The 115,343-nt window shown below is 43.9% G+C and carries 105 protein-coding genes, 4 tRNA genes, 1 other RNA gene and 1 riboswitch (1 of these 111 running past the window's edge); of the genes, 33 read left to right on the forward strand and 77 right to left on the reverse strand.

The genetic code is table 11. From position 1 onward, the window contains the following. From ABD036_RS12225 to ABD036_RS12240, 4 genes are all read right to left on the reverse strand, one after another. A partial coding sequence (locus ABD036_RS12225) for a transposase (RefSeq protein ID WP_486274180.1) occupies nt 1-343 on the reverse strand: 343 nt, incomplete at its 3' end. 290 nt (nt 344-633) lie between these two features. Next, nucleotides 634-1,293, reverse strand: coding sequence for a transglycosylase SLT domain-containing protein (locus tag ABD036_RS12230; protein WP_343860315.1), 660 nt, complete (start codon nt 1,291-1,293; stop codon nt 634-636). A 95-nt stretch (nt 1,294-1,388) separates the two neighbouring features. Next, the gene (gene gshA, locus ABD036_RS12235; protein WP_343860317.1) at nt 1,389-2,972 is read right to left on the reverse strand and encodes a glutamate--cysteine ligase; all 1,584 of its coding nucleotides are present in this window, start codon (nt 2,970-2,972) and stop codon (nt 1,389-1,391) included. Nucleotides 2,973-3,172: 200 nt separating this feature from the next. Continuing rightward, a complete protein-coding gene (locus ABD036_RS12240) occupies nt 3,173-6,064 on the reverse strand; it encodes a M16 family metallopeptidase (RefSeq protein WP_425542572.1) in 2,892 nt (963 codons plus the stop codon). A gap of 97 nt (nt 6,065-6,161) precedes the next feature. Between ABD036_RS12240 and ABD036_RS12245 the strand changes: the two genes are divergently transcribed. Genes ABD036_RS12245 through ABD036_RS12260 form a run of 4 tightly spaced genes read left to right on the forward strand, consistent with a single transcriptional unit; the run spans nt 6,162 to nt 8,687 of the window. Further along, nucleotides 6,162-6,722, forward strand: coding sequence for an Hpt domain-containing protein (locus ABD036_RS12245; RefSeq protein WP_343860319.1), 561 nt, complete (start codon nt 6,162-6,164; stop codon nt 6,720-6,722). A gap of 24 nt (nt 6,723-6,746) precedes the next feature. Then, the gene (locus ABD036_RS12250) at nt 6,747-7,466 is read left to right on the forward strand and encodes a TIGR01621 family pseudouridine synthase (RefSeq protein ID WP_343860321.1); all 720 of its coding nucleotides are present in this window, start codon (nt 6,747-6,749) and stop codon (nt 7,464-7,466) included. Further along, entirely contained in the window at nt 7,459-7,815 is a 357-nt protein-coding gene (locus ABD036_RS12255; protein ID WP_343860323.1) for a VanZ family protein, read from the forward strand. The genes ABD036_RS12250 and ABD036_RS12255 overlap by 8 nt, the downstream gene beginning before the upstream one ends. Beyond that, nucleotides 7,812-8,687 carry a ketopantoate reductase family protein gene (locus ABD036_RS12260; protein ID WP_343860325.1) on the forward strand — a complete coding sequence of 292 codons (876 nt, stop codon included), beginning with the start codon at nt 7,812-7,814 and terminating at the stop codon, nt 8,685-8,687. Before ABD036_RS12255 ends, ABD036_RS12260 begins: the two co-directional genes overlap by 4 nt. Nucleotides 8,688-9,134: 447 nt before the next feature. On the opposite strand, the gene lysS is transcribed toward ABD036_RS12260, so the two are convergent. The 5 genes from lysS to prfC form a co-directional block, all read right to left on the reverse strand. Next, entirely contained in the window at nt 9,135-10,679 is a 1,545-nt protein-coding gene (gene lysS, locus ABD036_RS12265) for a lysine--tRNA ligase (RefSeq protein WP_343860327.1), read from the reverse strand. 28 nt (nt 10,680-10,707) lie between these two features. Beyond that, a protein-coding gene (gene prfB, locus ABD036_RS12270) for a peptide chain release factor 2 (RefSeq protein ID WP_343860329.1) occupies nt 10,708-11,806 on the reverse strand; the annotation gives its coding sequence in 2 pieces (ribosomal slippage) (nt 10,708-11,730 and nt 11,732-11,806; 1,098 coding nt in all). 112 nt (nt 11,807-11,918) lie between these two features. Further along, nucleotides 11,919-12,491, reverse strand: a complete 573-nt coding sequence (locus ABD036_RS12275; RefSeq protein WP_343860331.1) for an NADPH-dependent FMN reductase — start codon at nt 12,489-12,491, stop codon at nt 11,919-11,921. A 435-nt stretch (nt 12,492-12,926) separates the two neighbouring features. Continuing rightward, on the reverse strand, nt 12,927-14,663 hold the full coding sequence (argS, locus tag ABD036_RS12280; RefSeq protein ID WP_343860333.1) for an arginine--tRNA ligase: 1,737 nt from the start codon (nt 14,661-14,663) through the stop codon (nt 12,927-12,929). Nucleotides 14,664-14,708: 45 nt separating this feature from the next. Then, complete coding sequence (gene prfC / locus ABD036_RS12285) at nt 14,709-16,286, reverse strand: peptide chain release factor 3 (RefSeq protein WP_343860681.1); 1,578 nt, start codon at nt 16,284-16,286, stop codon at nt 14,709-14,711. A 234-nt stretch (nt 16,287-16,520) separates the two neighbouring features. Here prfC and ABD036_RS12290 point away from each other — a divergent pair, with 234 nt between their 5' ends. The 4 genes from ABD036_RS12290 (at nt 16,521) to ABD036_RS12305 (ending at nt 18,288) form a co-directional block, all read left to right on the forward strand. Continuing rightward, a complete protein-coding gene (locus tag ABD036_RS12290) occupies nt 16,521-16,787 on the forward strand; it encodes a helix-turn-helix transcriptional regulator (protein WP_343860335.1) in 267 nt (88 codons plus the stop codon). Between the two features lie 32 nt (nt 16,788-16,819). Further along, entirely contained in the window at nt 16,820-17,503 is a 684-nt protein-coding gene (locus ABD036_RS12295; protein WP_343860337.1) for a hypothetical protein, read from the forward strand. Nucleotides 17,504-17,599: 96 nt separating this feature from the next. After that, entirely contained in the window at nt 17,600-17,764 is a 165-nt protein-coding gene (locus ABD036_RS12300; RefSeq protein ID WP_343860339.1) for a hypothetical protein, read from the forward strand. Nucleotides 17,765-18,030: 266 nt separating this feature from the next. Next, a complete protein-coding gene (locus ABD036_RS12305; RefSeq protein WP_343860341.1) occupies nt 18,031-18,288 on the forward strand; it encodes a helix-turn-helix transcriptional regulator in 258 nt (85 codons plus the stop codon). A 3-nt stretch (nt 18,289-18,291) separates the two neighbouring features. Here ABD036_RS12305 and rimI read toward each other — a convergent pair whose 3' ends face one another. The 7 genes from rimI to ABD036_RS12340 all read right to left on the reverse strand — a co-directional run bounded on the left by rimI (nt 18,292) and on the right by ABD036_RS12340 (nt 23,290). Next, nucleotides 18,292-18,738, reverse strand: coding sequence for a ribosomal protein S18-alanine N-acetyltransferase (gene rimI / locus ABD036_RS12310; protein ID WP_343860343.1), 447 nt, complete (start codon nt 18,736-18,738; stop codon nt 18,292-18,294). Nucleotide 18,739: 1 nt separating this feature from the next. Then, complete coding sequence (locus ABD036_RS12315; protein ID WP_343860345.1) at nt 18,740-19,246, reverse strand: DNA polymerase III subunit psi; 507 nt, start codon at nt 19,244-19,246, stop codon at nt 18,740-18,742. A gap of 22 nt (nt 19,247-19,268) precedes the next feature. After that, nucleotides 19,269-19,345: transfer RNA gene (locus ABD036_RS12320), tRNA-Trp, on the reverse strand. A 90-nt stretch (nt 19,346-19,435) separates the two neighbouring features. Continuing rightward, nucleotides 19,436-20,233 carry a phosphotransferase gene (locus ABD036_RS12325; RefSeq protein ID WP_343860347.1) on the reverse strand — a complete coding sequence of 266 codons (798 nt, stop codon included), beginning with the start codon at nt 20,231-20,233 and terminating at the stop codon, nt 19,436-19,438. A 92-nt stretch (nt 20,234-20,325) separates the two neighbouring features. Continuing rightward, complete coding sequence (gene pnuC / locus ABD036_RS12330) at nt 20,326-20,955, reverse strand: nicotinamide riboside transporter PnuC (RefSeq protein ID WP_343860349.1); 630 nt, start codon at nt 20,953-20,955, stop codon at nt 20,326-20,328. Continuing rightward, the gene (locus ABD036_RS12335) at nt 20,955-21,212 is read right to left on the reverse strand and encodes a YkoF family thiamine/hydroxymethylpyrimidine-binding protein (protein ID WP_343860351.1); all 258 of its coding nucleotides are present in this window, start codon (nt 21,210-21,212) and stop codon (nt 20,955-20,957) included. Before ABD036_RS12335 ends, pnuC begins: the two co-directional genes overlap by 1 nt. 14 nt (nt 21,213-21,226) lie before the next feature. Next, entirely contained in the window at nt 21,227-23,290 is a 2,064-nt protein-coding gene (locus ABD036_RS12340; RefSeq protein WP_343860353.1) for a TonB-dependent receptor, read from the reverse strand. A 58-nt stretch (nt 23,291-23,348) separates the two neighbouring features. Then, nucleotides 23,349-23,445, reverse strand: a riboswitch (TPP riboswitch). A gap of 398 nt (nt 23,446-23,843) precedes the next feature. On the opposite strand from ABD036_RS12340, the gene ABD036_RS12345 reads away from it, so the two are divergent. Continuing rightward, the gene (locus tag ABD036_RS12345; protein WP_343860354.1) at nt 23,844-24,992 is read left to right on the forward strand and encodes an iron-containing alcohol dehydrogenase; all 1,149 of its coding nucleotides are present in this window, start codon (nt 23,844-23,846) and stop codon (nt 24,990-24,992) included. Nucleotides 24,993-25,089: 97 nt separating this feature from the next. Here the strand turns inward: ABD036_RS12345 and ABD036_RS12350 are convergent, their stop codons facing one another. Continuing rightward, nucleotides 25,090-25,506 carry an acyl-CoA thioesterase gene (locus tag ABD036_RS12350; RefSeq protein WP_343860356.1) on the reverse strand — a complete coding sequence of 139 codons (417 nt, stop codon included), beginning with the start codon at nt 25,504-25,506 and terminating at the stop codon, nt 25,090-25,092. A 138-nt stretch (nt 25,507-25,644) separates the two neighbouring features. Between ABD036_RS12350 and ABD036_RS12355 the strand changes: the two genes are divergently transcribed. Next, nucleotides 25,645-27,981 carry a GNAT family N-acetyltransferase gene (locus ABD036_RS12355; RefSeq protein ID WP_343860358.1) on the forward strand — a complete coding sequence of 779 codons (2,337 nt, stop codon included), beginning with the start codon at nt 25,645-25,647 and terminating at the stop codon, nt 27,979-27,981. A gap of 167 nt (nt 27,982-28,148) precedes the next feature. Here ABD036_RS12355 and ABD036_RS12360 read toward each other — a convergent pair whose 3' ends face one another. The 9 genes from ABD036_RS12360 to ABD036_RS12400 all read right to left on the reverse strand — a co-directional run bounded on the left by ABD036_RS12360 (nt 28,149) and on the right by ABD036_RS12400 (nt 39,160). Continuing rightward, nucleotides 28,149-29,408: a tetratricopeptide repeat protein gene (locus tag ABD036_RS12360; protein ID WP_343860360.1), complete on the reverse strand. Its 1,260-nt coding sequence runs from the start codon at nt 29,406-29,408 to the stop codon at nt 28,149-28,151. Further along, the gene (locus tag ABD036_RS12365; protein ID WP_343860362.1) at nt 29,408-30,019 is read right to left on the reverse strand and encodes an energy transducer TonB; all 612 of its coding nucleotides are present in this window, start codon (nt 30,017-30,019) and stop codon (nt 29,408-29,410) included. The genes ABD036_RS12360 and ABD036_RS12365 overlap by 1 nt, the downstream gene beginning before the upstream one ends. A 2-nt stretch (nt 30,020-30,021) precedes the next feature. Further along, nucleotides 30,022-30,426: an ExbD/TolR family protein gene (locus tag ABD036_RS12370; protein WP_343860364.1), complete on the reverse strand. Its 405-nt coding sequence runs from the start codon at nt 30,424-30,426 to the stop codon at nt 30,022-30,024. Nucleotides 30,427-30,437: 11 nt separating this feature from the next. Next, entirely contained in the window at nt 30,438-30,962 is a 525-nt protein-coding gene (locus ABD036_RS12375; RefSeq protein WP_343860365.1) for a MotA/TolQ/ExbB proton channel family protein, read from the reverse strand. A 1-nt stretch (nt 30,963) separates the two neighbouring features. Next, nucleotides 30,964-32,316, reverse strand: a complete 1,353-nt coding sequence (locus ABD036_RS12380) for a MotA/TolQ/ExbB proton channel family protein (protein WP_343860367.1) — start codon at nt 32,314-32,316, stop codon at nt 30,964-30,966. Nucleotides 32,317-32,321: 5 nt separating this feature from the next. Then, nucleotides 32,322-33,083, reverse strand: a complete 762-nt coding sequence (locus ABD036_RS12385; RefSeq protein ID WP_343860369.1) for a DUF3450 domain-containing protein — start codon at nt 33,081-33,083, stop codon at nt 32,322-32,324. Between the two features lie 380 nt (nt 33,084-33,463). After that, on the reverse strand, nt 33,464-35,281 hold the full coding sequence (locus ABD036_RS12390; protein WP_343860371.1) for a tetratricopeptide repeat protein: 1,818 nt from the start codon (nt 35,279-35,281) through the stop codon (nt 33,464-33,466). 7 nt (nt 35,282-35,288) lie between these two features. Continuing rightward, nucleotides 35,289-36,203 carry a class I SAM-dependent methyltransferase gene (locus tag ABD036_RS12395; RefSeq protein WP_343860373.1) on the reverse strand — a complete coding sequence of 305 codons (915 nt, stop codon included), beginning with the start codon at nt 36,201-36,203 and terminating at the stop codon, nt 35,289-35,291. A 71-nt stretch (nt 36,204-36,274) separates the two neighbouring features. Then, the gene (locus tag ABD036_RS12400) at nt 36,275-39,160 is read right to left on the reverse strand and encodes a TonB-dependent receptor domain-containing protein (RefSeq protein ID WP_343860375.1); all 2,886 of its coding nucleotides are present in this window, start codon (nt 39,158-39,160) and stop codon (nt 36,275-36,277) included. A 530-nt stretch (nt 39,161-39,690) separates the two neighbouring features. Here ABD036_RS12400 and ABD036_RS12405 point away from each other — a divergent pair. Continuing rightward, on the forward strand, nt 39,691-39,957 hold the full coding sequence (locus ABD036_RS12405) for a late competence development ComFB family protein (RefSeq protein ID WP_343860377.1): 267 nt from the start codon (nt 39,691-39,693) through the stop codon (nt 39,955-39,957). A 66-nt stretch (nt 39,958-40,023) separates the two neighbouring features. Here the strand turns inward: ABD036_RS12405 and ffs are convergent. Continuing rightward, nucleotides 40,024-40,120, reverse strand: an RNA gene (gene ffs / locus ABD036_RS12410) — signal recognition particle sRNA small type. A 116-nt stretch (nt 40,121-40,236) separates the two neighbouring features. Next, complete coding sequence (locus tag ABD036_RS12415) at nt 40,237-41,292, reverse strand: Glu/Leu/Phe/Val dehydrogenase dimerization domain-containing protein (RefSeq protein ID WP_343860379.1); 1,056 nt, start codon at nt 41,290-41,292, stop codon at nt 40,237-40,239. A gap of 218 nt (nt 41,293-41,510) precedes the next feature. On the opposite strand from ABD036_RS12415, the gene ABD036_RS12420 reads away from it, so the two are divergent. Continuing rightward, on the forward strand, nt 41,511-41,978 hold the full coding sequence (locus ABD036_RS12420) for an Lrp/AsnC family transcriptional regulator (protein WP_343860683.1): 468 nt from the start codon (nt 41,511-41,513) through the stop codon (nt 41,976-41,978). A 21-nt stretch (nt 41,979-41,999) separates the two neighbouring features. On the opposite strand, the gene maiA is transcribed toward ABD036_RS12420, so the two are convergent. The 11 genes from maiA to pspA all read right to left on the reverse strand — a co-directional run bounded on the left by maiA (nt 42,000) and on the right by pspA (nt 53,116). Next, nucleotides 42,000-42,656, reverse strand: coding sequence for a maleylacetoacetate isomerase (gene maiA / locus ABD036_RS12425; RefSeq protein WP_343860381.1), 657 nt, complete (start codon nt 42,654-42,656; stop codon nt 42,000-42,002). A gap of 42 nt (nt 42,657-42,698) precedes the next feature. Next, entirely contained in the window at nt 42,699-43,715 is a 1,017-nt protein-coding gene (locus ABD036_RS12430) for a fumarylacetoacetate hydrolase family protein (RefSeq protein WP_343860383.1), read from the reverse strand. 182 nt (nt 43,716-43,897) lie between these two features. Next, a complete protein-coding gene (locus ABD036_RS12435; RefSeq protein ID WP_343860384.1) occupies nt 43,898-45,040 on the reverse strand; it encodes a homogentisate 1,2-dioxygenase in 1,143 nt (380 codons plus the stop codon). Continuing rightward, the gene (hppD, locus tag ABD036_RS12440) at nt 45,033-46,130 is read right to left on the reverse strand and encodes a 4-hydroxyphenylpyruvate dioxygenase (RefSeq protein WP_343860386.1); all 1,098 of its coding nucleotides are present in this window, start codon (nt 46,128-46,130) and stop codon (nt 45,033-45,035) included. The genes ABD036_RS12435 and hppD overlap by 8 nt, the downstream gene beginning before the upstream one ends. 207 nt (nt 46,131-46,337) lie before the next feature. Continuing rightward, nucleotides 46,338-47,894, reverse strand: coding sequence for a transcriptional regulator TyrR (tyrR, locus tag ABD036_RS12445; RefSeq protein WP_343860388.1), 1,557 nt, complete (start codon nt 47,892-47,894; stop codon nt 46,338-46,340). Between the two features lie 264 nt (nt 47,895-48,158). Next, complete coding sequence (gene phhA, locus ABD036_RS12450; RefSeq protein ID WP_343860390.1) at nt 48,159-48,959, reverse strand: phenylalanine 4-monooxygenase; 801 nt, start codon at nt 48,957-48,959, stop codon at nt 48,159-48,161. A 150-nt stretch (nt 48,960-49,109) separates the two neighbouring features. Further along, nucleotides 49,110-50,171 carry a YcjF family protein gene (locus tag ABD036_RS12455; protein WP_343860392.1) on the reverse strand — a complete coding sequence of 354 codons (1,062 nt, stop codon included), beginning with the start codon at nt 50,169-50,171 and terminating at the stop codon, nt 49,110-49,112. Nucleotides 50,172-50,173: 2 nt separating this feature from the next. Continuing rightward, a complete protein-coding gene (locus ABD036_RS12460; protein ID WP_343860394.1) occupies nt 50,174-51,604 on the reverse strand; it encodes a YcjX family GTP-binding protein in 1,431 nt (476 codons plus the stop codon). A 108-nt stretch (nt 51,605-51,712) separates the two neighbouring features. Continuing rightward, nucleotides 51,713-52,165, reverse strand: coding sequence for an envelope stress response membrane protein PspC (pspC, locus tag ABD036_RS12465; RefSeq protein ID WP_343860396.1), 453 nt, complete (start codon nt 52,163-52,165; stop codon nt 51,713-51,715). Then, on the reverse strand, nt 52,162-52,401 hold the full coding sequence (pspB, locus tag ABD036_RS12470; protein ID WP_343860398.1) for an envelope stress response membrane protein PspB: 240 nt from the start codon (nt 52,399-52,401) through the stop codon (nt 52,162-52,164). The genes pspC and pspB overlap by 4 nt, the downstream gene beginning before the upstream one ends. A gap of 28 nt (nt 52,402-52,429) precedes the next feature. Beyond that, nucleotides 52,430-53,116, reverse strand: a complete 687-nt coding sequence (pspA, locus tag ABD036_RS12475; RefSeq protein WP_343860685.1) for a phage shock protein PspA — start codon at nt 53,114-53,116, stop codon at nt 52,430-52,432. Between the two features lie 315 nt (nt 53,117-53,431). On the opposite strand from pspA, the gene pspF reads away from it, so the two are divergent. From pspF to ABD036_RS12505, 6 genes are read left to right on the forward strand one after another with little or no spacing between them, the layout of a single operon-like run. Beyond that, nucleotides 53,432-54,535 carry a phage shock protein operon transcriptional activator gene (gene pspF, locus ABD036_RS12480; protein WP_343860400.1) on the forward strand — a complete coding sequence of 368 codons (1,104 nt, stop codon included), beginning with the start codon at nt 53,432-53,434 and terminating at the stop codon, nt 54,533-54,535. Nucleotide 54,536: 1 nt separating this feature from the next. Beyond that, nucleotides 54,537-56,168 (forward strand): ABC transporter substrate-binding protein, encoded by a 1,632-nt coding sequence (locus ABD036_RS12485; RefSeq protein WP_343860402.1) that lies wholly within the window; start codon nt 54,537-54,539, stop codon nt 56,166-56,168. Further along, a complete protein-coding gene (locus ABD036_RS12490; protein ID WP_343860404.1) occupies nt 56,168-57,199 on the forward strand; it encodes an ABC transporter permease in 1,032 nt (343 codons plus the stop codon). The genes ABD036_RS12485 and ABD036_RS12490 overlap by 1 nt, the downstream gene beginning before the upstream one ends. After that, nucleotides 57,186-58,079, forward strand: a complete 894-nt coding sequence (locus ABD036_RS12495; RefSeq protein ID WP_343860406.1) for an ABC transporter permease subunit — start codon at nt 57,186-57,188, stop codon at nt 58,077-58,079. Before ABD036_RS12490 ends, ABD036_RS12495 begins: the two co-directional genes overlap by 14 nt. Continuing rightward, a complete protein-coding gene (locus ABD036_RS12500; RefSeq protein ID WP_343860408.1) occupies nt 58,079-59,074 on the forward strand; it encodes an oligopeptide/dipeptide ABC transporter ATP-binding protein in 996 nt (331 codons plus the stop codon). Before ABD036_RS12495 ends, ABD036_RS12500 begins: the two co-directional genes overlap by 1 nt. After that, nucleotides 59,071-59,856: an ATP-binding cassette domain-containing protein gene (locus tag ABD036_RS12505; protein WP_343860410.1), complete on the forward strand. Its 786-nt coding sequence runs from the start codon at nt 59,071-59,073 to the stop codon at nt 59,854-59,856. Before ABD036_RS12500 ends, ABD036_RS12505 begins: the two co-directional genes overlap by 4 nt. Nucleotides 59,857-59,992: 136 nt before the next feature. Here the strand turns inward: ABD036_RS12505 and ABD036_RS12510 are convergent, their stop codons facing one another. From ABD036_RS12510 to ABD036_RS12560, 11 genes are all read right to left on the reverse strand, one after another. Beyond that, nucleotides 59,993-60,394, reverse strand: a complete 402-nt coding sequence (locus ABD036_RS12510) for a hypothetical protein (RefSeq protein ID WP_343860411.1) — start codon at nt 60,392-60,394, stop codon at nt 59,993-59,995. A 215-nt stretch (nt 60,395-60,609) separates the two neighbouring features. Then, a complete protein-coding gene (locus ABD036_RS12515; protein ID WP_343860412.1) occupies nt 60,610-62,835 on the reverse strand; it encodes a prolyl oligopeptidase family serine peptidase in 2,226 nt (741 codons plus the stop codon). Between the two features lie 476 nt (nt 62,836-63,311). Next, entirely contained in the window at nt 63,312-64,442 is a 1,131-nt protein-coding gene (locus ABD036_RS12520) for a sodium ion-translocating decarboxylase subunit beta (protein WP_343860414.1), read from the reverse strand. A 4-nt stretch (nt 64,443-64,446) separates the two neighbouring features. Further along, entirely contained in the window at nt 64,447-66,225 is a 1,779-nt protein-coding gene (gene oadA, locus ABD036_RS12525) for a sodium-extruding oxaloacetate decarboxylase subunit alpha (RefSeq protein WP_343860416.1), read from the reverse strand. Nucleotides 66,226-66,244: 19 nt separating this feature from the next. Beyond that, nucleotides 66,245-66,511: an OadG family protein gene (locus ABD036_RS12530; RefSeq protein ID WP_343860418.1), complete on the reverse strand. Its 267-nt coding sequence runs from the start codon at nt 66,509-66,511 to the stop codon at nt 66,245-66,247. A 398-nt stretch (nt 66,512-66,909) separates the two neighbouring features. Then, nucleotides 66,910-66,986 (reverse strand) — tRNA-Arg (locus ABD036_RS12535). Nucleotides 66,987-67,035: 49 nt separating this feature from the next. Continuing rightward, a tRNA-Arg gene (locus tag ABD036_RS12540) sits at nt 67,036-67,112 on the reverse strand. Between the two features lie 30 nt (nt 67,113-67,142). Continuing rightward, nucleotides 67,143-67,232 (reverse strand) — tRNA-Ser (locus ABD036_RS12545). Between the two features lie 270 nt (nt 67,233-67,502). Further along, nucleotides 67,503-67,712 carry a carbon storage regulator CsrA gene (gene csrA / locus ABD036_RS12550; RefSeq protein WP_343860420.1) on the reverse strand — a complete coding sequence of 70 codons (210 nt, stop codon included), beginning with the start codon at nt 67,710-67,712 and terminating at the stop codon, nt 67,503-67,505. Nucleotides 67,713-67,847: 135 nt separating this feature from the next. After that, nucleotides 67,848-70,445, reverse strand: coding sequence for an alanine--tRNA ligase (alaS, locus tag ABD036_RS12555; protein ID WP_343860422.1), 2,598 nt, complete (start codon nt 70,443-70,445; stop codon nt 67,848-67,850). Nucleotides 70,446-70,669: 224 nt separating this feature from the next. Further along, entirely contained in the window at nt 70,670-71,122 is a 453-nt protein-coding gene (locus ABD036_RS12560; RefSeq protein WP_343860424.1) for a regulatory protein RecX, read from the reverse strand. 38 nt (nt 71,123-71,160) lie between these two features. On the opposite strand from ABD036_RS12560, the gene ABD036_RS12565 reads away from it, so the two are divergent. Next, a complete protein-coding gene (locus tag ABD036_RS12565; RefSeq protein ID WP_343860426.1) occupies nt 71,161-72,303 on the forward strand; it encodes a GNAT family N-acetyltransferase in 1,143 nt (380 codons plus the stop codon). Nucleotides 72,304-72,332: 29 nt separating this feature from the next. Here the strand turns inward: ABD036_RS12565 and ABD036_RS12570 are convergent, their stop codons facing one another. The 18 genes from ABD036_RS12570 to pssA form a co-directional block, all read right to left on the reverse strand. Then, on the reverse strand, nt 72,333-72,926 hold the full coding sequence (locus ABD036_RS12570; protein ID WP_343860428.1) for a DUF938 domain-containing protein: 594 nt from the start codon (nt 72,924-72,926) through the stop codon (nt 72,333-72,335). 9 nt (nt 72,927-72,935) lie between these two features. After that, entirely contained in the window at nt 72,936-75,572 is a 2,637-nt protein-coding gene (metH, locus tag ABD036_RS12575; protein WP_343860430.1) for a methionine synthase, read from the reverse strand. A gap of 12 nt (nt 75,573-75,584) precedes the next feature. Then, the gene (locus ABD036_RS12580) at nt 75,585-76,640 is read right to left on the reverse strand and encodes a homocysteine S-methyltransferase family protein (protein WP_343860432.1); all 1,056 of its coding nucleotides are present in this window, start codon (nt 76,638-76,640) and stop codon (nt 75,585-75,587) included. An 11-nt stretch (nt 76,641-76,651) separates the two neighbouring features. Further along, on the reverse strand, nt 76,652-77,578 hold the full coding sequence (gene metA / locus ABD036_RS12585) for a homoserine O-acetyltransferase MetA (protein WP_343860434.1): 927 nt from the start codon (nt 77,576-77,578) through the stop codon (nt 76,652-76,654). Nucleotides 77,579-77,804: 226 nt separating this feature from the next. Continuing rightward, complete coding sequence (locus tag ABD036_RS12590; RefSeq protein WP_343860436.1) at nt 77,805-78,215, reverse strand: DUF2802 domain-containing protein; 411 nt, start codon at nt 78,213-78,215, stop codon at nt 77,805-77,807. A 94-nt stretch (nt 78,216-78,309) separates the two neighbouring features. Further along, a complete protein-coding gene (locus tag ABD036_RS12595) occupies nt 78,310-78,804 on the reverse strand; it encodes a chemotaxis protein CheW (protein WP_343860437.1) in 495 nt (164 codons plus the stop codon). Nucleotides 78,805-78,829: 25 nt separating this feature from the next. Beyond that, the gene (locus tag ABD036_RS12600; protein ID WP_343860439.1) at nt 78,830-79,552 is read right to left on the reverse strand and encodes a chemotaxis protein CheW; all 723 of its coding nucleotides are present in this window, start codon (nt 79,550-79,552) and stop codon (nt 78,830-78,832) included. Next, a complete protein-coding gene (locus ABD036_RS12605) occupies nt 79,549-80,331 on the reverse strand; it encodes a ParA family protein (RefSeq protein ID WP_343860440.1) in 783 nt (260 codons plus the stop codon). Before ABD036_RS12605 ends, ABD036_RS12600 begins: the two co-directional genes overlap by 4 nt. 37 nt (nt 80,332-80,368) lie before the next feature. Then, a complete protein-coding gene (locus tag ABD036_RS12610) occupies nt 80,369-81,502 on the reverse strand; it encodes a protein-glutamate methylesterase/protein-glutamine glutaminase (protein WP_343860441.1) in 1,134 nt (377 codons plus the stop codon). A gap of 290 nt (nt 81,503-81,792) precedes the next feature. Further along, nucleotides 81,793-83,925, reverse strand: a complete 2,133-nt coding sequence (locus ABD036_RS12615; RefSeq protein ID WP_343860443.1) for a chemotaxis protein CheA — start codon at nt 83,923-83,925, stop codon at nt 81,793-81,795. 13 nt (nt 83,926-83,938) lie between these two features. Beyond that, the gene (locus ABD036_RS12620; protein WP_343860445.1) at nt 83,939-84,706 is read right to left on the reverse strand and encodes a protein phosphatase CheZ; all 768 of its coding nucleotides are present in this window, start codon (nt 84,704-84,706) and stop codon (nt 83,939-83,941) included. A gap of 35 nt (nt 84,707-84,741) precedes the next feature. Next, nucleotides 84,742-85,125 carry a chemotaxis response regulator CheY gene (gene cheY, locus ABD036_RS12625; protein ID WP_343860447.1) on the reverse strand — a complete coding sequence of 128 codons (384 nt, stop codon included), beginning with the start codon at nt 85,123-85,125 and terminating at the stop codon, nt 84,742-84,744. Between the two features lie 39 nt (nt 85,126-85,164). Beyond that, entirely contained in the window at nt 85,165-85,896 is a 732-nt protein-coding gene (locus ABD036_RS12630; RefSeq protein WP_343860449.1) for an RNA polymerase sigma factor FliA, read from the reverse strand. After that, a complete protein-coding gene (locus ABD036_RS12635; protein ID WP_343860451.1) occupies nt 85,893-86,759 on the reverse strand; it encodes a MinD/ParA family protein in 867 nt (288 codons plus the stop codon). Before ABD036_RS12635 ends, ABD036_RS12630 begins: the two co-directional genes overlap by 4 nt. Then, a complete protein-coding gene (gene flhF / locus ABD036_RS12640) occupies nt 86,756-88,129 on the reverse strand; it encodes a flagellar biosynthesis GTPase FlhF (RefSeq protein WP_343860453.1) in 1,374 nt (457 codons plus the stop codon). The genes ABD036_RS12635 and flhF overlap by 4 nt, the downstream gene beginning before the upstream one ends. Before the next feature lie 53 nt (nt 88,130-88,182). After that, entirely contained in the window at nt 88,183-90,282 is a 2,100-nt protein-coding gene (flhA, locus tag ABD036_RS12645) for a flagellar biosynthesis protein FlhA (RefSeq protein WP_343860686.1), read from the reverse strand. A 238-nt stretch (nt 90,283-90,520) separates the two neighbouring features. Further along, nucleotides 90,521-91,087: a PEP-CTERM sorting domain-containing protein gene (locus tag ABD036_RS12650; protein WP_343860455.1), complete on the reverse strand. Its 567-nt coding sequence runs from the start codon at nt 91,085-91,087 to the stop codon at nt 90,521-90,523. A 225-nt stretch (nt 91,088-91,312) separates the two neighbouring features. Then, nucleotides 91,313-92,116 (reverse strand): CDP-diacylglycerol--serine O-phosphatidyltransferase, encoded by an 804-nt coding sequence (gene pssA, locus ABD036_RS12655; protein ID WP_343860456.1) that lies wholly within the window; start codon nt 92,114-92,116, stop codon nt 91,313-91,315. 501 nt (nt 92,117-92,617) lie between these two features. Here pssA and xdp1 point away from each other — a divergent pair. Together xdp1 and prsT are read left to right on the forward strand one after the other, a co-directional pair. Then, entirely contained in the window at nt 92,618-93,475 is an 858-nt protein-coding gene (xdp1, locus tag ABD036_RS12660; protein ID WP_343860458.1) for an exosortase-dependent surface protein XDP1, read from the forward strand. Between the two features lie 177 nt (nt 93,476-93,652). Next, on the forward strand, nt 93,653-96,427 hold the full coding sequence (gene prsT, locus ABD036_RS12665; protein ID WP_343860460.1) for an XrtA/PEP-CTERM system TPR-repeat protein PrsT: 2,775 nt from the start codon (nt 93,653-93,655) through the stop codon (nt 96,425-96,427). Between the two features lie 85 nt (nt 96,428-96,512). On the opposite strand, the gene clpB is transcribed toward prsT, so the two are convergent. The 3 genes from clpB to rluD form a co-directional block, all read right to left on the reverse strand. Beyond that, on the reverse strand, nt 96,513-99,083 hold the full coding sequence (gene clpB / locus ABD036_RS12670) for an ATP-dependent chaperone ClpB (protein ID WP_343860462.1): 2,571 nt from the start codon (nt 99,081-99,083) through the stop codon (nt 96,513-96,515). A 106-nt stretch (nt 99,084-99,189) separates the two neighbouring features. Next, complete coding sequence (pgeF, locus tag ABD036_RS12675) at nt 99,190-99,942, reverse strand: peptidoglycan editing factor PgeF (RefSeq protein WP_343860464.1); 753 nt, start codon at nt 99,940-99,942, stop codon at nt 99,190-99,192. Beyond that, nucleotides 99,935-100,918 carry a 23S rRNA pseudouridine(1911/1915/1917) synthase RluD gene (gene rluD, locus ABD036_RS12680; RefSeq protein ID WP_343860466.1) on the reverse strand — a complete coding sequence of 328 codons (984 nt, stop codon included), beginning with the start codon at nt 100,916-100,918 and terminating at the stop codon, nt 99,935-99,937. Before rluD ends, pgeF begins: the two co-directional genes overlap by 8 nt. A 148-nt stretch (nt 100,919-101,066) precedes the next feature. On the opposite strand from rluD, the gene ABD036_RS12685 reads away from it, so the two are divergent. Beyond that, entirely contained in the window at nt 101,067-101,834 is a 768-nt protein-coding gene (locus ABD036_RS12685; protein ID WP_343860468.1) for an outer membrane protein assembly factor BamD, read from the forward strand. A gap of 75 nt (nt 101,835-101,909) precedes the next feature. Here the strand turns inward: ABD036_RS12685 and ABD036_RS12690 are convergent, their stop codons facing one another. The 3 genes from ABD036_RS12690 to ABD036_RS12700 are packed head-to-tail and all read right to left on the reverse strand — an operon-like array spanning nt 101,910 to nt 103,810. After that, nucleotides 101,910-102,566 carry a ChrR family anti-sigma-E factor gene (locus ABD036_RS12690; RefSeq protein WP_343860470.1) on the reverse strand — a complete coding sequence of 219 codons (657 nt, stop codon included), beginning with the start codon at nt 102,564-102,566 and terminating at the stop codon, nt 101,910-101,912. Then, nucleotides 102,559-103,173 carry a sigma-70 family RNA polymerase sigma factor gene (locus ABD036_RS12695; RefSeq protein WP_343860472.1) on the reverse strand — a complete coding sequence of 205 codons (615 nt, stop codon included), beginning with the start codon at nt 103,171-103,173 and terminating at the stop codon, nt 102,559-102,561. The genes ABD036_RS12690 and ABD036_RS12695 overlap by 8 nt, the downstream gene beginning before the upstream one ends. A gap of 55 nt (nt 103,174-103,228) precedes the next feature. Next, a complete protein-coding gene (locus tag ABD036_RS12700; RefSeq protein WP_343860474.1) occupies nt 103,229-103,810 on the reverse strand; it encodes an LON peptidase substrate-binding domain-containing protein in 582 nt (193 codons plus the stop codon). A gap of 152 nt (nt 103,811-103,962) precedes the next feature. Between ABD036_RS12700 and ABD036_RS12705 the strand changes: the two genes are divergently transcribed. The 7 genes from ABD036_RS12705 to ABD036_RS12735 are packed head-to-tail and all read left to right on the forward strand — an operon-like array spanning nt 103,963 to nt 109,435. Next, the gene (locus tag ABD036_RS12705; RefSeq protein ID WP_343860476.1) at nt 103,963-104,385 is read left to right on the forward strand and encodes a nuclear transport factor 2 family protein; all 423 of its coding nucleotides are present in this window, start codon (nt 103,963-103,965) and stop codon (nt 104,383-104,385) included. Next, nucleotides 104,382-105,101: an SDR family NAD(P)-dependent oxidoreductase gene (locus ABD036_RS12710; protein WP_343860478.1), complete on the forward strand. Its 720-nt coding sequence runs from the start codon at nt 104,382-104,384 to the stop codon at nt 105,099-105,101. The genes ABD036_RS12705 and ABD036_RS12710 overlap by 4 nt, the downstream gene beginning before the upstream one ends. An 8-nt stretch (nt 105,102-105,109) precedes the next feature. After that, the gene (locus ABD036_RS12715) at nt 105,110-106,384 is read left to right on the forward strand and encodes an NAD(P)/FAD-dependent oxidoreductase (protein ID WP_343860480.1); all 1,275 of its coding nucleotides are present in this window, start codon (nt 105,110-105,112) and stop codon (nt 106,382-106,384) included. Then, nucleotides 106,384-107,109 (forward strand): DUF1365 domain-containing protein, encoded by a 726-nt coding sequence (locus ABD036_RS12720; protein WP_343860687.1) that lies wholly within the window; start codon nt 106,384-106,386, stop codon nt 107,107-107,109. The genes ABD036_RS12715 and ABD036_RS12720 overlap by 1 nt, the downstream gene beginning before the upstream one ends. A gap of 8 nt (nt 107,110-107,117) precedes the next feature. After that, nucleotides 107,118-108,371, forward strand: a complete 1,254-nt coding sequence (locus ABD036_RS12725) for a class I SAM-dependent methyltransferase (RefSeq protein ID WP_343860482.1) — start codon at nt 107,118-107,120, stop codon at nt 108,369-108,371. A gap of 59 nt (nt 108,372-108,430) precedes the next feature. Then, a complete protein-coding gene (locus ABD036_RS12730; RefSeq protein WP_343860484.1) occupies nt 108,431-108,877 on the forward strand; it encodes a chalcone isomerase family protein in 447 nt (148 codons plus the stop codon). Beyond that, complete coding sequence (locus ABD036_RS12735; protein WP_343860486.1) at nt 108,878-109,435, forward strand: DUF3833 domain-containing protein; 558 nt, start codon at nt 108,878-108,880, stop codon at nt 109,433-109,435. A 10-nt stretch (nt 109,436-109,445) separates the two neighbouring features. On the opposite strand, the gene ABD036_RS12740 is transcribed toward ABD036_RS12735, so the two are convergent. After that, nucleotides 109,446-110,372, reverse strand: a complete 927-nt coding sequence (locus tag ABD036_RS12740) for a flagellar motor protein MotB (RefSeq protein ID WP_343860488.1) — start codon at nt 110,370-110,372, stop codon at nt 109,446-109,448. A 2-nt stretch (nt 110,373-110,374) separates the two neighbouring features. Continuing rightward, entirely contained in the window at nt 110,375-111,139 is a 765-nt protein-coding gene (pomA, locus tag ABD036_RS12745) for a flagellar motor protein PomA (RefSeq protein WP_343860490.1), read from the reverse strand. A gap of 387 nt (nt 111,140-111,526) precedes the next feature. Between pomA and ABD036_RS12750 the strand changes: the two genes are divergently transcribed. The 4 genes from ABD036_RS12750 to ABD036_RS12765 all read left to right on the forward strand — a co-directional run bounded on the left by ABD036_RS12750 (nt 111,527) and on the right by ABD036_RS12765 (nt 115,034). Next, nucleotides 111,527-111,772: an exodeoxyribonuclease VII small subunit gene (locus ABD036_RS12750; protein WP_343860492.1), complete on the forward strand. Its 246-nt coding sequence runs from the start codon at nt 111,527-111,529 to the stop codon at nt 111,770-111,772. Nucleotides 111,773-111,780: 8 nt separating this feature from the next. After that, complete coding sequence (gene ispA, locus ABD036_RS12755; protein ID WP_343860494.1) at nt 111,781-112,668, forward strand: (2E,6E)-farnesyl diphosphate synthase; 888 nt, start codon at nt 111,781-111,783, stop codon at nt 112,666-112,668. A gap of 68 nt (nt 112,669-112,736) precedes the next feature. Continuing rightward, complete coding sequence (gene dxs / locus ABD036_RS12760; RefSeq protein ID WP_343860496.1) at nt 112,737-114,602, forward strand: 1-deoxy-D-xylulose-5-phosphate synthase; 1,866 nt, start codon at nt 112,737-112,739, stop codon at nt 114,600-114,602. A gap of 102 nt (nt 114,603-114,704) precedes the next feature. After that, a complete protein-coding gene (locus ABD036_RS12765) occupies nt 114,705-115,034 on the forward strand; it encodes a hypothetical protein (protein ID WP_343860498.1) in 330 nt (109 codons plus the stop codon). Between the two features lie 91 nt (nt 115,035-115,125). On the opposite strand, the gene ABD036_RS12770 is transcribed toward ABD036_RS12765, so the two are convergent. Then, nucleotides 115,126-115,343 carry the 3' end of a PEP-CTERM sorting domain-containing protein gene (locus ABD036_RS12770; protein ID WP_343860500.1) on the reverse strand. It continues 316 nt past the right edge of the window, so 218 of the gene's 534 nt are visible here — the last part of the coding sequence; its start codon lies off the right edge, out of view; its stop codon occupies nt 115,126-115,128.

The raw sequence follows: 115,343 nt of genomic DNA on the forward strand, positions 1-115,343 counted from the left end.
GCGGTTGTTGGGAATCCACAAACCGCTGGACCAACACCGGAGTACGATGCAATCGCCTCCAACGTATCGCCACCTCTTCATCGCTCATGCTCATGGCCCTATCCTTGTCCACATGCAATACCACATGGGTATGGTTACTCATCACCGCATAGGCACACACGTCAATCGTGAAAAGTGACGCTAAAAACAAAAGTCGGTCTTCGACCCATTGACGGCGGTGTTCATAGCTTTGACCCGTGACGCTGTCTTCTCCACACAAATACGCCCGACGCACACAACGCGACACACAATGATAATACGGCGTATCGGTCAAACTGATTTGGCGCTTTCTAGGAAGAGCCATGCACACGTCCTTTGAGAATTGACAGACCTAAAGCCTAGCTGAATTTGTCTAACAATGAGGTCCAGTTCTGCGTCCAGTTTGAGTGACTGTCCTGCATAACAGGTATTGAATAGTATGAGTGACTGTCCTGACTAATAACTATAAAAACTAAAGGATGGGTGGCTGTCCTGCATAACACTCTGACTAAAAGTGGGGCTGTGAAAAATAGGACTTGGGGTGCCTGTCCATGCTAATCGGTCCATGCTAATCTCTAATCGGTGCCTGTCCACGCTAGAAAATGCGGCTGAGCACTAATCGAACAATTTAAGAAACCAGCCTTTTTGCAGATCTTCCTCGCAGGTTTTTAATTGTTTGGCGTATTGCAGGGAACGAGTATTAACCTTTTTAGCGACAGCTACCAACCAGGCTTTTCGGCGATATGTCTTACGTTTAAAACCGCCCCAGCCTTCATGGTAATTGAGATATTGGCCATAGGCGTCCCATTTTGAAATGCCATTGACTTTGTATGTCTTGCTGATAAACCAACCCATAAAGTCGATTGCGTCATCAAAATCATCGCGATCAGCGCCCGAGTTATTGGTTTCACGTATATAATCAGCCCATGTGGGTGTCTTCGCTTGACTGTACCCGTAGGCACTGCTGATGCGCCCCCAAGGGATTAGCCCGAAAAAAACATAGTCTCGTGAAGGAAGGGCTGTAGCTCTAAACGAACTTTCTTGATACATCATGGCCATAGGCACATGGATTGGGACCCCCCACTTATCTTTCATATCCTGAGCAGCGTCATACCAACTGGATTTTTCTTCAAATATTTTACAAATATTATTAATATCTTGAGGAGGCGTCACCGCGCATCCCGCTAGACACGTAGCGACCAATAAAACACCAAGTTTTTTTTGAAAAAAAACACACTGGCTTGTGAACTTTTGAATTAATGCTAGGTCATACATAGTGTGTTCAAGTTATTGTGTGTTTTCCCTGGTAGTAGTTTAATGCCTGACCTAATGTCAGGCATTTTTTTATCCAAAATACAGCCATGAAAATATCATTTCTGATTAAAATAATCTTCTAAAAAGTCATCAAATGATAACGTATTAGCTTGTTCTTTTTGCCGTTGAAGCGCAAGTGAATCGGATGCTTGCCGCTCAAACGTCTGAATATCAAATTGCTTGAACGGTGTCGATAGCAATTCATCTCGATATTTTTGTGCAAGTTCCACTCCCAAGGTCCCATTGTCCTTACCTTCGCTCAACAAGGTGTTTAATAAGGTTTCTGAGGGCGTTAAAGATGGATCTATGATTTTCTGCCATTGGGTTTCAAGTGACCTTGAATAAGCAGCCGTACTGTTGGCTTTATCTAAAGCTTCGGCCACACCGCGCATTTTCTCAAACAAAGATTCTGACCACTGAGGTATGCTCATGGATTCTGTCAGATGTTGCAGTTTTAACGCTGGATCACGACCATTAATAACAACAGATTTAAGGTTCTTTTCTGTTTGTGCATATTGTTCATCGTTCATAGCTTCACTTGGCGCGACCAAACAAAAAGTCAAAAACACATCCAAGAAATAAAACTGCTCTTTGTCTATACCAACTGCACTAAAAGGATTCACATCCAATGCACGAACTTCAATATAGCTAACGCCACGCCTTTCAAGTGCATCAGTTGGTTTTTCAAGTGGCTGAGTTGGTTGTTTGGGTCTGATGGGAGAATACAGTTCATTCTCAATCTGCAACACATTGGCATTTAGTTGCTGATATTTTCCGTCTTTTTTACCTGCAAACTTTTGGTACTTATCTGATGGCGTATTTATCGCTCGACGCAATGAGCTAATATACGAATCTAGATGGTTGTAGCATATTTTAAGCCCAGACTGTTCTGAATTGGTATATCCCAGGTCGCTCATACGTAATGAGGTTGCATAAGGCAAATAGAGTGTTCCTTTTCCTAGTTTTTGAAAAGGTAATGAGGTTTTCTTGCCGCGAATAAAAGAACTGCAAATAGCTGGAGAAGCGCCATATAAATATGGGATCAACCAACAAAAACGTCGATAGTTTCTAATCATCGCAAAATAGGCTGCTGATATTGTTTCTTTGTTAGCAACTTGCTGAGCACTGTTTTCCAGCCAAACCTGCCAAAACGATTCAGGTAGTGAGAAATTAAAATGCACGCCTGCAATTGCCTGCATCATACTGCCATACCTATTTTTAAGACCGGTGCGATACAACGTCTTCATTTTACCCACATTGGATGAACCATATTGGGCGATAGGAATGTTATCTTCTCCATCAATAAAGCACGGCATGCTGAGAGGCCAAAGTCGCTCTTCATCAATTTTTTGCATCACATATTTGTGAACATCCGCTAACTGAGCCAAGGTCACATCAGGGTTTGACTCTGGAGGCGTAATAAACTCCAGTAAAGATTCTGAAAAATCAGTGGTAATTGTTTCATGAGTTAAGGCCGAGCCTAAATCAGGATTATGGGCTTTTTGAGATAGCGAACCATTGGGATTTATTCGCAACGTTTCTCTTTCTACACCGTGCTTGATATTGGGTAGTGTTTCCTGCACAGCTGGCATATTCAACAGTGCAAGACGTTCTGCAAAAGATGAGTCGATAGACGTCAAAATACGTTCCTAATAGTGGAGTAATAATTAGTAGTGGGGAGCATTGAATCAAATTCAATGTTACAACCGAACAAAAATGTTCACTCGCCCCACTCACCTATACACATTGAAGCCTTTAATCCTCACAATGTTTAAATAGAGGCTCGCACAATACTATCGAAAGTAATCAGCATTGGCTGCGAACCTCACGTGGGTGTTAACTAAAAGTCTTCACTTTCTAATATGACTATTTCCATACCCAAAGAGTCTAACTGACCTTTCACCTTTTGCGCATCACCCACAACGACGATTTGCATATCATTCGTGTCCAATAACTTGGCAGCAAGCGTATTTAACTCTTCGCGCGTAATACTATTGATTATTTTAGTTTGTTCTTGACGATACTCTTTCGCTAAATCGAAGGTCAACAAATGATTCAAGAAGCTCGCTTTATTATAAGGTGTTTCATAGTTAAGGGCCTCTGATTGAGTATAGGCACTGCGCATTGAGCTTAGTTCCGCCTCAGTCATGCCAGACCTCTGATACGTTTTTATTTCATTTAAGATCTCTTTAATACCATCAGCAGTGTTTTGTTGCTTGAGATCGGCTCCTGCCTGGAATCGACCAAGGGTTTTCCCGCCGATAAATTGACTTGATGCCCCATAGGTATAGCCTTTATCTTCTCTGAGATTTAGATTGATCCGGCTATTAAACATCCCCCCCAATGGAAAATTCATCAGCTGACTTTTAAAATGCTCTCCAGTCGCATCATAGGGTAAAGACTTTTCAATGATCCTCACCACAGACTGACTAGCGTCCGGTTTATTGACCAAATATATTTTACTTTTACTGTAAACAGGAAACTCAGCATAAGCCGGAATCGTATAATCTTTAGCTGGCCATTGAGTTAAGAACCCTAATTTCTTAGCAATGCTCTTCTCGTTTATATCACCCACGATCACCAAATTTGCTTTACTAGGAGTATAGAATCTCTGATAAAACATCTTGATATCATCAAGCTCAATTGCACTGACTGTCTCTACCGTTCCTGATGAGGGTAAACTTACAACGTTATGTGAACCATATAGCAAATTGTCGACTACGCGCGACGCAAGCACAGCTGGATTGTTTTTACGTTGTAATAGTTGCTGGATCAGGTTTTGCTTGATGCGTTGAAAGTCTTCTTCTAGGAACGCAGGATGAAACAGTTTCATTTTCAATAATGCCAAGGTTTCATCAAGATTTTCAACCAATGAATTCACTCGAATTTGCGTATACCGTCCACCAGCACTGAACTGAATTTGACTTCCTAATAATGCCAACTGATTTGCCATTTCTTCGTTTGACATCAATTGTGTTGACTCATTCATCATACTGGCAGTAAAAGAAGCAAGGCCGGCTTTGTCAATACTGTCGAGCAATGGCCCGCCTTCGAGGTTTAACAATATCGTGACCGTTGGGGTCTCACTGTTACCATGAGCCAACATCGTTATGCCATTGTCAAATTTTTTGCGGGTAAACTGTGGCACTTGAACAGCAGGATTTGGGCCTGCAACGGGCATAACGGAACGATCAAATACATCTTGAATCGGCGTGGTTTCTACCGTCTCAGATACCGAAGACGCGGTAAAAGAGCGTTCAGGAAGCGCAAAATTTGCTTGGTTCGCAGCCAGTTGAGTTAGGCTGTCTGGCACGATACTCAAAATAACTTTTTCTTTGTCTTTAATATACTTTCGATACACTCGCATCACATCTTTAGCAGTAACGGCATTGTAGCGGTCCAAATCGTATTGAACCTGATCTGGCTGGCCACTGAACAATTGATTCATGGCGAGCGTGGTGACTTTGCCAGCTACGCTTTGTAACCCCAGAATAGTCATAGAACGAATGCTAGCTTTGGTTCGAGCTAAATCGTCTTCGTTAACTCCACGGCTTTCAAATTCGGTTAAAGTAACTTCTATAAGTTGTTGAAGCTGTTTGAGATCTGTTGATTTTTCAGGGTTTGCCAAAGCAACCATATCAAACTGACAAGCCAGCTCTCGACAAGGGTGAGAAACAAAGGCTTGAATTGCAAAGTTATCTTTCACTAAATTTTTATAAAATAACGAGGTTTTTCCGCCCCCCAAAATATCAGACAGGACATCCAGAGGCGCTTCGTCAGGATGATTCACGTACACCGTTGGGAACGTTAATTGAATCAAGGGTAAATGCACTTGATCTTCGAGCGTTATATATCGATCAGCATCCAAGGAAACTGGCATTTTTTGCATGGACTCAACTTCTGGGCCCGCCGGTATTGGAGCAAAATATTTTTTAACCCAACTTAAGGTTTCAAGAACGTCTATATCTCCACCAATGGTTATCACAGCATTATTCGGACCATACCAACGTTGGAAAAAAGCTTTGAGATCATTTACTGATACACGATTGAGATCGTCGATATATCCAATAGTAGACCATGAATAGGGGTGACCTTCGGGGTATAGTGCTTCTGCTACACGCTCTGTGCGAAGTCCATAAGGCTGATTTTCATAATTCTCACCGCGCTCATTTTTTACCGTTTCTCGCTGATTTTCAAATTTCTCTTGAGTAACGGCATCCAACAAAAAACCCATACGATCCGCTTCTAACCAAAGCACTTTTTCAAGCTGATTGGCTGGCACGGTTTGATAATAGTTGGTTCGGTCACTGTTAGTGGTGCCATTCATATCACCACCGGCTTCAGTGATGATTTTAAAGTGTTCTTCATCAGCGACGTGTTTCGACCCTTGAAACATCATATGTTCAAAAAAATGCGCGAAACCCGACTTCCCTAATTCTTCTCGGGCAGACCCTACATGATAGGTGACATCAACATGCACTAACGGATCGGAATTATCCTCATGCAAAATAACTGTGAGGCCATTGTCTAGTTTATATTTACTGTAGGCAATGGCGACTTTGTCACTACCCTGATCGTTGCGTATTTCAACTAGCGTAATCCCGTCAGGTAACGCTAACTTTGCACTATCGCCGACCTGCTTGTCGGATGAACACCCTGCAAGCATCATTGCAGTCAAACACAAAGCAAAAAACAGTTTTATCACATGAATCCCTTTAAAATGATCTATCATTTATTGATTTTTTGTTGCTCTAGATTGCATTTAGTCTACCTTGTGGACGAGAATAAAGTAATATGTTGTTAAAAATTGTATGTAATAAGAGTGTTATATGGTCAATCAAGCCGAAATTATCGATTTAAAATTTGCTTTGTCACAACTCAGTGGCAATCATGCTTTATTGATAAAATTATTGGGCAAGTTCTCAACTGAATACATTGACCTGCCTGAGCGCCTAACTAACATGCAGGCCAATGGTGATGCCCGTAGCTATCAATCTATAGTCCATACAATAAAAGGTGTATCGGGAAACCTAGGGCTCAATGCGCTGCACGATAAAGCGAAAAAGCTCGAGTCATCGTTGTTAAGTGAACAAGATACCACTGCTGATTTTATAGAATTTAAAGCAGTCCTAGAGCAAACGCTGCAACAAATACAAGATCTGTCTGCCGAGACAACAAAAGTTGCTACGGAAGCGCCGCCTCAAAGTCCAGCTCAGGTCGCTCAGAAGCAGCTGTATGACACGTTGCAACGCAATGAATTTCTCCCCCCTGAAAAACTCGACGCGCTGCTTGGAGAATGCCAATTCCCCATTCTAAAACAACGGCAACTAGAGAACGCAATAAGTGACTTGGATTACCCCGAAGCATTGCATATCCTCGATTCCATCTAGACTGTTTAATGAGCAAGCTAACAAATGATGTCAATTTCGGTCATCTTTGAAAACCAAGATATTATTGTAGTCAATAAGCCTGCAGGTTTAGGGGTGCATCAAGAAGGTGATTGCAATGGAATCGTCACCTTACTTCAAAAGCAACTGAATGTACCTCAATTATGGCTGGCACATCGACTCGATAAAGTAACCTCAGGACTATTGTTGCTAGCAAAATCAGCAGAAGCCGCAGCGCGGTTAGGAGAACTTTTCACTCAAAGAAAAATTCAAAAATATTATTTTGCAATAAGCGATCGTAAATCAAATAAAAAACAAGGAAGCGTGATAGGAGACATGCGCACCCTGCGCGACGGGAAATGGGCTTTGTCTAAAACCTTCGAAAATCCGGCAATAAGTCAGTTTTTTAGTTGTGGCATGGGTAACGGATTAAGATTTTACGTGATCAAACCTCATACCGGTAAAACCCATCAAATTCGAGTGATGATGAAAAGCCTGAGCAGTCCAATATTAGGGGACAATCTATATACCGGTAAGGCAAGTGACCGTACTTATTTGCACGCTTATATGCTGCAATTTAGTGACCAAGGTAATGACTACATCTTCAGCAGTCTTCCCCAAACGGGGATTCACTTTCAGTCTTTGCTTAACAGCCAAATCACCCATGAATTTTTTACGCCTCAACAACTTAATTGGCCGACCTTAAAGTATCAGCAGATGAAACGAACAGGCACATTTGATGGGTAGCAAAACGGCAAGCCTTATACTGTTATTACTATTGATATTATTCTCGGTAGCAATGTTAGTTCCCGTTGAATATCTACCGATAGATACCAGCAATGACAAAATTAAACACGCAATCTTTTTCATCGTTATCACGCTAGCAGTGGCATTTAGCTTGAGAACGGCGCTTTGGAAAGTTGCTGGTATTGTGAGCCTTTTTGCCATTGTGAGTGAGGTTGCACAACATCTGATTCCCTATCGCAGTGGCAACATTGATGATCTATTAGCCGATTTTAGTGGCGTTTTAGTAGGCTGCGTACTAATAAAGCTTGGCCAAATAGGTAGACGAAAATATGGAAGTAACTCAAAATGATTACCATTGTCGGCAACGGTGCCATTGGTAATTTGCTAGCACTACAGTGTCATAAACTAGGATTTGAATATCAAATCATGACTCGCGGCGCGCCACTAGAAAAAATCACGGTTGAAGGGAAAATTTGTGCAGATATTTGCAAGCTAAATATCGTAAAACCTCATTCAAAAATTGAATCTGGATTACTCATTCTGCCTTTGAAAGCATATCAAATTGTTCCTTGTATCGAGCAATTGAAAGATCAAATTAGCAAGAATGTCAGCGTGATTATGTTGCACAACGGCATGGGAACCCACCTTCAAGCAAAAGCGCTTATACCAAATCATAATATCGCAGTAGCAACCACAAGTTATGGTGCTTTCAAACCCGAAACACATCGACTCAACGTAACCGGTTTAGGCCAGACTCAGGCTGGTTGGCTAGTCAAACATTCCGTCAATACGCTTCATCAAAGCTGGTTTAGCCAACTTTTACCTCCTTGCACTTGGTATAATGATATTGAACCAATGCTTTGGCATAAGCTCGCCATTAACGCCATTATTAATCCTTTGACGACTTTGTATGATATTCCTAATGGTGAATTAACGAAATCGAAGTACTTACCGCAAATCAAGCAACTGGCCAGTGAAATAGCCTCGGTTATGGGAGCTCTGAAAATTGACGCAGATGCTCAACAGCTAGTTAATAATTGCTTGTCAGTTGCCAAGGTCACGGCAAAAAACTATTCCTCAATGCATCAAGATATTCATCATGAAAGACCAACTGAAATCGATTTCATCAACGGCTATATAGTGCAGCTGGCAAAAAGCGTAGGGGTGGCTGTCCACCTAAACCAACAATTGTTGCAAAAAATAAAGAAAATGGAGAACTAATCTCCTTGTAAATCGCCCTATACAGTACTTTTGATTGTGCGATTCTGTACGTTTGACTTGCCGTAAATAGTGGACTGACATGCGGGATTTATGAATCTCACAAGTAAGCGTTTAAAACGGTAATTTTCCTACCAATGATAATATGCCTGTCCACGGTAATTTAATTAGTCGGAATATCAAAAAAGATAAGCTAAAACAGACAATGAGATTGCAGATGATGATTTTGAATGGCTGTCCATGCTAATGACTTTGCAGTAAACAAAGTGAATTTGAGTGGCTGTCCACCTTAGTGCTAAAAAATGTGAATTTGGGTGACTGTCCACCTTAGTGCTAAAAAATGTGATTTTGGGTGACTGTCCACCTTAGTGATGCTAACAACAAAAAATGGAGGCTAAAGCCTCCATTTTTCTGTTCACAGCAATTTCTATTGATTTAAAACCTAATACTCTATGCTTGTGGCACTTCGGGTTTCATGTGTGGAAACAAGATCACGTCTTTTATGGTTGGACTGTCTGTAAAAAGCATAACCAGTCTGTCAATACCAATGCCTTCGCCAGCGGTAGGTGGCAATCCATACTCTAAGGCACGAATATAATCTTCATCAAAATGCATGGCTTCATCATCCCCGGCATCTTTTTCTTCAACCTGCTTTTTAAAGCGTGCTGTTTGGTCTTCCGGATCATTTAGCTCTGAGAAGCCATTTGCCAACTCTCTTCCGCCGACGAAAAACTCAAATCGATCAGTTATAAAAGCATTGTCATCGTTGCGACGAGCAAGTGGCGACACTTCCCATGGATAAGCCGTTATAAATGTAGGTTGGATTAACTTTTCTTCAGCAGTTGCTTCAAAAATTTCACACAGGTATTTTCCTGCCCCCCAAATACCATCAACTTCAGGCTCTTTAATATGCAATTGTTTCGCCATTGCTTTGAGCTCATCCAAATGATTCTCAGGGTCCTGAATTGCCGTTACATTGGCTTCAGGCCAATACTTAATCACCGCTTCATTCATCGTTAAGCGTTCAAACGGCTGCCCGAAGTCATAATCCACTTGCGCTATTACATTGCCTTCACTGTCTTTCTCAGTGCTGCTGATGATTGTTGTTCCTAACACATCTTGAGCTAACGTGCGCAGCATGTCTTCAGTGAGATTCATTAGATCGTGATAATCAGCGTAGGCTTGATAGAACTCTAGCATAGTGAACTCTGGGTTGTGACGAGTTGACAAGCCTTCGTTTCTAAAATTGCGATTGATCTCGAAAACACGTTCGAACCCACCTACCACAAGCCTCTTCAAATATAGCTCAGGAGCAATTCGAAGAAACATGTCAATATCAAGCGCATTATGATGTGTCACGAAGGGCTTAGCAGTGGCGCCTCCAGGGATCACTTGTAGCATTGGCGTTTCGACTTCCATGTAATTACGTTCAGTTAAATAGTTACGAATGCCATTTACAATTTTACTGCGTATCAAAAACGTTTCACGGGTTTGTGGATTTGTGATGAGATCAACATAACGCTGTCTATATTTGGTTTCTTGATCAGCTAATCCGTGAAATTTTTCAGGCAACGGACGCAGTGATTTAGTCAATAAATAATACTCATCCATATTGACATATAAATCACCTTTACCAGATTTATGTAAGGTCCCTTTAACGCCAACAATATCACCTATATCTAAGCTGCCATAACGAGCTTTGATGTCTTTTTGGGTATCTTTAGCCGCATAAGATTGGATTCGCCCGGTCATGTCTTGAAGCAATAGAAAAGGTCCTCGCTTCGCTAAAATACGACCAGCAATACTCACTTTATGACCGGCATCAGCTAGCTGTTCTTTTTCCATCTCGCCAAATTCATTTTGCACATCTTGGCTATAGTGCTCTCTACGAAAGTGATTTGGATAACCATTAGAATCACAGTTCTGGCGAATAGCATCAAGTTTTCCGCGACGCTCTGCGATCAATTTATTTTCGTCTTGTTGAATGTCAGTCATCGACTTTCCTGAATAATCGTAAAAATGTTTAAAGGCCCGACTTAAGGCTGGCCTCAATAAATCTATCTAGATCTCCGTCTAAAACGGCTTGCGTATTTCTGGTTTCAACACCCGTTCTCAGATCTTTGATCCGCGAATCATCCAACACATATGATCGTATCTGGCTTCCCCACCCTATGTCGGATTTGCTGTCTTCCATTGCTTGTTTTTCTTCATTTTGCTTCTGCATCTCGTGCTCATAAAGCTTAGCTTTGAGCTGCTTCATCGCTTGATCTTTATTTTTGTGTTGCGAGCGATCATTTTGACATTGGACCACGATATTGGTGGGTAAATGCGTGATCCTAACCGCCGAGTCAGTCCTGTTGACGTGTTGACCACCGGCGCCAGATGCTCGGTAAGTATCGATACGCAAATCCGATGGATTTATGTCGATTTCAATATCATCGTTTATCTCTGGGTAAACAAAAGCAGAGGCAAATGACGTATGCCGACGATTCCCCGAATCAAAAGGAGACTTTCTAACTAGACGGTGCACGCCTGTTTCAGTTCTGAGCCACCCAAAGGCATATTCACCACCAAATCGAATCGTGGCACTTTTTATACCAGCGACGTCACCATCAGAGACTTCAATCAGTTCAGTTTTAAGATCGTGAGCTTCGCCCCAGCGCAAATACATTCGTAATAACATGTTGGCCCAATCTTGAGCCTCAGTGCCACCTGAGCCCGACTGAATATCGATATAGCAATCATTAGCGTCATTTGGCCCAGAAAACATACGCCTAAATTCTAATAGTTCTAGTTTCTCTATTAGTTGTTGAAGCTCAGCAGAGGCTTCATTAAAGGTTTCTTCATCTTCAGCTTCAATTGCTAGTTCAAGTAAGCCTTCAACGTCCTCGGTACCTTGATCAAGCTGTTCGATGGTTTCGACAACTTGCTCCAAAGCAACTTTTTCTTTGCCAAGCGCTTGGGCTCTCTCTGGATCGTTCCACACTTCTGAGCTTTCAAGTTCTCGATTAACTTCTTCTAAGCGCTCTTTTTTTAGATCGAAGTCAAAGATACCCCCGAAGCGAATCGTTTCTTTGTCTTACATCTTCAAGTGCGTTTTGTACGGGATTGATTTCAAACATAAATCTTTATAAACAATTTGAATTAGGGCGAAGATTCTACCGGAATCTAAGACGTTTTGACAGATATGCAAAGGGATAAAGACAGTATAAGTTATACTACCGTTCAAACACTTTAAGCTTTTAATTTTTGACAAGTCTCGACCAGTTGCTTACCGATGTTTTTTAAGGCTTTTTCTGTTGCTTCATCAGTGATTTGGCCGTTTTCGTCAAACTTATCCATTGCTTTGGCTACTGATTTTTGCGTCGGAAGAACCATTGTGCCAATATTTTCCAGAAGCATTCTCAAAGTAACCAAAACTCGCATTCCACCAAGCGCGCCTGGGGATGCAGCCATTATACCAGCGACTTTGCCTTTATATGCTTCCAATGGCTTTTCGTTATCTAACTTTCGAGATGCCCAATCAATCGCATTCTTAAACAATGCACTATATGAACTGTTGTATTCCGGACTAGAAATCAGGAAACCATCACTTTGCATCAGCATTTCTTTAAACCGTTGGGCTCCCTCATGCATGCCTTTTTCGGCTTCAAGATCTTCATTGAAAATCGGCATGTTAAAGTCTTCTAAGTTGACAATAGTAACTTCAGCGCCTGCTTCTTCAGCCCCTTTGGCTGCTACTTTAACAACTTTTTTGTTTATCGAGTCTTTGCGGCCGCTGCCTGCAAATGCAATTATTTTAACCATGTGTGTCCTTATTGATGCTGTTTTACATTTTATCGTTGCGTGTCCGCACCGATGTTCACTCTCAAACTTTTACGATTACCGCCCCTTCTAAAGATCACATGGTGAACTTACGATGGGTGTCCATGCTAAAGCGCGATGGGTGTCCATGCTAAAGCGCTAAACCATTGACGGTGGGTGTCCACGCTAAAATGTTAAGCCGTTAACGGTGGGTGTCCTTGCTAAAACCTAAGCCGTTAACGGTGGGTGTCCATGCTAAAGCACTAAGCCGTTAACGGTGGGTGTCCTTGCTAAAACCTAAGCCGTTAACGGTGGGTGTCCACGCTAAAATGCTAAGCCGTTAACGGTGGGTGTCCTTGCTAAAGCACTAAGCTGTTAACGGTGGGTGTCCTTGCTAAAGCACTAAACCATTAACGGTGGGTGTCCTTGCTATAGCGCTTACATGCGCGCCATAGTGTCTATACCCAGTAGTTCTAAGCCTGACTTTAGGGTCGCGGCGGTTAAAGCGACTAACATGAGTCGGCTGTCTCGCTGTTCGGCGGTAATGCCGTCTTTTAATATCGGGCACGCTTCGTAGAAAGACATAAAGTGACTTGCTAGCTCGAATAAATAGCTACACAACACATGCGGAGTGGCTTCTGCTGTGACTTGTTCCAGCGCTTCTACATATTGCAGCAATTTGATTGCCAGCGTCTTTTCTTGCGCTGAATCAATGTGAATAGTCGCATTCAAGCTATTGGCATCGACACCTGCATTCTTAAAGATATTGTTTGCACGGGAATAAGCATATTGTAAATAAGGTGCCGTATTACCTTCAAAACTGAGCATTGAATCCCAATTGAAGATGTAGTCGGTAGTACGATTTTTACTAAGATCCGCGTATTTAACAGCGCTGATACCTATTTTACGAGCAATCGCTTTACGCTCTTCTGGACTAAAATCAGAAATGCGCTCCGCCATAACTTTTTCAGCACGCTCCACCGCTTCGTCCAGCAAATCGGCGAGTTTGACTGTATCGCCACTGCGTGTTTTAAAGGGCTTACCGTCAGTTCCCAACATCATTCCAAACGGACAATGTTCGTAACTTTGTTCTGCACTAATAAAACCGGCTTTGCGAGCAACGATTTCGGTTTGCTTAAAATGCAGTGCCTGTCGAGCGTCAGTAAAAATTAAGGTTCTATCCGCTTTTAAGGTCTGGCAACGATATCGAATAGCCGCCTGGTCGGTAGTGGAATACAAGAAGCCACCGCCGGATTTTTGAACGATATAGACCGCGGGATTGCCTTCTTTGTCAGCCAATTCGTCGATGAACACCACTTGCGCACCTTGATCTTCAACCGCTAGTCCTTGATCTTTTAACGCTTGCAAGGTGGCATGTAAGTCGGCGTTATAGGCGCTTTCACCCATAATATCGTCACGAGACAAAGACACATTGAGTTTGTTATAAACATCTTCACTGTGCTTTATTGACACATCAATAAACTGTTCCCACAAGGTCAGACATTGGCTGTCACCGCCTTGCAGTTTAACCACATATTCTCTAGCGCGATCGGCAAATCCATCTTCATTATCAAATCTAACTTTGGCTTCACGGTAAAAGTCTTCTAAATCGGAAAGCGCAGTTTCGGCCACTTCATTGGCTGCTAGCTTGTCGTTTAAATGCGCTAACAACATGCCAAATTGCGTTCCCCAGTCGCCCATATGGTTTTGACGGATCACCTTGTGACCCATGAACTCCAAAGCTTTAACAACCGCATCGCCAATAATAGTGCTGCGCAAATGGCCCACATGCATTTCTTTGGCTAAATTAGGTGAAGAGTAATCAACCACAATGGTTTTAGCAGGCTGCTGCGCAATGCCTAAACGAGGATCATTTTTTGCTTCGACTAGTTGTTGCGCCATCCATTCCGGTTTCAAATGAATATTAATAAAACCCGGGCCAGCAATTTCCAGCTTTTGCGCTACATCATCTAGCGCCACTGCCTCGACTATTTTCTCAGCGATGTCTCTGGGCTTTTGCTTCATTAATTTCGCGAGTGCCATAGCACCATTGAACTGATATTCGCCAAATTCCGCGCGAGTACTACGCCCCAACGGCGTTGGGCTGTCTTTTGGCGCCCCAATCTTAGCTAACGCAGCTTTAAATCGTTCAAGAAGTAGAGTTTGTAAATTCATAATAAAGTCTTTAGGTAAAATTCTGCTGGATTTAATTGATAACAATTAATGCTCACGGGTCTTCAAAAATTTAATATCTGGATAACGTTCTTGAGACAAGTTTAAGTTAACCATAGTTGGCGCAATATAGGTTAGATTGTCGCCACCATCCAAGGCCAGGTTAACTTCGGCTTTGCGTTTAAACTCGTCAAGTTTCTTAGCATCATCGCAGTGGATCCAACGCGCGGTGGTCACATTTACATGCTCATACAAAGCATCAACATTGTATTCAGCTTTTAAGCGCGCCACGACTACATCAAATTGCAGTACCCCAACCGCCCCTACAACTAAGTCATTATTCGTCAATGGACGAAATAATTGCACTGCACCTTCTTCGGATAATTGCACCAGGCCTTTAAGCAATTGCTTTTGTTTAAGGGGATCACGCAGGCGAATACGTTTAAATAATTCTGGTGCAAAGTTAGGAATACCCGCAAAGCGAAACTTCTCGCCCCAGGTAAAGGTATCACCAATTTGGATTGAGCCATGATTATGCAAGCCAATGATATCGCCAGCGTAGGCTTCTTCAAGTAGTGCTCGATCCCCGGCTAGAAAGGTTAAGGCATCAGAAATACGCACGTCTTTACCAATTCGGGTTTGATGCATTTTCATGCCTTTTTGATATTTACCTGACACAATTCGGCAAAACGCAATGCGGTCGCGGTGTTTAGGATCCATATTGGCTTGGATCTTAAAGACAAAACCACTGAATCGCTCATCATCAGCAGATACCGCTTGCAAGTCAGTTTGACGGCCCTGAGGTTTAGGTGCCCACTCCACCAAACCATCGAGCATGTGATCTACACCGAAATTACCTAGCGCAGTCCCAAAATACACCGGCGTTAACTCGCCATTTAAGAATTCTTCTAGATCAAATTCATGTGATGCGCCTTTAACCAGCTCAAGCATTTCACGCAACTCTTCAGCATAGCTACCAATAGCGGCGTCTAGATCTGGATTATTCAGCCCTTTGATGATGCGCTCTTCTTGGATGGTGTGCCCCATGCCGGTTTTATACAGCATGGTTTCATCACGCAACAAATGATACACACCTTTGAACTCTTTACCCATGCCGATTGGCCAAGTAATAGGTGCGCATTTTATATTCAGTATGTCTTCCACTTCATCAAGCAAATCAATTGGATCACGAGTGTCACGATCCAGTTTGTTCATGAAGGTGATAATGGGCGTATCACGAAGACGTGTCACTTCCATTAGTTTAATCGTTCGTGCCTCAACACCTTTAGCAGCGTCAATCACCATCAAGCAAGAATCCACGGCTGTTAAGGTACGATAAGTATCTTCTGAGAAGTCTTCGTGTCCTGGGGTGTCGAGCAAGTTGACTAAATGCTGTTTGTATGGAAACTGCATCACAGAGGTCGTCACTGAAATGCCCCGTTCTTTTTCCATTTCCATCCAATCTGACTTGGCGTGCTGCCCCGACTTTTTGCCTTTGACTGTACCGGCTTTTTGCAGTGCATTACCAAACAAAAGTACTTTTTCAGTGATCGTGGTTTTACCCGCATCAGGGTGCGAAATAATTGCGAAGGTGCGGCGTTTATTCACTTCTTGCTGGTATGACATGGGCTCTCTATCTAGTTGTTTCAAATGTGCTGAAATTCGGCCGCGCATTGTATCTAACATGAGCCCAAAAGTCCCGTAGCTTATTGCTTGAAATAATGCGGGATATGCTGATGAGATTATAAAATAATTAAAATATGTGAAATTTTGCATTTACTGTTAGATTAAATTGACATATATTCGGTACTGGTAAGTTTTTTACCGTTGTTTTTCCCGCAACGCACTGGATATAAGTCAATGTCACGAAGAAAGAGATTTAGTGGTGCACAGCTTCGCTCTTTACGAAAAGAAGCTGGATACACTCAGGAAGAGCTTGGTCTGCGAGTTGGGATCAGCAGGGAAACGGTATCGGCTATCGAGAATGACAAACCTGAAACCATGAACAGTATTGGTGTAGAAGTGATCAGCAAGTGGTGGTCGGTGTGCCGTCAAAAAGCATCTGAACAGACGCGCGAGTCGTTTTTCTCAACTGTGATGGATTATTTCGGTTTTTCACATAGCTAATGCTTCTCTCTCACTACCTGCCTAAGATATTAATGGCCCTCTTTGGAGGGCTTTTTATCTTTGCGGGCATCTATACTTTTGGCAACCCCCTGCTGTTCGATCGCCTATTCATCTGTATTTTAATTTTCACTGCCGTCATTTGTCGTCACAATATTAACGTGCTTGGGTTAATAGTGATTTTGGTAATTCAACGACTGGTAGAAGAGAGCGCTTGGGTTATTAGTGAATTAGAATACAAAGACCTAATTAAAGCCTGCTTTTATTTGTTATCAATTGCCGTTTATTGGGTGATAAAATATGACAAAGTATCTCGAATCTTACTGGTTGCGTTGGTTTTTTCACTCATCGCTGAGTTTTACTGGATTTACAGTAATCAAGCCACACCTGAAATTTATTGGTACGTAACACTTCTTTCCTCTTATTCATTTGCCCGCCACCTTGTCTTTATGCGTGTAGTCTACATGGAAGAACTTTTTCCAAATCGCATTATTGAGTCCGTTAATCTCGATTGGCAAATCTATAAATTATTCGCGGTATTCTCAGTACTGCAATTGTTGATGATTTTTGAATACCTCGTTAGGAATCTAATCCAACCAAACATACTATTAGTCTGGAAAACATACCCTTATTTTAGCCAGGTATGCTACACCTACCTTATCTGGGTGATCTTCTTCGAAAGCTATAAGTTATTATTACCGAAACTTCTCCGAGCTTAAAATTTCAAATTTGTTCAAAAAAAACGCATACTAGCACCACGATGTGGATTGAAATCCACATTTATACTTAATCAACCAAGTCAACAAGGAATTATTATGAAACCTAATCATATCGCCAAAGCAGCCATTGTCTCTTTATTCATCGCAAGCACGCTTTTTGGTACTTCTGCTCTTGCCGGAAGCAAACAGAAACCTCCAGCAGCTGAAACCACAACCGAAGTGGTTTGGTATCAATCCGTTCTAGATTTTTTCAACTTCTAATCTGAAGAAATGACGCATTTGGGTGCGGCTATAAGCCGCGCCCTGCCTGAGTTCGTCTTTTAAATTCTTTTTTTAATTTTATGGAAAACTATTTAACCTTATAAAACAAGTGGTTAAAGAAAATGCCCGTTTTTTTATCCAGTGTGGAACTGAATCCACAAAAGCTTGCTTACACTATGGAGGAAAATTAAGCAGGATGGAGCGATTAAGACGCCACTTAAATCCTAAACCTGCGCAGTAATAATAAAAAATGGAGTAGGAACCTTATGTACATCACCGGCAGTGATCTCAGAAAAATGCGCCTTGAAGCTGGACTAACCACAGTTCAAATGGCCAAACTAGCAAATGTAAAAACCCGCAAAACATACGAAAACTGGGAGAAGAATATCGGCAGTCCCAGCATGAATCAATTTATTGCAATGTGTACGGGTTGTCAGTTCAACTCATCCACTATCGTACAGATGGCGATGGAAAGATCTGACGCAACGCAGCAAATCAACTTAGATAGCGCCGCTTTCCGCTAAACGCTATTTCAACTTTGCTCGCATTATCAGGCCGTTTTCTCGGCCTGATTGCGTTGGGTAATAGGCTTTTCGTGTTTCGATTAAGGTAAATCCACTTTGTTGGTATAGCTCAATGGCAACCTGATTAGATTCTCGCACCTCTAACCAAACCTCCTCACACTGATTCGTTTTTGCCTGCGCTATAAATTCGCCTAGCAACAACTTCCCTAATCCTTTGTTTCGGTGTGTATGATTAAGTCCAATGTCCATTAGGGTACCTTCGCCAACGATGGCCATCCCCACGTAATAGCCCACCACTTGGTTTTCAAATTCCAGATGGGCAGCAAAATAAGGGCTTGTAAGGCAGTCTTTAAAAACGGATTCGGACCAGGGGAACAGGTGACAGCTTTGGTGAATAGCCAATGCCTGCTGATAATTTTCGACGGTTAATGGATGGAAACTAACCGACATACTAATGTGCGTTAGGATATTGCTGCAGGAGTGACCAAAGACGCCTCTTCGCACTGATCGAACTTAACTCAGCAATAGTTGGCGTAGTCAGCACCTTATTCTTATATTCAAAGTGTTGGCCAATGCACCATGCCAAGGCGTAATTACTGTAATGTTCGATTGATTTATCCGCAAACACTATTGTTTTGTCATTTATTTCAAGCCAATTGAGTACGTCTGTTATGAGTTGATTAGAACTGTTTTGAGTGTTTAAACAAAGCAACACGCTTTGCTTAACGTCGGTAGTTTTATCAACAGTAAGTTGTTGTTTTAGCTTGGCAAGGCCAGCTTGCTTTTGTTCAACAGAAGGCGTTTTAGTCGCCGATAACTGCGGTGCTTTTGTCGCGGTTAGCTGCGGCGTTTCAGGTGCGTCAGCAGACTCTCTGGTTTTCCAATAGACAATGCCCATGTGCGTAAGCATGGCATTTTGATAGGCGGAAAGTTGATTTTGCGTGTGCTTGCTGGTCATGATGAAAGATTACCAGAAAAATTGGCAGGGGTGGAGGGATTCGAACCCCCAACCATCGGTTTTGGAGACCGCTGTTCTACCAATTGGAACTACACCCCTGCTGATGAAGCTGCATTATACTGATGGATAACAAAAGGTAAAGCGCTTTGCATGGCGTTAACTGACAAAAAGTCACACTTTGCTGCAAAATCAACCGATATCCTTTTTCACTGTTTTGGCAACCAAATACCAAAGGTCGTTTGTTAAAGCAACAATCGGAAATTGCAACTGACACTGCTCAAATACGTACTCAGTGGATAAGCCGCAAAGTTGAGCATAATGGGTTTGTAACGCGATGGTATCGTGTTCATCGAGTTTATTGATCAATGCGCAAGAGGCCAAATCAAAAAAACGATTCCCAAGTGCAGCGTATTCCCAGTCGAATATGACCGCCGGCTCAGTCAGCGCAATGTGCTCCATGGCTAAATCGTTATGGCATAATACTTGGTCGACTTTATGGGTATCTATCCACGCAGGCTTACATTTGTCGATACGATCTAACCAATAGACATCATCCGGATCATCGGCATTTTCAAGGTAAAGCATCCAGTTTTTCGGTAAGTCTATCGACAAAGCGAAGGTTGGTAGTTGGTGTATCTCCCATAACACGCGAGCAAGAAAAGTGATTTTATCAGGGTGGCGTAGCGACGAATTGAGTAAAGAAGTGTGTTCAACCCACTCTTCCACTTGGAAGTCATGAGAGCGCGATAAATAAATCGGTTTTGCTGCTTTTTGATGGTCGGCCAGTTGTGCTTGCTGAATAAACAGTGCCTGCCGGTCTGAAGGCGCGATATGATTTAACTCAAAGGTTTTGAGAAAATACTGTGTGTCATTGGCAAGCAAGCGAAAGCTGCGATTGATCGCCCCCCCTTTCACCGCCTCGATAGCAACATGTTCGCCAAAAAGACCACTTTCGATCAATTCATCAATAATGTTTGTTTGTTTCACTCGACCCCCTTTCCTTTCGGTAATAGTCGAAAAAACGCTCTATGCAGCTTACTCCTGTCTGCGCATACTCTCAAGCGCTAGCCTAGCCAATGCTAATCCATCAGCGAGTTTGGCGTAGAATTACCTTGTTGTTGATAATCTCGCTGCCAATTGCGATAGCCATAAACCGACATGAAAAAGTAACCAATGAACATCAAGCCAGTTAACATTAAGCCATTGATGAAATACAAATAGGCTGCGGCGAAATTGATGACTATCCAAAACAACCAATTTTCTAGAATTTTATTAGCCATTAAATAAGTCGCATAAACACTGAACACTGTCACCAACGCATCTAAATAAAGATCTGTTTTTATCCAAGAAAACGTCACCAAGTGATTCAATGTTAATCCGGCCACCACTAGCACGGCAATAGCTGTGATATGGTAAAACAAGGGATACACTCTAACTGGTAACTCTTCGCCTTGGCTATTTTTACGCCACCTTACCCATCCATAAATAGCCATCAGTAAATAATATACGTTTAGAAAACTATTGAAAGGCAGGCTTCCTTGCCAAAATACATGAACGTAGAGGCTGGTGCTGACTAATGCACAAAACCAGCACCAAATATTTTGCCTTGCTGCCAAATAGGGGTACATCAGAGAAAACAAAACAGCAGCAGCTTCGGTCAAGCTTTGCTGTTTTGCTTGCTCAATTACGATGGCTAAAAAAGCTTCCATCAATGCACGTCTCGCATATCATTGCCATTTAGGAACTTACAGACAAAGACAGCTTGCCCCACTTGATCATAAGTGATTTGCATTTCGCTATTGAGAATGGCCATGAGTTCATCCATTTCACCAGCAACTATTGTGCTTGTGGCACTTGTCGAAGTGGTTAATTGACTGTAACCATTTAACCTCTCAATGAAATCCTTGATAAGCGGAATATATTCCTGATCTAAGGGGTAAAGCGATATGTCTACTACGAGCCGCATGTTGGTTTCCTTTTTTAATATACTAAACTAGCTGTAAGTCCGAATTGACGACCATCACCTAACTGAAAATAGGGTTCAGGGAAGGCATATTCATCTCTTGGGTCGTTACTAAAACCACCAAATCCACGTACATAAACTTCTCTATCGAACAGGTTTTTGCTCCACAAAGAAAACGTCCATTGTTGCCATTCAAAACGCATCTGCGCATTTACGACGACCGATAAAGGCGACTCAACGTTGTGACCGTCAGAAAAGCGATAGTTATCTTTGGCATCCGCCTCAACGCGTAAGCTAAGATTATCCTTTAAATATCCCAATATGGATAAATTAAAAGTGTGTTTAGGTGCTTGCGCTTGTTGCTGCTTTTCTATCACTGTTCCATCGGCCAATTGATAGCGACCAAAAGTCGCATCAAGATAACCATAATTAACCGCTAAGAATAATGAATCCGAGGCTTGCCAATCGGCTTCAAATTCCAAGCCTTTATTGGTCCCTACATCAGCATTTGCGATGATATCGATGAAATCAGGGGTGCCGTCTTGTCTGATTTGCACATCAAAATCACTGATCTGGGTATTTTCTCTGTCCATGTAAAACAACGCAAAACGTAAGGAAAGATCATTGTTAAGTCCTTGTCCTTTTATACCCACTTCATAATTCCAATTATATTCAGGTTCAAACAATCGACGTTGAGCCGTCACCCGTTCATCTGGGTTAAATCCACCGGCCTTGTACCCTCTGGAGATACTGGTGTAGATAGATGCGCTTTGAATGGCGTATTTTAGAACCGCTTTTCCGCCGACAAGGGTGTCATTGACCTGTTCTGCAAATCCATTACTGTCAGCATAGTCAATATCATATTGATCGAGACGCAAGCCCAAACTGACACTTAACGAGTCGCTCAATTGCGATTCTGTCTGTGCATACAGAGCGTTATTGGTTGGCTGATACTGGCTGTTGAAATCCGCACTGGCGAAGGTATATTCCCGATTCAATGATTCATCAATGTTGCGAACAAAGGCACCAATTAGCCACTGGGTTGTATTGTTAAATAACAATGACTGTGAATTAGATAACAGACGAAGATCTAGACTGGTCATGTCTCTGTCGCGAAAATAATAATCGGTAGATTTGTATTCAAAGGGATGAAATCCAACGTGGGTCCAATCTTCATCATACCCATATATCAAATCCGAGGTGGTGTGATTTAAAGATGCTGTCAGTGTACCTTGAGATAATAAAAACTGACCTTTTAAGCCAAGCGCATGAGTTTCTTGGGTGTCTTTGCCTGGTTCGTCAGAACGAGTCACACCATCGTTATCTAACGAAAATGCATCGTAGCCGTTATCTATATCGAAATATTGATAGTTGAGATCCCAGCTAATGTTATCGGAAAAGACATATTTAAGTTTAAGTCGGGCGGTCAACTCATCTAGGTTATTGGTATCGTCGCGATCTAGGAATTGATTATAAACAAAGCCGTCACTTTTGAATTGATTCACTGCAACCCGGTAAAACAGTTTGTCGGTCAATGCATCCCCATGAGCGACACCGAGGTTCCAAGTATTTTGCTGAGCTAAAGTGGCGGTAAATTTGCTGGATTGATCCGCATCTGCATCTTGGGTTTTTATTTTCACCGTGCCGCCCATGCCTGCGGCTCCAAACTCGGTGGCTTGCGGTCCTCGTAATATCTCAACCTGCTCCACATCAAACAGGCTGGCAACACCGGCAATGCCGGAAAAATCGAAATCATCAACCAATAGGCCGATAGAGGGATTTATGGGTTCGGCGAATTGACTGCGCTCACCAATGCCGCGGATCTGAATGAAACGCCCTCTTGAGGCACCACTGGCGAAATTGACATTTGCACCCAGTCCCAATATTTCTTGTAAATTAAATGCATGACGTTGTTCAATCACATCATCAGAGATAACACTGACACTAGCGGTGACATTTTGAATATCGTTAGCACGAAAATCGGAAGTTACGGTTATCTTTTCTATCTCATTGATATCATTAGCCAAAGCGGGCTGTACGGATATCAGACTAGCAAATAAACAGGAATATTTAAATTTCATAAGGATCTCTTCTAATCAATGAAAAGATCCGGTGTTACGGCAGGTAAATGGAAAGCATATTAGACATTCACACCATCCCTACGCCGGTATTATCCGGATCAGGTATCAGGGTTTCCATTATATGGATCTCAGCAATAGCACCCCTTGGGTATCAGACTAACTACGTCTGACGGGCGGATCATAACAGCGCCTTTGTTCAAAGGCGATATTTTTTAAGATGAACTTTGAATAAGATGTGTCGAGCAGATAAATAATGCTTCACTACTTCAAAGTATGAGTAAGAATAAGTAAAAGCGAATCTTCTAAAACACAGATCAATGATGCAATTTTTACGATTAGCAAGGCGAGTTTTCGTCTGTAATAGATGGCCTATTGCTAGAAAGCTCTGCGCAGATAAGCGTAAAAAGTGCCCTTATTGACGGGCACTTATTAACCTACGGTTAAAGTTTTTTAAGAAAGAAATGATTATCCTTACTAGTTTCTCATTGCAGCTTGAATTAATACTTAAGAGGTCCAATATTTAGCTACAAGACACATTAATTAAGGCTCGTAAATGCAAAATTTTGTTTATCACAATCCGACCAAAGTTGCGTTTGGCAAAGGTAGTATCAGCAAACTATCAAACTTATTACCCAAGGCTAAAATACTCCTGCTCTACGGCGGCGGGAGTATTAAGAAAAACGGCATTTATCAACAAGTCTGTGAACAACTAGAAGGGCATCAATGGTGCGAGTTTTCCGGTGTTGAAGCCAATCCAGAATATACCACTCTCATGCAAGCCGTTAGTTTATGTAAACAAGAAAATATAGAATTTATTCTCGCTGTCGGAGGCGGTTCTGTGATCGACGGAGCCAAGTTTGTCGCAGCCGCTGTCAATTATGCTGGCGAGCCTTGGGATATATTAGCAAAAGGCGAACCGGTAATGAGTGCTATTCCGCTCGGCTGCGTATTAACCTTACCTGCCACTGGTACTGAGACTAATACCGCTAGTGTAGTAACCCGCAGCGAACTGGGACAAAAACTGTCGTTCCTTTGTGATCATGTTCGCCCGCAATTTGCGGTATTAGATCCAGAGGCAACCTATTCGTTACCACAGCGTCAACTTGCCAATGGTGTAGTCGATGCCTTTGTTCACGTAATGGAACAGTATCTAACGTATCCTGTGGGTGCCACAGTCCAAGATAGGTTTGCCGAAGCCATATTAACGAATCTGCTCGAAGTGGGCCCTAAAGTATTGGCATCACAAGACTATGAAACAAGAGCCAATTTGATGTGGAACGCCACTCAAGCACTCAGTGGATTAATTGGTGCCGGTGTTCCGCAAGATTGGTCGACTCACATGATTGGGCATGAGTTGACCGCGCTGCATAACCTCGACCACGCGGTTACTTTGGCCATCATCTTACCGTCAGTAATGCAATATCAACGACAGCACAAACGGGAAAAATTATTACAATATGCACAACGGGTTTGGGGATTAAGCTTATATGATGAAGAGGGGGCAATCGATCTAGCGATCGAAAAAACGGCACAGTTCTTCCGTGATATGGGAATAAAAACCAGCTTATCAGACTATGGTATTGAACCCAGTGTTGCTGATGAAGTTGCGGCTCGTTTACAGAAAAATGGCTTTACTCAGCTTGGCGAAAAACAAAATATTAGCCCTGAGGATGCAAGAAAAATTGTAGCTGCTAGCGTATAACACTTCAGTGACAGCATAAAATACTGATCATTATTGGGGCTTTATCGGATCACCATTTCCGTATACAGCCCCTTTACTTTTTTCGGATAGAGTTAAATCAATCCAACATATTTAAGGTACTAATTTCAGTGCGCGTTTGATTCTCTAGCTCTGCCATGGTTTTACCGTGTGGAACAGGCTCTCGCGTGTCTGGGTCGACTTTAACAAAAACGATGTCATCGGCAATACAAATGGTTTTTTTAGTGGCTTTGCTTCGCACCATACAGGTGACCGTGATCGAAGTACGCCCTACTTTTTTAGTTGCCAGTCCAAATTCGACAACATCACCTTTAAGTGCAGGTGACTCGAAACTAATCTCGCCAATATGCTTGGTAACTAACACGTTAGTTTCTAATTGACAGATAGCATAGATTGCAGCTTCTTCGTCAATCCACTCAAGTGCCCTGCCACCAAACAACGAATCGGCATAGTTTAAGTCACTGGGCATCACTAATCTTCTGGATAAAAAGCGCATTCGTATTCCTTCAATTAAATCAATATACTGTGGGCACCTGTACTTAGTTGCTATGGTCATAAGTTACCGACCTAAAAAGTACTAAAGCGAAATCAAACAATCTCTTGGCTTCAAAGTATATCAATAAAATCGGATTATATGCAGTTATCATCAGATGTGTTGCAATGGCTAGAGCATCGCAAACAACAACTCATTCATCGTCAACTCCTGGTGATCTCAGGTGAACAGTGCTGGGCGCGCCGCACCATAGAGGCACTCATAAACGTGGAACAGCCTGATTCCATTTTTACCCTCAATGGCGAACATTCAGATGCTACTAATAAATCGTATAAACACGCGCTGGGCAAAGAATACCAATATGTAATTTATGATGCGTTCTATGGTGTTCGAGCCAGTGCTTTATTTGCCTTGAGTGGTTGTGTTAGTCAATCAGGCTTGATGATTCTGCTTTGCCCTGATCTAAATGCGTGGCCGACAACTCCCGACCCGGAGCGACAATTACGCTCTTCTTATCAAACAAAAGATACCGATAACCTAAGCTATTTTATTAAATGGCTAAGCCAACACGTACTCGACGATCCCTATGTGTGTATTTTGAAAGAAAACTCGTTTCGACATACAACAGCCCCCGTTGAGACTCTCCCACAACCGTGCAGTGAGTCTTTTTGTCGTACACAAGACCAGCAAGCTGTTGTGGATAGGATCCTAACAGAATATCCGCAATCCACTATGCAAATGGTGATTACCGCCAATCGAGGCCGAGGAAAGTCGTCGGCACTGGGCATTGCCTCCGGACACCTATTGTGCAAAACCGAAGACCAGATTGTGGTGACCGCGGCGCATCAATCGATGACCACCAATGTGTTTAATCAAGCACATCGTGTGATAGATAGCATAGAGGTGGACATTCAACGAGCCCAAAATGCCAAAGATCGTATAAGTTTTATGGCGTTTGATGCCTTACTATCGAGCGATAACAAGATTGATTTAATCCTAGTCGATGAAGCTGCCATCATTCCCAATCAAATCTTAGAGCAACTGCTCCATCGCTGCCCACGGGTAATTTTCAGCACCACGGTACAAGGTTATGAAGGCAGTGGCAGAGGCTTTGAACTGCGCTTCAAGCCCTTTTTAAAAACCAACTATCCAGAGCATTTATCGCTCACTCTAACGCAGCCTATTAGATGGTATCCTAACGATGTTCTAGAAGCTTTTTGGTATAAAGCCATGGCAATGGAAACCTATCAAGAAGCAACTAAGACAGAGCCTGGTTCCCCTTACGCAGATACATCTCAACTGAGCTCAAGACAATCCGAAACGACATACTTAGACGTTTCTAAACTGACACATCGCAAGTTAACAGCTTCGCAACTGATAGCTAACGCAAGACTACTAAACGATGTATTTAGTTTACTTGTAGACGCTCACTACCAAACCACACCCGATGACCTAGTCAGAATGTTAGATGCCAGTGATCAACATGTATTCGCTAGCTTCACTGCCGACCAAGAGCTAGTAGCTGTTGCGCTGGTTAATCAAGAAGGAGGTCAAACCATAAGCGATCTAGCCGTAGATGTAGCTAGCGGCAGAAGACGCGTACGAGGACATCTCACTGCGCAGAAACTAGCATATGTCTTTGCTAATGACGCATTGATGACACTGAATTACATTCGGATTATAAGAATAGCGGTGAAAAGTCAGTATTGGCAACAAGGCCTAGGAACCTCACTAGTTGACCATATCAAAGAATTTGGAGTAGCTCTTAAATGTGACTTTCTAAGTAGCTCTTTTGGCTTGACCGCCGAGCTTTTAACTTTTTGGCAAAAAAATAGATTTAGCGTGGTGCACATTGGCATGAAACGCGATCCCGCCAGCGGTGAGTTTAGTGGGTTATTATTAAAATCTCTCAATCCTCTACAAGATGTTTTGCTGATAAGTTTAGAACGCTTTGGTTTACAGGAACTCAAATTTCAAAAGGACCACCGTTTGGCAACCTTGCCTGCTGATATTTTTGATAAGTTGCTGTCGGTAAAAATCAACTCCATACCCGTCAAAAGCGTTTGCGCTAACCACTATTGCTATTTACAACAGTTTATCGCTGGAAGTCGGCCGTTGCATTCAATTGAAAGGCAACTATTTGAATGGCTGTCCACGTTAAATCAAGAGTGGGTGTCCTCGTTAAACGAAGAGTGGGTGTCCTCGTTAAATGAAGAGTGGCTGTCCACGTTAAATCAAGAGTGGGTGTCCTCATTAAACCAGGTGTCCTCGTTAAACCAAGAGTGGGTGTCCACGTTAAATGAGCATAGAGACGTTAGTTTGTTGAGCGAATTTCGGTTTTTAGTTGACCTCGTGGTGAGGCGACATTCGATAAAACAGATTAGTGCTGATTATGGCTTAACGGGTAAAAAGCAAGTGGAACGTTATGCTCGTGAATGTGTGAATGCGTTACTTAATAAACAAGTAAAGACAGAATAAATAGGGAATTTGTGAGCGGTGTTTGGCGATATTAGCCTTCAAGGAAGTTAAAGACGCAATCTACGTCTAGTAAAAGGATTAGTGCTAGTTATTATCATTATTTACCAACGCACTAAAAATAAAAAAGGCCTCGATAAAGAGGCCTTTTGAAATAAACTAACGAAGCGTTATAATTTTATACCTCGATTCTTAGCTTTCTCTTTAATGTAAGGTTCCCACGCTCTAGCGGTTCTTTCTACATTCTTATCCTTCTTCGCTTCGCGAACATGGACCATAGCCTGTTTGAAATTACCGGTGTAGATATGCGCTTCCATCATAGCGATGTGGATACGTCCTTCTTGCTCAGCACCACCGTCTAAGGCTCTCTGCAGGGCTTTTAAAGCACCTTTGTAATCCTCAGCAGCATGCAGCAAAATACCTTGCTTACGGAAGTAATCAGGGTCCGCTTTCAATTGGGCAGCTTGCTCGTAATAACTAGCCGCTTTCTTATACTCACGAGCCTGATGCCAAGAGTTAGCAAGACTTGCTAAGCTTTTGTCATCTTTCTCTACTAACCCAGACTTGATGTACTTTTCCATCACAACCGCAGCTTTATACGGAATATCATTAGTCGCATAAAGTTGAGATAACGCTTTTATTTCCGACTTCTTACTCAAGAATCCGTTGTTATAAGCGATTTCAAAGGTAGCTAAGGCTTTCTTGTAGTCTTCCACTAGCATGTAGAAGAAACCAAGTTGTGACCACCAAGCTTTATTGTCAGGAAATATCCGAACAAGCTCTTCTGCCACTTCAACCGTTTGTGGGTACATTTTGCGCTCATAGAACGACTGAAGCTTAAGCACATACGGGTTTTTATTTGGCTTTTCATAAAGAGCGATGGCTTTGTCAGATGGCTCAACCATTTTGTCTAGCTCTTTAAGCTCATAATATGCCTGAGCCATACGAGTATAAATATCGGGATCTTGTTTACAGGTAAACTCCATCCATTTCTTATAATACTCTACGGCTTGCTCATACTTCTTCTCTTGCATGCTCAAGTCAGCAACTAAGCGAACAGTTTCAGCGTGCTCTCTATCATTTAGGGCCTGTGGTGTCACAGCTCCTTTTAGATAGCGCAGCGCTTCTTCGCCTTTGCCGTCTTGACCTGCAAGCACTTTACCCAAAAAGTTATCGGTAAACGCTTTGTCGTATGAGCCGCTTGGGTCGATATCTTTAAGCAACACGATTGCTTCTGCGATCATGTCTTCGTTATAGGCTTCAAGCGCCTTTTGAATTTTCTTACCGGTACGTTCGCCAGGTATCTTTGTCGTTGGACGCTTATAATCTGGACATTCTACCGGTGAGGCCTGAGCTGCTGCATAGTTTGATAGCATAACAGCAGCACCAAGAGTCGCTATCGCGGTAGCTTTGTATACAAACTTTTTCATTAGCCTTGATCCAATTTAAAGTCCAATTGCACTTTCATATTGAACTGTTTTTCGGGTTTGCCATCAACTATCTTGGGCTTGTATTTCCACTTACGTAACGCACGTTTTGCTTCACGGTCGAAAATACGCTTAGGATCTGCGTCAATGACATCAACATCATCTACGCCACCCACTTCATTGATTGTAAAGGATAGGATTACATATCCCTCTTTACCATCACGAGCAGCTTGAACAGGATACTTTGGTTCAATTCGCACTATAGGAGTGGCTTCACCATCGCGCTGCATATTACCCACACCACCGATATCAATCGAAGCACCACCAACATCCACTGAAGGCATGTTGAAGCTTACGCCATCGGCATTTGCATCTTCAGCATCAGGTTCAACCGGCTGGATTTTAGGCGGCTGTTGAGGCGGAGGCGGAGGCGGAGGCGGAACCCGTTGACGAGTCTGTGTAGTCTCATCAGGGTCATTCATTACAATATCAATTATCGGCGAGTCTGGGACTTCACTGGCAGGCTTAGACGAGTTAGCAACCAATTTGGCCATAATTACGAATAATGCAAACGCAACTAAAGCACCGAGTAGAATAGACATAATTACTCGCATGGTTAAGACGCTCCTTTTGCTGCGACTGAAATCTGATCTATACCAGCGGCTTTAATCTGATCCATCACTTTGACAACGATACCATGTTCAGCTTTTTCATCAGCCTGAATAATAACGATATCAGAAGGTTGCTCAGCTAAAAGCTTTTCAAGGGTCGCTTGAATGGCTTCAACCTTAATTTCGCGTTTATCCATCCAAATCACACCATCTTCAGTTACAGCAATAAAGATGTTGGCATTCTTTGGTAAAAACGCTTGGCTAGCGCCGGGTTTATTTACTTGTATCCCTGCTTCTTTAACGAACACAGTGGTTACAATGAAGAAGATAAGCATGATAAAAACGATGTCAAGCATCGGGGTCATATCAATCGCTGCATCTTCCTCTGGTTCACGTTCTTTTCGAGCCATAAACTTCTCTCTTAGTGGTGAGGAAGGCTGTCAATCAGCTTCTCTTTGGCGATTTTCACTTTAGATTCCAAGCGTGAACTAAAGAACACACCAGATAAAGCTGCAACCATCCCAGCCATTGTTGGGATTGTCGCCATCGAGATACCCGCGGCCATTAGACGCGCGTTACCAGTACCTTGAGTCGCCATTGTTTCAAACACGTTAATCATGCCCCACACTGTTCCGAGTAGACCGATAAGCGGACACATTGCAACCAAAGTTTTGATTAGCAACATGTTACTACCCAGTTTGTCTGAAGCCTGTGAAATCCAAGCATCACGGATTCTATGCGCATACCATGAGGTTGTATCACTTCGAGCATCCCAATCAGAGATGATATCTTTCTTCATCTTTGGATACACAGAAGTCAAAAACCAAAAACGCTCAATCATTAACACCCACATTAGAAAGAGCGCTGCAGCGACGAGGTACAAGACCACGCCGCCAGTAGCGATAAACTCCCTGACAGATTCCCATAATCCAATCAGGTCAAACATCTTAAGCTTTCTCCGACTCTGCGTGAGCCGCCACTATTCCGGCAGTTTGCTCATCAAGAATATGAACGATCGATTTAGCACGTCCAGCTACGATGCTGTGCATCAATATAAGCGGTAGTGCCGCGATAATACCTTGAGCAGTAGTTACCAATGCCATTGAGATACTTCCGGCCATCAATCTTGGGTCGCCAGTACCAAACAAAGTGATTTGTTGGAACGTAGCAATCATACCCAATACCGTACCTAGTAGACCTAGTAGCGGAGCGATAGCTGCGAAAATCTTAATGATGTTGATACCGCTTTCAACTGAAGGCAGCTCTTTAAGAATGGCTTCATCTAGTTTCAACTCAAGGTTTTCAGCATCTGAAGACTTGTTATCGTTATAAACAGCTAGTACACGACCAAGCGGGTTGGACATTGAAGGAGAACCAGGGTTCTGCAATTGTGAACGCATTTTGCTGCTAATGATTGTCAATGTGATGATTTTATACAAACCAATCAACAAACCAATAAATAGCATTGCAGTGATCGTATAACCTACTGGGCCACCTGCATGATAACGCTCAGACCAAGTAGCTTTTTGCTTCAATAGACCTAGGATAGCGCCGCTTGAAGGGTCAACAAAAGTAGGCACGATACCTGAATTAGCTTCAAAAAGTGCACGAGCAGTTTCAGCTTGGAACTCATCTGGTTGGCGACCTAGCGGCTGAACTTTGCCTTCAGAATCGTCATATACCAAATAACCCACTTCACCGACTAGGTTGAATGTACCAACACGCACGATTTCTTGCTCTGAAGAACCACCTTCAAGGTTGATAACTTCAGTGTTAAAACGAGAAATTTTACCCGATTCAGTCATTTCAGTTTGAAGCGCAATCCACATATCTTCCAATTCACGAATATTTGGAAGACCTTCAGACTCTTCAGACATTCTTCTTAGGAATTCTGCGCGTCCAGGAAATTCTGCACTTACGATAGAGGTAGCGATACGTCCATAAGACTCTGATGCGGCTTGACGAACAACACCGAACATCTCGCCTAAGTCACCGGTAGCCATCTCTAACTCATTAGATTTAACATTAAGCATGTCGTCGTTGTCAGCAAATTGCTTCGCTAAGCGCTCACCACGAGCTTCTTCTGCTTTAAGATCTGCCTGGGCCTTTCTTAATAAAGCTTGCTTATCAGCACGTGCTGATTGGAATTCAGCTTCGCGTTGAGAATTTAGACGTGCTTCAGAAACACGGTTGTTTTTCACTTCTTCAAGAAGTTGGTCAAGTGTCGTCTGCGCTTGTGCGCCAGAACTTAGTAACGCAACTGCTGCTGCAGCGAAAACGGTTTTAAATGTCATTTTCATTTCTATTACTCCGCAGCTGGAATGGGTAGTTTAACAAGATTCACTGGCAACTGTTTTCTTGCCATACGCACTGCTGCGATGCTCGATTCTAGATATTCGCTTCCCAAAGCAACCCAAGAACGTTCGGTGTTATCCCAACGCCATGCGTTTTTCTGGTCAAGAGAAATTGCGATCAGTGCAGTACGACCTAGGTTAAACAAGTCAACCGTGATATCAGTTCCGTTTACATTGATGCTTTCTTGATAAGCTGAGATTTTAGAACCGTAGTCTAGCTCGATTTGGTAAGCTTCGATTACTTGACGGAAACGCTCTGATACAGTTACGTTTGAATTACCCATCACATCACGAAGACGTTCGATTCGTGCTTTACGCTCTACCAGTTTAATTGGTACGTCAGCATTAATGAACTTCTCTAGGCTGTCAATCATACGGAACAATAAAGGCACGATACCGCGCTTAGTCTCGTCAATCTGATCGATTTGACGTTGCAAAGAGTCAATACCACGTTGTTGGTCAGCCACAAGAGTAGCGACATAATCATTATAAACCTTGAGATTCTCGGTCTCATCTACCACGTTGCGGTATTCCGCAAGTAATTCTTGAGACTGTTCATACAAAAGGTTGATTTTCTCTTGTGATTTAGCTGCAGCAACGTGGATCTTCGCTTCTTCTTTGTGAAGATCATTCAGTGTGTCTGCAGAGACAGCGCTGCTACCTAGTGCAAACGCACCGATCACGGTAGAGGCAATAAGGGTTCTCTTGCTCATTTTGGACATAGTTCCCAACCAATTTTCTTGTTTTGAATCCTAGCCTAGGTGAAAAGTTCCCTGGCGAGGGGCTATAAACTTTAATAAGGATTTTAGCTCTAAACCGATGAAGGTAAAAGCTATTACGTTCGAATGGTCACACGGATACAAGCAAATTGTCAAGGTGCGCTTCCGAGCGTAATTAACAAATACTTAAACTAGTGTAGACCTTTATTGCACATGTTGATTACATTTTATTCAGCAGAATAACCGAAAGTTTGCGGTTTTGGTCGCAAACTTATCCTAACAGGGTGTTTATCTAGCACAAGGGCTTAAAAATCAAGCGTTAACAACGGTAAAATAAACACTCGTCGTACCAGATAAAAATAACAAAAAAAGTCTTATTTTATTTTCAATTTTGGCGGTCGGCGCATTTTCACGTCAAACGCGACTGTAGTCCGAGCCTGTTCCGATTCAAAAGGCTTGGTGGAATGCCACATATATGAACGAAATAACACCAAGCGACCCACCTTTGGTTGAATTGACTTCTGGCTGGTTAATTTAGGTGACGTGTTTAGATTTGGCGTTCCTAAACAAAACCATCCTTGTTGATCATGATCATTAATGGTGTGTGGCAAGTCGACATAAAATGCCGAGCTTATCCAGCCCATAGGGTGAACATGGGGCGTATGAAAGCCCTGACTTTTTAATTTCACTGACCAAGAGCCGGAAAACTCAAAGGGTTCGTCTGTTTCATAATCGTATAAAAAGTCGTGACTTTGCGTCTGCTGAATATAATCCACTACACAACTTTCAAGTTGTTTTTTTAATTGAACAATGAGTGGGTGTGCATTGTTAAATAAATTCCCTCTGGTTTGGGTTCCGCCTGTTAACGTTTGATCCAGCGGTTGATTTTCAGAGGTATGCAATTCCTGCAAATATTGGTTGAGTACTGCACAAAATTGCGTGCGAGAGTCGAAACCATCGGGAATATCAATATCATAGACTTTAACGAGGTTTTCGTAATCGTTAAGCTGTTGTTCTTCGGTGGATTTTGCTAAACGCCATGCAACACCTAACAACGCCCAAGCAAATTGATCTTGCCCATGATTTTTGGTCAGCGTTTCCAGTAATACTGTGGCCTGTTGAATTTCGTTGGCTTCCAAAAGACATTGAGCATATTGAAGTTGTTGATCTTTGGTAATATCCTTTTGCTGCGTTGCCTGTTGATAAAGTGCTAAGCATTTTTTTAGATTGCCAAGGCCTTTGTGTGCTCTGGCAAGGCAATCATAATAATTGGCAGATCCACGCAGGGAGTCAGGCACAGCGGTTAATAAATCGATGCATATTTGGTAGTTGCTGGTGCGCAACAATGTATTGGCATAAGCATATTTGAGCTTCATATTGTGCGGGTATAGCGGGATGGTCTCTACATAAGAGCGTAAAAAAGCGTCGGTATCCGCTATCTCCCAAAGCAACTCATTCAAATTAACATGCGCGTCTACGTAGTCTGCTTTTTGGCTGAGAGCCTCGCGATAGTAAAAGATTGCTTGCTCCAATTGCCCCAGATCAGCATGAGCATTGGCGATATTGTGTGACAGAATGTACGACTTTAGATGCTGCTTTTGAAGGTAATAGTATTTCTCTAGTGCTTGCTCTGGCTTGCCTTGCATCCGATAAACCACCGCCATATCGTGGATCACATCCATATTGTTCGGCTGTCGATTTATTAGATCTTGATATTGGCTTATAGCCTCTTCAAATCGTTCCATATTGGCTAAAATAGAGGCACGTTTAGCTAATACTTTCAGTGACGATGTTACTTTTAATAACGCTTCTTCACAGCACGCTAGCGCATCTTCATAACGCCCCTGCTCGGTTAATGTGCCAATTAGCAGTATATGCGCTTGTTGATTGTCGGGCTGATATTGAATTGCTTTTAAACACGCATCTAGAACCTGATCGAAGGCGTTATTTCGTTTTAAGCAAATGGCTAAATTAAGCAACACCTGAGGTTGCTCAGGTTTAATACTGATGGCTTGTTGCATTAATGCTATGGCTTTATCTAATTGATGCTCTGATGCATACAATGAGCCGAGTAATTGTAATGCGTTGACGTTTTTAGGATCACCACGAAGCACTTTTTGATATAGTGATTTGGCTTTCTCAAGTTGCCCAGCTTGATGTAGTTGCAGTGCTTGCTGTAAGACAAAAGACATAATAAAACTAGTCGGCCTTTATTAATTCAAAGTGCCAGGCAACCGGTAAATTATGATCAGGTAAAACCAATGGCTTATAATCAACCTGCTGGTTAGGCTTGCCTAAACGCTCAGCTATAGCTTGCATGTTTGATTCTGATTGAGCTGCCTTGCGCATACTTGTCAATCGTTCAATCGATTTTTGTATCTCTTGGTCCATGCCATCTAACCAGTCAAGAATATCTTGCTGAGTGTAAGCTTGCCTTTTCATAAACAGTTGCTTGAAACCATTGTACAAATGAACGTGGGGTCCAGATGATGATTTGTTAACGCTAGCAGCGAGCAATGGCTCTACGGAGACAAACTCATCCATAGCTACGGTGATTTCATCGGGTTGGTTGGCAAAGACCGCGGCAGTGACCTGTTTAGCCCTAGCAACAAAGTTCAGCGCATGCGCTAACTCGGCGCCAACTAACTCCATTTTATTTTTACTGTCGATGTATCCGTCTTGAATATGACACAGGACCGTCATTCGTCCACCAGGCTTCAAGATCCGATACGCTTCCATAAAAGCTTCAGGGCCTGCATACTCGATGCCGAATTGGCTTACCACCATATCGAATTGATTGTCGTCAAATGGCAGATCATCAGCAGAGCACACCGTTGTTTCAACCTGAGGAAACTTGGCTACAAGGTGTTGAAGTGCCACTGCTGATAAATCAGCCGCAGACAAAGCCAAACCGTGTTGCTCAGGAAGATCCGCAAAGATCGAACCTGCACCACAAGCTAAATCTATTAAGCTGTCACCAGAGGTTAGATTAGCGACCTGATGCTGCCAAAATTGCTTTAGTGCACTGTGCTTATGACCGTCCTTATTAACAAACACCTCACCTGTGGCACCTTCATTTTGCCAATAGTCAGACCATTTTTCTTGTTTACTCATTTATTTATTTTTCCCATTTTACCAATAAAAAAGGTGAGCCTAAGCTCACCTTTTTTTAGACAGTAAACTTCTTAGAAGCTAGCTGTAAACTTAACGTAGTAAGTACGGCCAAATACGTCGTATGTAGCAGGGTATGTATTTGATTGCTCGTCGTTGTCACCGATTACTGGTGGCTTCTTATCGAACAAGTTATCAATACCTGCAGTTACGCGGTAGTTGTCGTTGATGTAGTAAGTACCAGAAGCGTCGAAGTAGTTGAATCCGTCGATACGCTCAACTGTGAAGTCAGTTGTATCGTCGTCATCGTTAACTTCGCCTACGAAGCGCCACAACAATTGTGCAGTGAATTCGTCAGCAGCATACTTAAACGTCATACGGTGCTTGTACTCTGGAACCGGCTCACCACAGTTTGCACCGAAGTTACCAGCACATTTGATTGGATCTTCGCCAGGGCCTGGGATGAAATCAGACTCTGTAGTGTAAGTACCTAAGTAATCAATACTTAAAGAACCTGCACCCATATCCATGCTGTAGCTTGCAATTAAGTCATAACCAGTCAACGTGATTGCCGCTACGTTTTGTGCAGCGCCTTCAACGAAGTCGATGGTACCATCAGCACGACGGTTAACTGAGTTACAGTATGCACTACCTACACCACCACGAGGGTCAGCAGGGTCATAACATACTTTAAGGATGTTGTTTGTACCACCACCGAATGCGCCTACAGCACCTTCGATTTCGATATCAAAGTAATCCAAGCTAAACGTGAAGTCTTCCATTGGCTCAGCAACGAAACCGATAGTCAATGTTTCCGCTTCTTCTTCGTTAAGATTCGGGTTACCACCACTTACGGTACGAACTTGACCAGAAGCTGGGTCGATAGCATTTGAGAATACTACGTCAGCTGGTACGCCAGTAGCGATACACAATGCACGTACAGCGTCAGAAGTGTTGTTCGCATCAGATGCACATGGATCTGCAGCACCTGGGAAACCTTCGTTACGAGGAGCAAATAGCTCACCGATGTTAGGAGCACGTACCGCAGTGTTGAAACCTACACGGAAGCGTAACTCTTCTACCGGAGCCCAAGAACCTGCAACTTTGTAACTTGTAACGTTACCGACTGAGCTGTAATCAGCTGAACGGTAAGCAAGTTCTAGGTCAAGGTTGTCTGCCCACTCTTCACCAGAGAAGATTGGAAGATATGCTTCGATGTATTGCTCAGAAACGCTGTAACCACCAGAAAGAGGTGCTGCACCGTTAAATCCAGCAATAGTACCAGCAGCTAGATCTTGAGAAGCTAAGAACTCAAAAGCCTCATCTCTGTGCTCATAACCCATTGCAACGCCGATAGGACCACCAGGTAACTCGAAGAACTCTTCTGTGTCACCAGAGATTGTCACTGCAAACATCTTAGAATCGAATACTGCGTTAGAGTTAACCGCTGTTTTCAAGAAGTCTGCTGCGCCTTGTGAAATGTTACCTTCACCGAAGATGTTCATTGGCATACAAGCGCTAGTAGAACCATTTTCGCTAGTATCAGAACAAGTAGGTTGGCCATCAGCACCAACAATTACGTTTCCGCCTTCAGAAGCTAGTAGCAACGCTTGGTTGAAACGGTCACGGTTAACGTTACCCAACTGAGCAGTAGAGTTATTCACTTTACCAGTTTGGTAGTATGCATCGTAAGACCAGCTAGAGTCACCGATCGCGCCACGAATACCTACTTGTAACTGGTAAGAGTTAAACGCATCTTCAGAACGACGAGGACCAACTTCTTCTAGACGACGACGTACAAGTGCACGTGCTTCATCATCAATGCCGTCACCATCTGTATCTACACCAAGACCGATTGCGTCAGAAACAACTTGCTGTGCTTCAGGCGTAAGGAACGGGTTGTTATCCAAAGAGAATGTAGCGGTTTGGAAAATTGGCGTAGGTGCTAACTGTGAAGGAACACGGCTGTCTGTGAACATTGCACGACCGTAAAATTCCATATTTTCAGTAGCTTCGTAAGAACCCAACGCAGTGATCTGGTGACGTTCTTGAGGAAGCTGAATGTAGTTAACTGGCGCATAGTTGTAGAAGTCATTCACTTCACCACTAGTGACGAAAGGTCTTACACTACCGTCTTGGCCAAAGATAACACCTGAAGTAGGAGAGAAATCGCTGAAACCGCCAGCGAAGATAGACGTTCCAGGAACACCTGAAGAACCGCCTGGCTCAACACCACCAGCACCGTCATCAAACAATGCGGTTTGTGCAAAGCTACGATCGCCTTGGAACAAATCATCACGGTCGGTGTAAGACATGTTGAAAACAACATTACCTTTACCATCGGCGAAGTTACCACCGATTGTGAAGTCAGCACTCCAGATAGATGCATCGTTTTCGTCAGTTACTTCGTAACCTACGCTAGTTTGAACACCTTCGAAGTCATCTTTAAGGATGAAGTTAACAACACCCGCAACAGCGTCAGAACCGTAGATAGCTGATGCGCCACCTGTTAGTACTTCAACGTCTTGGATAAGTGCAGTTGGGATACTGTTGATATCAACCGCGCCACCAGCAGTAGTTGGAACTGCACGTGTACCGTTGATTAGTACCAATGTACGGTTTGTACCAAGACCACGAAGGTCAACAGTAGCAGTACCGTTACCAGGGTTGTTAGATGTACGGTCTAGACCGGGAACAACCTGAGGCAGAGTGTTAAGTAGTGACTCAGTGTTAACTGTCGCAGTCAAATTGAATTGCTCTTGACCGATAGTTGCAACTGGTGCGTTAGATACGAAATCGGCTTTACGGATACGAGAACCGGTAACGGCGATTTTTTCGACTGACTCTTCTGCACCGGCTTCTTGAGCGATGGCAGAGTTAGAAGCAACCATAGCTGTTGACGCAGCGCCAAAAGCCATAGCCAAGCGAATAGACTTCGCCAACTTGGAATTTGTAAACATGTATGTCTCCCTGGACCACTATTATATAGTGTGAAGTTTTGCCGCTTATGCGACTTTTTATTAGTAAGGTAGTGAACCTCGCGACAGATAATAAACACATCAGTGCCCTTTGGTCAACTGGTTGTATCAGGGTATTTCAGGAAAGTTCAAATTAATTTCGGCTAATTTGCCATTATGTTAGTAAGCATTTGTTTACGGCGTGATTTATCCCTGAAACATCCCGTCGTCACTAAGCTGTTATTTTTGAAAAACTAATTGAAGTGAATTAAACATTCCAACCTACGTAATCCTTCGTAGTTAATTTGGCAAAGTGAATTATTTAAAATAATGAAGACACACGCAAAATAAACGGGTTTATTCTCACATTATCAATAAATATCAATGGTAATAGGCCATAGAGGCGAACGACGTGCTGCGAATGCAGGCTGGAAAATAACAAAAAAGCTTTTGAGTTCTAATCAATTCGTTACTATTGGTATATTAGTATTAATCAACTAAGCTATTGCTTTTAATCGGTAAAAAGACAACTTATGAAACTAGACGATGATATTCATAATTATTACGAGCAGCTTATTTTAGAGCGTATTGAAAAATTACAACTCGTAAAGAACAATGACAGTGATTATTTGGCTGATTTGTGCTGCTTAGCCCTCAATCAAGTTCCGCCACGCTATATTCGTTATGAAGTGGATATGTCGTTTTATCTTCCCCAAAGTGAACGCCAACAAATGGAAATGAATGTGGAGAATGCGGTGGCCAAAGCAATCCGCTTTTTAGACGATAAGAAAAACAGTTAAGTGTGGCTTAAATTGAGATTATATAACGGCGTGTTCAAAAGCGTTGTTTTAAGAGAAGTGGTGGCGACCCTTCAGCCACATTCCGGCACATGAGTCGTCTGCTGCGGCTGCTCCCTTCCAGGCCTGACCGGGTTCACAGAGTATCATTGCGGAAGGACCAAAGGGCCACCATCGAAACGCTTAACCATGTTAATAATGATAAGCGGCGCGCATTATGACGAATGCAGTTGCAATATGCAAGGGTCATTTACACCGCTTTTTTAGTCCATTATCAAGCAATTAAGATATCTGTTTAAAACGCTCTTCGGCAATGCGATTAGAAATTAAATTAGTTGGCATCGAGGATTCATCGGCACGCTGGTAAATTTCATTTAAGGTATCGGCGATACCTTCTATGTGTGAACGCAATGCTTGTGCTGAGCTGAGTATTCTTTGATGATAAATATCGATTACACCACCGGCATTAATCACATAATCCGGCGCATATAATATCCCTTTATCACGTAACACTTGACCTAAATGCTCATTGGCAAGTTGATTATTTGCTGCACCAGCAATGACTTTAGCTTTTAAACGCTCGATGGTGTTTTGATTAACTGAGGCGCCCATGGCACAAGGTGCATACACATCAGCGTCTACATCAAAAATTCCATCAGGCGATACTGCAGTTGCTCCTAATTCAGCCACAGCACGTTCAACGTTATCGGCATAAATATCTGATACGAACAGCTCAGCACCTTCTGCGTGCAAATGCTTGGCTAGACGATAGCCCACGTGTCCGAGTCCTTGCACCGCCACTTTTAAACCTTTGAGATCGGTCTTTAAGGCATAATCTACTGATGCTTTGAGGCCCATGAATACGCCATAGGCAGTAGAAGGTGCCGGGTTACCATCGGCTTTTCCGCCATCGTAGCGGTATTTGGCATCGACTCCACCAACATGCTCGGTGTTTTCTGACATCAATCGAATATCACTAACCGCAATTCCAGAGTCTTCGGCGGTGATATAGCGGCCACCCATTTGCTCTACAAAACGGCCCATGGCTTTCATCATATCATCCGTCTTGTGTTTGCGAGGGTCGCCCAAAATTACGGCTTTACCACCACCGAGCTTCAGTTGCGCCATGGCCGCTTTGTAGGTCATTCCTTTAGACAACCGCAGTACGTCGTTTAACGCTTCTGCACTGTCTTGGTATGGCCACATGCGACATCCTCCTAATGAAGGACCAAGATTAGTATTGTGGACTGCGATAATGGCGTTTAGGCCAGTTTTAGGATCGCTAAAAAAGCTGACTTGTTCGTGATTATCAAACTCGTTATGGTCAAAAACAGACATGCTAGAGCCTTGGGTTAGTTGTTGTTATTTTTGACAATATTAGCGCAATGCTCAGAGGACAAGTTTTGCTAAGTTGGCCATGGTTCAGCATGTTTAGCAAATACGTAACGTTTCGCTTCCAACTTGTAGGATAAATATCCTAGTTGAGGTTGAAAAAGATGAAGTTTTTGCGCATGCTGCACAGATTGCTAAATCTGTTCACCTACAACAATAAAAATATGAAGTTTGATAAATTTGATCGTGAAATTCTAAGAGTGCTACAAAAAGATGCCACTGTCTCAATGGCGGAGTTGAGCCAACGTGTCGGTTTGTCTCATACGCCGTGTTGGCGAAGAGTGAAACGCATGGAAGCAGACGGTATTATCAAGCAGAAAGTCACTCTGCTTGATAATAAGAAACTCAATTTGGGGGTTTCGGTATTTATCTACGTGACACTGAAAAATCACGACGGTGAATCACTAAACGATTTTGAAAAGTCAGTGCAGAATATTGATGAAATAGTTGAATGCCATACCACAAGTGGCGACAAAGATTATTTACTGAAAGTGATCGTATCCAGTATTGAAGAATACGAGCAGTTGCTTAAAAGCAAACTTACTCACCTGCCGCTAGTTGATCACCTCAGTTCAACCTTTGCCCTCAAACAAGTTAAAAACACCACTGAGCTACCGATTAAAAATCAGTAGCTCAAGTAGCATTTTCTATTATCAGAGCACTGCATCGATTTGCTTTTCAGGTGCTGCTTTTATAAAGGCAGCCAATTCGTTGCAGTTTTCGGTAACACGAGCAATGTTTGGATAACGGCTCATATCGACGCCAAAACGCTCGGCATTGTATACCTGTGGTACCAAAAACACGTCAGCCATGGTCAAATCAAAACCGAAACAATAATCTGCAGCAGTGTTGTTAAGACGCTTTTCAATACCATTGAATCCTTTTTCAATCCAATGTTTACACCATTCAACGCGTGCTGCTTGGTCGGCCTCAAATGCGCTAGAGAGCTGATTCAAAATTCGCAGATTGGCAATCGGTTGGATATCACAGCCGATATCTTGGCAAAGCGCGCGTACTCTGGCGCGATCGAGTTTATGAGCAGGTAATAGCTTTACCGGCTCGGGGTACTTTTCATCCAGATACTCAATGATCGCCATAGACTGATTTAGAAAAATATCTTCATCATCATCGATAAATAAAGGCACAAGCTGGGCTGGGTTTAGCGCTGAAAAACTATCACTAAATTGTTCGCCGCCATCTTTAGCAAGGTGCACTGGAACATAGTCATATTCCAACTCTTTGAGGTTCATCGCGATACGAACCCGATAACTTGCTGACGAGCGCCAGTAACCGTGCAATTGTAAACTCATACCTGTACTTCTCCGTTATCTGAAAATCAGTTGATAAGCCGCTTAATTAGCGACTTTCACCACTGTCTGATCAATGCTACCAAAGATACTGTTGCCAGATTCATCTTGCATGTCAATCTTTATATGATCACCAAAGCGCATAAACTCAGTCGTTGGTTTACCGTCACGTATGGTTTCTATCATACGTACCTCAGCAATACAGGAATAGCCTACTCCACCTTCAACAATACTGGTTCCGTACTCAGTGCCTTGCTTGTTCGACACTGTACCAGAACCAATGATCGCGCCAGCACCTAGATTACGGGTTTTTGCTGCGTGTGCTATCAGTTGGGCAAAATCAAACGTCATATCTTCGCCAGCTTGAGGTTTACCAAACGCGTTGTGGTTGTACTCTGATAACAGTGGCAAGTGCACTTTATTATCGCGCCAGTGATCACCCAACTCGTCTGGTGTCACTGCAACAGGTGAAAAAGCCGATGCCGGTTTAGATTGGAAAAAACCAAAGCCTTTGGCTAACTCACCAGGGATCAAGCCGCGCAGAGACACATCGTTGACTAACATAAGCAGTTTGATATGCTTGCCTGCATCTTTGGCATCAATCGCCATTGGCACATCATCGGTAATGATTGCCACTTCAGCTTCAAAATCCACTCCCCAATCATCACTCGGCAATTGGATATCGTCTCTGGGTCCGATAAAGTCGTCTGAACCACCTTGGTACATCAAAGGATCTGTCCAGAAGCTTTCAGGAATTTCGGCGCCTCGCGCTTTTCTAACCAGCTCTACGTGATTCACATAGGCACTACCATCAGCCCATTGATAAGCTCTCGGTAACGGTGACTCACAAAGTTCAGCTTCAAAAATCGCAGCGTCTTCGCGCTCTCCTTCATTAAGCTCATTGGATATTTCTTCCAATTGCGGAGCAACTTCACTCCAATTATCAAGAGCCTGTTGTAAGGTATTGGCAATAGCATCAACGACCACATAACGACTCAAATCTCGACTGACAACGACGAGTTTTCCATCACGGGTAGCGTTTTTTAGGGTTGCTAACTTCATAGGTATCCTTAAGGGCGTGTTGACCTTTGGTTGTTAATATTGTTTAAACTTAAGTGCATGCTGATCACGGCACTGTTGGTAAATCATCATGACTAAAACCTAGCTGGCTCTGTGTGAAAAATCCACAAGGTGACGTTAAGTCTGAGCCTAAGGCTGGCTCACAGCAAGTGAGCCAATGTCTATTATTTCATTTTCCAACTATTCACATAGTCGGGGTTTTCGACAGACTTTGCCGCCTCTCCAAGGTTCAGAGCATCACGAGTATCCAGCATTACTGCAACTTCATCAGTAAAGGTTTTCTTGTGCGCTCTACCTGCTGCAAAGGCTTTTGGATGAGGTCCATGGGTAAAGCCTGCAGGATGGAAGGTGACCATGCCTTTTTCGATATTGTCGCGACTGAAAAAGTCACCTTCATGATAAAAAAGCACCTCATCGTAATCATCATTATTATGATAAAAAGGCACTTTCAATGCACCAGGATCGCTTTCAATTGGTCTTGGCACGAAGGTACACACTACAAATCGGCTTGCCACAAAAGTAGTGTGGGCCGACGGCGGCAAGTGATATCGATGACTCATCAAGGGTCTAATATCGCGCCAATTTATCCGCACGACACTCAGATCACCGTGCCAGCCAATCGCATCCAATGGATTGAACGGAAAGGTCACCACCGACACTTCGCCTTGGCGTTTTATCTCAACTTGCCAACTGTCCTCAGAGTATTGCGCAGCAAACTCGTCATTAATAGTGGGTGTGTCGAGCATCGCTGGGTCAAAGATAGCATGCGGACCGACTAAGCCTTTTTCAGGCAACTGATAGCTGTCATTAGTTGCTTCAATCATCAGTATTTGCATCTCTTCGAGCGGTTCAATACGCCAAAGAGTGGAACGAGGAATGACAATATAATCGCCTTGCTTTATGTCCATGTGTCCATAATCGCAAAATAATTTGCCGCTTCCTTGATGAATAAACAACAACTCATCACCGTCTGCATTACGCGCGAGCTTTTGCATCGCCGTTTTACAATGCCACATTCTGAATCGACAGTGGGCGTTGAACAGAATATCGGGGGCTCCCCAAGGCGAGTTTCCATCAATGGTCACTCCCTTAGCCGGTAATAAGTTTAAATCTAGGGCTCGGGGCCGCAATGGCCCTTGCCAATCAACCCAGCCCGTAGGGGCATGAGTATGATGTAAATGTGATGCTGGACCAAAAAATCCACTGCGTCCAATCTCCCGCTCATAAATCGCCTTCTCCGGAAAGTCGGCATGAGCCTGCCGAGAAGATACGCCTTCTTGACGAGGAAATTGGATCCATTTACGCATCAGATTTTTCTCCACCTTCACTGATCACACCGCGACGGATTTGATCTTGTTCGATCGACTCGAATAAGGCTTTAAAGTTACCTTCACCAAATCCTTCATTACCTTTACGCTGAATAATTTCAAAGAATACAGGACCGATAACGGTATCAGTAAAGATTTGCAACAAGATGCCATCTTTCATTGGTGCACCATCGACTAAGATACGAAGCTCTTTCATTAAGGCTAAGTCTTCGCCATGACCCTCAACTCGAGTATCAACATTTTCGTAGTAGGTGTCAGGCGTATCCATGAATTTCAAGCCGCGGGCTTTAAGGGTGCGAACGGTTTCGTAAATGTTGTCAGTAGACATAGCAATGTGCTGAATACCTTCACCGTTATACTCACGAATAAACTCTTCAATCTGCGATTTGTCATCAGAAGATTCATTAATTGGAATACGAATTTTGCCACACGGAGACGTCATCGCTTTACTGACCAAGCCAGTTAACTTGCCTTCGATATCAAAATAACGGATCTCTCTGAAGTTACCAATACGCTCATAAAAATCTGCCCATACTGCCATGTTGCCGCGCTTCACGTTGTGGGTCAGGTGGTCTAAAGTATCTAGTCCAGCGCCTGCTTCTGCCATCTTCTGTTGCCAGTCAGGATAGAATTTGAAGTCAACTTCATAGATAGACTCGTCACCGTAGCGATCAACAAAGTACAAAGTACTCTCGCCAATGCCGTAGATTGCAGGAATGTTTAATTCCATTGCACCTAAATTACCGACAAATTGCTTAGCACCGTTACTGACTGCATGTTGCAGCGCTTTACCGGCGTCTTTCACTCTAAAGGCCATACCGCACACACTAGGTCCACGTAATCTGGCAAATTCTTCCGCCTGTGAAGCAGGCTCAGCGTTGACGATGAAATTTACATCACCCTGTTTAAATAGCCAAACGCGCTTAGAACGATGTTGTGCAACTTCGGCAAATCCCAAGGATAAAAATAGGTCTTTAAGATCCTGAATGCCTTTGTCATCCGCAGCGGTATATTCAACGAATTCAAATCCATCACATTGCAATGGGTTGTAGTTAATGTCGATAGTCATAATAGATACTCTCAGCGTTTATTATAATGAATAGCACTAATAGACAATAAAATGAGGAAGAAGAGAAGTGTATGCAAATCAATTACATTAGTTTGTTTGACTGAGGATGTGTATTAACTTGTGTACACTTGGTAAATGTCACGAAAAAGCCGCTAGAATGCGGCTTTTCCCTGTCAACATTTGTTAACAGCAGACTTCAAACTGTAATTAAATTTTTACAGTCTTTTTATTAATCCCATACTCGCGCAATTTGTTGGCGATAGCAGTGTGACTCAAGCCCAATTTTTTAGCCAGTTGGCGAGTACTGGGGTAAAAAGGATACAGGCGACGCAATAAGCTTTTTTCATAACGCTTTACTTCGTCTTCCAAGGTGCCTTCAAACTCTTCAGCAACAAAACTCACATTCTCGGCGCTGGAGGGCAATTGAATATGCTCTTTGCCCATTTCATTGCCCTCAAGCAATGATAATGCGCGATATAGCGCGTTTTCCAATTGCCTTACATTGCCCGGCCACGAATAGCTTTGCAGATAATCGACACAGGATTTACTCAACTTAGGGGCTCTACGACCCAATTTCATACTCTGCTGTTTAAGGAATCGCTCAGCCAATGGGATCACATCAGATTTACGTTCGCGTAGCGGCGGCACAATCAATACCAACACATTCAAACGGTAATACAAATCTTCTCTAAAACTGCCCTCTTCTACCAGCTTGGTCAAATCTTTTTGAGTAGTACAGACGATTCTCACGTCAACACTGACCTCGTTGGAGTCCCCTACTCTGCGAAAAGTGCCATTTTGTAACACACGCAGTAACTTAGATTGCAGCTGCGCTGACATGTCGCCAACTTCATCTAGAAACAAGGTCCCGCCTTTGGCTTGCTCTAAGATCCCGGCTTTTCCTTCGCTTTGACCAAACTCACCGGGGGCATAACCAAATAATTCGGTTTCTGCCACACTGTCTGGTAAAGAGGCGCAGTTCAATGCCAAAAATTGGCCACTGGCACGGCGACTCGCTTCATGACAGGCACGAGCTAACATTTCTTTACCTGTGCCGGTTTCGCCCATTATCACGATGGGGCCATCAAGCTCCGCCATGCGGCTGGCTTCACGGACCACTTTTTTCATCGCGTTGCTGTTGGCCTGCACCGCCGCAAAACTGTCATTACTGACTTGATGGAATACGGTGAGTTGCTGACCTAATCTGAATTCAGACTTCAGCATTAATAAGGCACCCGCTAGAATTGACTCACCTTCGGCATCAGGGATCATGACTGGTAATATGTCTGCGATGAAGTCTTGCTCTAAGAAATTTACTTTTTGGCTTTGGGCGCTAATGGTTTTGCCATCTAGCCATTTGTTAAAATTAAAGCCCCGCACCAAGTCGCCAATTTCTTGGCCAAGTATCGCATCAGAAGGCTCTTCAAGACTTGCCGTCACGGCTTCATTAACAAGTAAAACCCGACCTTTAGTATCCACTGAAAAAATCGGATCGGGCAGTGTTTGAAGCAATGCTCGTAGTTGATTTTTCTCTCGTTCAATCGGCATAAAGGGCGTTGTTTTGACATCATCAATGCCTTCGATTCGACGAATTTCAGGCATAAGATGCTGAAAGTCTTGAAACTCAATATTAGGAAAATTAAGAAATATTTTACCTGCGATATCGATCTCAATGCCGCGCAGATCGATTTCGTAATTTACCAGTATGTCTAACACGTCCTGAGCTATCCCAAGACGGTCCTGACAGATTATCTCCAACCGCATTAATTAGAAATCCAAAAATTAAGGTGTAAAGATATTATTACAATTCGTAGGTGCTGTCTGCAACTTTGGTGAGATAAAATGCCATTTTGTACGGTGAAACTGTGGTAATTGATTAAAGGACGAACAACCTGCTCAAAGGAAACCGAAAATAATGCAGAAATTCGCGCTAAATCGACCTCAAAGGATCGGCCGATTCAGCGGGGGGATAAATAACGAATACGTAGATTAAACTTCGATTGATTTTAACAACATCAATCAGACAGCTTAACTGGCGATTTTATCTTTGGGTGGAAACTTTGGTGCGTGTAAGCCAAGCTTTTTCGCCGTTTCAACCATTGCCATAATATCCATTTCAGCCAATTCAAATAACTGCTCAAAACCATTAAGAGTGAAATACACTGGCTGCATAATATCGATACGATAGGGAGTGCGCAGAGCTTCTAACGGATCCATTGTGTAACGCTCAGGCTCATGACTTTCTAATGCATAAATCGTTTCACCTGGTGAAGACAAGATCCCACCACCATAGATCCGCAACCCATCGGCCGTATTAAGTAAGCCAAACTCGACAGTAAACCAATACAATCTGGCTAGAAATGCTCTGTCTTGTTTGTTGGCCGCCAAACCTAACTTACCGTAAGTGTGCGTAAAGTGTGCAAACGCGGGGTTGGTCAGTAACGGACAATGGCCAAAAATTTCATGGAAGATATCTGGCTCTTGTAGGTAATCAAAGTCTTCTCGACTACGAATAAAAGTTGCAACAGGAAACTTCTTGTTGGCTAACAGGTTAAAGAAAGCATCAAAGTTGATCAGTGACGGGACTTGTTCTACTTGCCATCCGGTCGCTTCTTTTAAAACCGCATTTACTTCAGCTAATTGCGGTACACGATCTAACGGCAAATCGAGTAAATCAAGTCCATGCATGAACTCATCGCAGGCACGGTCTTTGATGATCTCCAATTGGCGTTCAACGAGATCTTTCCAGATTTTATTTTCTTCTGCTGACCAGGCGACATTACCCTGTTCATCAGCGGGATGAGATACGTACTTCGTCGCTTTCGACATATCGGTTTTCCTAACACTGGTAACTGCAATTTATGCTGCTGAGTCTACTGATTTGTTATCAAAGAAAAAGATTTGGGGCCATATCAGAAATCAAAAATTTCGTAACTATTAATTTACATGACGGCTTTAAAGTCACTTAAATACAGACGGTTACTGCCTTAATTTATTGAGATCAGATAGCAACTGTTGTGCTAGTTTAGAGATACCTGGAGGCTGTTGCGCTAACCAAGGTAACGGTCGGCAGGCGTGCATTGCTTTTATGCCTATGCGGGATGTCAGTACGCCTGCGCCTAAACCTTGCGCCACTCGACTTGACAGTTTACCGGTTATTCCTGCCCCCAGAGCATAATTTCCCGCATCACTTAAGATTTCGGCTGCGCCAGCAACCAGCATGGTTTTAAAGACGCTTTTAATCAGGTGGATACGCCCCCAATAGGTCAGTTGAATGCCATAACATTGGCTGATCTGTTTAAGCATCACTAGATTACGCCAAAGCACGACTCCCATGTCCAGCAATGCAAAAGGACTCACAGCTATCATAGCGGCACTGGCAGAGGCGTGGCGGGTAATGTGTTTAAGCGCGACTTTATCGGCTTCACTGACAACGTGTAAATCAAAAAGCATCAAGACTTCGTTGTCTAAATGATGTGGTTTTAACGATTTTTTCCAGCTTTCGATTGCCAGTGGATAGCTAGGTTTGAAATCCGCTTCAAGCTGTTTACAAAAGCGCTCTCCTTGTCCGATGGTGGGTGCCGAGAGTAATGCACTGGCTTGCTGCTTCAGGCGCTCATGCTTTTTCAATTTGGCTAAACCGCGCCACTCTTTGACCACTTGGCGCAGGGCTAATAAAGACACTATGGTTAATACAACCAACCAGCCAGCGGACAACCAATCTTGTTGAGACAACACAGAATCAATAAAAATTACCAACTCAGCAACCGCCAATCCGATGACAAAAACAGAGAGCCACAACCATTTACTGGTAAAATGTTTGCCCCTATAGTCTGAGCTCGGCGCTGTTTCTGCTGGGGTTACAGGTTTGGTTTCCGCTGTGCTTTCCGCTTGCCATTGTATCTCTTGACCTATCACTTCAGCGGGTCTGATATTTTGCGACCGAGTGGCACTCGACTCTTGAGCATGGGCAGAAAAGGAATCAAAAATCACCTGCTCTTTAAGCTCTTGTTGTCCACTATTTGTTTGATCCTTTGACATAGTTACTCCAGTTTGTCGCCCAACACAAATTCTAAAACATGATCTAATCGAATATGGGAAAACGCGTGTTGCGTCTGGGGTTGTGACATTGGCATAAATTGCGGAAAGGCAAAGCCTTGGTTGTCCCAAAATGCTTGATCAGGGCAAACTTTAGGAACATCGCCAGGATAGAGGGTAATAGCTTCGCCCGAAGAATTGGTCCCTTTGAGCACTTGAACATTTTCGCCATTCAAGGTGCTTAGCCCGACCTGCGATGCTTTAATCGCACTGAACGCGGTAGATTCGGTTTCCACACCTTCGTATTGGATTTGCTGACGGGCTTCATGGATCATAGATTCCAATAACATCACCAAATTGCTTTGCTGATCGGGTGTGATGTGATCTGACTTGCTAGCGGCAAACATTAATTTATCGATATTAGGCGAAAATAAACGTCGCATAATGCTGTTTTTACCATAGTGAAAACTACCCAGTAACCAGTTAATGGCTTTACGTAAATCATTGAAGCTGTGTGCGCCACGATTCAAAGCGGTTAAACAATCGACCAACACGATTTGTCGGTCAAATCGTTTAAAATGCTGCTTATAAAACGGTTTTATCACTTTTTGTTGATACTGCTCATAGCGCGACATCATTAATCCAATAACGGCGTTATCTGGCGCATGTTTATTTGCTGAATACTCTGCTAGTAGAGCAGGCGTGACGGGAAAAAATTGCAACACAGGTGCACCCGATAGCTCCCCAGGTAATACAAACCTTCCAGGCTGGATCAATTGAAAGCCGGCGGCTTTGCAGTCATGCAAAAAATCCGTAAACAACTGTGATACCGATTGCAGTTGCATCTCATCAGCTGGCTGTTGAAACTGTATTTGACTTAATCCGAGTTTGAACGGCTCGGCTAATTTGCTTTTGCTGACATCATGAAGATCTTGCCAGAATGATTCACACCACTGCTGATAGGTCATCTCCAGCAACGGCAGATCAAGTAGCCACTCGCCGGGATAGTCGGTGATATCTAAGGTCAGCGTGCTGTGTTCAGACAATAAACGGCGCAAGCCTGACTGGTTTCGATATTTGATTAACAGCCTAACTTGACTCACACCATTGGTGGACTCAGGCCACCGTGGCGGCACAGAACAAAGATGTTTAACACCATCCTCATAGGCAAATCGCGCAACTGTCATATCCGGTTGCACGTCTCGCTTCACACCAATTAAACGTTTTTGCGCGACCACCGAAAAAAACGGCAAGTCGGCATGATCTCTGGCATGTAAAAGCTGATTGATTAGCGAGGTGATAAATGCGGTTTTACCACTTTTACTTAATCCGGTGACGGCCAGCGACACATGGTGATCAGCTATCCGCTTACCAAGCACTTTGGCTTGATTTTGCAAACGCTGTAACGACGGATTCTGTGATAACGACTTCAACACCTTGTGATACCTTCTTAATGACTATTCGACATCAATGTACAAAGCGGCCCGTAGGCCGCTTCATTTTGGGCTTGCCGCCCTCCACGCTAATGGAAACTGTCAATTCAACTATAGCTTATTTATTTCTCGATTAAGTTGAAACTCGGACGATGTAACATAGGTTTCTACTTTTCTTAATCTTGCTTCAATACGAACAAACTTTTGTTTGATATCGTAAAACGCTTGCTTGGGAGGCTCTCCTGCCTGCCAAACCTTAGATTTGACTTCAACCTTTTTATCATCCTCGTCAATGTCATTTTGCCAGCCTTTAACCCGACTCTTATTTGAGAAATTGGCATGGCGGTTAGGTGCAAACCCATGGTCGGGTTGCTTTTTATCGAGTATGAACCACGCAGCTATATAAAATACAGGTACGAAGGGTCCTGCCAATAACAAGGTTGCCGCAACGGTCGCAATGCGCACTAGCCAGGTTTCAATGCCAAAGTACTCAGCGATGCCTGCACACACACCGGCAATCTTACCTTCATGAGTGTTGCGCCTTAACTGCTTATCCGAGGTCATACTTTATTCCTCCAATCTGGTGTCTCCGCATCCAGAATGGCTTCCAATGTCTGAATACGGTCAGCCATCATCTCAGCTTTATTCGATAACTCTTGCAAAGACAAGTACTCTTCTTCGGATAATCCCTGACTTACCTGCTTTTTACTGCGATAGTGAAGGATCAGCCATATTGGAGCAACTATCGTCATAAAGAGGATAATAGGGATACCCACTGTAAATTCTAATATATCTTGCACAGTCTTACTCCTTTACTGTCTGTCTATTCTATTTATTCGCTTTGGCGCTTTTAGCTGATTTGGTTTGCACTTTTTTCTTCAGTGCCGCCAGTTCGTCATCAATCTTTTCATCTGACTCCAGCTCTGCAAACTCATCTGCTAAAGTTTTCTTACCTAAATCATAAGCGTCAACCTGAGACTCTAAGTCATCAATTTTACGCTCATATTGTTCAAACCGTCCCATTGCCGAATCGACTTTAGTGCTATCGAGTGTGCGTTTCACTTCCAAACGAGAGCTCACCGTTTTCTGGCGCATGATAATGGTTTTCTGACGGGCTTTTGCATCAGCTAACTTATCTTGTAACTGACCGACTTCACCTTGCAATTTACCAATTTGCTCGTCAATGATAGCAAGCTCTTTGCTCAAAACCTCTTTATGTTCGGCACATTTTTTCTTTTCTTGCAGTGCTGCACGAGCGAGATCTTCGCGATCTTTGCTCAATGCTAATTCCGCTTTTGCCTGCCAATCTTGAGCTTCATTTTCAAGCTTACCAATTTGCGACACTATGTCTTTTTTGTTGGCCAACGTTTTCGCGGACGCTGAACGCACCTCAACTAAGGTGTCTTCCATCTCTTGGATGATAAGACGCACCATTTTTTCTGGATCCTCTGCTTTATCTAGCAAAGAATTAATATTCGAGTTAACTATGTCTGTAAAACGCGAGAAGATACCCATAATGTTTTCCTCTACTTCTATTGGCGAATTGAATAAATGCATACACATTTGCTAATGATAGATATTCAATAAATGGGCCAATTTCCAAAAATCGCATAAACTCATGATTTTAAATAAAAATAATATAAATGCCTTAACTTTCCTAATTAAGCGTATTATGATTATCAACCACATATTAGCGGATTAGACCACTTTTTAGATTGAAACTAAGCATGTTGAGCAAGCAACCGAGACCTTATTCGCGCTTGTAAGCCAATTGGAATTATTTTAATCAGTGACTGATCATACACCCGTTTAATCAAAGGACAGTTACGTATGAGCCGTTTTCGCCAGCAAGATAATCTGTTGGGTCAGTCTAATAGTTTTCTGGAGGTGTTGGAGCAGATATCTCAAATTGCGCCGCTAAATAAACCCGTGTTAATCATTGGGGAACGCGGCACAGGTAAAGAACTGGTTGCCGCGCGATTACATTATCTGTCTAAGCGTTGGGAACAAAACTACCTTAAGTTAAACTGCGCGGCGTTGAATGAAAGCTTGCTAGAAAGCGAACTTTTTGGATATGAGGCGGGTGCTTTTACCGGTGCGCAGAAGCGCCGAGAAGGACGTTTTGAAGTCGCGCACAACGGCACCTTGTTCTTGGATGAATTGGCTAATACCTCAGGGCTTATTCAAGAAAAGTTACTAAGAGTGATCGAATACGGTGAATTTGAACGTGTCGGTGGTTCACGCTCAGTGAAAGTCGACGTGCGTTTAGTTGCCGCGACCAACGAAGACCTCCCATCCCTTGCTGCATCAGGTGAATTTCGCCCCGATTTATTAGACCGACTGGCGTTTGATGTTATTACCCTTCCTCCTCTAAGAGAACGACAAGAAGACATCATGATGCTGGCAGAACACTTCGCAATCAATATGGCCCGAGAGTTGGAAATGGAGCTGTTTAGCGGATTTACTGAAAAAGCTAAACGCACCTTGCTGGACTATGATTGGCCTGGCAACATCCGTGAACTCAAAAATGTGGTGGAAAGAGCAGTGTATAGATCCAACAATCCACACTTACCAGTTCATCACATTGTGCTTGATCCATTTGAGTCAGTATTTCGCCCTAAAGGTAGGATCAAAACCCAAGACAGGATCACCACGGTAGTGCCAACCGCTGTCACTGATGCAGAACCCATGAATGAATCTAAGGATACACAAAGTGCTAGCGTTATAGTCACTGCACCTCAACATCAATTTCCGGTCGATCTAAAAACCCTATCTCAGGAATTTGAAATTGATCTGATCACGCAAGCGCTGGCTGACAGTCAATATAATCAGAAAAAGACAGCTGAAAAACTCTCTTTGACCTATCATCAATTAAGAGGATACTTAAAAAAATACAATCTGTTAGACGGTGCATCTGAGGATGTGGACAATTAAGATGAATAACGCGATGCGTGAACGGTACTCACTTGCGCAAGTTTGCTGGTTGATTTCGCTATCACTCTATCTCAGTGGATGCAGTGATATAGGCGAAGACGTGGTACCCAAAGAAGGGGTTATTTATTGCTCTGAAGGCAACCCGTTGACCTTTAATCCTCAGTTAGATACTTCGGGCACCACATCGGATGCCTCAGCCCACCAAATATATGACCGACTGATAAATTTTGATCCGCTGTCGGGTTTAATAGTGCCTGGATTAGCCAGTAGTTGGTTAGTCAGTGACGACGGTTTGACCTATACATTTCAATTGCGCAGAGGGGTTAGATTTCACGATACGCCTTATTTTACCCCGACCCGCACCTTCAATGCAGATGATGTATTGTTTAGCATTAATCGCTGGCGACTGCCCGAGCATCCGTTTCACAATGTCTCAGGTGGTGAATACCCTTATTTCTCAAGCCTAGGGTTAAGAGACGTCATCGTCGATGTAAAACGCATTAATGGTTATCGAATTGAGTTAATACTCAAACAACCCGACAGCTCGTTTTTGGCCAATCTAGCAACCGATTTTGCGGTGCTGTTATCCGCTGAATACGCCCAATCGTTAGGTCCTGAAGAAAAAGAAAAACTAGATCGTTATCCGATCGGAACCGGACCATTTAAATTTCATAAATACCGTAAAGACAGATTCATTCGTTACGCCAAGCACAACGACTACTGGCAACATGATTTGGCGCCTGAAAAATTAATCTACGATATCACGCCCTCTAGCTCACAACGATTGGCTAAATTAATGACCGGTGAATGTGATGCAATCGCCTTTCCCGCTCACAGTGAACTGGACACCATTCGTGAAAGAGCCGATTTACGCTTAGACGAAAAACCGGGACTCAACGTAGGTTTCTGGGCATTCAATACCTCCAAGCCACCGTTCAATAATCCCAAAGTAAGACGTGCATTGGCCATGGCAATTGATAAAAACACGCTGATTGAGGCGGTGTATTTTGGCAGCGCGGTCAACGCCAGAGGATTGCTGCCTGAATCATCTTGGGCCTATCAAGCCGATTTAAATGACATCAATTATAATCCAGTCTTAGCCCGACAACTGCTTAACGAAAGTGGCATAAAAGAAGGCTTTACCATGAACATATGGGCGATGCCGGTGCAGCGAGCCTATAATCCTGATGCTCGGAAAATGGCAGAGTTAATGCAGAATTATTTAAGCCAAGTGGGGATCACTGTCAATATAGTAAGCTACGAATGGACTGCGTTCCGGGAACGCCTAAAGCAGGGCCTGCACGACTCAGTATTGATTGGTTGGTCTGCCGATAATGGTGATCCAGATAATTTTTATAGGCCATTATTGACGTGTTCGGCCATTGACTCTGGCACTAATCGCGCCATGTGGTGCTCTGAACAATATGATAGTTTCATTGACCAAGCGTTAAAGTACACTGAGACCTCGCAACGAAACCAGTATTATCGAATGGCCAATCAATTAATTGCAGAGCAAGTCCCCTTAGTTCCTATTGCGCATGCTTATCGGTATCGCGCACATCGAAAAGAATTGCAGGGATTGATAATCAATCCGTTTGGCGCAATCCGCTTTGGGGATGTACAGAAGCAATGATGTTAGCTCATGTAATTCGCAAACTTAATTTACTAATATTAACGACGCTGGTGCTTAGCGTGCTGTCGTTCTCACTGGTTTATTTGTTTCCTGGTGATCCCTTGGTCAACCTCACAGGATTAAAAAGCATTTCTCAGCAAGAATATGCTGAAGTGGCGGCTATGCACGGCTTCGATAAATCATATTTACATCAGTATTGGTACTATTTGAAAGGCTTGCTAGTTGGCGATTGGGGGCAAGGATTCAGTTCCGAGATCCCGTTATGGGATGAAATATCTCAGACCATGCCGGCCAGTATAGAACTCAGTGCTTATGCGTTATTTTTGTCTGTTTTGATAGGTGTCCCACTGGGGTTTGTGGCGGGATTTCAGCATAACAAACCAACTGATTATGGCTTATTAACCGCCAGCGTAATTGGCTATTCAATGCCGATTTTCTGGTTATCACTGATTTTAATACTGGTCTTTTCATTGCAACTTGGTTGGCTACCGCTTTCCGGTAGGATCAGTTTGTTATTTGAGATCCCTCATAAAACGGGCTTTGTGTTCGTCGATATATTCCTTAGTGATTTAGATTATAAAAGTGCAGCCGCAAAAAGTGCATTTCAACACTTGATCATGCCAACGGCCTCTTTGACGATCGTCACCGCGTCTATTGTTTTTAGGCTGACACGTCGCTCACTTATCGACGTCATGTCGAGCAACTATATTCAAGCTGCTTATACCCGTGGTTTGAGTGACTTTCAGGTAGTCATGCGTCATGGTGTTCGCAATGCATTGCTGCCAATTATTCCGTTGTTTGGCATGCAGTTTGCGGTGTTATTGACCAATGCGATGATTGTTGAAGTGATATTTTCTTGGCCCGGAATTGGCAACTGGTTGATCCAAGCCATTTATCAACGAGATTATCCGGCAATCCGAGCTGGCGTGCTGGCGGTATCCATGTTGGTGATCATATTAACAGTGGCTACCGAACTTTTGGCTAAATTGATTAACCCTACACAGAGGGGAAATGCCTATGCCGAATCTTAATATTTATCAAGAAGAGTTCCACCCTTCCCCACTGGTACAAACGTGGTTCGAGTTTAGGAAAAGTCACATCGCGGTATTGGGCATGTGGCTACTGGCATTTTTTGTGGCAATGGTCATTGTCGGGCCAATTATTGCGCCTTTTGACCCCTTGTTACAAAACCCAAATGCGTTTTTGGTAAAACCCGCGTGGGATGTCAGTGGCTCTATTCGTCACCTGTTTGGCACCGATAGTCTTGGTAGAGATTTACTCTCTCGTTTGATCTATGGATGCAGGATCACCCTGGGTATCAGTTTTTTGTTGGTGTTGTTATCCATGTTGGTGGGCGTGACTTTAGGGGCGATAGCGGGTATGACACATGGCGTACGAGCCAGTGTATTGAATCACTTGCTAGATTCCATTATGGCAGTACCCACACTGCTAATTGCCATCGTGATTGTTGGCATATTAGGGATTGGGTTGGTTAATACAATGTGGGCCATTAGCCTAGCGTTAATCCCACAATTTGTGCACAACACGCGAGAAGTGGTGCGTGCCGAAATGCAAAAAGAATATGTACTGGCATCGAAGCTTGATGGGGCAAAGAATTTTCATTTGTTCTTTTATTGTATCCTACCCAATATGTACGAAATGTTAGTGGTACAAGGCACCATGGCATTGTCGATCGCTATCTTAGATATTAGCGCCTTGGGCTTCATTGGTTTAGGCGCACAACCGCCCTCTCCGGAGTTAGGCGTGATGCTTTCTGAAGGCTTGAAAGAAGCCTATAAATCGCCTTGGCTCATCGCCTTACCGGGTAGTGCGATTTTTCTGATGGTACTCTCAGTCAATGTGGTGGGTGACGGGCTGCGCTCTGCTCTGAGAAATAGGCTAAGTAGCTAATGGCATTACTGGACATCAAAAATTTAACTCTCGAAATCGAGGGCTCCCATGGTTGGATGAAAGCGCTCGATAAGATCAGCATGCGTGTCGAAGAAGGTGAAATACGTGCTTTAGTTGGTGAGTCGGGCTCAGGGAAAAGCCTAATAGTGCGCTCGATAGTAGGCGCTATTCCAGATAACTTCAGGATCACGGCGGACCGCATGACATGGAAAGGCAAAGATTTGCTGACCATGAGCGAGCTTGACCGTCGCAAGGTAATGCGTTCAGAAATCGCGGTAATATTCCAAAATCCATTGCTGTCTCTAGACCCTTCCTCGACCCTAGGCGAACAGCTTATGGAAAGCATTCCCGGTCAAATAGTTGAGGGCAAGTGGTTTTGGCAAAGACTAAAAAACCGTCGTCAAATGGCGATAAAATTACTCCATAAGGTGGGCATAAAAGACCATAAAAAATACCTCAAAGCCTATCCGCATCAAATCGCCGATGATATTGGCCAGAAATTTTTGATTGCCTGTGCACTTGTGTCCTCTCCGCAACTGTTAATCGCTGATGACCCTACCCGTGGCATGGAGATTACGACTAAGATACAAATTTTGAAGTTGCTGTCGCGTTTGAACAAAACCCGCAATTTGACCATTTTGTTTGTCAGTCACGACCTTATGGCCATTTCCAGCATGGCCAATAGAATGACGGTATTGTATTGTGGGCAAACTGTCGAAGACGGCAGGATGGAACAAATACGTAAGCGTCCTTTGCATCCCTACACTAAGGCGTTACTTGACAGCGCACCGAGCTTTAGAAAGGATTTGCCACCTAGATCACCGTTGGCGACCTTAGATGGGACTATCCCCACACTACAGCACTTACCCATTGGTTGTCGTTTAGGACCTCGATGTCCGCGAGCACAAAAAGAATGTGTTAGAACACCCGAGCTTAGGCACGTTCAAGATCATTTTTATAGTTGTCACTTTCCGCTAATAAGGGAAAAAGAATGACTGCATTACTTAGTGTAGACAAAGTCGGCTTTGTGCAACGAGGTAACCTCAAAGGCATAAAACGCGCGAATAGTTTTGAACTCAGTCCAATCAGTTTTGAATTAAACTCCGGAGAAACGCTGGCAATAGTGGGTGAAAACGGCTCTGGGAAATCCTTGCTCGGTAAACTACTGGTTGGCGCTGAAAAACCCACCAGCGGCAATATATACTTAAACGGACAGAAGCTCTCACCGCACAACTTGAAGCAGCGCTGTTTGAACATACGGATGATTTTTCAGCATAGTAATGAATCTCTAAATCCAGGCATTACCGTTGCTAAAATATTAGAAGAGCCGTTGATCCTTAATACCCAACTCACCTCTTCTGAACGTAAGCAAAAGATAATGAAAACCCTTAATACGGTTGGGCTGGTCAACGATCACATGTATTTTTATCGGCATATGTTGTCGGACGGTCAGCGTCAGCGTTTAGCTTTAGCAAAGGCGCTCATCCTCGATCCTCTAGTCATAGTCGCCGACGAACCTTTTGCCGCCTTAGATCCCTCAGTCAGATCGCAAACCATCAATTTGATCATGAAATTGCAAATGGAGCTAGGCTTAGGTTTTATTTTCATCTCCCATAACTTAGGTATCGTGCGACACATAAGCGACCGCGCTTTAATTTTACGTCACGGTCAATTAGTCGAAATAGGGAAAACCGAAGTTATTTTCAATTGGCCCAAGAGTGAATACACCGAAAAGCTGGTGATGTCGCACCAGTCTCTGGTATCGCCTAAGGTTTAGGACTTTATCAAGGTCAACGAGACACGCATTAATCGACTCGCGATTTGGGTTAGATGAGAGCTTATGAGTGCTAATGGCACCGCCCGTTAACTATAGCGAAGCGCAATAATAACGATCGCCACGGTGCAGGCGCATATTAGGCAAATTCAATTCTAAACAGTGCAATAAAGATAAATATTCCCAATGGAAGAGAAAGCACAGCAAACACCCAAACACGACGTAATAAGGGCGCTAATACCACGACTGCAAATTGGTGATGCCATCGCCATGGCATCATTAAGAGTAATACCGAGGTTATTATCAGTACCAAACCAAACAGATAAAATAGGCTATGAAACAACATCTCGGGGGCGGCAATAACAAAAGCAATACCGACGACTAACCGAACTATCATTTCAACAATATGTAGTCGAGCAGTACTGGCAAATTTGCTTAAAAACAGGATTGTTTTGTTAGGAAATAAAATGGCGTTAACCGCCAAACCAATCAAGGCAACAGCAAACATAAATACCGTAGATTGAGACAAAAATAGGATCATACTGCCCTTAGCCAATAACTGAGGTGAACCAAGGAATCAACTTATTCATATTAGTGTTATCAATAGTGGTACTGCCGATGTTCATAACGATTATTAAGACAGCCATATTCAGTTGTTAAATTTACAACAATCTAAACATGACTCAACTTACCAGCTTATAACTGCCCCCGGTCGCTTAATCTATTAAAACGGAATTAAACTCCTCAAAATTACGCTCAATTATTATCTAATGTGAGTTTAAAGTTAGGGTGGCCCGTTTGCCAAAATGCAAAGCTCATCCAGTCTGCTCGATTCGCCATGGTTTTACTACGTTCGTTGCCTATACCATGCCCTGTATCAAAATCGACCCAAAGCAGTATAGGGTTATCCGAGGCATTGGCGTGCATCAGCCGAGCGGCAAATTTTGCCGGTTGCCAAGCAATTACGCGTAAATCATTCATGCCCGCGGTAACAAGTGTTGCTGGGTATTGCTCGCCATCTTTAATATGGTGATACGAGTCCATTTCAACTAATCCTAAGAATTCTTGCTTATCTTTGACCGTACCAAACTCAGGGGTATTAACTGGACCATTAGGGGTTTCTTCCATTCGAATGGGATTCATAGCGCCGACTAAGGGAATAACGGCGGCAAATAGATCGGGGCGCTCGGTCATGGCTCTACCAACCAATATGCCCCCAGCACTACCGCCCATAATGGCAATCTTTTGGCTGCTAGCGTATTTGTTCTTGATCAAAAACTCAGCAGTGGCAATAAGATCCTTCCAGGTATTGGGCTTGTTGACTTTTTGCCCCGCCTTATGCCAAGCGGCGCCTAATTCGCCACCACCGCGTACATGGCTTACTGCAATAATGCCACCCTGTTTTACCCATGAGAGATAGTCTGTGCTAAAAAATGGACGCATTGAATAGCCATAAGAACCATAGCCCCAAAGTAGTGTTGCATGACTTCCATTTAACTCAATACCTTTTTGATGGATCAGTGAAACAGGCACCATGACACCGTCATGGGAAGGCACTTCGATTTCGTTGACAACAAAGTTTTCGAATTCTGAAAATGTGGCAGGTTCAGTTAGGTTTTCAGCAATGAAACCTTGGTTTTTAATATCGTATCTGAAGCGCTGATAGTCGTTTAACCAACCGTTGATTTCAATCCAAATATCGCTGCTTTGGGGGTTATGAGACTCGAGAGATAATCTACCAGCAGGAAAAGGTAGCTTGATCTCTTTCGCTTGCTTGCCGTTGTGAGCGAGAAAATGCATGCCAGCGCTAACGCCATTTTTCATAGTTGCATAATAAATACCATCCTTGTTGACCGCAAAGGAGGTAAGACTGCCTACTTTAGGCTCAGCGACAACCACGCTTGCTTTTTTGATATCGGGATTATCAATCGGCATTTTTAGGATCTGAAAATTAGGCGCATTTTTGGCCGAGAAAGCATAGATAGCGTCATCTGTTACCACTAGTTTACGAACCTCATCCTCCGGAGTCAACAGTGGTTTCCAATTGATTTTAGCCTGAGTTAGCTCGCTTGCTTCAGCAATAAAGGAGATCAGTTCTCGTTGCACACTATACGAAAAGCCGAGTAATTTAGCCGCTTGATTTTCAATTTGAACGACCGGAAATTCTTCTGGCTTGATCCCTAAATTAGGATTGTTTTTGCGTGATAAAACAACTTTGTCCTGATCATAATTGGAGTTTAATTGATGAAAGTAGGTACTCGAATCAAAGGCAGAATCTTTATCAAATTTTGGTTTATCAGGCATCCGATGGTAAACAAACCCCTTGTTGTCTTTTGTCCAAGAGACAGAGGCAAAGGATATTTTGTCGACCTGCTCAGGATAGAGTTTTTGACTGGCGACATCCATAACCAGCAATACCCCATCTTCTGAGCCGTCAGGAGATATTTGAAAGGCGACTGAAGCGCCATCACTTGAGGGTGAAACTTCACTGAAAACGTACTTTTGTTCGCTATCCGGTGCAAAGGTTGTGGGATCGAAAAGTAAACGGTCCTCGTCTTTAAAGTGCTTACGATAATATAGGCGCGATACTTCTTCTTTGGGCTGTCGCTTGGTAAAGAAATAGTAGCCATTATCAGTAATAGTTAAAGATCCATAGAACGCTGACTTATTGGATTCTAGTTTTTTCATCTCATCCAGCAATTGGTCGCGTCCGCTTATCGAATCTAAAACTTTTCGGGTGTATTGAGATTGATCCTTCATCCAGCGCTCAATTTTAGGATCGGTCATATTTTCGACTTGACGAAAGGGATCATTGATAGTCATACCGTGATAAATGTCTTTGGCTGGTTCCGGCTCTAACATTTTCGGTTGCGCGATTGGATTAGCTTGAGCAACTGCCACTGTGAAAAATAATGCAGTCATTATGGTAGAAAACGGTGTAAATGTGACGTGAGCGATCCGCACTGAAAGTTGATTCAACATCTGTATAACTCCTTTTATTTTTTATTTCCAATTCCGTTTGCCATCTAATTACAACTTAAATTTACCTTAGCGGAAACACCGAAACTGTAAGTAGTGAAAGCGTAGTCTAGATAGTTGATTTTTACAAAACCGTTTAATTTTGTTTGTATTAGGTTGATTTGACCTGTGCGGATGGATTGGGAGATCCCCGCTAACTACATGCGGGGATGACACAGTTGGTACATGCGGGGATGACACAGTTGGTAAATGCGGGGATGACACAGTTGGTACATGCGGGGATGACACAGTTGATACATGCGGGGGATGACACAGTTGGTACATGCGGGGATGACACAGTTGGTACATGCGGGGATGGCACAGTTGGTAAATGCGGGGATGACACAGTTGATACATGCGGGGATGACACAGTTGGTACATGGGGGATGACACAGTTGGAGCATGCGGGGATGACACCGTAGCAGTAGGCCGGAATGGCGCTAGTTAACTAGCGCCAGTAGAATACCCGCAGCCACTGCAGAGCCAAGTACCCCTGCCACATTGGGGCCCATAGCATGCATTAATAAAAAGTTATGCGGGTTGGCTTCTAATCCGACTTTATTGACCACACGCGCGGCCATAGGGACAGCTGAGACCCCTGCGGCGCCTACCAAGGGGTTGATGTCAGCTTTACTGTATTTGTTCATCAGCTTTGCCATTAACACCCCTGTTGCGGTACCAATCGCAAAAGCAACTGCACCGAGTGCTAAAATCCCTAAGGTTTCAGCTTTCAAAAATTTATCCGCCGAGAGCTTTGAGCCAACCGCCAGTCCTAAGAAAATAGTGACGATATTGATCAGCTCATTTTGCGCGGTATTACTTAACCGTTCTACCACTCCGGCTTCTTTCATCAAGTTGCCCAAACAAAACATACCGACCAGAGGTGTGGCTGTTGGCAGGAACAATATCGTCATCAACAATACCGCCAAGGGAAATAGGATTTTTTCTCGTTTGGATACAACCCGTAATTGCGCCATTTGAATTTGCCGCTCTGCAGGTGTCGTCAATGCTTTCATGATCGGCGGTTGGATAATAGGTACTAATGCCATATAGGAATACGCCGCTACTGCGATGGTACCCAGTAACTCTGGGGCCAATTTAGAGGCGAGGAAAATTGCGGTAGGCCCATCGGCCCCACCAATAATCGCAATAGCGGCGGCATCTTTGAGGGTAAACTCAAGGCCAGGTACATAATTCAATAGAATTGCGCCAATCAGTGTAGCGAAAATACCAAACTGTGCAGCCGCACCCAATAGCAACATCCTTGGATTAGCAATTAACGCACTAAAATCGGTCATAGCGCCAACGCCCATAAAAATCAGCAATGGGAAAACGCCAGTATCAATACCGATGGCATAAATGTAATGCAGCAATCCACCGACTTCGGAAAAGCCTGCCAGCGGAATATTGGTTAACAGCGCACCAAACCCTATAGGCAGCAATAATAGTGGCTCAAATTTCTTTACAATTGCGAGATAGAGCAAACCTAGCCCTACCAGCATCATAATAACCTGACCGATTTCGAAATGGGCAAGTGCGGTGCTTTGCCAAAGTGTATATAACTTATCCATTAGGCTAACTCAAACTCAGTAAAGCTTGCCCTGAAGAAACGGCATCACCTTCACCAATATGCACCGCTGAAACGGTTCCAGCTTCACTGGCACGGACCTCGGTTTCCATCTTCATTGCTTCCATAATGATCACCACATCGCCTTCGCTCACCTGATCTCCTTCTCGCACTAACACTTTGAAAATATTGCCTGCTAGAGGCGCATTCAAATCAGTTCCGCCTGCCGCTACTTCAGTTTGTGCTGGTGCGGGCTGTATCGACGAAAGTTGACCACCGGCCGCTACTTCGACTTGATAGGTTTTGCCATCGACCCGAACACTATAACTTTCAGTGTCATTGTGTGCAGACTTTACTGCCGGAGTCGCATTCGATGTATTTGCCACCTTTTCGGTATTTTCGCTTGGAGCTGGTTCAAAGGCGTCAGGATTATGTCTATTTTTCAGAAACTTCAAGCCAATTTGAGGAAACAGAGCGTAGGTAAGTACATCATCGACGACCTCGTCGGCTAATGAGATGCTCTCCTTTTCTGCTAACTCCAGCAGTTCTGCTTCGAGTTTATCCATCTCAGGAGCAATTAAATCGGCAGGTCGGCAGGTTATAGGTTGTTCACCGTCTAGTACGCGTTGTTGCAAATCTTGGTTTACTGGCGCAGCAGTAGCACCGTATTCGCCTTTAAGCACACCTGCGGTTTCTTTGGTGATACTTTTATAGCGCTCTTTGGTCAATACGTTAAGCACTGATTGTGAACCGACAATTTGCGACGTTGGCGTGACCAATGGAATAAAGCCAAGATCTTCTCTGACCCGTGGAATTTCTTTAAGCACCTCGTCCATCTTATCTTCAGCTCCTTGTTCACGAAGCTGATTTTCCATGTTGGTTAACATGCCACCAGGTACTTGAGCGATTAAAATGCGCGCATCTATGCCTTTCAAACTACCTTCGAATTTAGCGTATTTCTTACGCACTTCTCTAAAATAAGCCGCTATCTCAGCCAACAGATTAAGATCCAAGCCCGTGTCGCGGTCCGTTCCTTCGACAATAGACATTATAGTTTCAGTCGCGGTGTGGCCGTACGTCATACTCATTGATGACACCGCACAATCGAGCATGTCGATACCTGCATCAATCGCTTTTTGGTAGGTTGCCGTGCTTAACCCAGTAGTAGCATGACATTGCATCGCAATGGGTACCCCAATGGTTTCTTTTAGTTTAGTGATTAGCTCTTCACACTCGTAAGGCTTTAACAAGCCAGCCATATCTTTGATACACAAAGAATGGATCCCCATGTCTTCCAACTCTTTAGCCATATCAAGCCAACGGTCGAGTGTATGCACTGGACTGACAGTATAAGAGATAGTGCCTTGGGCATGAGCGCCGACCGCAATAGCGGACTTAATAGCGGTTTGCAGATTCCTGGTGTCATTCATTGCATCGAAAATACGAAATACATCCACACCGTTGGAATGCGCTCGTTCAACAAACTTTTCAACAACATCATCAGCATAATGGCGATAGCCTAATAAATTCTGGCCACGTAACAACATTTGTTGAGGTGTGTTTGGCATCGCTTTTTTTAACGCTCTTATGCGCTCCCAAGGATCTTCACCTAAGTAGCGAATGCAGGCATCAAATGTTGCTCCCCCCCAAGATTCCATTGACCAAAACCCTGCTTGGTCGAGTTTGTCTGCGATAGGTAGCATGTCATCCAGACGCATGCGAGTGGCAAGCAGCGACTGATGTGCGTCGCGCAACACCAATTCAGTTATTTTTAACGGATTGCTCATTGGAACTCCTGGAAGGTCACTACCTTGATTGACGATTTTTACGATATTGATGCACAGCGGCGGTAATCGCTGCCACTGGAATAGCGGGATCTGCATTCACATTGGTTGATTTACTTCTAGAGGGCGTGCCATATGAATGCGTAACTTGTTCTGGAAATTTGGCATTGAGATAAGCTATCAAATTGACTGCGCCTATCATTAACGTCAAAAAGACAAAAACCACGCCCATACCCACGACCATCAGGCTAGAGGCTTCTATCAAAAGATCTGTGATGTTTGCTTGCATAATAAATTTAATAATTATGATTTAGAACATGATAAGTAACACTTAAGTATTGGAAACTCAACAAAAACTCAATCAAAAATAGTCAACATAACGGGTATTTATTCGCAAAGCGTGAATTTTTACCCGACCGCAAGCAAATATCATCAAGCATTTAACATATTAATTCAAAACAAGTTGTGGTTCGCGTCTGCAGGTAAAGTGCAGTCGTAACAACAGGTAAGGACATGGGAATTTATTTCAGGCATAAAAAAACCGCTCAAAAGAGCGGTTTCTTCAATATGGCGCGTGTGGAAGGATTATTCCAGACATCCTGTCTTCCACCCCTTCGGGGCCATGCTTCGCATGTTCAAAATTGTTCCATACAATTTTGTCGAACCTCCTTCGGAGATTCTTGAATATGGCGCGTGTGGAAGGATTCGAACCTCCGACCGCCTGGTTCGTAGCCAGGTACTCTATCCAGCTGAGCTACACACGCGTGGACTTACTTTTGAAACAATTGAACCTCTTTTGGAAGTTCTTGAATATGGCGCGTGTGGAAGGATTCGAACCTCCGACCGCCTGGTTCGTAGCCAGGTACTCTATCCAGCTGAGCTACACACGCGTAACATTTCAATATTCTAGCACACCAAAATGGCGGAGAGGGAGGGATTCGAACCCTCGGTACGAATTAACGTACGGTTCCTTAGCAGGGAACTGGTTTCAGCCACTCACCCACCTCTCCGGAATTTGGTATTCACTCTGCAATAAAAAGAATAACTTAAGCTGTTCTTTTCATTTGGTAGGCATCTTTTACGATGTCTGCCTCAGCAAATGTGGGAGCGAAGTTTACTGAAACCCAATAGGAAGTCAAACCTTTTTTGCCCTACTTTGGTCTGCTTGCTTTGATTTTAAACGATGCGGGGAATATTCAACAAAACAACCACAAAAAATTGTAATTGCAAGGACTTTAAATCAAAAAAAAAGGCTGGTTACCCAGCCTTTTTTAGTACACTCAATCTTCGCTAGTATTTCCGGACCGTTCACCACCGGTACCGTTTTTCTCAGCTTGAATTCGCATATATATCTCTTCGCGGTGCACAGATACTTCTTTAGGAGCATTAACTCCAATTCTTACCTGATTTCCTTTAACTCCCAGTACAGTTACGGTAACTTCGTCACCAACCATCAGGGTCTCGCCAACACGACGGGTTAAAATTAGCATTATTTTGCTCCTTTTCCGTTTAATCCACATTTATCCTTAGTTAAAATTAGCGTATTTATCAGGTAACTCCAGAAAAATACGCAATCAATTTTCCATGTCCTTGCTGTCACTTACAAAAACTCACTGATAATTCGGTTAAATCTTATCTTCCAAATAGCTACGTACTGACGCTAAAGCAGGATCAAGATTCTCTGGCTGGCTGCCTCCGGCTTGCGCCATATCTGGACGACCACCACCTTTGCCACCCACTTGACTGGCCACAAAATTGACCAAATCTCCCGCTTTCACTTTATCGACCAAATCTTTGGTGACGCCAGCGATGACACTGACTTTTGCCCCATCCGCTAATCCTAGCACAATCACAGCACTACCTAATTGGTTTTTCAGATCATCAACCATGGCCCGTAGCGACTTGGCTTCTACTCCTTCTACTTTAGCAGACAGAAGTTTTACACCGTTTATTACAACGACTTGCGATGCCATGTCTGAGCCGGCGTGACTTGCAAGTTGCTGCTTAAGCTTATCTACTTGTTTTTCAAGGTCTTTAGATTGTTCTACCAATGCCTGTACGCGAGTTTCGAGTTTTGCAGGATCGGTCTTTAATGTACTGGCCAATTGCGCTAGTCGATGTGATTGTTGTTGTACATATTGCAAGGCAGCTTGGCCTGTTACCGCTTCTATTCTGCGTACACCCGAGGCAATGCCGCTTTCACTGAGTATTTTAAACAAACCAATATCACCGGTCTGATTAACATGAGTACCGCCGCACAGCTCCATAGAAAATGGTCCCATAGACACTACACGTACCTTTTCGTCGTACTTTTCGCCAAACAAAGCGGTGGCGCCAGATGCTTTTGCCTCGTCTAAATCCATCAATTGCGTGGCTAGGCTATGATTCTGACGAATTTGCTCATTGACGATATTTTCGATACTCAATAGCTGTGCTTCTGTCACGCTTTCAAAATGTGAGAAGTCAAAACGCAGTCTTTCGGCGTCGACAAGAGAGCCTTTCTGACTAACATGCTCGCCTAATACCGACTTTAATGCTGCATGCATAAGGTGGGTAGCACTGTGATTCAGTTTAATCGCGCCACGGCGCTCGCTATCTATCTTGGCAGCGACCTTATCACCGACGCTTAGTCGGCCTGTGGCCGTGCCTTTATGAGCAACCGCATCATTTAACTTAACAGTATCAGTCACATTGAACGTGGCAGCGTCTGTCATTAATTGCCCAGAATCACCTACTTGACCACCTGACTCAGCATAAAAAGGCGTTCTGGATAGAACCACCACACCTTGCTGGCCCGCTTCAAGTTGCGTCACCGGACCTTGTTCGTCAAACAATTCGACAATTTCAGTGTCGTCTTGTTCTTGGCTATAGCCGGTAAATTCACTTTGGGTTTTGGCAACTACCGCTTCGTTATACACTTTGCCAAAATTACTGGCTTGTTGCGCACGCTCACGTTGTTGCTCCATGGCCGCATCAAATCCAGCCTGATCAATAGTAAACCCTTTTTCGCGCGCTACATCATTGGTTAAATCGGCGGGGAATCCGTAAGTATCATACAGTTTGAAAACCACTTCCCCTGGCACTACTTCTCCACTCAAACCGCTCAATGCGTCATTGAGAATGGTCATGCCCCGCTCTAAGGTCCGAGAGAATTGCTCTTCTTCAGTACGTAATACTTTTTCAATCACCGGTTTTTGATCGGTGAGCTCGGGATAAGCTTCGCCCATTTGTACGCACAACTCGTCTACTAAGCGATAAAAGAAAATATTCTGAGCACCTAATTTATAACCGTGTCGCACTGCGCGGCGGATAATTCTGCGCAATACATAACCTCGGCCCTCATTTGACGGCATTACACCATCACAAATTAAGAAGGCGCAGGATCGAATATGATCGGCGATAACGCGCAATGATTTATCTTGCAGGTCGTCACTGCCAACTATTTCAGCCGCTGCGGCAATCAGCTTAACGAAGATATCAATTTCATAGTTGCTGTGTACATTTTGTAAAATCGCAGCAATGCGCTCTAAGCCCATACCGGTGTCAATTGAGGGTTTAGGTAGAGGATGCATCACACCATCAGCAGTGCGATTAAACTGCATGAATACTAAGTTCCAAATTTCGATAAAGCGATCACCGTCTTCTTCAGGTGAACCAGGAGGCCCTCCCCAAATATGCTCGCCGTGATCGTAAAAAATTTCGGAACACGGTCCACAAGGGCCAGTGTCACCCATCGACCAGAAATTATCCGATGTTGCGATACGAATAATTTTCTCGGCTGGCAAACCGATGTCGTTTTGCCAAATATCGAAGGCTTCATCATCTTCATGGAAAACAGTGACCAACAATTTATCTTTTGGTAAGCCCAATGTGTCAGTTAAAAACGTCCACGCATACTGAATGGCCTGCTTTTTAAAATAATCGCCAAAGCTAAAATTACCCAGCATTTCAAAGAAGGTATGGTGCCTTGCGGTATAACCCACATTTTCCAAGTCATTGTGTTTTCCGCCCGCTCGTACACAACGTTGCGAAGAGACCGCTTTGTTGTAGCTGCGTTTTTCAGCGCCTAAGAAAACATCTTTAAATTGATTCATACCCGCATTCGTAAATAGGAGAGTTGGATCATCCGCTGGGACAAGTGAAGAACTCGGCACAATTTGATGACCTTTGTCTGCATAATAATCCAAAAAGGCGCGTCGAATTTCAGCGGTAGTATTACTCATTCAATTTCCTGTTAACGTGGATGTGCTGTCAGCATCAGCGGCTGATCCAGCCTGTTGGCACTTATTTAATAGCGCCGAACAATATCATAAACAATCGCTGGCTGTTAAGCAGCAAGAGGCAATTCTAGCTAGGTAAAATGCATTTATTTTGCTCAAACACGGAATTTCGACGACTTTTCAGCAACGATTGCGAATTATGGCACTTGTTAGCTGTGACTTTAGGCTTAAGATATCTGTTTTAACACATAGTTAATTTGCGCTGTATTGAACCCTCTATATTGCAAAAATCGCATGCGTTTTTGTTTGTCTTGCCAATCTACTATGGGCTTATCCGCGTATTTTTTACGATATACATGAAGTGCAATCTGATTAAAATCCTGAAAATTTTCAGCAAAACCTTGTGCAATGACATTTTCATCAATGTTGTGCTGCTTTAAGGCCATTTCAATTCGCTGTTTGCCTTGACCCTTTTGGACTTTGGAGCGGATAAAGCTTTCGACAAAACGAACGTCACTTTGTATGTCCTTTTCAACAAACAACGTTAGCTGCTGGCGGATTAAGCTTTCATCTAATCCTTTAAGCAGCAATTTATTGATAATCTCAACCTGACTGTGCTCCCGTCTAGAAAGTAGACGGGTGATTGAATGGTTGATGATCTTACGCTCGTTGTCTGACATATTACACTTCTAATCCAATTGTACTGTGGCGGCTAATTTTGCATTTTGAGTTTATCCATTCCATAGACCAGATCCCTCAATCATTCTGGTATTCGGTAAAAAAGACCCAAGATCCCTTTTGCAATTATGCCTTTTTAGCCGCTTTAGAGCAGTCTGGCAGTTTGGCAGTAGAATCTGGCTGGCAGCCGTTTCATTTATTAGCATATCAAGCCGACACCTTGGTGGGAATGCTGCCCTTATACAAAAAAAACCATAGCTATGGCGAATATGTATTCGATTTTGCTTGGGCAGACGCCTACCATCGCCATGGTATTCACTATTATCCCAAGTTGGTCAATGCGATTCCCTTTACACCAGTAACCGGGGCACGCTTGCTTGTCAGCGATTCACATGACCCAGAGTCCCTGTTAGTAGACATGTTAGCCTATGTTAAACAACAACTTCCGTTGTTAGCATTTTCCTCTATTCATTGTTTATTTCCGTCTAAGCGGGTTAGCAACTCACTCACACAACAGGCTATGCCACAACGCCTAAGTGTGCAGTTTCAATGGTACAACAAGGGCTATACCAGCTTTGATGATTTCATCCAACGCTTTACCGCCAGAAGACGCAAGATGGTGCGTAAAGAACGGGCAAAAATCGCCGCCCAAAACATAAATGTGGTCAAGCACTTTGGTGCTAGTCTCAGCCAAACGGAAATGGATTTTTTCTATCAGTGCTATTGTCAAACCTATTTAAAACGCAGTGGCCATCCCGGTTATCTCAACAAAGCGTTTTTTACGCAATTGCTTAACACTATGGGTGACAATATTTTGTTGGTTATCGCCAGTAAAGCCGAGACTCCGATAGCGGGTGCACTCTACCTTTACTCTGAAGATCAACTGTGCGGGCGATATTGGGGCGCAATTGAAGAAGCGGATGCGCTGCATTTTGAGTGTTGCTACTATCAAGGTATTGAGTTCTGTATTGACAATAAACTGGCAAGTTTCAACCCTGGCACCCAAGGGGAACATAAAATCCTGCGGGGGTTTGAGCCTACTTATTGTTATTCAAACCACTGGTTAGAAGATCGCCCATTCCAGCATGCGGTTGAGCGTTTTATTGAACAAGAAACCCCGGGGATAAAAGCGTATAAACACAATGCTGAGCAATTGTTGCCTTTTAAACAACCGCAAGGTTAATTCCCTGCGCGTTGAGTAACACAAATCGACTATTCACCTTTATGCCATATCAGCAGTTGATTATTCGCTGGCATAAAATAGTTATGGCTTAATGTCAGGCCTTGCGCCCAGGTGGTCAGTTCTTCCAATGAACGTATCCCGCCATAACCGCGCTGACGAAGACTAAGATCAAACTCATAATTGCTGTCGCTGGTGAATTCGCCATTTATTTTAAACGGACCATATTGGCAGAACACACCGCCTTGAGGCAGGTTTTTAGCTACCGTTTGCATCAATAACTGCGCTTCCTCGGGCTGCATAATATGTGCAGTATTGGCCGAATAAACGGCATCGACATTGTTGAAATGCCATTCATCTTGGCCAATAAAAAAACATGCAGGCGGCAATACATTGTGGCAATTTGCATCGGCAACCCAAGCTTTAATGCTTGGATGGTTTTCTATTACATCGGTAGGCTGCCAGACAATATCCACAAAGTGCTGAGCAAAAAAGGATACGTGTTGTCCTGTACCTGAACCAATTTCGAGCACCTTGCACTTGCCAACCAAATGCTTTTTCAGATGTGCCAATATCGGCGCTTTATTATTTTCACACGCCTGTGAGAAGCTCTTTTGGGAATGCATCTTCGCCTCTTAATTAGATATATTAGGCGCCAGCCACTTACTGGCCTGCTCAATCGTCCAGCCTTTTCGCTGCGCGTAGTCTTCAAGCTGATCTTGCTGAATCTGCGCCACTGCAAAATAACGTGCATCAGGATGAGAGAAGTACCACCCCGAGACTGATGCGCCCGGCCACATGGCAAAACTTTCCGTTAGCGTCATGCCAGTGTGGGTTTGGGCATCGAGTAGCTCCCATATGGTTTGCTTCTCAGTGTGCTCGGGACACGCAGCATAACCAGGGGCCGGTCGAATACCCGTATACTTTTCGCGGATTAGATCAGCGTTAGATAAGGTTTCGTCTTTGGCATAACCCCACAGGATTTTGCGCACATGTTGATGTAAATACTCGGCGAAGGCTTCGGCTAACCTGTCAGCTAACGCCTTAACCATGATACCGTTATAATCGTCACCATCATCAATATAAGCTTGCGCTAATTCATCTTCACCGATACCGGCGGTGACCGCAAAGGCGCCTATGTAGTCAGCCCGTTGACTAGCTTTGGGCGCCACATAGTCACTTAAACAATAATTGAATCCTTTACTTTTTTCAGTTTGTTGGCGTAGATGATGAGCCACTTTAATCGGTGTCTGGCGAGATTCATCATCGTAGATCTCAATGTCATCGCCAACCCGATTGGCCGGAAAAATGCCCACCACGCCTTTGGCTTGCAATTGTCCTGCCTCAATCAAGGTCGTCAACATCCCTTGCGCATCGGCGAATAAGTTCCGCGCTTCTTCACCCACCACTTCATCATCGAGTATGCGGGGATACTTGCCAGCTAACGACCAGGTTAAGAAAAACGGAGTCCAATCAATATACCCAACCAAATCGCTAAGACTGACGCTGATGGGCTGTACGCCCAAATGCGCAGGTACTGGCGGTTGATAGACTTGCCAATCGCAACTAAAAGCATTGTCGCGTGCTGCGGCCAAACTCACCGGTTTACTGCGCGGCTGTTTGCGCGCATGTTGATCACGCACTACCTCGTATTCTTTATTTAATTTTTCTAAGTATTCGGGGCGATGTTCATCGGAGATTAATTTTTGACAAACGCCAACAGCGCGACTGGCATTTGGCACATAGACTACGGGGCCATTGTAATTTTGTTCAATTTTCACCGCGGTGTGGGCTTTGGATGTTGTTGCTCCCCCGATCAAAAGCGGAATATCAAAATTCAAACGCTGCATTTCTTGGGCAACATGTACCATTTCATCTAATGACGGTGTAATAAGGCCCGATAAGCCAATCATATCCACCTGTTGCTCCTTGGCGACCTGCAATATTTTCGCTGCAGGGACCATGACGCCTAAATCGATAATTTCATAGCTATTACATTGCAACACCACACCAACAATATTTTTACCAATGTCATGCACATCGCCTTTCACAGTCGCCAATAGAATTTTACCGTTACTGCTACTTTGATCTTTTTCAAGTTCGATAAAAGGCTCTAGGTGAGCCACGGCTTTTTTCATCACCCGTGCAGATTTAACCACTTGCGGCAAAAACATTTTACCATCACCAAAGAGATCGCCCACCACGTTCATGCCGTCCATCAACGGACCTTCAATGACGTGTAAGGGTCGCTCGGCTTGCAGTCGAGCTTCTTCGGTATCTTCAATGATGAAATCGGTGATCCCTTTGACCAGTGCATGCTCGAGCCGCTTGTTTACGTCATAGTCGCGCCACTCAAGATTCTCTTTGACCACCGTTTTGCCATCGCCTTGGTATTTAGGTGCTAGCGCTAACAGGTTATCAGTTGCCTGTGGATGGCGATTTAAGATCACATCTTCAACCGCCTCCCTCAACTCTGCAGGGATCTCGTCATACACCTCCAGTTGACCGGCGTTAACAATGGCCATGTCCATACCCGCTTGGATCGCGTGGTACAGAAACACCGAATGCATAGCTTCACGGACTGGATTATTGCCGCGAAACGAAAACGAAATGTTCGACAGCCCACCAGAGACATGACAATGCGGTAGCTGTTGTTTAATCTGCCGTGTGGCCTCAATAAAATCGACCGCATAGTTATTGTGTTCATCAATCCCGGTAGCGACGGCAAAGATATTGGGATCGAAGATGATATCTTCTGGCGGGAAACCGACTTTCTGGGTCAGCAGATGGTAACTGCGCTGACAGATCTCAAATTTACGTGCTTGGGTATCCGCTTGCCCAGCTTCATCAAATGCCATGACAACAGTAGCGGCACCATAACGTTTGAGCAATTTGGCTTGGGCTAGAAAGGGTTCTTCGCCTTCTTTCAAACTAATAGAATTAACAATCGCTTTGCCCTGCACACACTTGAGTCCCGCTTCAATTACGCTCCACTTCGACGAGTCGATCATAATAGGCACACGAGAAATATCCGGCTCCGAAGCAATCAAATTCAAAAAGCGCGACATCGCGGCTTCTGAATCGAGCATGGCTTCGTCCATATTGATATCGATAATTTGTGCGCCGTTTTCTACCTGTTGACGAGCAACGTCTAACGCCTGCTCATACTCACCTTCGAGGATAAGACGCTTAAATTTGGCCGAACCAGTAACGTTAGTACGCTCACCAACATTAACAAAGCGGGCACTGGCATTATGTAGTGTTTGTGACATTAATAACTCCTCTTAATGCACAAAGGGTTCAAGCCCAGACAGGCGCATTTTAATTTCGTGTTTAATGGGAACCCGTGGGGCTATTCCCGATACCGCTTGCGCAATGGCTTGAATATGCTCGGGACTGCTGCCACAACAACCGCCAACAATGTTGACGAGCCCTGACTCCGCCCACTCTTTAATATGTTCTGCCATTTCGGGCCCTTCCATATCGTATTCACCAAACTCATTGGGTAAACCGGCGTTGGGATGAGCGGAAACCAAACATTCTGCTTGATTGGATATCTCTTGCACGTATTGGCGCAATAGGTCTGGACCTAGCGCACAATTCAAACCAAAGGAAATAGGGTTGATGTGGCGTAACGAATAATAAAATGCTTCCGCCGTTTGACCAGACAAAGTGCGTCCCGAAGCATCTGTGATAGTGCCCGAGATCATCACCGGCAATACGATATCAAGATCATCAAATACCGTGTCCACTGCAAAAGCCGCCGCTTTAGCATTTAATGAATCGAACACGGTTTCTATTAAGATAAAGTCTGCACCACCTTCAATCAGTCCATGCGTGGCTTGTTTGTAGGCATCTACCAATTTATCAAAAGTAATATTGCGCATCCCCGGATCATTCACATCGGGTGAAATAGACGCAGTGCGATTGGTCGGCCCCAGTACACCGGCAACAAAACGGGGTTTTTCGGGTGTTTTATCGGTGAACTCGTCCGCAGCCTTCCTCGCTAACTTTGCCGCTTCAACATTAATTTCTTTCGCTAAAGATTGCATGTCGTAATCGGCCATGGAAATCGTCGTCGCGTTAAAGGTATTGGTTTCAATAATATCAGCGCCAGCAGCCAAGTACTCACAATGGATGTCATAGATGATTTGTGGCTGCGACAGAACTAGCAGATCATTATTGCCTTTCACGTCACAATGCCATTCTTGAAAACGATCACCACGATAATCATCTTCAGTTAATTTATAGCGCTGGATCATCGTACCCATGGCACCATCGAGGATCAAAATTTTGTCTTTGGCTAGCGCCTTAAACTGTTCTATTCGGTCTTGTCGCACTCTGATACCTCTTAATTTTTTGTCGGCAAATCGGCAAGGTTGTATGGTGTTGTCTGATACACGTAGTAGTTTAGCCAATTGGTAAATAATAATGAGCCGTGTGAACGCCATGTTACGCGATAAGGTCCTTGGGGATCATCATTTTGGTAATAGTTTTCAGGTACTTTTGGCGATAACTTATTGCGTATATCACGCTGATACTCTTGATCGAGGGTTTCGGGTTCATATTCTGGATGGCCAGTGACAAACACCATGCGTTTGTCTTCAGACGCCACTATGTATGCGCCTGCGTCAGGGGAGCTGGCGAGCACATTTAACCCTGGCGTACTTTGGTACTGTGGCACTGGAATTTCACCAAAACGGGAATGTGGTGCATTAAAGACAGGATCAAAACCTCTCATTAATTCATCGTGAACCGCATTCACTGAATGGGCATACACGCCGGATAGCTTTTGTTTTCGCAATTGACGATTGTAACCATAAAAGTGGTAGTAGGCAGCATGGGCGGCCCAACAGGAATACAAGGTCGATTGCACATGACGCCGTGACCAATCCATGATGGTGGTTATTTTGTCCCAATACTTCACATCCTGATAATCTAGATGCGCAATAGGCGCCCCTGTGATGATCAGTCCATCGTAATTTTTATGTGCGACTTCATCAAACGATAAATAGAAGTTGTCCATATGCGCTTTAGGGGTATTTTTAGGTGCCTGATTATCTATTCGGATCAAATCAATATTGATCTGCAATGGAGTATTCGACAACAACCGCAAAATTTGGATTTCAGTTTCAATCTTGTTGGGCATCAGGTTCAGCAACCCCACTTCCAGCGGACGAATATCCTGTTTGGATGCCGCATCCGTATCCATTACGAAGATATTTTCAGCGTTCAATACGCCTTGTGCTGGCAAGTCGTTTGGAATTCGAATTGGCATAACATCTCCATAGCAATGAGTGAAGGGTCAAATTTCGCTCATTCCACCGGCAAAGTCAACATCTTTACGTCTAGACGTCTAAACGTACAAATAAAATTTTAAATTTACCTAAGACTTAATAGCATAAGATAGAAATGTATGGTCGAGCTTATTGAGGACACGGAAGAATAAAATAGTGGGAAGCGCTGCGCTCTAGAGCAAGTATTATGGTTTCGCTGTTACCTACTTACGAGTGGGATTTTTTCACCGACACCAACAACTCAGCTTCGGCTCTAGGTAATTCGCATTCGCGCATCAGATCCTCAACCGTAGCGCCAGCATCGACCATTTTTGCCGCTTGAGTGTACATGCGGGTGGCAGGATCTAAATACTCAACCTCCGCGACTTTATCACCTAAGTGTTCAATTTTGACGATCAGATCTTTGACCTTAGCACCCACGGCCAACGCACCTGAACGCACCTCATGAACTTCTTCTTGCTGGAGTCGACTAGCGTGCTGTAATGCATCAATGCGCTTGCTAAGATCCGTTAGTATTTTGCCTTGTAGGCTGACCGTTTTGCGTAACCATAACGTCATTGCCACGCAGATAACCACAATACACAGCGCAATCGCCAGTGCCATAGTTTCCCAATTCAATATCTGCTCCCCACTTATCGAAGTCATCGACATCTGATACAAAAAACCCTGCTCAATTGACCAGGGTTTAGATACAAACAGTGATACCTAAAAACTAGATACCGCTGATTTCATCCCATTCTTCATCACTTAGCAACTTATTCAGATCGACCAATATTAACAATTCGCCATCTCTGTTGCTCACACCCTGAATAAATTTGGCACTTTCTTCGGTCCCCACATTGGGCGCACTGTCAATCTCAGATGAACGAAGATATACCACTTCGGCCACACTATCGACCAGAATCCCCACCACTTGCTCGTCCGATTCAATGATCACAATCCGCGTGTTGTCGGTAATTTCATTAGGTGGCAAGCCGAAACGAGTGCGAGTATCGATAACAGTAACGACATTACCGCGTAAATTGATAATCCCTAATACATATTCGGGAGCACCTGGTACAGGAGCAATTTCAGTGTGCCTGAGCACTTCTTGAACTTGCATTACATTGATGCCATAGGTTTCTTCACCTAAGCGATAGGTAACCCACTGCAAAACTTCATCATTGCTATCAACTGCGGCATTTTTTGCAATTCTTTCGTCACTCATATGACTCGCTCCCTACAAGCTGCGTCTATTTATCATTACTACCTAGGCCTTTGTTTAACATATCAATTAAGTGTTGAACGTTAACAAGTGCACACATCTTTTCTTTGACCATTCCCGCCAACCAAGGGCGTTTACCATTAGTCTCACGCCATTTAACATCACTTGGCTTTAATACTGACGTGGTGGTGAGACTTTCACAAGCCAAACCCCAACCGCTGGTGTCTAACATTATAAGATATTGATAATTTAACGATTCTGCCAGTTTTTCGTCATATTTTTCTGGCATAACCCATTTTGCCGTGTCGACAACACTTAAATTTTCATCTCTATGAAGCATAACACCTTTGAACCAATCTGGTTTTCCAAATAATGGGCCAATTTTTTCAATCTTGTGGATGCCACCTAATTCCGTCAATGGCAACGCTAATGTTAACCCTGCGACTTTGAAAAACAACGCTTGGAAATCACGGGTTGGAATACTGGTGGTGACAACCTCAGTTTTCAGCGGCTCTGCTGGTTCTTTTATGTCGACCTCAGACGCACTTTCTTTAGCGATGATTGTTTCTTCAGTGACGCTATCTTCTGGGGACTCAATGGCAATGTCATCATTGATTTCTGGTATTTGAGCAGACTCAAGCAGTTTTGCAACGCTTTCTAATTGCACCACATCTTGTGGCGCTTCATCACTAAGCAATGACGTTAAATATTCTTCTACCAGTTCTTCTTTGGCGAACCCGCTATTTTTCATGATTGGTCACTCGCTGTAGATTGCAAATGCGTTAACAGATTTTTGTACGCATAAACGCCCCGTGATTTAGGACAATAAACTGACGGTGGTGATTGTGCCTGACTGGCGTCTCGAAAACGGGTGTCCACCGGGATCACGCCAGACCAAACTTGATCTTTGTAATCGTCACACAAGACCTTGTATGCATCCGCAGCAGCGTTTACCCGCTTATCAAACATAGTGGGTACGATAATGCGTTGAAACTTTCTATTCTGTGATTTAGACATGATTTCAAGGGTGTGCATCATCCGCTGCAAGCCTTTTAACGCGAGAAACTCAGTTTGCACAGGAATAATAAGGTGATGACTGGCTGCAACGGCATTTACCATCAACACGCCAAGCACCGGTGGGCAGTCAATCAACACATAGTCAAACTCATCGGCCACACAGGCAAAAGCTTTTTTTAGGATCAGTCCCATGCCTGGTTGAGTGCCCATTTTACGATCTAAGGTAGCCAATGCCATGGAAGCGGGTAAAATGAATAATGAATCTAATTTAGTCGGGCAAAGACTATCTAATACGGTGTCTTTGTTTAATTCCGCACCTGCAGCGAATACATCATAAACACTTGAAGACAGCTCTTCTGAGTCTACGCCAAAATAATAACTGAGTGAGGCTTGAGGGTCGGTATCAACCAATAGGACTCGGTGCCCTTGTTGAGCCAGAATGCCGCCCAGCGTAACAGTCGTGGTTGTTTTTCCCACTCCGCCTTTCTGATTCGCTATGGCCCACACAATCACAATATTGCTCTACCGGTTAATATCATCTGCAATGGGTCTATTTTACCTGCATTTCGGTGAGGATGCTTGATGCAATTTCATCCAAAGGTAAATTTCGTTCAGCGATATTGGCTTTGGTCACAGCTAAGGGCATACCATACACGACGCTGCTATTTTCATCTTGTGCCCAAATTTTGGCACCGCGTTGCTTTAACGCAAGACTGCCCTGTTTTCCATCTGCGCCCATGCCGGTCAGAATAATTCCGAGTACATCGCCACCGTAGACACGGCTTATGGATTCAAAGGTCACATCAACGCTAGGTTTGAACAACAAATGATCCTGTTGCTCCGACTCGGTAATTGTCACTTTTGGATCTTTGACATTACCATCCACTATCATCTGCTTGCCACCGGGTGCCAGATAAGCGCATCCAGGTTTCAATTTATCGCCCGACTGCGCTTCTTTGACAGTGATTTTACAGCCCTGGTTGAGTCTTTCAGCAAAAGCTTTAGTAAAACTACCCGGCATATGCTGAACCAATACGATGGGATAAGGAAAAGACGCAGGGAATTGCGCTAGAATTTTTTGCAAGGCAACCGGCCCGCCAGTGGAAGTCCCAAGCGCAAGCACTGCGTATCGCTTTCCTGAAGCTCTGGTTACGGAACCCGTTAAAACACTCGGGGCTTCAGAAGAAGGTGGCGCAACGGCTTGACTGGTCGAGCGCATAAACACTTGAGTTTTGACCGTGGTGCCTGGAGACGGCGTTTGAATAGCTCGCCTGCTGAAACTAGCTCGTTTTGCGGCAAGCGCTTTGACTCGTGATTGCAAAAGGTCAATTGACTCTCTGCGATTACTGGCAATGTCTTCAAATTTCTTTGGCAGGAAATCTAAGGCCCCCGCATCAAGAGCATCAAGGGTCGCTTGCGCGCCATCATGGGTTAACGAAGAAAACATCAAAATGGGCAGCGGATGAGACTTCATGATTCTTTTTACTGCGGTAATGCCATCCATCACCGGCATTTCAACATCCATGGTGACTACATCCGGTTTAAGCTCGGCAACCATGCTAATCGCTTGCTGACCGTTGCGAGCTATGCCTACTACATCCAACATGGGATCTTGATTCAGTATATCTTTAACCCGACGGCAAAAAAAGCTGGAGTCATCGACCACTAGTACTCGGTATGCCATCGGTTAACACTGCCCTCAAATGTTGGATCGGAATCCATTTTAATTATTCTAAAAGGTAAATTTTTTACCTACCCACAGCTTACATTTCAATCTGCGCATAGTCATCTCGGTATATTACTGTATACAGCACCGCTACACCACTTAAGGTGTGGAACTATCTGTTAATTTTGCAGGTTGTCTTGGGTAGGTACGCCGCTAGCCTCGCGACCTTCACTAACAAGGGGAGGTAGAAAACACACTAAATCAAATGCTTAGATACTTTCCCTTGTAATGAACATTAATTTATTCAGCTACTTTTTCTTTGCGTAACGCTTAAGCAAGTTTGGAATATCAATAATTAATGCAATACCGCCGTCGCTGGTTATAGTCGCGCCAGCCATTCCAGGCGTGCCTTGCAATAATGCATCCAACGGTTTAATCACAACTTCTTCTTGACCTATAAGCGCATCAACCACAAAACCCACTTGTTGCGTACCAATTTGCACTACCACAACATGACCTTGATTTTTATCCGTACTACCTTTGCCATTTTTCAACCAGTCTCGTAGGTAAAATAGTGGTATCGCTTTGGAGCGCACAATCATCGTCAATTGACTGTCAACGGTATTGGTCTTACTCATATCCATATTAATGATTTCATTGACTGCGCCTAGCGGTAAAGCGAAAGTCTGTTCACCAACCACAATCATCAAGGTTGGTAAGATGGCTAACGTAAGTGGCACTTTTATTTCGAGTCGTGTGCCTTTACCCAACGCTGAATCAATATTCACGGTACCATTGAGTTGGTTAATTTTGGTTTTAACCACATCCATTCCCACACCGCGACCTGAAATATCTGATATTTCTGTTTTGGTGGAAAACCCAGGAGCAAAAATCAAATTAAAGGCTTCTACATCAGACATCCTAGCCGCTGCATCGGCATCCAATACACCGCGACTAATCGCAATTTCTTTAAGCTTCTCGGCATCCATTCCTTTACCATCATCTTCGATGGTAAGCAGAATATGATCACCTTCTTGAGACGCAGATAACTTCACAACTCCCATTGATGGCTTGCCTGCCGCAACGCGGTCTTCAGGCATTTCGATGCCATGATCGACAGAGTTTCTGACTAAGTGAACTAACGGATCTGCCAGTGCTTCAACCAAGTTTTTATCTAAATCGGTTTCTTCACCTTCTAACTCTAGGGTAATTTCTTTTTTCAGGCTGCGCGCCAGGTCTCTGACGACCCGAGGGAATCGACCAAACACTTTCTTAATGGGCTGCATACGGGTTTTCATTACCGCCCCTTGCAGGTCACCCGTTACCACATCAAGGTTAGCAATGGCCTTAGTCATAGCTTCGTCGTTAATGTTAATACCAAGACTTAGAAGGCGGTTTCTGACTAACACCAATTCCCCCACCATATTCATGATCTGGTCGAGTCGTTTGGTATCAACCCGAACTGTCGTTTCGCCTTGTGCCGCAGCCGAAGCAGACTTTTTATCATCTTTTTTGGCCGGTGCTTTTACCACAGGTTTAGCAACGGGTGCTGGCGCTGCGGCAGCCACTGGCGTTGGAGGCGGCGGTGGCGGCGGTGGTGGCGGTGGCGGCGGTGGCGGTGGTGGAGGCGCAGCTTTAGCTGGCTCTTTTACCGCTGGTCCTTTACCCGAACCATGTAATTGATCTAATAGCGCTTCGAATTCATCGTCAGAGATTTCATCAGAGTCTGAATCACTGGCTGCAGGAGCTGCTGGAGCAGAAACAGCAGGTGCCGATTCTTTTTCTGCAACGAATTGTCCTTCACCATGCAATTGATCCAACAAAGCTTCAAATTCATCGTCGGTAATGTCTTCACTGTTGTCATCGAGCACGCTTGCTGGTGCTGCAGGAGCAGGTGCGCTTGGTGAGGCACTGCCATGTAACTCATCTAATAAAGCTTCAAATTCGTCTTCTGAAATTTCGTCTATGCTGCCTTCACCTGAGGAGGCTGGTGGTGGCGGTGGAGCTGTTGCCGCTGGAGCCGGCGCTGCAGGCGCAGCAGCATCTTGAGATTCAGGTTTACTCAGACGGTGAAGTGTTTCAAGTAGTTCTGGTGCTGCAGGTTCAAGTGGCTCACGGGCTTTGACGTTTTCGAACATTTCAACCACGACATCGGTGGCCTGCAAAATAACGTCCATTAACTCAGGGGTTAACGTACGTTGCTGATTACGCATCACATCGAAGACATTCTCGGCGCCGTGGCAGATATCCACCAATTCGCTGAGCGCTAAAAATCCAGCCCCGCCTTTGACGGTATGATAACCACGGAAAATCGCATTCAGCAGATCAGAGTCTTCTGGATTGTTTTCGAGATCAACAAGCTGTTCTTGCAGTTGTTCCAGTATTTCACCGGCTTCGACCAAAAAGTCCTGTAGGATTTCCTCGTCAACTTCAAAAGACATGAACCAATTCCTCTTAAAACCCTAAACTAGATAGTAAGTCGTCAACGTCATCCTGACTTGACACAACATCATCACGCGTTTCTGCATCGATAATGGGTCCTTCCGCTTTCACTTTATCGGACTCTTTGTCAGATTTGTGAGTACTTTCATCAACTTTCGGTTTTAAAGCCGCTGTTTCAGGTGCTCCAAATACCGTCAGCATGTGTACCAGACTGTCTTCGACTTCTTTTACTAACTCAATGACTCGGCGAATAACCTGGCCAGTCAAGTCTTGGTATCCTTGTGCCATCAACACATCAGTCAACAACACATTGAGTTTAGCAGTATCTGCAGAAGATTCTTCTAACAGCTTGTCTAATTCATTACATAAAGATTTAAATTCGCCGAGTTCCATTTGTCTGGACATCAGCTTTTTCCATTCAGGCAAGACTTTGGCAATACCAACATGCAGTTTTTCGGCGATGGGCATGCTCTTTTCTACCGCGTCCATCGTGGTATTGGCGGCCTGCTCAGTGGTCTCAATCACGTACATGAGACGACTTTGCGCGTCGGGGATATCTTCAATAGCAAGATTGGAAATGCGAGGATCGAGTTGAAACGTATTGAGCGAGTCATGAAGTTGCCGTGTGAGCTTGCCCACTTCAGCAAATAATTCAACAGAATTCGTCAAGGAAGCTTCCTCTAGCAATTCAGAGGCAGCTTGGTTATCTCCGGACTCAAGTAACTCGACTAATTTTTTAGCTTCGTCAAGAGACAACGGAGCTTTAGCAGAACCGGTCATTCAGACACTCCTAATTGGTTGTCATCGGGTGAGTCTTAACCCAGTCTCTCAAAAATTTTGTCTAGTTTTTCTTTCAATGTATTGGCGGTAAACGGTTTCACAACGTAGCCGTTGACACCGGCTTGTGCAGCCGCAACGATTTGTTCTTTCTTAGCCTCAGCCGTCACCATTAACACCGGTAAGTGTTTGAGGTTGTCATCTGCTCGTATCGCACGAAGCAAATCAATTCCCTGCATGCCAGGCATATTCCAGTCGGTAACGACAAAGTCAAAATCGCTCTGTTGTAGCATCGGCAATGCCGTGCTCCCGTCATCGGCTTCTTGTACATTAGTAAAACCAAGATCTTTAAGTAAATTCTTGATGATACGTCTCATTGTTGAAAAATCGTCAACAACGAGAATTTTCATATTTTTATCCAAAACTGCCTCCAATGAGGATTAAACCAAAATTATTATCTATTATTCTTCGTTTAGTCGCCAAGACTGCATTTTATTTTTCAGTTTTAGCATCGCCTGACTGTGGATTTGGCTGACTCTTGATTCACTGACCTCGAGCACTTCACCGATTTCCCGTAAATTTAATTCTTCATCATAATACAATGATAAAACAATTGCTTCTCGCTCTGGTAATGTAGTAATAGCATGCGCCAAGGCTTTTTGAAACGAACCTTGCAATAAATCTTGAAAAGGCGTGTCGCTGCCTTTCGTTTGTTCCGTGGTGATCACATCTTCAGTAATACCCAGATCTTCAATACCGATTATCTTTCCAGCGTTCACTTCATTGAGCATCTGATGGTAGTCTGTCAGAGACACTTCCAATTTTTCTGCTACGTCTACATCTCGTGCATCTCTGCCGGTCTCTTTTTCGACCTGGTTGATCGCCTCGGTAATAGCACGACCATTTTTGTGTACCGAGCGAGGTGTCCAATCGCCTTTGCGAATTTCATCCAGCATGGCACCGCGTATACGAATACCCGCGAATGTCTCAAAGCTGGCCCCCTTGGTACCATCGAAATTTCGTGCCGCTTCTAGCAAACCTATCATGCCAGATTGAATTAAGTCATCAACCAACACACTGGCAGGAAGTCGCGCTAGCAAATGATGCGCTATGCGTTTGACAAGTGAAGCATGCCTCTCTACCAATTGAGCCGTGTCGGCCTGTTGTTGATAAGCTGCAGCTTTTCTATTCACCCTTGACCACCAACCACTTTCTCGGCAATAAGTTGCTCTAGGAAAAACTCAAGGTGTCCACCTGGCTGATTTGGAATAGGCCAAGTCAGTGCTTTGTCGGCTAACCCTCTAATTGCTACTGCAGCAGGTGACGCAGGATATGCATCAACAATGGCTTTTTGTTTGCGTACCGATTTACGAATATTTTCGTCATAAGGAATAGTTGCCACCAGCTCCAAGGCCACATCTAAGAATCGATTGGTCACTTTAGATAGCTTGGCAAATAGTTCTTGCCCTTCTCGCATGTTGCGCACCATATTGGCGACAATTTTGAACTTGAACACACCGTGTTCACGATTCAGTAATTTAATCAACGCGTAAGCATCTGTGAGTGAGGTGGGTTCATCACAGACTACCATCATGATGTCTTGAGATGCGCGAGAAAAACTTAACACCATGTCAGAAATACCCGCAGCAGTATCCACTAACAGCACGTCAATATCAGCGCGCAGCTCACCAAATGCACGAATAAGTCCAGCGTGCTCTGTTTGGCTGAGTTCAGTCATTGATTGGGTACCGGAGGTTGCTGGTGCAATAAGGATCCCATGGGGCCCCATCACCAACACATCATCCAATGTGCATTCACCTGAAAGTACATGAGAGAGATTTTTCTCTACTCGCAAGCCCAGCATCACGTCCACATTCGCTAATCCAAGATCAGCGTCTAAGACCATGACTCGCTTGCCTTTTTTTGCCATTGCAATCGCAGTGTTAAGGGTAATGTTGGTTTTCCCCACCCCACCTTTACCGCCGGTAACTGCGATCACTTTAATTAATCGAGATTGATTCATTCGTCTTAAGCTACTCGCTTGGTCCTCAATCATACTGCCAATGCCGATCTTGTGTTTTCTGGCTTGTTAGTATGGATCATACCGTATTTTTTATAAAGCTTAGCCGCTGCTGAGATTAAATACTTTGCATCTGCAACTTTAATATCTTCAGGGACTCTTTGTCCATCGGTGATATAACTGATGGCTAATTTGTGTTCAACCGCAACACTGATCGCCTCTCCAAGACTGTAACATTCGTCTAACTTTGTCAAAATACATCCTTCCAAAGCAATCGACTTATATGCATTAATTGTATGCTGCATCACTGTGTGCTGCGCATTTGCCTGCATCACGACATATTTCTTAATAGTAGCACATGAATGCTGATTCAATGTATCTAACTGCTTGATTAATCGGGAGTCTCTTTGACCAAAGCCCGCTGTATCAATCAATACTAGTCGTTTGTTTCGCAGTTGGAAAAGTATATCTGATAATTCTTCTGCATTTTGCGCTTTTTTTACAGCGCAGCCAATAATTTTTCCATAAGTGGCTAATTGTTCGTAAGCGGCTATACGATAGGAATCAATTGTTACCAGTGCCACTTGCTCAGCACCATAACGCTGTGCTGCCCGTGCCGCTAGTTTAGCAATCGTGGTGGTTTTACCGGTTCCGGTCGGCCCAACTAACGCAACAACACCTTCGGTGTCTAAAATAGCATTGCCAGAGGTATGAATGCGATTGGCCATTAATTTTAACAGAAACAACCATGCCTGACGTTCATCAGCTGATTCAGGGGTATATGAGACCACATCTGAGGCGATTGATTCACTGATCCCCATAGCTTCTAAGCGAGATGCCAGATAGCCATGCAATGGATGCGAGCGTTGCTGCTCTTGCTTGATGAGACCAGACACTTGGAACTGCAACATACCTCTTAACGCATTAAGCTCGTTTTTAATCTCACTGATGGCCGATGCATCATGCTGTTGTTGCGTATTGCTTGTCGGTGCGATCTTTGGAGCAATATTTACGGGGGCATGGGTAAAGGATTTTTCCGACGGGAAATCCTGCGCTGAATTCGTTGTTTGTTGATTTTGCTGCTCTAATAATGCGCGCAAGCTATCCGGCCCCGAATCACCAATAATTTCACTCAAACTCGGCACTTTCTTAGCATTTTTAGCTGGCGCAGCGCTACGATTGGGCATGGAAGTGGCAGTCTTGTTTGATTCTGCGCGATAAGTTGACGCTGCTTTTGCGGAGCTGACAGGGGCAGTGCTCGAAGCGGGTTGGTCATAAGCGGCGATAATTTCAATCCCATCGCTGACTTTTTTGTTAGACATGATCACCGCATCGCCGCCCAGTTCACTTTTGACCTGGTTCAATGCATCTCGCATGTCTTTTCCGATAAAGCGTCTAATTTTCACAATGCCTCCGATGGAGCGAGCTAATTTGATGTTCTAATTTCATAGGCGTCATTTTATTGACCCACGGCACTTACAATGCGTATCTGTTTGTCACTGGGTATTTCTTGATATGACAGCACGTGTAACCCCATGACTGAATGTTTAAAGAATTTCGATAACACTGGGCGAAGCATACCTGAGGTTAATAACACCGCGGGCTCGCCCTCTAGCTCTCGCTGTTGCGACGCTTCGGTTAACGAATGTTGAAGCTTTTCGGCCAGTCCTGGTTCGATACCTGCGCCATCTTCTCCACCCGCTTGTAATGACTGGTGCAACATCTGTTCCAGATCGGGAGCCAAAGTAATGACAGGTAGCTCTTTTTCATTATTATTTATTTCTTGCACGATCAAACGTTTGAGTGCAATTCGCACGGCTGAGACCAGTACATCGGGATCTTGCGTCTTAGGTCCGTACTCACACAATGTCTGCACTATGCTGCGCATATCTCGGATCGGAACGCCTTCATACAGTAAAGTCTGCAACACTTTCACCACAGTGCTCAGCGGAAGAATATCCGGTACTAAGCCTTCCACTAATTTAGGGCTGGATTTGGCAAGCATGTCGAGCAATTGCTGCACTTCTTCATGCCCTAAAAGCTGGTAGGCATTATTGGTTAGCAGTTGACTTAAATGGGTCGCCACTACAGTAGCCGCATCGACCACGGTATATCCCAATGTTTGCGCATGCTCCCGTTGCTGTGGACGGATCCACACGGCATCTAGTCCAAAGGCTGGGTCGCGGGTCGCTTTACCTTCTAATTTGCCAAACACCTGGCCGGGATTAATCGCTAATTCATCATCATGGCTGATTTCCGCGTCGCCCACCGTTACGCCAAGCATAGCGATGGTATAGCTATTAGGATTGAGATCTAAGTTGTCACGAATATGCACCGCTGGAATTAAGAAGCCCAACTCTTGCGAAAGCTTTTTACGCACGCCTTTAATGCGCGTCAGTAGCTCGCCACCTTGAGTTTTATCTACCAGTGGGATCAAGCGATAGCCCACTTCCAAACCGATGGTGTCGACGTGTTGGACATCATCCCAGCCCAATTCTTTTATCTCTTGTGGTTGTTGACTTTGTTCTGGCAAATTGTCAACGCTTTGCGGTGCCTCGGCGTTTCGGCGCGCGCTCCATACGTTGTAGTAGGCGACGCATGCGACAAAGGCACTGAAACCTAAAAAGGCAAAATGCGGCATGCCGGGCACAATCCCCATCACAAACAAGATACCGGATGTGACGTACAAGGCTTTTTGATTGCCCAATTGTCGACGCATTTCCTGTCCCATTTCTTGGGAGTCATTTTCACGGGTAACAATAATCGCCGTCGCTACTGATAAGAGTAATGATGGAATTTGTGCTACTAGTCCATCCCCTATGGTCAAAATGGTATAGATTTCAATCGCGTCGCTGAAATCAAGATCGTGCTGGATCATACCGATAAACAAGCCACCGACGATATTGATCAACATAATAAACAGCCCGGCAACGGCATCACCTTTCACAAACTTTGAGGCACCGTCCATCGACCCATAAAAATCCGCTTCACTGGTAATTTCGATGCGGCGTTTACGCGCTTCGTCTTGGTCGATGTAACCGGCGTTAAGATCAGCATCAATCGCCATCTGTTTACCCGGCATTGCATCTAGGGTAAAGCGGGCGCTGACTTCAGAGATGCGTCCCGCACCGGCGGTGACTACTTTAAAGTTGATGATAAGCAAGATGGCAAAGACCACGATACCCACCGCATAGTTACCGCCAATTACCACCTCACCAAAAGCTTGGATCACTTTTCCGGCGGCGTCCCCACCTTCGTGTCCTTCGAGCAAAACAATGCGGGTGGAGGCGACATTTAGCGCCAAACGTAAAACAGTGGCAATCAATAACACTAACGGGAAAATACCGAACTCGACTGGTTTTTTGGTGAATACCGATACCAAGATGACCATCAGCGACAGCGCGATATTGAAGCTAAACAGAATATCCAACAGCACCGCGGGCATCGGTAAGATAACCATACCCATAATGGCCAGCAACACCAAAGGTGCACCTACCCCATTAGTGAAGTTCTTAACGTGATTTCTGTCTATCCGGTTAAAGTAACCTGCAAGTTCCATACAACGAATTATTGACGTGAGTGATAATTGAAGTTGAGATTGCAACAAACGCGCCAACTAGGATTGACTTAAATTTGACGCTGAGCGGCATTTACGAGATCCGTAAAGTGACGCTAAAAAGGACTGAAACTAGGTGTAAAAAAATCTGACGCCCAAAAAGCAGCGGCTATACGAGGAAATATCAGACACAAAAAACCCGGGATAAACCCGGGTTTTAGTTATCAACTGGTAAGTAAGCTTATTTAGCAGCCACTTTTCTGCGTACTAGTAAACCTAAGCCAGCAAGCATTAGCACTAGAGCTGAAGGCTCTGGTACGTAAGTTACTTGACCTAAGCGACCATTTCCTTCGCTGAAAATACCGTCAAAGGTGTCTTCGGCTATTACAGATCCACTAGACAAAGGGCCCACATCAATGAACAACTCAAGGGCAGAAGGGTGTACGAACCCTTCGCTGTAAAATTCAAGTCCAGCTGTGAAGTTAAACGGGTCAAAGCCGGCGACGATAGGCATGCCAAAAAACACAGAATCGCTATCTGCCATTGTTAAGTTCAAAAAGCCGAAGTTAATATCAACTACGGTTGAATCAGTGTCGAGGAAACCAAACTCGTCAGCTAGATCTGTGTTGTAAGTAATAGTACCAAGCAATTGGTCGAGACCTGCGGAAACACCGAAAAAGCCAAAATCTTCATTGATGTCTGCATAAATTTCTTGTTGGATGATAGCGCCAGCGTTAGCTGACATTGACATGCCTAGTGTAGAGGCCATTAAACCTGTTGCGAGTAGAACATTTTTCAAATACTTCATAAGTTAGCCTTATTATTGTTATCAACGATTTCGTTATTATTATTATTATAATTTAGCGATAGTACCCCTGGGGAGTTCAACCTCTGGCCTTTCTAAAGCAATTAACGAACCAATGTTTTTTTATTTAGAAAAAACAATAAGTTATGATTTATTCAATTATTTCGCAAATGCAAAGCGTTAAAAATATTGACAGTTTGAAGCTCACTATTAACGCAACGCAGTGGATTATTTTCTATCTTCAGCATCAGATTCGCTGTTATCTTCTTGATTAGCAAAATCCGAATCACCCTCTTCATGATCACCGACCACATCTTCTAAGCGCATTTTATCGACACTGCGAAAGGTGTTTATCGGCCCAGCCAGTGCGTAAAGAGCAAACACTAAGAACAATACTAAAGCGGGTTCGGTTGCCACAATGACAAAGCCCATCATGATTATCAGCATGGCTACAAAAGGCACTTTGCCGTGCCAATCTACTTCTTTAAAGGAGTTATATTTAAAGTTACTGACCATCAACAAGCCAGATAAGCCAGTAATTACAGCGACAATCACGCCGTAGTCATTACCATCGAGATCGTATTCAACACCTACCCAGACAAGGCCTGCAACCAGAGCCGCAGCAGCCGGACTGGCTAAGCCTTGGAAAAAACGCTTATCGGCAATGCCAACTTGGGTATTGAAGCGTGCCAAACGCAATGCCGCTCCTGCTACGTATATAAAGGCAGCTAACCAACCTATTTTACCGAGTCCGGTTAAACCCCAATTGTACGCCACCAGCGCGGGGGCCACGCCAAACGACACCATATCAGCCATGGAGTCGTATTCTGCCCCAAACTCACTTTGAGTATTGGTCATTCTGGCAACTCGGCCATCTAAGCCATCAAAGATCATCGCAATAAAAATCGCCACAGCGGCAGCTTCAAAGCGACCGTTCATCGATGCTACAACCGCGTAGAAACCGGAAAACAATCCCGCCGTTGTTAATAAATTAGGTAGTAAATAGATACCTTTACGTTTTGATTCTGTCATATTTCCTCCTGACTACTTAGGCACAAGATACCATAGGAAAACTTAAGTCGGTATAAGCAACAAGTGTCAAAGCTATAAATTATTACAGCTGTATTTAGGCGTGTTAGTGAAAGTAAGTAGAAACGAAATTTCAAGAACACAGATCAATGACGCCATTTTTGCGATTAGCAAGGCGAGTTTTCGTACCTAATAGCTAGTCTATTGCTAGAAAACTCAACGCAGATAAGCGTAAAAAGGGCGTTATTGAGGGGCACTTATTATTCTTCAGTTCAGGAGATTTAAACGGACATTATTCTACCGCTAAAAAATGTCTCTTTTAGTGTGCTATCTGCCCCATTAAGTGTCTAATTTTTTTACACCTTACACTTTCTACTTGGGAATTAAAAATATATCTATTTGTTTTTATTGGCTATTTTTCTATTGGCTTAATATTTGCTTATCTCTAGTATATTCCAAGTACGGTACGCCGTACGGCTCGAAAGTTAAAATAGGATAATCGTTATGATCAAGAAAGCACTAACAGGGATTTTTGCACTAGCTGTTGCAGGATACGCGAACTCAAGTACTACGGTTTATGAGACTCACCATTTCAATTTTTCTAGTTCTCATGCGAGTCGAAATGTACAAACTGACGTCGACAATCCATATGGTTTTGTATCGTTCACCAGTAGCACTGGAATAAAAGTCACTGCAACGGCTTTATCTTCCACAGGATACACTGGTACATGCGATTCAGGCCTTGAGTGTTTGCCTGGTAATGACAGCACCGATGACGATCCGTACATTCAAAATGCTTATATCAAACAGTATAACGGCAATGGACTTGGTGCCGTCAACTTTGATGAAGCAGACGACGTACCCAACCATGCTGTAGACAATAAAGGAAATGCCAGTAACGAGCTTGACTATGACATGGTTTTGTTCGAATTCGATACTGCTGTTGAATTAGTTGGTGTGAAAAATGGCTGGCTTGGCAGTCGCGATGATAATAATACCGCTAATGACAACGATACTGACATTAGCATCCTCGGTCTTAATGGTCCTTTCACAGGTTCAGGCAATTTAAAGTGGAGTGATTTAATGTCACATGGATGGGGTTATCACCAAGACAAGTTCGATATAGGTTTGAATACGCGTGCCACTATAGCGCCAGGCTTCGAATCTAAATATTGGTTAGTCGGCGCCTACAACTCAGTATTTTCAGGTGGCATCAACGCTGATAATGACTGGGACGCTGTCAAAATTAGTAAATTGATCACTCGTACGAGCAGTCCACAAGGGCAGATTCCAGAACCAGCCACCTTCGCGTTAATGCTAGCCGGTGTAGCTGCTATCTTTAGACGCAAGCTATCCGCTTAAGTTATTTTGCTAAACAAAAAAGACGGTTCGCCGTCTTTTTTTGTGCCTGATTTTTTATAATATCAGCGCAACTAGGTCGAGTACCATTTTACCAGTGGTGTAAAATTTTTTGACTTTGTTATATTGTAGCGCAGATACCGAAACCATCATCAGTGTGAGATTCCAGATTTGAAACTATTGAAAAACCTATTCCTTGTTAGTTGTTTGTCGCTAACCTTGACAGTGTCTGCACAAAATAGCAGTGAGTTTTATGAAAAAGCCTTAGCTTCTTACGCTGAACAAGACTTTGAAGCCACCTACATTTATCTTAAAAACAGCTTACAAAAAAACGAAGATAACTTGCCTGCCAAAATATTAATGGGCAAGGTGCTGATGATAAGTGGTTATTTAGAAGAAGCGGAGACTGAACTCGAAGAAGCACTTAACCTTGGTGCTGATCCAAGCTTAGTCGCCGATACCTTGGGGAAGGTGTGGTTATTTACCAATCAGAACGAAAAAATCATCGATACTGAGTTTAAAAACTTAAATTCGCAAAGTGTTACTGACTGGCAAATCATAGTCGCCACTGCCCATTTGAATTTGCGCAATATAGAAGGCGCGCGAGAAGAGTACCTCGGGGCACTGAAGAATCAGCCGACAAATATTCGTGCCTTGAATGCGTTGGCATTATTAGAAATGGGGCAGGAAAACTTTTCTATCGCCAAAAATTACTTGGATAAGTCCAACTTGCTAGAGCCTGAAAACCCCCATACTTTGCGTTTAATGGGCGATCTTTATTTAAGACAAAAAGACATCTCCCAAGCCATTGCTTTGTACAAGCGTAGCTATGAATTAGACTCGGATGATCCGTTAATTAAGCGCTCTTTAGTCACAGCCTATTTGCAAAATCAAGATACCGAAGCAGCCCGAATCTTACTTGATAAAATTCTAGAGCAAACACCGGGCGACCCCACAGGAATGCTGCTCAAAGCATGGTTATTAGCTAAAAATCAAATGAGTGATGACGCTGCCCGAGAGTTAGAGAACCTCAGTGCCCAACTCGCCGGATTAACCGGTGAGACGCTAAGTGAAGATCCAACACTGATATACGTCAGTGGTTTATCTGCATTTGCATTACAGAATTACGCACAAGCCAAGGCCTTTTTCATCCAGTATTTGACCTTGGTGCCTAATCATATCGAAGCCATTGCACTATTAGCGCAAACTCATGTGAAACTGAATGAGCCAAAACCTGCGCTAGAAGCGATGCAGCGCCACGAGCGTAAATTGATGGAAAAGATTGAAAATGCCATGTTGTTAGCAGAGTTATATCTTGCCAATGGTAAAGCATTCAAAGCGGTAGAAATTACTAACAAACTCAAAGAACAATATCCCGAAAACCCCAATGTTGAATTGTTAGAAATTAAAACATTGATGTCACGAGGAAAGTTAGAACTAGCATTAAACCAGTTAAACGAGTCTAAAAGTGCCAGCACAAATGTGCGTTTTATTATCGCCAGAGCTCAAATATTTATGGCAATGGGCAAAATGGATGAGGCCGATAAGATCGCAGACCAACTGTTAGAGCTAGCGCCAGAAAACATCGATTTTCTAAACTTAAAAGCCGGTATTTTAATTCGTCAACGAAATCTGGCCGACGCTGAGGGCTATCTAGACCGAGCACTTGCTATTAACCCACAACATTTCTCTGCGCGCTTTAACAAAGCCAACCTGCTGAGTTCTCGTGGCGAACATGATAAAGCCATCGAAATCGTTGAGCAGCTAAATACGATTCAGCCCGATACGGTGGATGTGTTGACCTTACTGGCGCGCAATCAATACAACGCTGGCGAGATAGATTCAGCGGTAAAGAATCTTGAACGAGTGCTAGAAAAAGACATTGATAATCTCACGGCGCTGGAGTTGCTGGCAACGATTTATGCCCAAAAAGGTGAGCCAGAAAGAGCCATTCGTCAGCTCAATATCGCGATCAAAACCGAGCCTGAGCAAGCTCGTTATCAAATGCAGCGAGTTGAACTTTATCTAGCGCTGAAACAATTTGATCGGGTTAAGCGTGAATTACGCAAAATACAAGACTTGGTTAAAAAAGACGCAGTTGGATTGGTCGAATTAAGCAAAATTCAATTCAAGGCCAATGATATTGAGGGAGCCAAAAATAGTATAGCTGCGGCTTACGAAATCTACCCCGACAGTCAATTTTTAGCGATTGAGTATGTGCGCACACATATTGCTACCAACGATTTAACTAAAGCACGAGATATGCTGGATAAATGGTTAACCTTAAACCCTGACAATCCCCAGTTACTGGTGTTATCAGGGGATATCTATTTAACAGGCAATGACAAAAATGCGGCGGCCAATGCCTATTTCAAGGCACTTGATGTCGCTAGTAATTACCGTGCGGCGTTAGCTAAGTTGTATCAACTTACGCTAGCGGGTGTTGGCCAAACACAGTTTGAGAGCAAAGTTACCGAGTTGGTAAAAAATAATCCGCAAGATCATTTTCAGCGCAACTTATTAGCCGACTTCTTATTGAATCAAGGGCGCTATGATGAGGCGCTACCCCATTATGAGCAATTACTTGCAGTGGACGCACTGCCCAACAAAGTGTTTATTTTGAATAACATGGCTAACATTTATTTGGATAAAGACTTAAACAAAGCGCAAAGCTATATTGAGCAAGCAATGCAAGAAGGGGTTGAAATCGCTGCGCTCTATGACACCCAAGGGTGGATTAAATCGCTTAAGGGACAGCATGAAGAAGCATTAACGATTTTACGTAAGGCCTTTGCAATGGACTCCGATGATCCTTCCAATCAGTATCATCTTGCCTATACATTGCATAAATTGAATCGCGACAGTGAAGCAAAAGTGTCCTTGCAACGGGCACTGGACTCATCCAAACCCTTTAATGAAAAACAAGATGCCCAAGCCTTGTTAGAAAAACTCTAACTCTTGAGGGTTACAAAAAAACGACGAGCCTAGCTCGTCGTTTTTGTTTAGCAGCCCCTATCAGAAAGGGTGAAATCAGACTTGATCAGCCGATCACTAATTGCTCACCGTCTAAATCAATTCTAATCGTTGATTCAGGAGGCAATTCACCGGCCAGTAACTTCTGCGCCAAGGGGTTTTCAATTTCCATTTGAATTGCCCGTTTCAATGGCCTTGCACCATAAACGGGGTCAAATCCAGCTTCTGCAATTTTTTGCAATGCGGCTTGAGATAGTTCCAATTTATAGCCTTTTTCATGTAATCGCTGACGCAATGAGAGCAACTGGATTTTAGCGATGGCTTTGATCTGTTCAATGCCCAATGGATGGAACACCACAATGTCATCTATGCGGTTAATAAACTCAGGTCTAAATTGTTGCACTACTACGTCCATGACCCGTTTTTTCATTTCATCGTATTGACTTTCTTGATGGTGATCTTGGATTACATCCGAGCCCATATTCGATGTCATGATCACAACCGTATTTTTAAAATCAACCGTACGACCTTGACCATCGGTTAGGCGACCATCATCCAGTACTTGTAATAAAATATTAAATACATCTGGATGGGCTTTTTCTACTTCATCTAACAAGATAACCGAATAAGGTTTACGACGCACCGCTTCGGTTAAATAGCCGCCCTCTTCGTAGCCAACATAGCCAGGAGGGGCGCCCACCAGCCGCGCCACCGAGTGTTTTTCCATAAACTCCGACATATCGATTCGAACCATGGCTTGCTCGGTATCAAACATGAAACCGGCTAGCGCCTTGCACAGTTCGGTTTTACCCACCCCTGTTGGTCCTAAGAACAAGAAAGAGCCAATGGGTTTACTTGGATCAGATAACCCTGCCCGTGAGCGTCTGATGGCATTAGAGACCGCATTGACCGCTTCAGTTTGACCGATAACACGGCTGTGTAAAACCTCTTCCATACGCAACAGTTTGTCTTTCTCGCCTTCGAGCATCTTACTCACAGGAATGCCTGTCCAGCGTGATAGCACGTCGGCTATTTCGTTCTCTGTGACCTTGTTTTTGAGCAATTGCGTTTCTGCTTGCTCAGCCTCGGAGGCTTGTTCAAGCTTTAGCTCCAATTCGGGAATACGGCCATATTGTAGTTCTGACATGCGGTTCAGATCAGAGGCTCGGCGCGCTATTTCTAGGTCTAGCTTGGCTTGCTCCAACTCAGATTTAATGGTCTGCGTGCCTTGCATGGCATTTTTTTCTGCTTTCCAAATCGCTTCTAACTCGCCGTATTTATGCTCAGCTTGCTCTCTTTCCAATTCAATCAGCTCTAAACGCTTGTGACTAGCATCGTCCTTTTCTTTTGAAAGTGCCTGTTCTTCCAGTTTCAACTGGATCACACGACGTTCCAAACGATCCATATCTTCGGGTTTGGAGTCCATTTGCAACCGTATGCTAGATGCCGCTTCATCGATGAGATCAATAGCTTTATCCGGTAATTGACGATCTGAAATATAGCGGTGCGATAAAGATGCTGCGGCAACAATGGCAGGATCGGTAATATCAACCGAGTGATGCAATTCATAGCGCTCTTTTAAACCGCGTAAAATAGCGATGGTGTCTTCAACACTTGGCTGATCGACCTGCACTTTTTGAAAACGCCGCTCAAGCGCTGCATCTTTTTCAATGTATTGGCGGTACTCGTCTAACGTAGTCGCTCCTACACAATGCAGCTCACCTCTAGCAAGAGCAGGTTTGAGCATATTACCGGCATCCATTGCGCCCTCGCCTTTACCTGCGCCTACCATGGTATGTAGCTCATCAATAAAGAGGATGACACGACCTTCTTCTTTGGAGAGTTCATTAAGCACAGCTTTGAGGCGCTCTTCAAATTCACCTCTGAATTTAGCGCCCGCAATCAAAGAGCCCATATCCAGTGACAGCACACGTTTATTCTTAAGCCCCTCAGGTACTTCTGAATTGATAATGCGTTGCGCCAGTCCTTCGACTATGGCTGTTTTACCCACGCCGGGCTCGCCAATTAATACGGGATTATTCTTGGTGCGACGCTGCAATACTTGGATTGTACGGCGGATCTCTTCGTCACGACCGATTACCGGATCGAGTTTGCCCTGTTCGGCCCGCGCGGTTAAATCAGTGGTGTACTTTTCGAGTGCTTGACGGACATCTTCGGCATTTTGATCGGTGACTTTTTGTCCACCGCGCAACTTCTCAATACCTTGTTCAATTTGCGATTGCGTGATGTTCAGTTGCTTGAATATGTCACCCAAGCGACCTTTATCCTCAATTGCCGCGAGTACAAATACCTCAGAGCTAATGTATTCGTCTTTGCGCTTCTGCGCTATTTTGTCACTGAGGTTAAGCAGTACTACTGAGTCTTTGCCAAGCTGCACATCGCCGCCAACACCATCCACTCTAGGTAAGCGTTCAATGGCTTCAGACAATGAAGAGCGTAATGCGTTGACATTAACACCGACACTATCAAACAGCGGACGTATTGAACCACCTTGCTGGTTTAACAAGGCCGTCATCAGATGCACAGGCTCGATATATTGATGATCGCGCCCTAACGCAATTGATTGTGCGTCAGAGATTGCCATCTGAAATTTACTGGTAAATCTATCTAATCGCATATTGGTTTTCCTAAAATTTTGATTAATAGATTAATGGGTACAATTTGTGACCGATTCAAGTTGTAAGACAAATTATCTTGATCAAGATCAGTCATTTACGATTGTTTTAGCGAAGGTAAATGCCACTGACAATGCGGCCAGTTCGCTGTTGTTGATGATGTTGCGCATGACGGTGAGAAAAAAATAGTTGATGGTTGGCATAAGTACAAATATCACTATTGGTGATATCAGTGATTCCCGAATGAAGACAAATTGCCTGCACAATCTGGAATAAATCACAGCGAAACTTACCTGCCTCTGCGTCTTTTACAAAGGCCGAAGCATATTGAGCAAGTGCTTGCTTTACCTCTTGACCCACTTGAAAATGCGATTGACTGATATGCGGTCCGACCCAGATTGACAAGTTCGATGGCTCGCAAGGCAAAGCGGCTAGGGTGTTTTGCAGAACCCCATTAGCTAATCCTCGCCAACCGGCATGCACTGCCGCAACGCAACTGGCATCTTTGCTGGCAATTAAGATGGGTAAACAATCGGCCGTCATAACCGCACAAACCAGATGCTTTTCCCGGCTAATACTGGCATCGGCTTTAGCCGGTTCAAGGGACAAAAAATAATCTTGGGATATAGGTACACAGCGAGCACTGTGGACTTGATTCAACCACGCGATCCTGTCGCTATTGGGCAAAAGCGCGCGGTTGGCTGCCACATCCATAGGATCATCACCTACGTGTAAGGCCAGATTGAACGCATCAAAAGGTGCAAGACTGCTGCCGCCCTGTCGGCAAGTGTAGAATGCAGCTATGCCGTCAGGGAGTGACCAGTCAGGCGCTAAAACACCTGAACATGTCGTATCAGTCATCGGCCATGCCGTGCAATTCTGTGTCGGCTTTTAATACTTGTAACAAAGCCACCATGTCATCCGGCAAAGGCGCTTGCCAGCTCATCCACTCGTTGGTAATCGGGTGAGCCAGTTCCAACTGAATAGCGTGCAGTGCTTGACGTTTGAACCCTCTGAGCATATCAATCATTTCCTGCGAACAGGCTTTTGGAAGTCTGGGGCGTCCGCCGTATAAGGCATCCCCCACCAGAGGGTATTTCAAATGTGACATGTGCACGCGAATTTGATGGGTGCGACCACTTTCCAGTTTCAACCGCAGGTGGGTGTGAGCACGAAACTTCTGCTTTACTCGATAATGGGTTGCGGCAGGTTTGCCCGACTCTCTAATCGCCATACTGGTGCGCTTAGTCGGATGACGTCCAATAGGCGCATCTATCAAACCTCCCGCTACTAATGTGCCACAGGCAACGGCTTCATATTCTCGACTAATTTCTCTGGCTTGAAGGCGCTCAACTAAATGGGTTTGCGCTGGCACCGTTTTGGCGACCACCATCAAACCGGTGGTATCTTTGTCTAATCGATGCACAATGCCTGCACGCGGCACGCTTGCAACTTGGGGGGCATGGTTGAGCAATGCATTTAACACCGTCCCACTGGCGTTTCCAGCGCCAGGATGCACGACCAAGTCGGCCGGTTTATTGATCACCAGAATGTGTTCATCTTCATAGACAATGTTTAATTCAATGTCTTGGGCAACATGACTTTCTTGCACTTCCAACTGTGCTTGAATATCAATTTGCTCTTCACCAAAGATTTTTTCGCGCGGTTTATCACAAACACTGCCGTTTATTTGTACATTTCCAGCTAAGATCCACTCTTTTAAGCGGGATCTTGAATAATCAGGGAACATTTCGGCCAAAGCCTGATCTAATCGTTTGCCTAATAAAGATTCGGGAACGGCTGCGCTGAGTACTATCGATTGATGGTCAGTTGGCATGTAGAGATAAGTCCTGTTAATGTTTGAAGGCAATAATAAGTGCATCCCGTGGAGTGCTAAGGTAGAATGCCACGGATCGAAAATGACTAATATGAGAGTTTAGCGGATTTTTTAGTTCGGCTAAATCCCTACAACGAATAAGAGTAACATGATATTTAAACGCCCATTCCTCAAGCTGTTGGTTTTGATTTCTATCGCTACCCTTTATGGATGTTCGTCTTCGCCAGATGACGAAGAAATTTTATTACAAAATCGCAGCGAAAGTGCTCTTTATGAGCAAGCTAAACAAAGCATGTCGCAAGGAAACTTTAATGTCGCTTCAAATATACTAAGTGCCCTTGATTCTAGGTTTCCCTTTGGTCCCCATTCTCATCAAGTGCAACTCGATTTAATTTATTCGTATTATAAAATCGGTAAAACAGACGAAGCGCTTGCGACTATTGATCGATTCGTTCGCCTTAATCCAAATCACTCTGACGTCGATTATGCATTATACATGCGTGGTTTGACTAATTTAGATGCAGATAAAAATTTATTTCAGGAATTGGTCGGTATTGATCGTTCAGATCGTGATCCGAGCCGCTCTCGACAGGCGTTTGACGATTTCAGACGTTTGATTAACAAGTTCCCTGATAGCAAATACGCCGCCGACGCTAAAAAACGCATGGTGTTTATTAAAGATCGTTTGGCCAAATATGAAATTGAAATTGCCAGATTCTATATGCGTAGAGAAGCATATGTAGCGGCCGCCAATCGCGGTAGATATGTACTTGAATACTATCCTGATTCAAGTGAAATTCAGCAGGCACTGGAAATCATGGTGGAGTGTTACGACCAGCTTGAGCTAGAAGAGCTTAAGAAAAACGCGTTGAAAACCTTACGACTTAATTTTCCTAACAGCAACTATGCAAGCTAATTTCGAATCTAAGTAGTAAGATTTGAAACAGACCTAAAAAAACGCGCTTATGCGCGTTTTTTAATGTCTTTATTTTCAGAAAAATAGATGACTAAACGGATTGAGCAACCTTGCCACACCAGAGGTAAAGTGAAGCGGCGCATCCACAATTGAGAACACTAAACAGCCTTCGCTGGCCTCTGAATAAGGCGCATGAACATTGGTGTTATCCATCAAAATGAAATCACCTGTGTCATAGTTTGAAATACCATCGCTGAACTCACCGTCAATCACCAAAGTGAGTTCGGTTCCTTTATGAGTGTGTTCAGGCACTCTGCCATTTTTCTGCATATAGATAAAGTTAGCCTTGCCCATTGGACCTAAGTCGACCGGAGCTTGCCACAGATTACCTAACAAATGAGAAAAGTTGCCTGTCTTATTCACATACTTACGCAACGCTCTTGGCAGTTTGAACTGACGACCATCAAGTTCAATGGTTTGATCTTCCCGTGGGATTGAAAAACCGTCTGCCGCCGGCAATAGTGTAATCTCAGACAACATATTACCAAAGTCACATTCGCTGACGTCTGATTCGATTGCGCTCTCTGCAATTCGTGCCTCAATTACATTAATGTGCTTTTGACACAACGGACACATATCAGTGTGAGCAGAAATGACCAAAGCCATTGCTGGAGTGCAGTTACCCTCAACAAATTCAATAAGCTGTAACTGAGTGGGATGAAAACTAATCATGATCTTTCAACATCTCTTTTAATCTTTGTAAAGCGAGTCGCGTGCGCGACTTTACAGTACCTAAAGGTATATCTAATTGGTCCGCAACTTCTTGTTGAGACTTTCCTTCCACATAAATGGCTTCAATAACGACACGTTGCTTCTTCGGTAATTCGGCGAACATTGAACCAATTTGATGAAGTTCAATTTGTTCATCTAACGGCACTTCATTAACATCGGCAGTATGTTCACACAGCACTGGCCACAAATCATCCGAACAGATATCTTCTTTTCTGTTTTGCTGCTTCCTAAGCATGTCGAAACGAATGTTTCTTGCTATGGTGAAAATCCACGTCGAAGGCGAGCCTTTTTCGGCGTTAAATAAGTGCGCTTTTTGCCAAACGTTGGCCATGGTGTCTTGCACCATTTCCATCGCGAGCGCTTCATTGCCTATTTGTTTGAGCGCGTAAGAGCGCAGACGTGGTGCAAAATAACTAAATACTTTAGAAAACGATCGCTTGCAGCGATTCTCAGCAACGGTGGCTAAGTACTGAGACATTTCTTCAGCACACTCTTTTGGTTTAGGAGTGGCTGTTCGGCTTGTTTCCACTGGAATTCCAACTAACATGCGCTCTACCCTTATTTCGGTTCATAATAGTATTACGCACAGTAAACGATAAGGATCACTCTACCAGTTGAGAAAGAAATTCCAAAGCAGTGCGGCAATCTTTTTCTTCAAGGAAGGCTTGCTTTTGTTCTGCATTAACAGGTAACAATTCGAGCCAGCGATATATCACCCAGATAGGATTATCGAACTCTGGGCTAGGATAGAGATTTTTTACTTCAGGATATTTTTCGAATATTTCTCTGAGCCTAGCATCCATTGGGGTGATTGTTTCGGCGTCAATAGCACACTTCCAATTGTCCTGCCAACGGCACTGACCTATTCGCAAACCATCTTCTTCTGTGGTGATGGATTCAATGCGAATACAGCGATGCCCTTTGACTGTGATGCCAAGTAACCCATCATCAAGTAAATCGAAATCTTCGACGGTAACATAGGTCCCCAACGGATAAATATGCTGATTATTACTCTTGTCACCTTGAGCGTTGAGCATGCAAATGGCAAAGCCTGTACCGTTCGCGCACGCCTCTTTCACCATTCTGACGTAACGCGGCTCGAATATCCGCAATGACATCACACCGCCCGGCAGCACGTGCGCAGATAATGGAAACAAGGGTAATGACAAAGTACTAGTAGCCAATTCATTCATCCAAGAGTGAAAATATATAAACCTATACGGCATAATAATTAGTTTAGATCTTAACCACCAATAACTATTTTCATCATCCAGAGATGATCCCATTCCCTTTGTTTTGGGTAATTTACCTTATCTAAGTTCAATTTGAGGCCATTATGCAACTAATAGATGCATTTGAGCGCTTTTACACTAATGTTAGTTTAGACAGTCTCGAGCAGCTCGGTACTATCTATGCCGAAGACGCGACCCTTATCGACCCTATTATGCAGCACCAAGGGTTAGATAAAATCAAGCGATACTTTCGCAATATGCTTGAAAATACGCGCAAGTGTCATTGTGCAATTCAACATGTGACCCAGCAAAATGATACTGTGTTTGTCACATGGAAAATGACCATTGCGCATCCGCAGTTAAATAAGGGACAAGATATTGCAGTAAACGGGATTAGCCAACTGGAGCTAGCGGCCAATAAAATTGTTTTTCATCGTGACTACTATGATTTGGGTGAAATGATCTATGAACAAGTGCCCGTGCTCAAACATGTGGTCAAAATGATCAAAAAAAGGATCGGCGAATGAGTTCAATATTAATCACCGGCGCCACCTCTGGAATTGGCAAAGCACTGACAAAACTGTGTGCAGCAAAAGGATATTCCGTCATTGCTTGTGGCCGCAATCAACACGTGTTGGATGAACTCGCGCAAGACCCAAATATACAGACATTGACGTTTGACGTAACCGAGCTAGCGCAAGTAAAAACCGCATTGCAAGACGTTAAAGTAGATATTGCCGTACTCAATGCCGGCGTGTGCGAATATGTCGATGTCGAAGACTTTGAAGCGGACATGTTCCAGCGGGTTTTTAGCGCCAACTTTTTTGGCGTTGTTAATTGCGTCAATGGCTTGCTCCCAAACATGACCAAAGGTAATCAATTAGTTGTTGTTGATAGCTTAGCTCGATTACTCCCCTTCACTCGAAGTCAGGCTTACGGGGCGAGCAAAGCGGCGGTGCACTATTTCACTAAAAGCATGCAAGTCGATTTAGCTGGCACCGGCATTATCGTACAAAGCGCCTCGCCTGGGTTCGTTGAAACTCCATTAACTGACAAAAACGATTTTGAAATGCCGATGAAAATACCGGTAGAGCAAGCGGTTGAGGCACTGCTCGATGGCATTGAAAAACAACATGCTAGTATTTATTTCCCGAAAGGATTTAGCTTGATGTTGCGCATTCTGTCTATTCTACCCAGTTGGTTAAAAGTCGCTATCAGTAAAAAGTTTAAAAATAAGCAGTGAGATAATAAATGAAAAAACGGATTGCGATCATTGGCACCGGCATATCAGGTATGACATGCGGATACTTGTTACATAAACAGCATGACATCCAATTATTCGAAGCAAATGATTACATTGGCGGGCATACAGCAACCATTGATTTTCAACTCGACGGAAAACAGTACGCGATTGACACCGGCTTTATTGTGTATAACGACTGGACCTATCCGAATTTCATCAAACTGTTGAATAAATTAGGTGTTCAAGGCCAAGCCACTGAAATGAGTTTCAGTGTCAAAAATTTAGCCGAAAACTTAGAGTATAACGGCAATACCATCAACAGTTTATTTGCTCAACGACGCAATGTTTTACGCCCTAAATTTTACCGGATAGTGCGTGATATTGTTCGCTTTAATAGGCTTTGTAAGTCAATTTATGAAGACAAAAGCGTTGATGAGATTGGTGATAAAACCTTGGGTGCGTTTTTGCAAGAGCAGCATTTTAGCGAAGACTTTTGCCACAATTATATTTTACCGATGTGCGCTGCCATTTGGTCGGCTACGCTAAAAGATATCAAAGGCTTTTCACTGGCCTTCTTCTTACAGTTTTTTAAAAATCACGGGTTATTAAATATTACCGATCGCCCCCAATGGTACACTATTGTGGGCGGTTCTAAGCAGTATATAGAACCGCTGACTCAGGGCTTCAAAGGTAAAATTCAACTCAATAGCTCAGTGAAAAGCGTGTGCAAAACGGCCAACGGTTACCAAGTTACTGTAGTTAATCAGGCTCCAGCACAAGAGTTTGATGAGGTGATTTTTGCTTGCCACAGTGATCAGGCGTTATCGATGTTGGCTGAACCTAATGAGGCGCAACAATCGATTTTATCCGCCATGCCGTATGCGATGAATGACGTGGTTCTGCATACCGACACCAGCGTCTTACCTAAACGCAAGCTGGCGTGGGCAAGTTGGAATTATCTATTAACTGGCGATGATAACGAGCAAACGGCGCCAACATCTTTGACCTATAATATGAATATTCTACAGCGTCTTGAAAGCGAGCATACGTTTTGTGTGACGCTGAATAATACTGTTCACCTGGAGTCGGATAAAATCATCAGGCAATTTAAATATGCTCACCCTCAATTTAGCTTGGCCAGCAATGCAGCACAAAAGAGACGTGCTGAGATATGTGGGGTAGCGGGACTGCATTTTTGCGGAGCCTACTGGTACAACGGTTTTCATGAAGATGGCGTGCGCAGTGCATTAGATGTATGTCAACGATTTGGGCAAACCTTGTGATTGACAGCGCCTTGTACTGTGGTGAGGTATTTCACGTAAGACATGTGCCGAAAAAGCATGCTTTTAGCTACAACATCTTCTTGTTCTGGTTGGCGCTAGATGAAATTGACCACCTTTGCCAAACGGTACGAGGAATATCGCGTTCGCGGTTTTCAATGATCAGATACAAGCGTTCCGACTACCTTGGTGATCCACAAAAAAGTCTACAATCAGCGGTGTTAGAACGTATGTCTGAATTAGCTGATAAGCCCTTGTCAGGCCGAGTCTTTATGTTGGGCCAGATGCGCATGTTTGGTCTGTACTTCAGTCCTGTGAATTTCTACTATTTACAGCAAGATGATGGACAGTTTAGCCACCTTCTTGCGGAAGTTAGTAATACACCGTGGAATCAAAGACATCACTATTTAGTTGATTTGAATGATCAGCAAGATTGTCAAAAAGCGTTTCACGTTTCCCCCTTTAACCCAATGGATATGCAGTATCACTGGAATGTAAGACAACCAGGTGAGCGCTTGGCGTTGGCGTTAAGTTGTAGTAAAGGCGAAAAACACTTTGACGCACGTTTAAGTTTACAACGCAAATCACTGAACTCAAATTCACTTTTGCGCGTAGTAATGAGCATACCGAGCATGACTGTTAAAACCCTAGTTGGTATTTATTGGCAGGCGTTTAAATTGTTTTTAAAAGGTGTTCCCGTTTACGGGCACTCTCAGAACAAGAAATAGGACAACACATGTTACCAAGCGAAAACACATTAGTTCAGTCTGAGACAATGTCTTGGCTAGATCGTTTGTCACGAGCAATATTGCTGAAAATATTCAGTCAGTTGCCAAAAGGACAAATGGTCATAAAGGAGAAAGGTGTGCTAGTAGACAGATTCGGAGACCCGGATTCTGATCTGCACGCTGAAATCAATTTCCTTGATTTAACAGCCTATCGAAAACTGTTGTTTGGCGGTAGCGTAGCATCCGGTGAAACTTTCACTGACAATTTATGGGAGACACCCAACCTCACCGATGTGATCCGCATTTTTGCGCGAAACTTGCCTATGCTTGATAATTGGGAAGCCAAGATGGGTTGGTTAGCAACCCCTATCCGCAAAATCAGTCATTTGAAAAACCGAAACTCGAAATCCCAAGCAGAAAAGAATATATCCGCCCACTATGATTTGGGTAATCGACTTTATACGCGGTTTTTGGATAGCAGCATGATGTATTCCGCAGCCATCTATCCAGACGCAGATACGACCCTTGAACAAGCGCAACAAATTAAACTCAAAGCGATATGCGATAAATTGCAGTTAAGTGAACAGGATCATCTAATCGAAATCGGTACAGGCTGGGGCGGATTAGCCGTATACGCTGCAACTCACTATGGTTGTCGCGTAACCACAACCACCATATCCGAAGAGCAATACCAGTACGCCAAAGAGGCGGTTGCTCAAGCAAATCTTGCACACAAGGTGACGCTACTCAAACAAGATTATCGCTTGCTAGAAGGACAATATGACAAGCTGGTATCGATAGAGATGATAGAAGCTGTCGGTAAAGAATACCTGCCTAACTTTTTTGAGAAGTGTTCGTCTTTGTTGAAACCCGATGGGCTGATGGTACTGCAATCTATCACCATTGATGATCGTCGTTTTGACAGTTACAGCAAAGAAGTCGACTTCATCCAAAAGCACATCTTCCCCGGCGGCTTCTTACCTTCGCAATTTGAATTAAATCGTCACTTAAAACGCTATACCGACATGATGATCCGCGATATGCACGATATCGGGCTTGACTACGCGCGAACATTAAATGATTGGCATCAGCGCTTCTTAAAGAACGTGGAAGTGCTGTGCAATGATGGCTACGACGAGCGCTTTGTGCGCATGTGGCGTTACTACTTAAGTTACTGTGAGGGTGGTTTTTTGGAGCGCACTATCAGTACGGTGCAGTTGGTCATTAGCAAGCCGCAACATGCGGCTAGTCTGCAGAGATAGTTATGTTTAGATTGCTGTTTGCTCAGACTTTGTTTAGTTGCCTATTTATTGGAAATGTTATGGCTAACCCTATCGGAAACTTACAAAAAGTTGGCAGTGCTAAACTCGAAATGTACTTTTTCGATATTTATTACTCCGAGCTTTACAGTGCTAATGGTAAATATCAGCCAGGACAATATCCACTTGCCCTTCAAATTCGCTATTTACGCGACATAGAAGCCATAGATTTAATCGAGAAAACCGCAGAAGAATGGCAAAAATTAGGATTCTCTCGTGATAAAACGGCTCCGTGGTTAGTGCAGCTTGATACCTTGTGGCCAGATATAAAGAAGCACGACGTATTGACACTGGTCGTCAATAACGGTGGCAGCAGTGAGTTTTATTTTAACGACAAATCAATCGGTAAGGTAGAGGACACTGAGTTTGGTGCTCACTTCCTCGATATCTGGTTGGATGAAAACGCTAGCTACCCGAAACTTCGTAAAAAACTAATTGGTGAAAAATAAATGAAGCGCATTCAGATTGGCCTGTTAGCAGGTGCACTTATGGGCCTATCGGCCTGTTCAACGTCCTTAGAGGACTACCAAAATACGTCTCCAGAGTTTGATTTAAAAACCTACTTTAATGGTGAAGTCACGGCTTGGGGAATTGTTCAAGATTATACGGATAAAACCACGCGGCGTTTTTGTGTAGATATTGTCGGCACATGGCAAGGCAATACCGGGCAACTTCACGAGACTTTTTACTTCGCTGATGGTCAAGAGCAGATCCGAATATGGGACTTGGAGATTGATGCGAACGGCAAGGTAACCGGCTCGGCTGGAGATGTGATTGGCATGGCCAGTGGTTCGGCACAAGGCATGAGTTTTAATTGGCAATACACCCTGCGTGTGCCTGTCGATGGCAGCGAATACGATTTAGCCATAGATGATTGGATGTTTCTTATGGATGAGCATCGTATGATGAATCGCTCTTACATGAGTAAATTGGGCATCGGTGTGGCTGAAATATCTATCTTTTTCGACAAAACACCGCCGGTACGTAAATGCCCCACATTAGACTAAAGAGCAGTGGTTACTCTTCATCAATCACCGAAATCGGATTCGAATACATGGGTTTACCTTGATTGATGGCAATTTCCACGCGCCTGTTGCGATTACGATCCTCTGCTTCGTTTGACAAAGGCGCGGTATCTGCTTTACCCACAACCACCATGCGCTGCTCGTCAAAACCATCGGCTCGCCTGATTTCTTCTGCCACTGCTACTGCACGCTGCGCGGATAAATCCCAATTTGAACGATATAGCTCGTTCGATATTTGCTGACTGTCACTGTGGCCTGATATCTCAATTTCACCGGGCACATCGGCAAGCAACTCACCAATACTTTTTAAAATGGGCCTAAATTGTGGTTGTAAAAAGGCCGAACCTGCGGAGAAGGAGCCGTTTTCTCTTATTCTAATAATGATCTGCTGACCTAAAGATTCCATCTCAATTGACCCATCGAGTATTTGTTTTTGCAGCTGCTGAGCCACTTTTTTCATTAATTCATTGGTTTGTTCTTGGCTAGCTTGTTGCTGGGCGGTAGCAGATGCTTGATCAGTCGCTGTTTGCTGCGCTGCGCCCCCGCGCTGTTCACCGCGCTGTTTCTGTCTGCCCCCTGCGGAGTCTTCATCACCGGCTTGAAACTCCAGCATCTCTTGGGTCATATCGATAGTTTGTTGCTGAATGTTTTCGATTGGAGTGGGATCCGGTCTGCCTGGACGGAACTCCATGGCAATCACACTGGTACCCTTGGGTATGTCTTTGACTTCTATTTTATTTTGTACACCAAAAGCAAACTTCATTGAGCCGGCAATTTGTTTGAATTTCAGCACATCCATTTCAGAAAATGCCAACAACAAAACAAAAAAGCACATTAATAATGACATCAGGTCAGCAAAGGTGCCCATCCATGCTGGCAATCCCTCGGGAGGACATTTGGGGCACTCTTCTTCAGCCATGATTAATCATCCTCGGCTGCATTGCCGCGTTTACTCTCAGCCAGATAACTCTTGAGGATCCCTTCGATAACGCGTGGGTTTTGACCATCGGCTATACCGATGATGCCATCAAGCACTAGGCTTTGATTTAACTTTTCTTCAACGGCGCGATTATTCAGTTTTACCGCCATAGGCAGACAAATTACGTTGGAGAAAAATGCGCCATACAGGGTTGTCAGCAAGGCTACCGCCATCGCCGGACCTATCGCTTTAGGATCATCCATGTTGGACAACATGGCTACCAAACCAATCAAGGTCCCGATCATGCCCATAGCAGGTGCAACATCTCCCATGCCTTTATAAATAGTCGCACCGAACTCGTGTCGTTCGGTGGTCATAGTAATGTCTTTGGAAAGTGTGTCTCTGACCACGTCAACATCATGGCCGTCTACCAGCATGTCGACGCCCTTTTGCATAAACGCGTTTTCAATTTCAGCTTCTTCGAGCGCCAAAAACCCGCCTTTTCTTGCTGCATCTGCCATTTCAACGATTTTTTGAATTAGCACATCAGGGGATTCAATTTTAAACATAAAGGCTTTTGCGCCAATTTTACCAGCACCAAAAAATTGGCCTAACGAAAATTGCGATAAAACCACAAATAAGGTTCCACCGAACACAATTAATATTGACGGAACATTCATAAACATACTGAGGTCGCCGCCCATTACCATGGCCATGACAACAAAGCCAATGGCGCCGAGCATACCTATCAGAGTTGCTAAATCCACACTGTTCTCCCAAGACTCCGAATCACTAAGCGAAAGTACTTACGATGTTACTCAGTCTTCCGCCTGATACTCACTAAGCTGCTGAATTATACAAATTTATCGACTGCCAGCCGTGAATCTAAAGGGATATTTACTCACGACACCTCTGCAGCGCACAAAACATAGCATATCCCAATCAACTGAGGGAGAAAACGATAACTTTTCAATTTTACAACTCCCTTTGTAATCTTCAATGACAAGTTCTGATAGTGCTTAACGTCACTCTGTTGTCTGCCTTTATCGCTGCACACTACATTGCATGAGGCCAAAATCGATTGACCCAAATTGGTGCCTCAGGTATCTTTCCCCCCCTTCCTGAAAGCAGATTAATAAGGACAGTCATCCCAAATGAGCGATAACCAAGGCAACAGCCAACAGTCATTCGAAGAAGCCATGCTGGAATTAGAAAAATTAGTCGCTGAAATGGAAACCGGAGATCTACCATTAGAGCAAGCGCTATCTAAGTTTGAGCGCGGAATCGCACTCGCTAGAACGAGTCAAACCATGCTTAAAAAAGCAGAGCAACGAGTTCAGGTACTCACTCAGCAAGGTGATGATGAGTCACTGCAACCACTCAGTGATCCTCAAGCATAGTCTTTGTCGTGTTAACCGAAAAACAACAACAATACCAAGCACGCATCAATCAGCAGATCTCACAACGTCTAGATGGGCTGGGTGATCATGCCCCTCGCCTGAAACAAGCGATGCAATATTCCATGCTAAATGGCGGCAAACGTATGCGCCCCTTTTTAGTCTATGCCACTGGCGAAATGTTAGGTGCCGAATTAGTTGATTTAGATCCCGTTGCATTAGCCATTGAGTGTATCCATGCCTATTCATTGGTGCACGATGATTTACCCGCAATGGATGACGACGATTTACGCAGGGGCAAACCGACGTGTCACATTGCCTTTGACGAGGCCAGTGCAATTTTAGCCGGCGATGCATTGCAGACATTAGCGTTTGATATTATTGCCAATGCCTCCTTCACTCAAAATGGTGCCGAGCTTAATTTAAAGTTACTTAAAATCTTATCAAATGCCTCTGGTTACCAAGGGATGTGTGGCGGCCAAGCTATGGATTTAGCGGCAACAGGGGCATCGATTAGCCAGACTCAGTTGCAACATTTACACAATTTAAAAACAGGCGCACTCATTAAAGCCTCGGTCGACATGGCTGCCTGTTTGTCTGCTAAGATTGACGCACAAACCAACAAATTACTGGATGAATTCAGCTCAGCTCTGGGCTTGGCCTTTCAAGTACAAGACGATATTCTCGACGTAGTCGGCGACTCACAAACACTGGGTAAACCTCAAGGATCAGACCAAGCGCATAATAAGTCGACCTACCCTGCGTTACTAGGTCTTAGCGGTGCCAAGGATTATTTGCATCAACTTCATCAACAAGCACTTCACGCCTTGGACGCTTTACCTTACAATACCCGGCTATTAAAAGAATTTACGCAATTCATTGTGCAGCGCAATTATTAGTTTGCGAACCACATAAAAGGCACGCTTTAGGCTATTAGCCACATTTAAACACGTTTATTAGGCAAATAATGACACTTGATTTAGCTCACTACCCAATCCTTGCCAAGGCAAATACGCCAGAGGAGCTCAGAAAACTTCCACAGGAGCAGCTAAAACAGTGTGCTGATGAGCTGCGCCAATATTTGCTTTCTTGTGTCAGTAAAAGCAGTGGCCACTTTGCCTCAGGGTTAGGCACTGTCGAGCTTACAGTGGCGTTACATTATGTATACAACACCCCTTTTGACCGACTCATCTGGGATGTAGGTCACCAAGCTTATCCGCACAAAATACTCACTGGTCGCCGAGAAAAAATGACTACCATTCGCCAAAAGGATGGTTTGCACCCATTCCCATGGCCTGCAGAGAGTGAATACGACACCTTTGCGGTAGGTCACTCTTCCACATCCATCAGTGCTGCCCTAGGCATGGCTGTGGCAGCAGAAAAAGAAAACAAAGGTCGTAAAGTCGTTGCGGTTATCGGTGACGGTGCAATGACAGCGGGCATGGCGTTTGAAGCGTTAAATCACGGCGGTGACATAGACAAAGACTTGCTGGTTGTACTGAACGATAATGAAATGTCGATTTCTGAAAATGTCGGCGCATTAAACAGTCATCTAGCGCGGTTACTTACCGGCACCTTTTTCAACTCCATTCGTGATGGCGGCAAAAAGTTACTGAGTAATGTGCCTCCGATTAAAGAATTTGCCAGCCGTGCAGAAGAACATATCAAAGGTATGGTTGTTCCGGGCACTATTTTCGAAGAGCTGGGTTTCAATTACATTGGTCCAATCGATGGACATGACGTCAAAGGAGTAGTAGATACTTTGCGTAATATGCGCAGTATCAAAGGCCCTCAAATACTCCACGTGGTCACTAAAAAAGGCAAAGGGTTTGAATTAGCCGAAAAGGACCCGATAAAATTTCATGCCGTGCCAAAATTTGATCCTAAATTATCTGGATTACCCAAAACCGCACCGGGCAGCCCTTCTTTTTCCAAAGTGTTTGGTGACTGGTTATGCGACATGGCGGCGACAGATCCTAAACTCATGGCAATTACCCCTGCCATGCGTGAAGGCTCCGGTATGGTCAGGTTTTCGCAAGAATACCCCGAACAATATTTTGATGTTGCCATTGCTGAACAACATGCGGTGACCTTCGCGGCCGGATTGGCCAAAGACGGTTTACACCCCGTTGTCGCTATTTACTCAACCTTTTTGCAACGTGCCTATGACCAGCTGATTCACGATGTAGCACTGCAGAATTTACCTGTGCTGTTTGCCATCGACCGAGCTGGCGTAGTGGGCGCCGATGGCCCTACGCACCAAGGCGCATTTGATATTCCGTTCCTACGCTGTATCCCCAATATGGTGATCATGGCACCAGCAGATGAAAATGAATGTCGCCAGATGCTTTACACTGGTCACCAATTGCAACAACCTGTGGCGGTGCGTTACCCGCGAGGGACAGGCTCAGGTGTTGATATTCAGCAAACCATGACGGCTTTGCCAATCGGCAAATCAAGGACGCTACGCAGCGGCAAACAAACCGCTATTTTAAACTTTGGCACACTGTTACCCTTCGCCAAAGCAGCAGCTGAGGAGCTAGACGCTACCTTAATTGACATGCGCTTTGTCAAACCGCTAGACACAGACATCATCAACTCACTGTGTGCAGATCACGATCTATTAGTGTCATTAGAAGATGGCGCTATCATGGGCGGTGCTGGCAGCGCAGTTGCAGAGTATTTACTGGCCAGCAAGCATGCCACCAAATTACTGCAAATAGGCTTGCCAGATAGTTTCATCATGCAGGGAACGCAACAAGAGATGTATCAACAACACGGTTTAGACACACAAGGTATTGTCAGCAAAGTAACGGCGTTTAGAGCTCCTTAACGCCATTGAAGCTTGGACTAAATAGTTTAGGTGTAATGTTAAAAATTGATATGCGGTTGTTAGCTGCCGTTTTAAATATCAGTTAACTACTAAGGGAAGCACGTGACGCTATTAGCAGCACTTTTTATGCTTACCTTTGTAGTCAGCGTGATAAAATACGGCATTCAATTGCAGAGTATTAGGACTTACATTAAAAAAAATCACTCCGCCCTATTCAAATCCTATAGCTTAGATACTGTTAGTCTGCTTCTTGGAACGGATGACGTAGATTGGAACTTTCAGAAGTTCATATTTAAAAAACAATATACTCATACTAATAATGCTAAGTTTGTCTGTATGTGTAACAACGCTCGTAAATTAGGTCTGTTAGCCTATTCAACCGGTCTTGGAATTTTATTAACTACGGCTTTCGCTTCTATATTTGGTAATTAACAAGTTACCTAATATCGCCTCACAAAACGCGGCTGTGACAAATATTCATTGGCCTTCTTCTTACAACGCTCGTGTTTCATCGGCTCTGACCCTACTGGTTTTGACCACGCAGGTTCTGCGCAGTTTTCCACCGTAACCATCTTAGACTAAAAAGTCCAAGGCCGACTAGCATGAGTGTGGCGGGTTCGGGAATTTGTACGTTATCTGGTAGAGAAAGGCTCGCAATATTTCCTTGAAAGTCTGTCGCAGTCGCATTGATGTCCCAATTTGCTGTTCCACTGATACCCGTTACCCCGATTGAAAATACCC

The organism is Aliiglaciecola litoralis (assembly GCF_039523355.1).
Classification (GTDB): Bacteria; Pseudomonadota; Gammaproteobacteria; order Enterobacterales; family Alteromonadaceae; genus Aliiglaciecola; species Aliiglaciecola litoralis.

What these genes read in the sequence shown, in the direction of transcription:
- ABD036_RS12230 (WP_343860315.1), bottom strand. Translation starts at nt 1,293, where the DNA reads ATGTATGACCTAGCATTAATTCAAAAGTTCACAAGCCAGTGTGTTTTT.
- ABD036_RS12240 (WP_425542572.1), bottom strand. Translation starts at nt 6,064, where the DNA reads ATGATAGATCATTTTAAAGGGATTCATGTGATAAAACTGTTTTTTGCT.
- ABD036_RS12245 (WP_343860319.1), top strand. Translation starts at nt 6,162, where the DNA reads ATGGTCAATCAAGCCGAAATTATCGATTTAAAATTTGCTTTGTCACAA.
- ABD036_RS12250 (WP_343860321.1), top strand. Translation starts at nt 6,747, where the DNA reads ATGATGTCAATTTCGGTCATCTTTGAAAACCAAGATATTATTGTAGTC.
- ABD036_RS12255 (WP_343860323.1), top strand. Translation starts at nt 7,459, where the DNA reads ATGGGTAGCAAAACGGCAAGCCTTATACTGTTATTACTATTGATATTA.
- ABD036_RS12260 (WP_343860325.1), top strand. Translation starts at nt 7,812, where the DNA reads ATGATTACCATTGTCGGCAACGGTGCCATTGGTAATTTGCTAGCACTA.
- lysS (WP_343860327.1), bottom strand. Translation starts at nt 10,679, where the DNA reads ATGACTGACATTCAACAAGACGAAAATAAATTGATCGCAGAGCGTCGC.
- ABD036_RS12275 (WP_343860331.1), bottom strand. Translation starts at nt 12,491, where the DNA reads ATGGTTAAAATAATTGCATTTGCAGGCAGCGGCCGCAAAGACTCGATA.
- argS (WP_343860333.1), bottom strand. Translation starts at nt 14,663, where the DNA reads ATGAATTTACAAACTCTACTTCTTGAACGATTTAAAGCTGCGTTAGCT.
- prfC (WP_343860681.1), bottom strand. Translation starts at nt 16,286, where the DNA reads ATGTCATACCAGCAAGAAGTGAATAAACGCCGCACCTTCGCAATTATT.
- ABD036_RS12290 (WP_343860335.1), top strand. Translation starts at nt 16,521, where the DNA reads ATGTCACGAAGAAAGAGATTTAGTGGTGCACAGCTTCGCTCTTTACGA.
- ABD036_RS12295 (WP_343860337.1), top strand. Translation starts at nt 16,820, where the DNA reads ATGGCCCTCTTTGGAGGGCTTTTTATCTTTGCGGGCATCTATACTTTT.
- ABD036_RS12300 (WP_343860339.1), top strand. Translation starts at nt 17,600, where the DNA reads ATGAAACCTAATCATATCGCCAAAGCAGCCATTGTCTCTTTATTCATC.
- ABD036_RS12305 (WP_343860341.1), top strand. Translation starts at nt 18,031, where the DNA reads ATGTACATCACCGGCAGTGATCTCAGAAAAATGCGCCTTGAAGCTGGA.
- rimI (WP_343860343.1), bottom strand. Translation starts at nt 18,738, where the DNA reads ATGTCGGTTAGTTTCCATCCATTAACCGTCGAAAATTATCAGCAGGCA.
- ABD036_RS12315 (WP_343860345.1), bottom strand. Translation starts at nt 19,246, where the DNA reads ATGACCAGCAAGCACACGCAAAATCAACTTTCCGCCTATCAAAATGCC.
- pnuC (WP_343860349.1), bottom strand. Translation starts at nt 20,955, where the DNA reads ATGGAAGCTTTTTTAGCCATCGTAATTGAGCAAGCAAAACAGCAAAGC.
- ABD036_RS12335 (WP_343860351.1), bottom strand. Translation starts at nt 21,212, where the DNA reads ATGCGGCTCGTAGTAGACATATCGCTTTACCCCTTAGATCAGGAATAT.
- ABD036_RS12340 (WP_343860353.1), bottom strand. Translation starts at nt 23,290, where the DNA reads ATGAAATTTAAATATTCCTGTTTATTTGCTAGTCTGATATCCGTACAG.
- ABD036_RS12345 (WP_343860354.1), top strand. Translation starts at nt 23,844, where the DNA reads ATGCAAAATTTTGTTTATCACAATCCGACCAAAGTTGCGTTTGGCAAA.
- ABD036_RS12350 (WP_343860356.1), bottom strand. Translation starts at nt 25,506, where the DNA reads ATGCGCTTTTTATCCAGAAGATTAGTGATGCCCAGTGACTTAAACTAT.
- ABD036_RS12355 (WP_343860358.1), top strand. Translation starts at nt 25,645, where the DNA reads ATGCAGTTATCATCAGATGTGTTGCAATGGCTAGAGCATCGCAAACAA.
- ABD036_RS12360 (WP_343860360.1), bottom strand. Translation starts at nt 29,408, where the DNA reads ATGAAAAAGTTTGTATACAAAGCTACCGCGATAGCGACTCTTGGTGCT.
- ABD036_RS12365 (WP_343860362.1), bottom strand. Translation starts at nt 30,019, where the DNA reads ATGCGAGTAATTATGTCTATTCTACTCGGTGCTTTAGTTGCGTTTGCA.
- ABD036_RS12370 (WP_343860364.1), bottom strand. Translation starts at nt 30,426, where the DNA reads ATGGCTCGAAAAGAACGTGAACCAGAGGAAGATGCAGCGATTGATATG.
- ABD036_RS12375 (WP_343860365.1), bottom strand. Translation starts at nt 30,962, where the DNA reads ATGTTTGACCTGATTGGATTATGGGAATCTGTCAGGGAGTTTATCGCT.
- ABD036_RS12380 (WP_343860367.1), bottom strand. Translation starts at nt 32,316, where the DNA reads ATGAAAATGACATTTAAAACCGTTTTCGCTGCAGCAGCAGTTGCGTTA.
- ABD036_RS12385 (WP_343860369.1), bottom strand. Translation starts at nt 33,083, where the DNA reads ATGAGCAAGAGAACCCTTATTGCCTCTACCGTGATCGGTGCGTTTGCA.
- ABD036_RS12390 (WP_343860371.1), bottom strand. Translation starts at nt 35,281, where the DNA reads ATGTCTTTTGTCTTACAGCAAGCACTGCAACTACATCAAGCTGGGCAA.
- ABD036_RS12395 (WP_343860373.1), bottom strand. Translation starts at nt 36,203, where the DNA reads ATGAGTAAACAAGAAAAATGGTCTGACTATTGGCAAAATGAAGGTGCC.
- ABD036_RS12400 (WP_343860375.1), bottom strand. Translation starts at nt 39,160, where the DNA reads ATGTTTACAAATTCCAAGTTGGCGAAGTCTATTCGCTTGGCTATGGCT.
- ABD036_RS12405 (WP_343860377.1), top strand. Translation starts at nt 39,691, where the DNA reads ATGAAACTAGACGATGATATTCATAATTATTACGAGCAGCTTATTTTA.
- ABD036_RS12415 (WP_343860379.1), bottom strand. Translation starts at nt 41,292, where the DNA reads ATGTCTGTTTTTGACCATAACGAGTTTGATAATCACGAACAAGTCAGC.
- ABD036_RS12420 (WP_343860683.1), top strand. Translation starts at nt 41,511, where the DNA reads ATGAAGTTTGATAAATTTGATCGTGAAATTCTAAGAGTGCTACAAAAA.
- maiA (WP_343860381.1), bottom strand. Translation starts at nt 42,656, where the DNA reads ATGAGTTTACAATTGCACGGTTACTGGCGCTCGTCAGCAAGTTATCGG.
- ABD036_RS12430 (WP_343860383.1), bottom strand. Translation starts at nt 43,715, where the DNA reads ATGAAGTTAGCAACCCTAAAAAACGCTACCCGTGATGGAAAACTCGTC.
- ABD036_RS12435 (WP_343860384.1), bottom strand. Translation starts at nt 45,040, where the DNA reads ATGCGTAAATGGATCCAATTTCCTCGTCAAGAAGGCGTATCTTCTCGG.
- hppD (WP_343860386.1), bottom strand. Translation starts at nt 46,130, where the DNA reads ATGACTATCGACATTAACTACAACCCATTGCAATGTGATGGATTTGAA.
- tyrR (WP_343860388.1), bottom strand. Translation starts at nt 47,894, where the DNA reads ATGCGGTTGGAGATAATCTGTCAGGACCGTCTTGGGATAGCTCAGGAC.
- phhA (WP_343860390.1), bottom strand. Translation starts at nt 48,959, where the DNA reads ATGTCGAAAGCGACGAAGTACGTATCTCATCCCGCTGATGAACAGGGT.
- ABD036_RS12455 (WP_343860392.1), bottom strand. Translation starts at nt 50,171, where the DNA reads ATGTCAAAGGATCAAACAAATAGTGGACAACAAGAGCTTAAAGAGCAG.
- pspC (WP_343860396.1), bottom strand. Translation starts at nt 52,165, where the DNA reads ATGACCTCGGATAAGCAGTTAAGGCGCAACACTCATGAAGGTAAGATT.
- pspA (WP_343860685.1), bottom strand. Translation starts at nt 53,116, where the DNA reads ATGGGTATCTTCTCGCGTTTTACAGACATAGTTAACTCGAATATTAAT.
- pspF (WP_343860400.1), top strand. Translation starts at nt 53,432, where the DNA reads ATGAGCCGTTTTCGCCAGCAAGATAATCTGTTGGGTCAGTCTAATAGT.
- ABD036_RS12485 (WP_343860402.1), top strand. Translation starts at nt 54,537, where the DNA reads ATGAATAACGCGATGCGTGAACGGTACTCACTTGCGCAAGTTTGCTGG.
- ABD036_RS12490 (WP_343860404.1), top strand. Translation starts at nt 56,168, where the DNA reads ATGTTAGCTCATGTAATTCGCAAACTTAATTTACTAATATTAACGACG.
- ABD036_RS12495 (WP_343860406.1), top strand. Translation starts at nt 57,186, where the DNA reads ATGCCGAATCTTAATATTTATCAAGAAGAGTTCCACCCTTCCCCACTG.
- ABD036_RS12500 (WP_343860408.1), top strand. Translation starts at nt 58,079, where the DNA reads ATGGCATTACTGGACATCAAAAATTTAACTCTCGAAATCGAGGGCTCC.
- ABD036_RS12505 (WP_343860410.1), top strand. Translation starts at nt 59,071, where the DNA reads ATGACTGCATTACTTAGTGTAGACAAAGTCGGCTTTGTGCAACGAGGT.
- ABD036_RS12510 (WP_343860411.1), bottom strand. Translation starts at nt 60,394, where the DNA reads ATGATCCTATTTTTGTCTCAATCTACGGTATTTATGTTTGCTGTTGCC.
- ABD036_RS12515 (WP_343860412.1), bottom strand. Translation starts at nt 62,835, where the DNA reads ATGTTGAATCAACTTTCAGTGCGGATCGCTCACGTCACATTTACACCG.
- ABD036_RS12520 (WP_343860414.1), bottom strand. Translation starts at nt 64,442, where the DNA reads ATGGATAAGTTATATACACTTTGGCAAAGCACCGCACTTGCCCATTTC.
- oadA (WP_343860416.1), bottom strand. Translation starts at nt 66,225, where the DNA reads ATGAGCAATCCGTTAAAAATAACTGAATTGGTGTTGCGCGACGCACAT.
- ABD036_RS12530 (WP_343860418.1), bottom strand. Translation starts at nt 66,511, where the DNA reads ATGCAAGCAAACATCACAGATCTTTTGATAGAAGCCTCTAGCCTGATG.
- csrA (WP_343860420.1), bottom strand. Translation starts at nt 67,712, where the DNA reads ATGCTAATTTTAACCCGTCGTGTTGGCGAGACCCTGATGGTTGGTGAC.
- alaS (WP_343860422.1), bottom strand. Translation starts at nt 70,445, where the DNA reads ATGAGTAATACTACCGCTGAAATTCGACGCGCCTTTTTGGATTATTAT.
- ABD036_RS12560 (WP_343860424.1), bottom strand. Translation starts at nt 71,122, where the DNA reads ATGTCAGACAACGAGCGTAAGATCATCAACCATTCAATCACCCGTCTA.
- ABD036_RS12570 (WP_343860428.1), bottom strand. Translation starts at nt 72,926, where the DNA reads ATGCATTCCCAAAAGAGCTTCTCACAGGCGTGTGAAAATAATAAAGCG.
- metH (WP_343860430.1), bottom strand. Translation starts at nt 75,572, where the DNA reads ATGTCACAAACACTACATAATGCCAGTGCCCGCTTTGTTAATGTTGGT.
- metA (WP_343860434.1), bottom strand. Translation starts at nt 77,578, where the DNA reads ATGCCAATTCGAATTCCAAACGACTTGCCAGCACAAGGCGTATTGAAC.
- ABD036_RS12595 (WP_343860437.1), bottom strand. Translation starts at nt 78,804, where the DNA reads ATGAGTGACGAAAGAATTGCAAAAAATGCCGCAGTTGATAGCAATGAT.
- ABD036_RS12600 (WP_343860439.1), bottom strand. Translation starts at nt 79,552, where the DNA reads ATGAAAAATAGCGGGTTCGCCAAAGAAGAACTGGTAGAAGAATATTTA.
- ABD036_RS12610 (WP_343860441.1), bottom strand. Translation starts at nt 81,502, where the DNA reads ATGGCATACCGAGTACTAGTGGTCGATGACTCCAGCTTTTTTTGCCGT.
- ABD036_RS12615 (WP_343860443.1), bottom strand. Translation starts at nt 83,925, where the DNA reads ATGTCTTTTGAAGTTGACGAGGAAATCCTACAGGACTTTTTGGTCGAA.
- ABD036_RS12620 (WP_343860445.1), bottom strand. Translation starts at nt 84,706, where the DNA reads ATGACCGGTTCTGCTAAAGCTCCGTTGTCTCTTGACGAAGCTAAAAAA.
- ABD036_RS12635 (WP_343860451.1), bottom strand. Translation starts at nt 86,759, where the DNA reads ATGATTGAGGACCAAGCGAGTAGCTTAAGACGAATGAATCAATCTCGA.
- flhA (WP_343860686.1), bottom strand. Translation starts at nt 90,282, where the DNA reads ATGGAACTTGCAGGTTACTTTAACCGGATAGACAGAAATCACGTTAAG.
- ABD036_RS12650 (WP_343860455.1), bottom strand. Translation starts at nt 91,087, where the DNA reads ATGAAGTATTTGAAAAATGTTCTACTCGCAACAGGTTTAATGGCCTCT.
- pssA (WP_343860456.1), bottom strand. Translation starts at nt 92,116, where the DNA reads ATGACAGAATCAAAACGTAAAGGTATCTATTTACTACCTAATTTATTA.
- xdp1 (WP_343860458.1), top strand. Translation starts at nt 92,618, where the DNA reads ATGATCAAGAAAGCACTAACAGGGATTTTTGCACTAGCTGTTGCAGGA.
- clpB (WP_343860462.1), bottom strand. Translation starts at nt 99,083, where the DNA reads ATGCGATTAGATAGATTTACCAGTAAATTTCAGATGGCAATCTCTGAC.
- pgeF (WP_343860464.1), bottom strand. Translation starts at nt 99,942, where the DNA reads ATGACTGATACGACATGTTCAGGTGTTTTAGCGCCTGACTGGTCACTC.
- rluD (WP_343860466.1), bottom strand. Translation starts at nt 100,918, where the DNA reads ATGCCAACTGACCATCAATCGATAGTACTCAGCGCAGCCGTTCCCGAA.
- ABD036_RS12685 (WP_343860468.1), top strand. Translation starts at nt 101,067, where the DNA reads ATGATATTTAAACGCCCATTCCTCAAGCTGTTGGTTTTGATTTCTATC.
- ABD036_RS12690 (WP_343860470.1), bottom strand. Translation starts at nt 102,566, where the DNA reads ATGATTAGTTTTCATCCCACTCAGTTACAGCTTATTGAATTTGTTGAG.
- ABD036_RS12695 (WP_343860472.1), bottom strand. Translation starts at nt 103,173, where the DNA reads ATGTTAGTTGGAATTCCAGTGGAAACAAGCCGAACAGCCACTCCTAAA.
- ABD036_RS12705 (WP_343860476.1), top strand. Translation starts at nt 103,963, where the DNA reads ATGCAACTAATAGATGCATTTGAGCGCTTTTACACTAATGTTAGTTTA.
- ABD036_RS12710 (WP_343860478.1), top strand. Translation starts at nt 104,382, where the DNA reads ATGAGTTCAATATTAATCACCGGCGCCACCTCTGGAATTGGCAAAGCA.
- ABD036_RS12715 (WP_343860480.1), top strand. Translation starts at nt 105,110, where the DNA reads ATGAAAAAACGGATTGCGATCATTGGCACCGGCATATCAGGTATGACA.
- ABD036_RS12725 (WP_343860482.1), top strand. Translation starts at nt 107,118, where the DNA reads ATGTTACCAAGCGAAAACACATTAGTTCAGTCTGAGACAATGTCTTGG.
- ABD036_RS12730 (WP_343860484.1), top strand. Translation starts at nt 108,431, where the DNA reads ATGGCTAACCCTATCGGAAACTTACAAAAAGTTGGCAGTGCTAAACTC.
- ABD036_RS12735 (WP_343860486.1), top strand. Translation starts at nt 108,878, where the DNA reads ATGAAGCGCATTCAGATTGGCCTGTTAGCAGGTGCACTTATGGGCCTA.
- ABD036_RS12740 (WP_343860488.1), bottom strand. Translation starts at nt 110,372, where the DNA reads ATGGCTGAAGAAGAGTGCCCCAAATGTCCTCCCGAGGGATTGCCAGCA.
- ABD036_RS12750 (WP_343860492.1), top strand. Translation starts at nt 111,527, where the DNA reads ATGAGCGATAACCAAGGCAACAGCCAACAGTCATTCGAAGAAGCCATG.
- dxs (WP_343860496.1), top strand. Translation starts at nt 112,737, where the DNA reads ATGACACTTGATTTAGCTCACTACCCAATCCTTGCCAAGGCAAATACG.